The 110,951-nt window shown below is 68.1% G+C and carries 106 protein-coding genes, 1 tRNA gene and 3 pseudogenes (2 of these 110 running past the window's edge); 46 read left to right on the forward strand and 64 right to left on the reverse strand.

The features are described 5' to 3' along the window. The 3 genes from ASG52_RS22555 to ASG52_RS22565 form a co-directional block, all read left to right on the forward strand. On the forward strand, positions 1-785 hold the end of the coding sequence (locus ASG52_RS22555; RefSeq protein WP_056248841.1) for an EAL domain-containing protein. 2,122 nt of this gene lie to the left of the window's left edge; the window shows 785 of its 2,907 coding nt (coding positions 2,123-2,907); the start codon falls outside the window, past its left edge; the stop codon is at positions 783-785. Positions 786-896: 111 nt separating this feature from the next. Continuing rightward, positions 897-1,271 carry a hypothetical protein gene (locus tag ASG52_RS22560; protein ID WP_056248118.1) on the forward strand — a complete coding sequence of 125 codons (375 nt, stop codon included), beginning with the start codon at positions 897-899 and terminating at the stop codon, positions 1,269-1,271. Between the two features lie 64 nt (positions 1,272-1,335). After that, positions 1,336-2,292 carry a ferredoxin reductase domain-containing protein gene (locus tag ASG52_RS22565; RefSeq protein WP_056248844.1) on the forward strand — a complete coding sequence of 319 codons (957 nt, stop codon included), beginning with the start codon at positions 1,336-1,338 and terminating at the stop codon, positions 2,290-2,292. 28 nt (positions 2,293-2,320) lie between these two features. Here the strand turns inward: ASG52_RS22565 and ASG52_RS22570 are convergent, their stop codons facing one another. From ASG52_RS22570 to ASG52_RS28710, 5 genes are all read right to left on the reverse strand, one after another. After that, positions 2,321-3,655 (reverse strand): NCS2 family permease, encoded by a 1,335-nt coding sequence (locus tag ASG52_RS22570; RefSeq protein WP_056248119.1) that lies wholly within the window; start codon positions 3,653-3,655, stop codon positions 2,321-2,323. A 10-nt stretch (positions 3,656-3,665) separates the two neighbouring features. Further along, positions 3,666-6,404, reverse strand: a complete 2,739-nt coding sequence (locus ASG52_RS22575; RefSeq protein ID WP_056248122.1) for a molybdopterin-dependent oxidoreductase — start codon at positions 6,402-6,404, stop codon at positions 3,666-3,668. Then, entirely contained in the window at positions 6,401-7,213 is an 813-nt protein-coding gene (locus ASG52_RS22580; RefSeq protein WP_056248125.1) for an FAD binding domain-containing protein, read from the reverse strand. The genes ASG52_RS22575 and ASG52_RS22580 overlap by 4 nt, the downstream gene beginning before the upstream one ends. Before the next feature lie 353 nt (positions 7,214-7,566). After that, positions 7,567-7,722, reverse strand: a complete 156-nt coding sequence (locus ASG52_RS27515; RefSeq protein ID WP_156384084.1) for a DUF3309 domain-containing protein — start codon at positions 7,720-7,722, stop codon at positions 7,567-7,569. A 58-nt stretch (positions 7,723-7,780) separates the two neighbouring features. Continuing rightward, positions 7,781-8,107, reverse strand: coding sequence for an autotransporter-associated beta strand repeat-containing protein (locus ASG52_RS28710; protein ID WP_353612503.1), 327 nt, complete (start codon positions 8,105-8,107; stop codon positions 7,781-7,783). On the opposite strand from ASG52_RS28710, the gene ASG52_RS28520 reads away from it, so the two are divergent. Next, complete coding sequence (locus tag ASG52_RS28520) at positions 8,055-8,240, forward strand: hypothetical protein (protein WP_286159141.1); 186 nt, start codon at positions 8,055-8,057, stop codon at positions 8,238-8,240. The genes ASG52_RS28710 and ASG52_RS28520 overlap by 53 nt on opposite strands. 2,289 nt (positions 8,241-10,529) lie before the next feature. On the opposite strand, the gene ASG52_RS27520 is transcribed toward ASG52_RS28520, so the two are convergent. Continuing rightward, positions 10,530-10,706, reverse strand: coding sequence for a hypothetical protein (locus ASG52_RS27520; RefSeq protein ID WP_156384085.1), 177 nt, complete (start codon positions 10,704-10,706; stop codon positions 10,530-10,532). Between the two features lie 479 nt (positions 10,707-11,185). On the opposite strand from ASG52_RS27520, the pseudogene ASG52_RS22590 reads away from it, so the two are divergent. Beyond that, positions 11,186-11,374 (forward strand): annotated as a pseudogene (locus tag ASG52_RS22590) (recombinase family protein); the annotation flags it as partial. A 270-nt stretch (positions 11,375-11,644) separates the two neighbouring features. Here ASG52_RS22590 and istB read toward each other — a convergent pair. After that, positions 11,645-12,376, reverse strand: a complete 732-nt coding sequence (gene istB / locus ASG52_RS22595) for an IS21-like element helper ATPase IstB (RefSeq protein ID WP_056248133.1) — start codon at positions 12,374-12,376, stop codon at positions 11,645-11,647. Further along, positions 12,376-13,884, reverse strand: coding sequence for an IS21 family transposase (istA, locus tag ASG52_RS22600; RefSeq protein WP_056248135.1), 1,509 nt, complete (start codon positions 13,882-13,884; stop codon positions 12,376-12,378). The genes istB and istA overlap by 1 nt, the downstream gene beginning before the upstream one ends. A gap of 156 nt (positions 13,885-14,040) precedes the next feature. Here istA and ASG52_RS22605 point away from each other — a divergent pair, with 156 nt between their 5' ends. From ASG52_RS22605 to ASG52_RS26720, 3 genes are all read left to right on the forward strand, one after another. Beyond that, positions 14,041-14,628, forward strand: coding sequence for a recombinase family protein (locus tag ASG52_RS22605; protein WP_286159160.1), 588 nt, complete (start codon positions 14,041-14,043; stop codon positions 14,626-14,628). Between the two features lie 1,005 nt (positions 14,629-15,633). Then, a complete protein-coding gene (locus tag ASG52_RS26715) occupies positions 15,634-16,299 on the forward strand; it encodes a ParB/RepB/Spo0J family partition protein (protein WP_082552692.1) in 666 nt (221 codons plus the stop codon). Positions 16,300-16,530: 231 nt separating this feature from the next. Beyond that, positions 16,531-17,649, forward strand: coding sequence for a DUF2806 domain-containing protein (locus ASG52_RS26720; RefSeq protein ID WP_082552693.1), 1,119 nt, complete (start codon positions 16,531-16,533; stop codon positions 17,647-17,649). 37 nt (positions 17,650-17,686) lie between these two features. On the opposite strand, the gene ASG52_RS26725 is transcribed toward ASG52_RS26720, so the two are convergent. Then, the gene (locus tag ASG52_RS26725) at positions 17,687-19,120 is read right to left on the reverse strand and encodes a DUF6538 domain-containing protein (RefSeq protein ID WP_082552694.1); all 1,434 of its coding nucleotides are present in this window, start codon (positions 19,118-19,120) and stop codon (positions 17,687-17,689) included. 474 nt (positions 19,121-19,594) lie between these two features. Here ASG52_RS26725 and ASG52_RS22610 point away from each other — a divergent pair, with 474 nt between their 5' ends. The 4 genes from ASG52_RS22610 to ASG52_RS22625 all read left to right on the forward strand — a co-directional run bounded on the left by ASG52_RS22610 (position 19,595) and on the right by ASG52_RS22625 (position 22,932). Continuing rightward, positions 19,595-20,698 carry a tyrosine-type recombinase/integrase gene (locus tag ASG52_RS22610; RefSeq protein WP_286159142.1) on the forward strand — a complete coding sequence of 368 codons (1,104 nt, stop codon included), beginning with the start codon at positions 19,595-19,597 and terminating at the stop codon, positions 20,696-20,698. A 1-nt stretch (position 20,699) separates the two neighbouring features. Beyond that, positions 20,700-21,059, forward strand: coding sequence for a hypothetical protein (locus ASG52_RS22615; RefSeq protein WP_156384087.1), 360 nt, complete (start codon positions 20,700-20,702; stop codon positions 21,057-21,059). A gap of 170 nt (positions 21,060-21,229) precedes the next feature. Continuing rightward, a complete protein-coding gene (locus ASG52_RS22620; RefSeq protein WP_056248145.1) occupies positions 21,230-21,982 on the forward strand; it encodes a bacteriorhodopsin in 753 nt (250 codons plus the stop codon). Between the two features lie 92 nt (positions 21,983-22,074). Continuing rightward, on the forward strand, positions 22,075-22,932 hold the full coding sequence (locus tag ASG52_RS22625; protein ID WP_056248148.1) for a Brp/Blh family beta-carotene 15,15'-dioxygenase: 858 nt from the start codon (positions 22,075-22,077) through the stop codon (positions 22,930-22,932). Between the two features lie 40 nt (positions 22,933-22,972). On the opposite strand, the gene ASG52_RS22630 is transcribed toward ASG52_RS22625, so the two are convergent. Beyond that, the gene (locus tag ASG52_RS22630) at positions 22,973-23,311 is read right to left on the reverse strand and encodes a DUF6894 family protein (RefSeq protein ID WP_286159143.1); all 339 of its coding nucleotides are present in this window, start codon (positions 23,309-23,311) and stop codon (positions 22,973-22,975) included. A gap of 41 nt (positions 23,312-23,352) precedes the next feature. Between ASG52_RS22630 and ASG52_RS22635 the strand changes: the two genes are divergently transcribed. Continuing rightward, positions 23,353-23,601, forward strand: coding sequence for a hypothetical protein (locus ASG52_RS22635; protein WP_286159144.1), 249 nt, complete (start codon positions 23,353-23,355; stop codon positions 23,599-23,601). A 16-nt stretch (positions 23,602-23,617) separates the two neighbouring features. Further along, on the forward strand, positions 23,618-23,950 hold the full coding sequence (locus ASG52_RS26730) for a hypothetical protein (protein WP_082552696.1): 333 nt from the start codon (positions 23,618-23,620) through the stop codon (positions 23,948-23,950). 49 nt (positions 23,951-23,999) lie between these two features. Here ASG52_RS26730 and ASG52_RS28080 read toward each other — a convergent pair. The 4 genes and pseudogenes from ASG52_RS28080 to ASG52_RS22650 form a co-directional block, all read right to left on the reverse strand. Beyond that, positions 24,000-24,299: pseudogene (locus ASG52_RS28080) on the reverse strand (M10 family metallopeptidase C-terminal domain-containing protein); the annotation flags it as partial. 1 nt (position 24,300) lies between these two features. Continuing rightward, positions 24,301-26,449 (reverse strand): annotated as a pseudogene (locus ASG52_RS28715) (beta strand repeat-containing protein); the annotation flags it as partial. Positions 26,450-26,873: 424 nt separating this feature from the next. Further along, positions 26,874-27,212: a PP2C family serine/threonine-protein phosphatase gene (locus tag ASG52_RS22645; protein ID WP_156384089.1), complete on the reverse strand. Its 339-nt coding sequence runs from the start codon at positions 27,210-27,212 to the stop codon at positions 26,874-26,876. 12 nt (positions 27,213-27,224) lie between these two features. Next, entirely contained in the window at positions 27,225-27,527 is a 303-nt protein-coding gene (locus ASG52_RS22650) for a hypothetical protein (RefSeq protein ID WP_056248162.1), read from the reverse strand. A gap of 339 nt (positions 27,528-27,866) precedes the next feature. Between ASG52_RS22650 and ASG52_RS22655 the strand changes: the two genes are divergently transcribed. Genes ASG52_RS22655 through ASG52_RS22670 form a run of 4 tightly spaced genes read left to right on the forward strand, consistent with a single transcriptional unit; the run spans position 27,867 to position 32,396 of the window. Next, the gene (locus ASG52_RS22655; RefSeq protein ID WP_286159145.1) at positions 27,867-30,155 is read left to right on the forward strand and encodes a TonB-dependent siderophore receptor; all 2,289 of its coding nucleotides are present in this window, start codon (positions 27,867-27,869) and stop codon (positions 30,153-30,155) included. A gap of 11 nt (positions 30,156-30,166) precedes the next feature. Further along, positions 30,167-30,493 carry a hypothetical protein gene (locus ASG52_RS22660; RefSeq protein ID WP_056248167.1) on the forward strand — a complete coding sequence of 109 codons (327 nt, stop codon included), beginning with the start codon at positions 30,167-30,169 and terminating at the stop codon, positions 30,491-30,493. Then, on the forward strand, positions 30,490-32,052 hold the full coding sequence (locus ASG52_RS22665) for a PepSY-associated TM helix domain-containing protein (RefSeq protein ID WP_056248168.1): 1,563 nt from the start codon (positions 30,490-30,492) through the stop codon (positions 32,050-32,052). The genes ASG52_RS22660 and ASG52_RS22665 overlap by 4 nt, the downstream gene beginning before the upstream one ends. Continuing rightward, a complete protein-coding gene (locus ASG52_RS22670; RefSeq protein WP_056248171.1) occupies positions 32,049-32,396 on the forward strand; it encodes a DUF3325 domain-containing protein in 348 nt (115 codons plus the stop codon). Before ASG52_RS22665 ends, ASG52_RS22670 begins: the two co-directional genes overlap by 4 nt. A gap of 176 nt (positions 32,397-32,572) precedes the next feature. Here ASG52_RS22670 and ASG52_RS28525 read toward each other — a convergent pair whose 3' ends face one another. Genes ASG52_RS28525 through ASG52_RS22685 form a run of 4 tightly spaced genes read right to left on the reverse strand, consistent with a single transcriptional unit; the run spans position 32,573 to position 34,463 of the window. Then, a complete protein-coding gene (locus ASG52_RS28525) occupies positions 32,573-32,704 on the reverse strand; it encodes a hypothetical protein (protein ID WP_286159146.1) in 132 nt (43 codons plus the stop codon). A gap of 5 nt (positions 32,705-32,709) precedes the next feature. Beyond that, a complete protein-coding gene (locus ASG52_RS22675; RefSeq protein WP_056248174.1) occupies positions 32,710-33,336 on the reverse strand; it encodes a hypothetical protein in 627 nt (208 codons plus the stop codon). After that, positions 33,329-33,955, reverse strand: coding sequence for a hypothetical protein (locus tag ASG52_RS22680; protein ID WP_156384090.1), 627 nt, complete (start codon positions 33,953-33,955; stop codon positions 33,329-33,331). Before ASG52_RS22680 ends, ASG52_RS22675 begins: the two co-directional genes overlap by 8 nt. Next, the gene (locus ASG52_RS22685; protein ID WP_156384091.1) at positions 33,942-34,463 is read right to left on the reverse strand and encodes a hypothetical protein; all 522 of its coding nucleotides are present in this window, start codon (positions 34,461-34,463) and stop codon (positions 33,942-33,944) included. The genes ASG52_RS22680 and ASG52_RS22685 overlap by 14 nt, the downstream gene beginning before the upstream one ends. A 1,394-nt stretch (positions 34,464-35,857) precedes the next feature. On the opposite strand from ASG52_RS22685, the gene ASG52_RS22690 reads away from it, so the two are divergent. Next, the gene (locus ASG52_RS22690) at positions 35,858-36,808 is read left to right on the forward strand and encodes a site-specific integrase (RefSeq protein WP_162250022.1); all 951 of its coding nucleotides are present in this window, start codon (positions 35,858-35,860) and stop codon (positions 36,806-36,808) included. 135 nt (positions 36,809-36,943) lie between these two features. Here ASG52_RS22690 and ASG52_RS22695 read toward each other — a convergent pair whose 3' ends face one another. The 7 genes from ASG52_RS22695 to ASG52_RS22720 form a co-directional block, all read right to left on the reverse strand. Beyond that, positions 36,944-37,411 carry a terminase small subunit gene (locus tag ASG52_RS22695; RefSeq protein ID WP_056248184.1) on the reverse strand — a complete coding sequence of 156 codons (468 nt, stop codon included), beginning with the start codon at positions 37,409-37,411 and terminating at the stop codon, positions 36,944-36,946. A 45-nt stretch (positions 37,412-37,456) separates the two neighbouring features. Continuing rightward, positions 37,457-37,822 (reverse strand): hypothetical protein, encoded by a 366-nt coding sequence (locus ASG52_RS22700; protein WP_056248187.1) that lies wholly within the window; start codon positions 37,820-37,822, stop codon positions 37,457-37,459. A gap of 333 nt (positions 37,823-38,155) precedes the next feature. Further along, on the reverse strand, positions 38,156-40,507 hold the full coding sequence (locus ASG52_RS26735) for an AAA family ATPase (protein ID WP_082552699.1): 2,352 nt from the start codon (positions 40,505-40,507) through the stop codon (positions 38,156-38,158). Positions 40,508-40,601: 94 nt separating this feature from the next. Then, positions 40,602-41,228, reverse strand: a complete 627-nt coding sequence (locus tag ASG52_RS22715) for a hypothetical protein (protein WP_156384092.1) — start codon at positions 41,226-41,228, stop codon at positions 40,602-40,604. Next, positions 41,225-41,440, reverse strand: coding sequence for a helix-turn-helix domain-containing protein (locus ASG52_RS28720; protein ID WP_082552700.1), 216 nt, complete (start codon positions 41,438-41,440; stop codon positions 41,225-41,227). The genes ASG52_RS22715 and ASG52_RS28720 overlap by 4 nt, the downstream gene beginning before the upstream one ends. A 57-nt stretch (positions 41,441-41,497) precedes the next feature. Beyond that, on the reverse strand, positions 41,498-41,944 hold the full coding sequence (locus ASG52_RS27530) for a hypothetical protein (RefSeq protein ID WP_156384093.1): 447 nt from the start codon (positions 41,942-41,944) through the stop codon (positions 41,498-41,500). Between the two features lie 79 nt (positions 41,945-42,023). Further along, positions 42,024-42,099 (reverse strand) — tRNA-Glu (locus ASG52_RS22720). Between the two features lie 94 nt (positions 42,100-42,193). Here ASG52_RS22720 and ASG52_RS22725 point away from each other — a divergent pair. Together ASG52_RS22725 and rpoH are read left to right on the forward strand one after the other, a co-directional pair. Beyond that, positions 42,194-43,186 (forward strand): RluA family pseudouridine synthase, encoded by a 993-nt coding sequence (locus ASG52_RS22725; RefSeq protein WP_056248197.1) that lies wholly within the window; start codon positions 42,194-42,196, stop codon positions 43,184-43,186. Positions 43,187-43,398: 212 nt separating this feature from the next. Continuing rightward, positions 43,399-44,292 carry an RNA polymerase sigma factor RpoH gene (rpoH, locus tag ASG52_RS22730; protein ID WP_056248200.1) on the forward strand — a complete coding sequence of 298 codons (894 nt, stop codon included), beginning with the start codon at positions 43,399-43,401 and terminating at the stop codon, positions 44,290-44,292. A gap of 116 nt (positions 44,293-44,408) precedes the next feature. On the opposite strand, the gene ASG52_RS22735 is transcribed toward rpoH, so the two are convergent. The 5 genes from ASG52_RS22735 to purB all read right to left on the reverse strand — a co-directional run bounded on the left by ASG52_RS22735 (position 44,409) and on the right by purB (position 50,072). After that, positions 44,409-45,857 carry a hypothetical protein gene (locus ASG52_RS22735; RefSeq protein ID WP_056248203.1) on the reverse strand — a complete coding sequence of 483 codons (1,449 nt, stop codon included), beginning with the start codon at positions 45,855-45,857 and terminating at the stop codon, positions 44,409-44,411. Positions 45,858-45,897: 40 nt separating this feature from the next. Further along, complete coding sequence (locus ASG52_RS22740; RefSeq protein ID WP_056248207.1) at positions 45,898-47,190, reverse strand: adenylosuccinate synthase; 1,293 nt, start codon at positions 47,188-47,190, stop codon at positions 45,898-45,900. Positions 47,191-47,471: 281 nt separating this feature from the next. Then, positions 47,472-47,789 carry a hypothetical protein gene (locus ASG52_RS22745; RefSeq protein WP_056248209.1) on the reverse strand — a complete coding sequence of 106 codons (318 nt, stop codon included), beginning with the start codon at positions 47,787-47,789 and terminating at the stop codon, positions 47,472-47,474. A 60-nt stretch (positions 47,790-47,849) separates the two neighbouring features. Next, positions 47,850-48,707 (reverse strand): D-amino-acid transaminase, encoded by an 858-nt coding sequence (locus ASG52_RS22750; RefSeq protein ID WP_056248213.1) that lies wholly within the window; start codon positions 48,705-48,707, stop codon positions 47,850-47,852. Between the two features lie 57 nt (positions 48,708-48,764). Then, a complete protein-coding gene (purB, locus tag ASG52_RS22755; RefSeq protein WP_056248216.1) occupies positions 48,765-50,072 on the reverse strand; it encodes an adenylosuccinate lyase in 1,308 nt (435 codons plus the stop codon). Between the two features lie 165 nt (positions 50,073-50,237). On the opposite strand from purB, the gene moaB reads away from it, so the two are divergent. The 3 genes from moaB to ASG52_RS22770 all read left to right on the forward strand — a co-directional run bounded on the left by moaB (position 50,238) and on the right by ASG52_RS22770 (position 51,681). After that, on the forward strand, positions 50,238-50,795 hold the full coding sequence (gene moaB / locus ASG52_RS22760; RefSeq protein WP_056248850.1) for a molybdenum cofactor biosynthesis protein B: 558 nt from the start codon (positions 50,238-50,240) through the stop codon (positions 50,793-50,795). Between the two features lie 137 nt (positions 50,796-50,932). Continuing rightward, positions 50,933-51,142 (forward strand): hypothetical protein, encoded by a 210-nt coding sequence (locus ASG52_RS22765; RefSeq protein WP_056248219.1) that lies wholly within the window; start codon positions 50,933-50,935, stop codon positions 51,140-51,142. 188 nt (positions 51,143-51,330) lie between these two features. Then, positions 51,331-51,681: a TonB family protein gene (locus ASG52_RS22770; RefSeq protein ID WP_056248221.1), complete on the forward strand. Its 351-nt coding sequence runs from the start codon at positions 51,331-51,333 to the stop codon at positions 51,679-51,681. Positions 51,682-51,684: 3 nt separating this feature from the next. Here ASG52_RS22770 and ppx read toward each other — a convergent pair whose 3' ends face one another. From ppx to ASG52_RS22795, 5 genes are all read right to left on the reverse strand, one after another. Continuing rightward, entirely contained in the window at positions 51,685-53,178 is a 1,494-nt protein-coding gene (gene ppx / locus ASG52_RS22775; RefSeq protein ID WP_502691106.1) for an exopolyphosphatase, read from the reverse strand. Positions 53,179-53,320: 142 nt separating this feature from the next. Beyond that, positions 53,321-55,687, reverse strand: a complete 2,367-nt coding sequence (locus ASG52_RS22780; protein ID WP_056248227.1) for an RNA degradosome polyphosphate kinase — start codon at positions 55,685-55,687, stop codon at positions 53,321-53,323. Between the two features lie 104 nt (positions 55,688-55,791). After that, positions 55,792-56,235, reverse strand: coding sequence for a UCP034077 family protein (locus tag ASG52_RS27985; protein ID WP_200945650.1), 444 nt, complete (start codon positions 56,233-56,235; stop codon positions 55,792-55,794). Continuing rightward, a complete protein-coding gene (locus tag ASG52_RS22790) occupies positions 56,232-56,960 on the reverse strand; it encodes a P-loop NTPase family protein (protein ID WP_056248230.1) in 729 nt (242 codons plus the stop codon). The genes ASG52_RS27985 and ASG52_RS22790 overlap by 4 nt, the downstream gene beginning before the upstream one ends. Before the next feature lie 36 nt (positions 56,961-56,996). Continuing rightward, positions 56,997-58,109, reverse strand: a complete 1,113-nt coding sequence (locus tag ASG52_RS22795; protein WP_056248232.1) for an AI-2E family transporter — start codon at positions 58,107-58,109, stop codon at positions 56,997-56,999. Between the two features lie 182 nt (positions 58,110-58,291). On the opposite strand from ASG52_RS22795, the gene purM reads away from it, so the two are divergent. Both purM and purN read left to right on the forward strand, forming a co-directional pair. Beyond that, positions 58,292-59,359: a phosphoribosylformylglycinamidine cyclo-ligase gene (gene purM, locus ASG52_RS22800; RefSeq protein WP_056248856.1), complete on the forward strand. Its 1,068-nt coding sequence runs from the start codon at positions 58,292-58,294 to the stop codon at positions 59,357-59,359. A 181-nt stretch (positions 59,360-59,540) separates the two neighbouring features. Next, entirely contained in the window at positions 59,541-60,200 is a 660-nt protein-coding gene (purN, locus tag ASG52_RS22805) for a phosphoribosylglycinamide formyltransferase (RefSeq protein ID WP_056248234.1), read from the forward strand. A gap of 4 nt (positions 60,201-60,204) precedes the next feature. On the opposite strand, the gene ASG52_RS22810 is transcribed toward purN, so the two are convergent. The 11 genes from ASG52_RS22810 to ASG52_RS22860 form a co-directional block, all read right to left on the reverse strand. Continuing rightward, positions 60,205-61,776, reverse strand: a complete 1,572-nt coding sequence (locus ASG52_RS22810) for a SpoVR family protein (RefSeq protein WP_056248236.1) — start codon at positions 61,774-61,776, stop codon at positions 60,205-60,207. Positions 61,777-61,828: 52 nt separating this feature from the next. Beyond that, positions 61,829-63,130: a YeaH/YhbH family protein gene (locus ASG52_RS22815; RefSeq protein WP_056248239.1), complete on the reverse strand. Its 1,302-nt coding sequence runs from the start codon at positions 63,128-63,130 to the stop codon at positions 61,829-61,831. A gap of 93 nt (positions 63,131-63,223) precedes the next feature. Then, positions 63,224-65,176: a PrkA family serine protein kinase gene (locus tag ASG52_RS22820; protein ID WP_056248242.1), complete on the reverse strand. Its 1,953-nt coding sequence runs from the start codon at positions 65,174-65,176 to the stop codon at positions 63,224-63,226. Between the two features lie 250 nt (positions 65,177-65,426). Then, positions 65,427-65,897 carry a hypothetical protein gene (locus ASG52_RS22825; RefSeq protein ID WP_056248244.1) on the reverse strand — a complete coding sequence of 157 codons (471 nt, stop codon included), beginning with the start codon at positions 65,895-65,897 and terminating at the stop codon, positions 65,427-65,429. Positions 65,898-66,023: 126 nt separating this feature from the next. Beyond that, positions 66,024-66,443 (reverse strand): hypothetical protein, encoded by a 420-nt coding sequence (locus ASG52_RS22830; RefSeq protein ID WP_056248247.1) that lies wholly within the window; start codon positions 66,441-66,443, stop codon positions 66,024-66,026. A gap of 100 nt (positions 66,444-66,543) precedes the next feature. Further along, entirely contained in the window at positions 66,544-67,020 is a 477-nt protein-coding gene (locus ASG52_RS22835) for a MerR family transcriptional regulator (RefSeq protein WP_056248250.1), read from the reverse strand. Between the two features lie 82 nt (positions 67,021-67,102). After that, positions 67,103-67,426: an integration host factor subunit alpha gene (locus tag ASG52_RS22840; RefSeq protein ID WP_056248253.1), complete on the reverse strand. Its 324-nt coding sequence runs from the start codon at positions 67,424-67,426 to the stop codon at positions 67,103-67,105. A 294-nt stretch (positions 67,427-67,720) separates the two neighbouring features. After that, positions 67,721-68,695, reverse strand: a complete 975-nt coding sequence (locus ASG52_RS22845) for a beta-ketoacyl-ACP synthase III (RefSeq protein ID WP_056248256.1) — start codon at positions 68,693-68,695, stop codon at positions 67,721-67,723. 49 nt (positions 68,696-68,744) lie between these two features. After that, positions 68,745-69,779: a phosphate acyltransferase PlsX gene (gene plsX / locus ASG52_RS22850; protein ID WP_056248259.1), complete on the reverse strand. Its 1,035-nt coding sequence runs from the start codon at positions 69,777-69,779 to the stop codon at positions 68,745-68,747. 131 nt (positions 69,780-69,910) lie between these two features. Further along, positions 69,911-70,432 carry a YceD family protein gene (locus ASG52_RS22855; protein WP_056248262.1) on the reverse strand — a complete coding sequence of 174 codons (522 nt, stop codon included), beginning with the start codon at positions 70,430-70,432 and terminating at the stop codon, positions 69,911-69,913. Position 70,433: 1 nt separating this feature from the next. Beyond that, positions 70,434-70,973, reverse strand: coding sequence for a ubiquinol-cytochrome C chaperone family protein (locus tag ASG52_RS22860; protein WP_056248859.1), 540 nt, complete (start codon positions 70,971-70,973; stop codon positions 70,434-70,436). Between the two features lie 154 nt (positions 70,974-71,127). Between ASG52_RS22860 and ASG52_RS22865 the strand changes: the two genes are divergently transcribed. Beyond that, a complete protein-coding gene (locus ASG52_RS22865; protein ID WP_056248265.1) occupies positions 71,128-71,625 on the forward strand; it encodes an outer membrane protein assembly factor BamE in 498 nt (165 codons plus the stop codon). Here the strand turns inward: ASG52_RS22865 and ASG52_RS22870 are convergent. Next, a complete protein-coding gene (locus ASG52_RS22870; protein ID WP_056248268.1) occupies positions 71,619-72,254 on the reverse strand; it encodes an HAD hydrolase-like protein in 636 nt (211 codons plus the stop codon). The two genes, ASG52_RS22865 and ASG52_RS22870, sit on opposite strands and share 7 nt — an antisense overlap. Positions 72,255-72,389: 135 nt before the next feature. Here ASG52_RS22870 and ASG52_RS22875 point away from each other — a divergent pair, with 135 nt between their 5' ends. Then, positions 72,390-73,685 carry an ammonium transporter gene (locus ASG52_RS22875; protein WP_082552703.1) on the forward strand — a complete coding sequence of 432 codons (1,296 nt, stop codon included), beginning with the start codon at positions 72,390-72,392 and terminating at the stop codon, positions 73,683-73,685. A 58-nt stretch (positions 73,686-73,743) separates the two neighbouring features. Here the strand turns inward: ASG52_RS22875 and ASG52_RS22880 are convergent, their stop codons facing one another. From ASG52_RS22880 to ASG52_RS28535, 3 genes are all read right to left on the reverse strand, one after another. Next, the gene (locus ASG52_RS22880) at positions 73,744-74,832 is read right to left on the reverse strand and encodes an alkene reductase (RefSeq protein ID WP_056248271.1); all 1,089 of its coding nucleotides are present in this window, start codon (positions 74,830-74,832) and stop codon (positions 73,744-73,746) included. Positions 74,833-75,021: 189 nt separating this feature from the next. Then, complete coding sequence (locus ASG52_RS28530) at positions 75,022-75,519, reverse strand: GNAT family N-acetyltransferase (RefSeq protein WP_286159147.1); 498 nt, start codon at positions 75,517-75,519, stop codon at positions 75,022-75,024. Next, positions 75,516-77,072: a glucan biosynthesis protein G gene (locus tag ASG52_RS28535; protein ID WP_056248274.1), complete on the reverse strand. Its 1,557-nt coding sequence runs from the start codon at positions 77,070-77,072 to the stop codon at positions 75,516-75,518. Before ASG52_RS28535 ends, ASG52_RS28530 begins: the two co-directional genes overlap by 4 nt. Before the next feature lie 743 nt (positions 77,073-77,815). Here ASG52_RS28535 and ASG52_RS22895 point away from each other — a divergent pair. The 3 genes from ASG52_RS22895 to ASG52_RS22905 all read left to right on the forward strand — a co-directional run bounded on the left by ASG52_RS22895 (position 77,816) and on the right by ASG52_RS22905 (position 80,707). Then, complete coding sequence (locus tag ASG52_RS22895) at positions 77,816-78,982, forward strand: type III PLP-dependent enzyme (protein ID WP_056248276.1); 1,167 nt, start codon at positions 77,816-77,818, stop codon at positions 78,980-78,982. A 201-nt stretch (positions 78,983-79,183) separates the two neighbouring features. After that, positions 79,184-79,741 carry a GNAT family N-acetyltransferase gene (locus ASG52_RS22900; protein ID WP_056248281.1) on the forward strand — a complete coding sequence of 186 codons (558 nt, stop codon included), beginning with the start codon at positions 79,184-79,186 and terminating at the stop codon, positions 79,739-79,741. Between the two features lie 744 nt (positions 79,742-80,485). Then, complete coding sequence (locus ASG52_RS22905) at positions 80,486-80,707, forward strand: DUF1127 domain-containing protein (RefSeq protein WP_056248284.1); 222 nt, start codon at positions 80,486-80,488, stop codon at positions 80,705-80,707. A 111-nt stretch (positions 80,708-80,818) separates the two neighbouring features. On the opposite strand, the gene ASG52_RS22910 is transcribed toward ASG52_RS22905, so the two are convergent. The 7 genes from ASG52_RS22910 to ASG52_RS22940 all read right to left on the reverse strand — a co-directional run bounded on the left by ASG52_RS22910 (position 80,819) and on the right by ASG52_RS22940 (position 89,843). Continuing rightward, positions 80,819-81,334, reverse strand: a complete 516-nt coding sequence (locus ASG52_RS22910) for a prolyl-tRNA synthetase associated domain-containing protein (protein WP_056248287.1) — start codon at positions 81,332-81,334, stop codon at positions 80,819-80,821. Positions 81,335-81,345: 11 nt separating this feature from the next. Further along, a complete protein-coding gene (locus ASG52_RS22915; protein WP_056248291.1) occupies positions 81,346-82,128 on the reverse strand; it encodes an electron transfer flavoprotein subunit beta in 783 nt (260 codons plus the stop codon). Then, complete coding sequence (locus tag ASG52_RS22920; RefSeq protein ID WP_056248292.1) at positions 82,125-83,348, reverse strand: electron transfer flavoprotein subunit alpha/FixB family protein; 1,224 nt, start codon at positions 83,346-83,348, stop codon at positions 82,125-82,127. Before ASG52_RS22920 ends, ASG52_RS22915 begins: the two co-directional genes overlap by 4 nt. Continuing rightward, positions 83,345-85,243, reverse strand: a complete 1,899-nt coding sequence (locus ASG52_RS22925) for a (Fe-S)-binding protein (RefSeq protein ID WP_056248295.1) — start codon at positions 85,241-85,243, stop codon at positions 83,345-83,347. The genes ASG52_RS22920 and ASG52_RS22925 overlap by 4 nt, the downstream gene beginning before the upstream one ends. Positions 85,244-85,350: 107 nt before the next feature. Further along, positions 85,351-87,393: an NADH:flavin oxidoreductase gene (locus ASG52_RS22930; protein WP_056248298.1), complete on the reverse strand. Its 2,043-nt coding sequence runs from the start codon at positions 87,391-87,393 to the stop codon at positions 85,351-85,353. Between the two features lie 61 nt (positions 87,394-87,454). Next, complete coding sequence (locus ASG52_RS22935) at positions 87,455-88,579, reverse strand: FAD-binding oxidoreductase (protein ID WP_056248301.1); 1,125 nt, start codon at positions 88,577-88,579, stop codon at positions 87,455-87,457. A 4-nt stretch (positions 88,580-88,583) separates the two neighbouring features. Next, the gene (locus tag ASG52_RS22940) at positions 88,584-89,843 is read right to left on the reverse strand and encodes an aromatic ring-hydroxylating oxygenase subunit alpha (protein ID WP_056248304.1); all 1,260 of its coding nucleotides are present in this window, start codon (positions 89,841-89,843) and stop codon (positions 88,584-88,586) included. Positions 89,844-90,301: 458 nt separating this feature from the next. Here ASG52_RS22940 and ASG52_RS22945 point away from each other — a divergent pair, with 458 nt between their 5' ends. Beyond that, complete coding sequence (locus ASG52_RS22945) at positions 90,302-91,723, forward strand: methyl-accepting chemotaxis protein (RefSeq protein WP_502691108.1); 1,422 nt, start codon at positions 90,302-90,304, stop codon at positions 91,721-91,723. Between the two features lie 60 nt (positions 91,724-91,783). Here ASG52_RS22945 and cobT read toward each other — a convergent pair whose 3' ends face one another. Further along, positions 91,784-92,806, reverse strand: a complete 1,023-nt coding sequence (cobT, locus tag ASG52_RS22950) for a nicotinate-nucleotide--dimethylbenzimidazole phosphoribosyltransferase (RefSeq protein WP_056248309.1) — start codon at positions 92,804-92,806, stop codon at positions 91,784-91,786. 157 nt (positions 92,807-92,963) lie between these two features. Here cobT and cobS point away from each other — a divergent pair, with 157 nt between their 5' ends. From cobS to ASG52_RS22965, 3 genes are read left to right on the forward strand one after another with little or no spacing between them, the layout of a single operon-like run. Further along, positions 92,964-93,791, forward strand: coding sequence for an adenosylcobinamide-GDP ribazoletransferase (gene cobS, locus ASG52_RS22955; RefSeq protein ID WP_056248312.1), 828 nt, complete (start codon positions 92,964-92,966; stop codon positions 93,789-93,791). 41 nt (positions 93,792-93,832) lie between these two features. Beyond that, a complete protein-coding gene (locus ASG52_RS22960) occupies positions 93,833-94,045 on the forward strand; it encodes a DUF1289 domain-containing protein (RefSeq protein WP_056248315.1) in 213 nt (70 codons plus the stop codon). Then, the gene (locus ASG52_RS22965) at positions 94,042-94,734 is read left to right on the forward strand and encodes a retropepsin-like aspartic protease family protein (protein ID WP_056248317.1); all 693 of its coding nucleotides are present in this window, start codon (positions 94,042-94,044) and stop codon (positions 94,732-94,734) included. The genes ASG52_RS22960 and ASG52_RS22965 overlap by 4 nt, the downstream gene beginning before the upstream one ends. On the opposite strand, the gene ASG52_RS22970 is transcribed toward ASG52_RS22965, so the two are convergent. Beyond that, positions 94,721-95,506 (reverse strand): HugZ family pyridoxamine 5'-phosphate oxidase, encoded by a 786-nt coding sequence (locus ASG52_RS22970; RefSeq protein WP_056248320.1) that lies wholly within the window; start codon positions 95,504-95,506, stop codon positions 94,721-94,723. The genes ASG52_RS22965 and ASG52_RS22970 overlap by 14 nt on opposite strands. A gap of 302 nt (positions 95,507-95,808) precedes the next feature. Between ASG52_RS22970 and ASG52_RS22975 the strand changes: the two genes are divergently transcribed. The 5 genes from ASG52_RS22975 to ASG52_RS22995 all read left to right on the forward strand — a co-directional run bounded on the left by ASG52_RS22975 (position 95,809) and on the right by ASG52_RS22995 (position 99,843). Beyond that, positions 95,809-96,525, forward strand: coding sequence for a response regulator transcription factor (locus ASG52_RS22975; RefSeq protein WP_056248322.1), 717 nt, complete (start codon positions 95,809-95,811; stop codon positions 96,523-96,525). 32 nt (positions 96,526-96,557) lie between these two features. Continuing rightward, positions 96,558-98,417 carry a sensor histidine kinase gene (locus ASG52_RS22980; RefSeq protein ID WP_056248325.1) on the forward strand — a complete coding sequence of 620 codons (1,860 nt, stop codon included), beginning with the start codon at positions 96,558-96,560 and terminating at the stop codon, positions 98,415-98,417. Further along, positions 98,414-98,908, forward strand: a complete 495-nt coding sequence (locus ASG52_RS22985; protein ID WP_056248327.1) for an HPr kinase/phosphorylase — start codon at positions 98,414-98,416, stop codon at positions 98,906-98,908. Before ASG52_RS22980 ends, ASG52_RS22985 begins: the two co-directional genes overlap by 4 nt. Positions 98,909-99,032: 124 nt before the next feature. Beyond that, positions 99,033-99,434 (forward strand): PTS sugar transporter subunit IIA, encoded by a 402-nt coding sequence (locus tag ASG52_RS22990; protein WP_056248330.1) that lies wholly within the window; start codon positions 99,033-99,035, stop codon positions 99,432-99,434. Positions 99,435-99,519: 85 nt separating this feature from the next. Beyond that, on the forward strand, positions 99,520-99,843 hold the full coding sequence (locus ASG52_RS22995; RefSeq protein ID WP_056248333.1) for an HPr family phosphocarrier protein: 324 nt from the start codon (positions 99,520-99,522) through the stop codon (positions 99,841-99,843). A gap of 56 nt (positions 99,844-99,899) precedes the next feature. Here the strand turns inward: ASG52_RS22995 and ASG52_RS23000 are convergent, their stop codons facing one another. Continuing rightward, complete coding sequence (locus ASG52_RS23000; RefSeq protein ID WP_056248336.1) at positions 99,900-101,012, reverse strand: CobW family GTP-binding protein; 1,113 nt, start codon at positions 101,010-101,012, stop codon at positions 99,900-99,902. Positions 101,013-101,332: 320 nt separating this feature from the next. Further along, positions 101,333-102,820 carry a D-alanyl-D-alanine carboxypeptidase family protein gene (locus ASG52_RS23005; RefSeq protein WP_056248338.1) on the reverse strand — a complete coding sequence of 496 codons (1,488 nt, stop codon included), beginning with the start codon at positions 102,818-102,820 and terminating at the stop codon, positions 101,333-101,335. Between the two features lie 254 nt (positions 102,821-103,074). Here ASG52_RS23005 and queE point away from each other — a divergent pair, with 254 nt between their 5' ends. From queE to ASG52_RS23035, 6 genes are all read left to right on the forward strand, one after another. Then, complete coding sequence (gene queE / locus ASG52_RS23010) at positions 103,075-103,707, forward strand: 7-carboxy-7-deazaguanine synthase (RefSeq protein WP_056248341.1); 633 nt, start codon at positions 103,075-103,077, stop codon at positions 103,705-103,707. Positions 103,708-103,769: 62 nt separating this feature from the next. After that, positions 103,770-105,098 (forward strand): polysaccharide biosynthesis C-terminal domain-containing protein, encoded by a 1,329-nt coding sequence (locus ASG52_RS23015; RefSeq protein ID WP_156384094.1) that lies wholly within the window; start codon positions 103,770-103,772, stop codon positions 105,096-105,098. After that, positions 105,095-105,871 (forward strand): aldolase/citrate lyase family protein, encoded by a 777-nt coding sequence (locus tag ASG52_RS23020; protein ID WP_056248345.1) that lies wholly within the window; start codon positions 105,095-105,097, stop codon positions 105,869-105,871. The genes ASG52_RS23015 and ASG52_RS23020 overlap by 4 nt, the downstream gene beginning before the upstream one ends. Before the next feature lie 109 nt (positions 105,872-105,980). Next, complete coding sequence (queD, locus tag ASG52_RS23025) at positions 105,981-106,337, forward strand: 6-carboxytetrahydropterin synthase QueD (RefSeq protein WP_056248348.1); 357 nt, start codon at positions 105,981-105,983, stop codon at positions 106,335-106,337. 2 nt (positions 106,338-106,339) lie between these two features. Further along, positions 106,340-107,056, forward strand: a complete 717-nt coding sequence (gene queC, locus ASG52_RS23030; RefSeq protein WP_056248352.1) for a 7-cyano-7-deazaguanine synthase QueC — start codon at positions 106,340-106,342, stop codon at positions 107,054-107,056. 25 nt (positions 107,057-107,081) lie between these two features. Continuing rightward, positions 107,082-107,822, forward strand: coding sequence for a PIG-L deacetylase family protein (locus tag ASG52_RS23035; RefSeq protein ID WP_056248354.1), 741 nt, complete (start codon positions 107,082-107,084; stop codon positions 107,820-107,822). Positions 107,823-107,899: 77 nt separating this feature from the next. Here the strand turns inward: ASG52_RS23035 and ASG52_RS23040 are convergent, their stop codons facing one another. From ASG52_RS23040 to prfA, 3 genes are all read right to left on the reverse strand, one after another. Continuing rightward, positions 107,900-109,210 (reverse strand): DUF4167 domain-containing protein, encoded by a 1,311-nt coding sequence (locus ASG52_RS23040; RefSeq protein ID WP_056248357.1) that lies wholly within the window; start codon positions 109,208-109,210, stop codon positions 107,900-107,902. A 431-nt stretch (positions 109,211-109,641) separates the two neighbouring features. Continuing rightward, the gene (prmC, locus tag ASG52_RS23045) at positions 109,642-110,544 is read right to left on the reverse strand and encodes a peptide chain release factor N(5)-glutamine methyltransferase (protein WP_056248361.1); all 903 of its coding nucleotides are present in this window, start codon (positions 110,542-110,544) and stop codon (positions 109,642-109,644) included. After that, positions 110,541-110,951 carry the 3' end of a peptide chain release factor 1 gene (gene prfA / locus ASG52_RS23050; RefSeq protein ID WP_056248364.1) on the reverse strand. Its footprint extends 675 nt past the window's final position, so 411 of the gene's 1,086 nt are visible here — the last part of the coding sequence; the start codon falls outside the window, past its right edge — the gene reads right to left on this strand; it ends in the stop codon at positions 110,541-110,543. The genes prmC and prfA overlap by 4 nt, the downstream gene beginning before the upstream one ends.

The raw sequence follows: 110,951 nt of genomic DNA on the forward strand, positions 1-110,951 counted from the left end.
GCTCCGACCGGCTGATGCTGGAGGCGGATCTCCGCAAGGCGCTGGAGCGCAACGAGATCCGCGTGCTGTTCCAGCCGATCGTGCGGCTGGAGGACCGGACCGTAGCGGGCTTCGAGACGCTGCTGCGCTGGGACCATCCGAAGCTCGGGCGCATCCCGCCCGCGACCTTCCTGCCGGTGGCGGAAGAAATCGGCGTCATCGTCGCGCTGGGCAACTTCGCCATCGAGCGCACGGCGCTCGAACTCGCCGCGTGGCAGCGCTCGCTCGATGTCGAGCCGCCGATCTTCGCCTCCGTCAACGTCTCCTCGCGCCAGCTCCTGCGCCACGACCTCCTGCACGACGTGAAGACCGTGATCGCCCGCACCGGGGTGCTGCCGGGCTCGCTCAAGCTGGAGCTGAGCGAGGGGCTGGTGATGGAGAACCCCGAATACGCTGCACAGATGCTCACCCGCATCCACGATCTCGGCGCGGGCCTCTGCCTCGACGATTTCGGCACCGGCTACTCGGCGCTGGCCTACCTCCAGCGCTTCCCATTCGACACGCTGAAGATCGACCAGAGCTTCGTGCGCCAGATGGGCCAGGGCCGCACCGCCATGCTGCGCTCGCTCATGCGGATGGCGCAGGAACTGGGCCTCGCCGTCGTCGCCGAGGGCGCGGAATCGGAGGAGGATGCGCAGGGCCTTCAGGAGCTCGGCTGCGACTACGCCCAAGGGGCGGCCTTCGGCGAGCCGATGACCATGCTCCAGGCCCGCCAGCTCGTCGGCGCCGCCCCCGAGGCGGCCTGATACACCCAACCGCGGCAACGGCTTAAACCTCCCTTAACCATAAGCCGGCATGGTCACGCTCAGGTTTCCGGGGTGCTTCGAGTGCAGCCCCGGCCGAACCGGGGATGAGCGATGACCGAGGCGCACAGACGCAGGGAGCCGGGAAGCGGGGGCAGCGCGGTGCGGCGCCTGATGGCGCGGCCGATCCGGGCCCACATCGCCGGCGCCGCCCAACCCCACCTGTCGGTCATCCGGACGGACGAGGCGGCCTCGATCCCGGCGCCCGCCGCGACGGTAGCCCCCACGCTGCCCGAGACGGACGACGTGGCGCGGCTTCGCATGGAAGTCCTGATGATGAAGGCGGCGCTCGCCGCCGAGCGGCGCGAGAGCGAGGCCCTGCGCACCAGCCTCGGCCTCGGGGACGCGCAAGATCTCGGCGACGAGGCACGGGCCGAGCGCGAGCGCTGGGCTGCCCTGGTCGGGCGCCTGATCCACGGCACGCTCTGATCCGTCCGCCCGCGGACCGGCTCACCCCTTCCCTGCACAAAGAAACCGGAGCGGGATGCCCGCCATGCGTGCTCCCATGAGCGCCCGTTGCTCCCTCGTGGTGAACGGCCAGACCCTGCGGGTCTCGCCGGGGGACACCTCCCTCGAAACGGCGCTCGCCGACGGCGTGATCGCACCGATGCAGGGCCTGCACAGCGGCCTCCTGCTGGGACAGGCGGCAGGCCCGGCGGGCCGCCGCCTCCGGGCGCGGGCCCGGCGTGCGGAAAACCCCGCTCTCGCGGTGCAGGACGCCGCCCCGCTGATCCATCCGGCCAAGGCGCCCGCCCGCGCGCTGGTGCGGCGCGTCGGCAGCGTCGAGGCGATCACGGCGCTCGGCCCGCGCGTGATGCAACTCGTCGTCGCCCTGGAGCGGCGGATGCCGTTCGAGCCCGGCGATCAGGTCTGCCTGACGATCGAGGGCGGGCGCCCGGTGACGCTCGCGCCGACGCTGAGCGTCGAGGGCGGGGCCGAACTGAACGAACTGGTGTTCCACCTGCGCGGCGAATGCGCCGACGATCTCGAAGCCCTGTTCGGCGTCGTCCCGGCGCCCGGCCTCGTCGTGAAGGCCAAGGGCCCGCTCGGGAACGGCACCTACCGGCCCGGCGGCGGGCGCCTCGTGCTGGTCGGGGCCGAGACCGGGTTCGCCGGCATCTGGGCGATCGCGCGGGCCGCCCGCTACATCGAGCCCGCCCGCGAGATCTGTCTCATCACGGGCGCGCGCGATCCCCTCGATCTCTACATGCGCCCGGCGCTGGAATGGCTGCGCGCCACCGGCGTCACCCGCATCACGCTCGCCGCCGACCGCCACCGCCAGCGCCCGCCGGACGTCCGCCCCGGCCCGCTCACCGCCCACGTTCCGACCTTGCGCACCACCGACGCCGTCCACGCCTCCGGCTGCGCCTCGACCGTCGGCGCGGTGGAAGTGCTCGCTGCGGCCGCAGGTGCGCGGTTCTACCCGATCCCGCTGCCGCCGGGGGCGTGAGACGGGAGCCGATCCGACGGAACGCGGATCAATGCGCGCCGCCGCTCTCGACGAACTTGAACAGGAACACCGCGGCGATCACCCACACGATCGGCTTCACCTCGCGGGCGCGGCCCGTGAGCCCCTTCAGCACCGCGTAGGTGATGAAGCCGAACGCCACGCCGTTGGCGATGGAATAGGTGAACGGCATCAGGAGCGCCGTCACGCAGGCCGGGATCACCTCGGTGAGGTCGTCCCAGTCGAGATCGACCAGCTCGTGCAGCATCAGGCAGGCGACGTAGAACAGGGCCGGCGCGGTCGCGTAGGCCGGCACCGAGCCCGCGAGCGGGGCGAAGAACAGGCAGGCGAGGAACAGCACGGCCACGGTCGCCGCGGTGAGCCCGGTGCGCCCGCCCTCCTCGACGCCGGACGCGCTCTCGAGATACGCGGTGGTGCTCGACGTGCCGAGCAAGGCGCCGGCGAAGATCGAGGAGGAATCGGCCATCAGGGCCCGGTCGAGCCGGTCCATCTTGCCCTCGGTCAGGAGCCCGGCGCGGTTGGCGACCCCCATCAGCGTGCCGGTGGCGTCGAACAATTCGACGAGGAAGAACACCAGCACGACGTTGAGGATGCCCCCCGTGAGCGCGCCCGAGATGTCGAGGGCGAACAGCGTCGGCGCGATCGAGGGCGGCAAAGAGACGACGCCCTGGAAGGTGTTGTCGGCGAAGGCGAAGCTCAGCGCCGTGATCGTCAGGATGGTGGCGAGCAGTGCGCCCTTGACCCTGCGCACCGAGAGTGCCGCGACCATCAGGAAGCCGATGACGGCGAGCACCGTCGAGGGCTTGTGCAGGTCGCCGACGGTGACGAAGGTCGCCGGGCTCGCCGCGACGACGCCCGCGTTCTTGAGCGCGATGATCGCCAGAAAAAGGCCGATGCCGACCGTGATGGCGATGCGCATGGAGCGCGGGATGCCGTCCACGATCACCGAGCGCAGGCCCGTCAGCGTGACGGCGAGGAACAGGCAGCCGGAGATGAACACCGCGCCGAGCGCCGCCTGCCACGTATAGCCTATCTGCAGCACGACGACGTAGGCGAAGTAGGCGTTGAGCCCCATGCCGGGCGCGAGCGCGATGGGGTAGTTGGCGTAGAGCGCCATCACCATCGAGCCGAGTGCCGCCACGAGGCAGGTGGCGACGAAGACCGCGCCCTTGGGCATCCCGGCATCCGCCAGGATGTTGGGGTTGATGAAGACGATGTAGGCCATCGTCAGGAAGGTGGTCAGGCCCGCGAGCAGTTCGGTGCGGACCGTGGTGCCGTGCTCGGAGAGCCGGAACCAGCGTTCCAGCAGGCCGGTCGGCGCGATGTGATCCCGCTTCACGTCCATGCCGAAGTCCTCAGGCTTGTGCGTCCATCACCGCGCGGAAGATGCGGTCGGGGGCGAACGGCGTCGCGGTCAGCCGCGCGCCCGTGGCGTCGCGGATGGCGTTGCCGAGAGCGGCGGCGACGGGGTTGAACGGCGATTCGCTCATCGACTTGGCCCCGAGCGGCCCGACGGAATCGTGGGTGTCGGCGAAGATCACCTGCGTGTCCGGCACGTCGGCGCAGGCCGGGATGTGGTAGTTGCGGAAGGTGGCCGTCAGCACGCTGCCGTCCGGCTCCAGGCGCAGATTTTCGTAGAGCGCCGCGCCGAGCGCCTGGGCGACGCCGCCCTCGACCTGCCCGCGGCACTGCATCGGGTTGATGACGGTGCCGGCGTCCGCCGCCTGGATGCTCTTCAGGATGCGGACCTCGCCGGTCTGCGGATGCACCGCCACGCGAAACGCCTGGACGTTGAAGGCGACCGAGCGCGGCGTGCCGTCGGCCCGGCCCTCCGCCGCCATCGCTCCGCCCTCCGCCAACTCGGCGAGCGGGACGAGGCGCGTGGGCGTCGCGACGCTGTCGCGGGTGAGGCGGCAGGCGGTGGGATCGGCGCCGGTCTTTTCGGCGGCCGCCTCCCGGAGCTTTTGCGCGAGCGCGGAACTCGCCAAAAAGTTCGCCTGTCCGGCGACCACGGTGCCGGTGCTGCCGTAGGCGCCGGTGTCGTGGGCCACCGCGTCGGTGTCGGCCTGGATCAGGCGGATGCGGTCGGGCGTGGTGCCGAGCGCCTGCGCCGCGATCTGCCCGTGGACCGTGCTGGTGCCGTTGCCGAACTCGGCGGTGCCGACCGAGAGGGCATAAGTGCCGTCGGCCTCCAGGCGGATGCCCGCATGGGCGAAGTGGCCCCGCGGCGGCACCGTGTCGATCATCGCCATCGCCATGCCCTGGCCCACCAGCCAATCGGGGCCCGGCGGCGCCGCGCCGGGATCGGCGGCGAGTGCGGCCTGCGCCCGGTCCAGGCACTGGTCGAGCCCGTAGGAGCCGTAGCGCACGTCGTGCGGCTCCAGGCTCGTCGAGACCAGCGGATCGCCGGGGCGCACGGCGTTGCGGCGGCGCATGTCGAACGGATCGATCCCGAGGTCCCGCGCCAGCTCGTCCATCGCCGATTCGACTGCAAAAATGGCCTGGCTCAGGCCGTAGCCGCGAAACGCCCCGGCCGGCAGGGTGTGGGTGTAGGCGGCGTAACCTTCGACCCGCTTGTTGGGGCAGGCATAGGCCGCGATGCTCTCGTTGCAGCCGTGATGCAGCACGCCGCCGGCATGGTTGCCGTAGGCGCCGGTGTTCGACAGCACCTTCAACGAGATCGCGGTGAGGCGGCCGTCGGCGGCTGCGCCGATCTTCACCCGCACCCGCATCGGATGGCGCGTGGTGGCGGCGGAAAAGTTTTCCGTCCGCGTCGTCTCGTATTTGACGGGGCGCCCGGTCTTGAGGACGGCGAGCGTCACCAGATCCTCGACCAGCATTTCCTGCTTGCCGCCGAAGCCGCCGCCGACCCGGCCGCAGACGACGCGGACTTGATCCCGCGGGAGGTCGAACAGGGCGCAGAGCGCGTCGCGGGTCAGGAACGGCACCTGGGTCGAGGCGCGCAGCGTCAGCCGCCCCGCCTCGTCGCGCCAGCCGATGGCGGCGTGGGTCTCGAGATGGGCGTGCTGCACCCGCTGCGAGACGTACTCCGCCTCGTAGATCCGATGCGCCGAGGCAAAGCCCGCCTCGACATCGCCGACCTCGCCGTGCGCCTCCGCGGCGAGGTTCGGGTGCGGATGGAGCGGCGGTGCGTCGGCACCGGGCGTGCGGTCGGCCGGGTCGTGCACCAGCGGCGCGTCCGGCCGCAGGGCCTCCTCCGGGTCGAACACCGCCGGGCGCAGGCGGTATTCCACGCGCAACGCCCGCAGGCCGGCCTGCGCTGCGGCCTCGCTCTCGGCGACCACCGCGGCGACGCGCTGGCCGATGAAGCGGATCACGGGATCGAGCACCCGCGTGTCGGCGGCGTCGTCCCGCGGGTCCTCGTGGCGCCCGGTGGAGAACCGCGCTTGCGGCGCATCCTCGTGGGTCAGCACGGCGACGACGCCCGGCACGGCCAAGGCCGCCGTGCGGTCGATGCTCAGAATTTCGGCATGGGCGTGGGGCGAGCGCAGCACCTTGAGATGCAACAGGCCCGGCATCGCGCGGTCGAGGGTGTAGGCGGTCCGCCCCGAGACGATGCCGAGGCTCGCGGGCGCGGGCAGGCTGCATCCGACCGGCTCGTGCGCGTCTGCGGCCGCGGCATGACCGATCCCGGCCACCGCGTCGCGGATCGCCCGGTAGCCGGTGCAGCGGCAGAGATTGCCCTTCAGCGCGGTGGCAAGGTCCTGCCGCTGGCCCTGGTCGAGGGCGGCGGCCGTCATGATCATGCCCGGCGTGCAGAAGCCGCACTGGAAGCCCTGCGCCGCGACGAAGCCCGCCTGCATCGGGTGCAGCTGGTCGGGCGGGGTGGAGCCCGGTGCGCAGGGGCCGGCCAGCCCCTCGATGGTGGTGATGCTGTGCCCCTCCGCCCGGTGGGCCGGCAGCAGGCAGGAATGGATCGGCTCGCCGTCGAGATGAACCGTGCAGGCGCCGCAATCGCCCGCGTCGCAGCCCTTCTTGACCCCGAACCAGCCGAGATCGCGTAAGAGCGTGCGCAGGCACTGCCCCGGCCGGACCGTGGCGTCCTGCGCCTGCCCGTTGACCGTCAGCCTCACAGCGAAAGCTCCTGCCTGATCTCTTCCGCGAGGAGGCCGGTGACGTGGGCGCGCCAATCCGGCGCCCCGTGCACGTCGTCGTACCAGCCGTCGTCCGGGATGGCGGCGTGAAGCGCCGCCTGCAGTTCCGCCGCCTCCGGCACGCCGGGGAAGCGCAACTGGCAGGGCCGCGGCGTCGAGGCGGTGACCGTGAGGGCAAAACCCTCGGCGTCGCGCGTGCCGATCGTCAGGGCGCCGGAGCGGCCGTTCGGCGACAGTGAAATCCGCCGGAACGCCGTGCGCCGCCTGAGCGCCGCGGCCGGCATCGCGATCCGCCGCAGGATTTCGCCGCTCCGCAAAGCCGTCTCTTGCGGCCCGAGCACGAAGTCGAGCACGGAGAGGCGCCGCTCGGCTCCGTCGGGCCCCCGGATCACGCAGGAACCGTCGAGGGCGGCGGTGAGCGCGATCATCGGCCCGGCCGGCAGCGCCATGCAGAGGTTGCCCCCCACCGTCGCCCGGTTCCAGATCTTGAACGAGCCGAGCAGCGCCCGGCAGCATTGCCCGACCAACGGCGCAGCGATCCAGGCGGCCGGCCATTCGTGCCGGTCGAGTTCGGCGATGGTACAGGTCGCCGACAGGCTCAAGGTTTCCGCGTCCCGCTCGATCGCCGGCCAGCCGAGGCCGGCGAGGTCGATCAGCCGGGTCAGCCCGGGCTGCGGCTGCGAAAACAGCCACGTCCCGCCCGCGAGCCACGCATCGCCTTCGCGCCACTCGGGGATGTCGTCCGATCCGCGCGGCGCCAGCACGGCGGTGATGGTGTCGAGGTCCATGAGCGAGCCCGGCGCTGTGGCGTCTCAGTGTCTCTCACAAAACTCCCGCTGCGTCGTCGAGCCCGAACGAAGAGCCGGCGGCGAACGGGCGTTGTGTGAGGCACTCTCAGAGCGGCGATCGATCCGTCGTGCAGGATCGGGCTCAGCTATAGCAAGATCGCGTCCAGGCCGGACTTCCGGGCGCCGACACCTGTTCGACGGGCATGGCCGCGCCTGCGGCGACGATCGGCGACGAGAGCCGGTCCCGCACGTTCGGCGTCATGGACTTCGACCAAGCTCCGATCCGGCTTGGCGGGGCCTCTCGCGGAACGCGCGGGAGGCCCTTCGTCAGGCCGGCAGACCGCGCGACGCCCTCAGATCCGGCCCGTCACCAGCAGCACGATCAGGATGATGAGCAGGATGCCGCCCAGTCCGAAACCGGGGCCGCGATAGGCGCCTCCTCCGAGGAAGCCGCCTCCGCCGAACGCGATGAGGATGAGCAGGATCAGCAGAATGGTCGTGACGGACATGGGCGACGCTCCTCGTGCTCCCGCACCAACGCTTGAGCATGGCGGCTAACCACCGCCATCACGATTTCGTTGCCGGCCTTCGAGCCGTTCCGCGGCCTGCCCCTTCGGACATCCACTTCGTCGTACGTCGTCGTGACGACAGTGCCGGCACCGGATAGGCCCTTGAGGGGGCGCTCGCCTCCTCCCCGAGCCGGCTCGCGTCGAAGGTCGCACCGGCGGCCACATGGACGACCTCACTCCCGGAGATACCGGAGGAGGAGTCCCTGAGGACGAGGGGTCCGGCGTTGACGGTGGTCGCTCCGATATAGGTGTCGGAGGCCGAGAGGACGGTCGTGCCGGAGCCGTTCCGCGTCGGCCCGCCCGCGCCCGACCCCACGCCGGACACCAACGCAGTGCCGCTCGTGCCGATCGTCAAGCCGGTCGCGGTCGCGATGCTGATCGTGAGTGCGGAGTCCCCCGATCCCGCCGCGAGTTCCACGTCGCCGCCCGTCGAAGTGAGCGAGCCGGACAGGCTTTAAGGTGCCCGCCGGATCGTGGTCCGGAATCCCCGAGAACCCCGCATCGAGTCGGATGGTGCCGTCCGCCTGAAGGCTTCCGCCCGGTTCGAGGAGGATGGTGCGTCCCGCCTGCAGGGTCAGCCGCTGGCCGACAGGGTGACGGGGCTGGCTCCGCTCAGATCGCGCGCGGCCTGCGGGCGGATCGTCGCGTCGGTCAGCCCTTCGATCTCCGCAAGGGGTGATCTGGACATCGTCGGCTGTTCCGCCCGCATCGTGGGCGAGGTTCGGATCGGCCCCGTTCGTGAGGCGTTGCGTCTTGTCGTCGGAGGCGGTGATCGAAACATCGCGCGACATGGCACTCAAACTCCGGAAATCAGCAGGGTGCGGGCGCGGCAAACCGCGTGATCGAGATGCTCGGGGGCCCGCGTCACGGGGCGCTCAGCGCCGCGACGGCGTTGGGCGCGGTGGCACCGATCCGGGCGACGGGGATCGATTTGAAAGGCCGGCCTGCGGCGCCTTGATCATGATCGGACCGTCAAACACGGGCGAACGTCCGGACGACGAGCGAAGCGGAGTTCCTGCGGGGTACGTCCCTCGACCAGGACGAAGCCGCGCAGAATGAGGTGCGACCGCGATAGGATCACCGAAAGCATGCGCGGTACGCCAACATGCAGACTGGTTTCGGCTTCTGACGACTGCATTCATGACGATGCGGGCCGCTTGGCGCGGCACGCTGAGTTCGAGGTCTGGATTGTCCTTAAGTGAGTGATCTTCTGCGGATTAACAATATATCCTAAATATATAATGTAAAATATGAATAATTCCGCAGGTAAGGTCTCAAAAATCAGACTAATTCGTTCGATGTATGTCCTCTGATGGGTTTTCAAGCCTCCGCAGCGATCATTGCTACGCTTCTATCGCCCGTGGGTGAGGCGAGCCCGGCGCGGCCTGATCCAGTTGGGTCGCGGGCGGAGCCTGCGCTTTCCGGTTCAGGCGCGGCGATGCCCCGCCAGATCGACCACGCCAGCTGTCTCACCCGGCGCGATCCAGCGCGGCAGGGCCGGTCCGGCCAGCCTCCCCCCGCAGGAAGAGCGTGCCCCTGCAGCCGTCCACAGGGCGGCGGGCAGCGCCGCGGCGCCGTCCGTTTGATGGGGCCGGTGCCGCGACCCAACATGAACGCAGTCATCTTTCTTATTGCAGTCTGCGCTGAGCTATCTACCCTTAAAAGGCTCGTTGCTCGATCGAAGTGGTGAAGGTGCAAGTTCGCCGACGAGCGACTCACTTCGCAGCCGAGGCACCCGCACGCCGGTGAACACTTGGCGCTGATCGAGTTGTTTCTGTTTGATCAATGTCATAAACAGATTATTGATGCCGGCATATGGCATCGGAGCATTCTGGGTGTTTCAGTCGGAGCCGTGGGGTTTTCGAACATCCCGTACCCTTGATGAGCCGATCAGGTCGATCGTCGAAAAATTTGCACGAGATAGATTTTGCTTTCTTGTCGATACGCTTTTTCCGTGTCGCCCGGTTGGGAGTGCACCAGACAAACCGGGGTCGGAAGCCTGTCTGAGCGACGGCCACGCGTCGTCACCTCGGGCAACCGGATCGAGTGGGTGGAGCCGTCTTGGCGCTGGATTCCGTCGCCCGCCGCGCCGGTTCCATGGTCGGGTCTTCCTCCCCATGGTCGAGGAGCTGCAAGACGGTCCGGGCCTCGTCGCCGATCAGGCTCTTCGCGGCGCGTCGGAGGATGGCGCGGTTGACAGGCTACGATGGGGCTGCCGCGAGCACGGTTACGGGCGACGGGCGACGGGCGGTGCGCGGCGCAACCGGACTCGCAGGCTTCGGGCGATCGTCACGACGAGGCTGTCGAAGCTTTCTTCGGGGTTGGGACCGGTCTTCTCTCCGGCCTTCGGCGGTGGCTCGACGCATGGTCGAGCGCACGGCAGCCGAGCCAACGGCCCTCTGCATTCGAGGTCGCGGATCGTATCGGCGAGGTCGATCCGCAGCGCCGGTTTCGAACCGGCTGCGGGTCAAATCAAAGCGAGGGTATTCGTGCTTGTCGCTTGTTCGCCGAGGCAACAATGCCGGCAACGATTATCGTGCTGCGCTGGCTGGATCGAGCTAAGTGCTTGATCCGGCTGGCGCTCCCAAGGTGCTTCTAACCTTGTAGGGGATATGCCGACTGGTACGACCCTAAGACACTGTTATTGCTCAATATATGAGCGCTCCGCCTTGGGACCAACGTTTCGCCCCGAGGTTGGTTTTGTATCACTCATTTGGGTGGCTGTGTAGCACCCCCGAGGGGGAAGCTCAGAGCGTCAGGGTCCGAAGGCCGATGGCGTCCAGAACCGCAAACACGATGTCTACCTCGGCGATGTCCCGGAACACCAGGGACAACCCGTCGATCCTCTCGCCCTCAGTCCGTGACCGAAGATATGCCAAGCCTTGCTCAGTGGTGCCCGTCAGGGTCAGCAGGCCACTGGTCATTGTCACAAGCACGTCGAAATCCAGGTGTGGCACCGAAAGCCCCTATTGGTCGGAACAAGTGCGTCCTACTGCGGTTGATATATTGGCGTCAAGCCAATTACTGGCATGTAATGGTAGCTGGCATCCCATAGCAACTCCACACGATGCTTGGTCTAACGACAACAATCGACCTTTAGCCGGAATTTGAAAGTGGGGGTGGGTGGGTCCTTCTGGTAAATCATCGTTAGGAGGGACCCGCGACTGGGACTCCTACGGCTTAACCCACTGCCGAACCTTATCTCTGTCGTGTCGATGCTGATGGCTAGTCGAAGCTGATGACGTGCCTCGCTCAGAAATTACATACTGTGTGCGTTCGGCGGGATGGGTGACATTCAGGGACATTCTGGGTCTGCTGCCGATATACTGGTTGAGAGTGTCGAAGGGGTCTGTTACGTATGTAGCAACGAACGTAGTGACTGACGTGACGGGAGTGGCAAGCAATGGCTCAGGGGCAGTTTGTCTCGTACCTCCGGGTATCCACCGAGAGGCAGGGGCGCTCCGGGCTTGGGCTTGAAGCGCAGCGGGAGGCCGTCAGCAGCTACCTGAACGGGGGGAACTGGAAGCTGGTCGCTGAGGTGGTCGAGGTCGAGAGCGGGAGCAGGAACGATAGGCCGAAGTGTCAATCGGCGTCCAATCGGGACCCAGGATCGGCGTCCAAAAAGGACCCACCTGCCGGAAGGGTTTGAAGGCTCCAACGCAGAGATCGACGTCGCGGANTGTCAATCGGCGTCCAATCGGGACCCAGGATCGGCGTCCAAAAAGGACCCACCTGCCGGAAGGGTTTGAAGGCTCCAACGCAGAGATCGACGTCGCGGAGCCGGTCAGGGTGAGCGCAGCGGCGTCGATCTCGTCTTCAGCCTGCCGCCCCCTCCGGCCGCGGCGTGCCGCGGCCGGCTTCCTCAGGAGCGCGTCTTCAGCCGCCAGCTGGCGTTGCCGGTCTCCAGAATGTCGCAGTGGTGCGTCAGCCGGTCGAGCAAAGCCGTGGTCATCTTCGCGTCGCCGAAGACGCTCGGCCACTCGGCAAACGGCAGGTTGGTCGTCACGATCACCGAGGTGCGCTCGTAGAGCCGGCTGATCAGATGGAACAGCATCTGACCGCCCGCGCGCGGGAACGGCAGGTAGCCAAGCTCGTCCAGGATCACGAGATCGGTCCGCGACAGCTGCGAGGCGAGCCGGCCCGCCTTGCCCGCGCGAGCTTCCACCTCCAGTTGGTTGACGAGGTCGACCGTGTTGAAGAAGCGAACACGTGCTTCGCGCTCACGCACGCAGTTGGCCCCGATGGCGATGGCCAGATGCGTCTTGCCCGATCCGGTGCCGCCGATGAGCACCGCGTTGCGGCTGTCGGTCAGGAAGTTGCCCTGGTGCAGGTCACGCACGACCGCGGCATTCACCGGTGAGGCCGCAAGGTCGAACTCGGCGAGCGTTTTCATCACCGGGAACTTGGCGTTGCCCATCCGGTAGGCCGTCGCCCGGCTCTCCACATCGGCCAGCTGCGCGGCGAGCAACTCGCCGATCACCCGTTCGGGTGCGTGTCCACGTTTGCCGGCCTGGGTGATCACCTCGTCGTAGGCCGCGCGCATCCCGCGCAGCTTCAGCTTGACCATGAGGTCGAGGACGGTATGGCGCTCCATCACAGCACCTCCAACATGCGTAGGCTGTCGTAGCGGGCGCAATCGGCCAGCGGCTCCAAGTCGAGCGTCAGGGAGGCGGGCGTGAGCACGGGAGCCGGCAGATCCGGCTCGTTCGCACGTGCCAGCAGGTTGAGCACGGTGTCGGCGCTGAAGAGGCGCATGGACAGGGCCGCAYGGCAGGCGGCCTCGACAGCATCCAGACCGGCGCCCGGCACGGCCGAGAGGATCTCGACGAACTGGCGGTCACCGTCGGTGTGGGCCTTCAGCCGCTCGCGGATCTCGGCGAGGCCCGTCGGCAGATCCCAGTCGCGGAACGGTTCGCCGTTCCTTAGAGCGCCGGGCTTGCGAGCCAGCACGGGCAGATAGTGCCAGGGATCGTAGATGGTCTCATTGCGTCCGAAGCGGCGCCCGTGGTTGGCAATCGGCTCACCGTTGAGGAAGACGAGGATGCGTTCGGCATAGGCACGCAGTTGCACGCGCCGACCGGCAGCTCGTGCGGCCACTGAGTAGCGATTGTGGTCGTAGCGCACGAGGCAGGTGCGTGAGGCGGCAACATCGACCTCGTGGAAGCCGTCGAAGGCTCCACGGTAGGGGATCAGCGCCGGGCGCTCCTCGGCCTCGAACACGTCGTGCACCGTGCGATGCCTTTGGACAGGATGAGGCACCGTGGCTGCCCAATCCCGACAGCGATGTTCGAGCCAGCGGTTGAGGTCGGCCAGCGTCTCGAAGCGCAGGATCGGCTTGAAGAAGCGTCCGCGGGCGGTGCGCACTTGGTTCTCGACCTGCCCCTTCTCCCAACCCGCACAGGGATTGCAGGCGGTCGGCTCGACGAGATGGTGCGAGCACATCTGGAGGAAGCGGCGGTTGAAGGTGCGCTGACGGCCGGCGAAGATCGTCGCCACGGCCGTCCTCATGTTGTCGTAGATGCCGCGCCGGCAGGAGCCGCCGAAGAGGCGGAAGGCCTGCTCGTGAGCGTCGAAGACCATCTCCTGCGTCTCGCGCGGGTAAGCACGCACCAGAAAGAACCGGCTGTGGCAGAGCCGGATGTGGGCGACCTTTACCTGCACGGTCGTGCCGGCCAGTCGCACGCTCTCGTGGCTCCAGTCGAACTGGTAGGCCTCGCCGGGGGCAAAGGCGAGCGGCACGAACACGCCCTGAGCCGTGGCAGCCCGCTCTGCGAAGAACTGCTGAGCATAGCGGCGCACCGCATCGTAGCCGCCGGTATACCCTTCCACTCGCAGCCCTTCGAACAGGCGCACGTAGCTCAGTCGTTCCCGCTTGGGCTTGGCCAGTTGCTCGGCGAGCAGAGCGTCGAGGCGAGGCAGATGGCCGTCGAGCTGCGGCCGCGGCTGATGCTGGCGCTTGTAGGCGAAGGCGGTCTTGTCCGAGCGTAACGCCTTGCGCACGACCTTGCGTGACAGGCGCAGCTCCCGCGAGATCTCGCGGATGCTCTTGTGCTCGTTGCGGAAGAGCCGCCGGATTTTGGCGATGGTCTCCACGATCAACATCCCCGGCTGGCTCCCTGTCCTGGACTGGATGGGAGCATGACGTGAGCTGCCGGGGGGTGGGTCCCAATTGGACGCCGATCAGCCCTTCAGCCGGGTTCTTTTTCCACGCCGCTTCTCANCTGGACTGGATGGGAGCATGACGTGAGCTGCCGGGGGGTGGGTCCCAATTGGACGCCGATCAGCCCTTCAGCCGGGTTCTTTTTCCACGCCGCTTCTCAGCCGAAGCTGACCGAGGCGTTGAAGCTCTGCCGGGTCCACAAGGCGACGCTGGTGATTGCGAAGCTCGACAGGCTGTCCAGGGACGCGGGGTTCCTCTTCAACCTTGAGGCCGAGTTGCAGCGGATGGGGCTGAGGTTCGTGGCTGCGGATATGCCCGATGCGAACGAGCTTACGATCCACATCATGGCGGTCGTGGCCCAAGCCGAACGGAAGATGATCGGAGAGCGAACCAAGCGGGCTCTGGCAGCTGCCAAGGCCAGAGGTCAGAAACTCGGCGGGGACCGGGGCAATCTCACAGCGGTCGGTGAGCAGGGCCGGGAGATCAGCAAGCGGGTGCGGGACGACATGGCCCAAGGCCGGGCTGAGGATTTGGCCGGGGTAATCCGTGAGCTTCGCGAGGGTGGAGCCGATTCGCTTCGGAAGCTTGCCGCTGGGTTGAACGAACGAGGGATTGAAGCCTCAAGGGGTGGACAATGGTCCGCTAATCAGGTCGCTCGGGTGCTCTCGCGGCTAGAAGCCCAATGAGATCAATGGGTTGAACCTCGGGGTCCTACGCAAGCCTCCTCCAAAGTCCTCTCAGTCAACTTTTTTCGAGAGCGTTTCGTTGGTTCAGCAATGGCTTGAGCCTTGGAGTGTGAGGACTGTCTATCCTCTGCGTCCTAAAGGTTGGACCATGAGATTGACGGATACGAGTTGGTATAGGAATGGAATTGCGTCGTCCCCAGGAGAGCAACGGGGGCGCTATCAGCAACTTACCCACTTGAGGGCCCTGGGGAAACCCGTTGCATCCCGATGGTGGAGCTATGAGGAAATACATTGAAGCCACCACCAAGCCAGCCAGTCGCCAACGGTAAGCAAGATGACTATTACCACCCGATCAACCAGATGCTTCGCTATGGGGGCTTTCAGCCATATGAGCGGGCCTCGGAGTTAGGCTTCGGGTCAGACTCAACACCAATCTTTTCAACACCCAAAGATTCTGCGGCCTTCGAAGAGTGGTACGTTCAGCAGCAGAAAACCAAGGTTCAGGCGCAGCAAGACGCTGAGGCTGCTCAGTCCCGAGAGGACTCACAGGCACTCGCCACGACACCCAAGCTACCATACTTCGGGTCAAACTTCGGAGAGGCATCGTCAGCCAAGCAGCCACCAGCACCATGGCGTTCTAATGCGTCAGGAAGGCCCGTGGCGCCCGTAGCAAGTGCCTGGGGAGGACCGCCGCCGAGTATTATGCTGGCCGTTATGGAGGCTCAGAAGCGCAGCAAAGACCCACGGTATTCGAGTGCTCTGGCCAGGACCAATCCAGCGATGCAATCGAGTGTATTCAAGGCGGCTTTCGAGTGGAGGCGCTGAGTCGTGGGGAAGCCAAAGCACACCAAACTGGCTGTCATTAGCACAAGCACGACATATGCTGAACTTGAGGCAATCGAGCAGTCCGAGCCAAGAAACGAGCGTAGAACACCGACTTTGCCATTATCAGCGATCCAAGTAGCTGACCAAGTGTTTCAGTGGCGTTCCTCCGGTCAAGACCTGATGGTGCGGGAGGAGCACGCTCGGGAACTCATTCGGACTGTGAGGGCTGTTGGCGGGGCTCTTGCTCCGGTCCTTGTCGTCCCGATTGGTGAGAAGTTCTATCTCGTGGATGGGCACCATCGCATAATCGCTTATCGGTCGATGGAATGGATTAGGAGTGTTCCGGTGGAATACTTCGAAGGCTCGCTGTATGAAGCGAAGCTGGAAGCTCTAAACCGCAACGTAAAGAGTCAACTTCCACTATCGACATCTGAGAAATCTGAGGCGGCCTGGGAGTTAGTCAGGGATAACAAGCTGGCGGTCAGGGTGATCTCCAAGCAAACATCCATCAGTGAGCGAACCGTCAAGTCAATGAGAAAGGCAGTTAAAACACTTGGTGCCGAAGCTGCCTCGGAGATAACTTGGGCTGAAGCGAGACGAAGGGATTGGAAGTCGGATGAGGACTATGATCCAGACGCGGCGAAGCGGGAGAAAGCCGAGAGGGTAGCAGCGGCGATCTTGCGGAACACCGGGGTATCCATCAGGCGTGACCCAAGGATACTCGCGGACGCCCTTGAGATCATCGACTCGAATATCCCTAATTGGATGATCTTGAATTGGTCTGATAGGGTCAAGCCACTTATGGATAAGTACCCTGATGACTTCCCGGAGCCTTTGGATATCTAGATGATCTTGGGCAATCACGATATGTGCAATTTGCACCTTCGACGATATACTTGAGGAAGTGGGCCTGGGGTTGATCCCTGGGCTCGCTGCTGATTTGTGTTATTTATGTCACTACGGTATCACGTAGGTTGACAGGGTTCTTGCTCAAAGGTGCAGGTGGCCAGCAGTTGAACACCGGCGTTTCAACACCTAGATTGCGAACCAAGTGCGTGACTAAGTGGAGTCGGTCGGATGGCAGACGAAGAGCAGCAGCCCGAAGCCCACGAGCCCACTGAGTCTCCGCCAAGTGAACGAAGCATCGCCGATAATCTTTCGGAACTAGCCACGACAGTAGCCACCGGAATACCCCCACAGGCGCAGAGGAATCTCTGGAAGGCCTTCGGTCGTGTAGTTCTGGCGGGAGTCGAGTGGCCTGAGAACTATCTCAAGGGTAAGGGGCAAATCACCAAAGCGGCGGCCGGTGTTAAGGTGGCGCGGCTTGAGGCTGAGGCTTCTGAGATCAGAGCAAAGCAAAAGGCACGCGAAGTTGTTTTAAAAGAGAGTGCCAAGGCGTCATTGCCGCACTTGAGGGACCCGCAGACTTCCTCACGCGCCCTTGATTATCACTTCGAGGAAATCACGAGAGAGCAGCAGACCCGTGAAGACATCCTTAGGATAGCCGCTCGTGAGTTGAGTGAGGAAGAAATAACGGTTGATGCTTCAGGGGAGATCGAAGACGATTGGCTGTTTGCCTTCTTCAAGATTGCCGCTGCTAAGACTAAGGAAGAGTGGAAGGAGGCATTTGGCCGTGTGCTGGCGGGTGAGATCAAGAAACCGGGGACATTTTCAATTAGTGCCGTTGAGGTATTCTCTAGGTTAGATCAGGCGACTGCCGACATATTCAGGCGCGCGTGTAACCTAAGCTCCGAGGTTGGTCGTGGGGCTCGCATAGTGGTTCCGGAGGATTTATCCATCGGAGAGAATAAGTTCGCTCATTTAGGGCTCTCTTATACGGACATTGCCCGCCTTGTAGAAGTTGGATTGCTTAGGCATGACTTAAGTGAATATACTGAGTTCGACATCTCGAAAGACGAATTCTCAATGCAAATTGGGCATGCGGACGTGTCGTTAGTAATAGCGTCCGCCGAGCTTCCGGAGGGCCAAAGTGTTAGACTGCCTCGCCTGCGGTTGTCGGGCCCTGGATTTACTTCAGTGGGAGCCGAGTTGCGCAGCATAATCGATATGAGTCATTCGATGGATTACCTGAAGGCGCTTTCTGGCTACTTGAATAAAATGGGGTTATCTATGTTGTTTGTCGTGCGAAACGAGGCCGGCGGCTTCGGTCTTATGAAGATTGATCCTGTGACTTGAGGTGATTTTATCGCGGGCGTTGAGTGGTCATGTATGATTAAGGTCGGTCAGGCATTGTTGCGAGCTTGAGCGTTGCCTTGGATAGCCACTCAGTCATCGTATCGAGGGCGACGCCAAGTCCATAGCTCTCAGCAACGTTTGGTGATGCATGGCCCTGGATGTAGTCACTGATTGGCTTGGGGCATCCGCAATCGCGAAGTGCCTGTTTGACGGCGTGGCGAACACTATGGGTGGTTTTCTTCGGGTCTGTAATACCTCGTGCCCTGATAGCCTTGCTGAGGGCCGCAGAAGCCGCAGCACTGCCATTGTCCCGACCATAGCGGGGAAACACAGGGATGTTGCCTTTGGCCTCTCCTGGGGCAATCCGAGCAGCTTGAAGGTACGTATTCAAGGCGGCTACCGCTTCGGGAAGTAGTGGGACCACTCTGCGACTCGAATGGGTTTTTACACCACGGAACTCTTGTGGTCTTATCTCAATGAAAGGCTTAGGGCCGCTCAGGTCTCTTACATCGTTCCAGCCTAGTCCACATATCTCGTCTAGGCGGGCTCCCGTGAACACGAGAAGACGAGCAATCGTGCCAAGCTCAATGTTGACGCTGAGGATCAAAAAGACGCTGATTTCGTCGGCCGTGAGAGGTAGGCGCTTCTCCCGGTTCGGGGTTGGGTCTGCTACCGTGTAACGTTCAAATGGGTTTCGGCGTTGGATATCAAACTCCCGAAGCGATACCTCAATGATTGCACGGACTAGCTTGAAAGTCTTTCTGATGCTGGCTGGGGCCAAGCCCTTGGTCCGTAGGAACTCTTCAAAGGTTCTGACATCATCGACACGAAGGGTAGCTACCGTGTGTTCCTCGCCTACGGCATCCACGAAGTAATCTATGGCACGTCGCTTCTCTAGCTCCCACTTCCGGCGCTTGATCGGAGGCATACCCGACAGTTCACCCTTCCTAGCCCGAAGATAGACCGCAAGGGCCTCTTTGAGGGTCGGAACGGGCTTCTTGAGGATGCCGAGGACAGCGCGAGCTTCGGGGGCGCGGGCTAGCTCTTCATCACGAGTTTCGGGGTTGCTAATGTCAATGCCGAAGCGTTCGCGGACGATGTGGTCCCGGATGTCCTCTTCGATGTGATCCATCGACCCGTAAGAGATCAGCGGAAGCCCCGTAGCAGCGAGGAAGGCTGTCCCCCGGAACCAGTCGTCAACGCTGGTGTGCCCCGTAGTGTCGCTTAGCTCATGAGGCAGGGATGTGGTGGGGGCCTGTCGGGATTTGAGCGACTTCAACCACGCCTCGGCTTCGGTGTGTAACCGGAGGCTGCGGGCTTCCGCCTCTTGCTCGTCTTTGGTGTTGAGGCTCTGAACGATCTCGCGCTTGCCTGCGAGGGCCCGAAGCGGCTCAGGGATGACCCGGCGGTATTTCCATACGCCATGCCGAGAGCGGGTGATGTAGGGCATCCGAGCAAACCAGAGGGCCATCGACGCTCCCGTTTGTAACACCGATTTGGTGCACCACGAGGGGTAAGGCGTTGGTTTGTAAGGGGATCAGTGCCTTAAGGCAGACCGGTGGCGCTCCCAAGGGGAATCGAACCCCTGTTTTCGCCGTGAGAGGGCGAATTCTGATCGAATTTGAGGTCGATTGATGCGGTGTGAAAGCGTTTGATTTGCAATGGCTTACCTCATTTACCGTCATTGCGGATCATTCCCTTTCATGCCAGACCTGTCAACGAATTTGACAACGAAAACGAGGGCGCGATGGGCCGCCGAGCGAGTGCGTTCAAGAGCCGGAACAGCCGTGAGAAGCTGCCGGCATCGGACGTACCGGAGTGGGAGCTGCTCGGGCCAGGCATCCGCCTCGGATACCGGGCGGGCCGCGGCACGTGGGGGAGGGGAGGCTCCTGGCTCGCCGCCTCACGTGCGCCCGACGGCCGGCGGGTCCAGACGCAGCTCGGGTTGGCCGACGACGTTGCGGAAGCCGACGGCGCAGCGGTGCTCACGCACGAGCAGGCAAAGGAGGCGGCGAGGGCGTGGGTTGCATCGATCAGGCGCGCGCCCGATGCACAGCCGGCGCTGACAGTGGCCGACGCGGTCGAGCGCTATCTGGAGGCCCGAGAAGCCGAAGGCATGAAAGCGATCTACGACGCCCGCTCCCGCGCCCGCGTGCATGTGTTGCCGAAGCTCGGTAGCCTGCGGGTCGCCGATCTGACGCTGGAGCGCTTGCGGCGCTGGCGCGATGCGATGGTCAGCGCGCCGAAGCGGGTCCGCACGAGCCGGCTCGCCGCGAAGGCCAACGTGCGCGAGGTGGACGTCTCGGACCCGGAGGCGCTGCGCCGCCGGCGCGACACGGCGAACCGGACGCTGACGCTGCTCAAGGCCGCGCTGAATTGGGCCTACGCGCATCAGCTCGTCGCCAGCGACCACGCATGGCGGCTGCTCAAGCCGTTCCGCGACACAGGGGCGGCTCGGGTCCGATTCCTCGACGCGGCTGAGCAACAGCGCCTGCTGAACACGTGCGACGGCGAGTTGCGCGACCTTGTCGGCGCGGCGCTGATGACTGGTGCGCGCTTCGGCGAGCTCGCCCGGCTGACGGTGCGGGACTTCGATCGGACAGGCGGGACGGTGTTCGTCGAGCGCAGCAAGAATGGCCGGGCGCGCCACATCCCGCTCACGTCAGGCGGCGCAGCCCTGTTCGAGCGGCTCGCCGCCGGGCGCTCGCCGAAGGCACCGCTCCTCACCCGCGACAACGGCGAGGCGTGGAAGCCCGCGCAGTACCAGCGCGTCTTCAAGGGGGCGCTCGAACGGACGAAGCTGGAGAGCATCACCCTGCACGAATTGCGGCACTCCTACGCCAGCGCGATGGTGCGCAACGGCGCGCCGCTGCTCGTGGTCGCCGAGGCACTCGGGCACTCAGGCACGCGGATGGTCGAGAAGCACTACGCCCACCTCGCGCCGAGCTACGTCGCAGAGACGATCCGCCGGACGGCTCCCGATCTGGAGGTGGCCGCAACGAGCGTCGTGCCGCTCGCCCGTTCAGCCGCTGCGCGCGTGGGGGCCTGAGATGAGCCGATGTCTTGCAGTCCTGTCGCTGTGCGGCTGCCTCGTCGCAGCGCCCTGTAAAGCCGAGGGCGCGAACGCGGCTGGCTTCGGCTTGATGTCCTGTGCCGATGCCGAGCCGGTGTTCGATCAGCGCGACTATCGAAGGGCGTTCCTGGTGTGGACACTTGGCTTCGCCACGGGCGTCAACAATGTGCTGATCGTGCGGGATCAGCAGTTCCGCGATCTGTCCGGCCTGAACGCCGATCTCGTGGTGGGTTCCCTACGAGCCTACTGCACGCAGCATCCGACGGCGCTTTTGGTCCAGGGCGCCGAGAGTTTCTTTGCCAGCCTGCCGCTGCGTGCATGGCCGCGCCAGCGATAGCTGTGGGCGTTGGAGGGCACCTGCGGCTTAGGCTCGACGTTCTGTCGGATCAGGGCGGCGTTCTCACGCGACTGTGACCGCAGTCCTAGAAACATAGCCTGCCTGCTTTGATTGCCCGATGCGCTCATACGTTTGCAGCGCGCCCTTCATCCCTAACTAACGAGAAATCGATGACGCCTCAGTTTTGGCTCTGGCTGGGCTTTGCTGGCATGGCCGCCGGTGCCGCCGCCATCCTGTTCCTGGGCAAACGGCGGACGCAGGCTGAGGAGGCGGACACGATCATTCATGGGATCGTGCCGATCATCGCTGCCTGCTCGTACTTCGCAATGGCTACGGGGCAGGGCAGCATCGTCCTCCCGGCTGGGCCCGACGCAGCGGAGGCCGCGCGCCAGTTCTACTTTGCCCGCTACATCGACTGGACCTTCACCACGCCGCTGCTGCTCGTCGGCTTGTCTCGCACCGCGATGCATTCAGGCATGCGCCGCCCGGCGATCGTCTGGGGCCTGATCGGCTCCGACCTGCTCATGATCGTCACCGCCCTGGCCTTCGGCCTATCGCAGGTCGCCTGGGTGAAGTGGACGTGGTTCGCCATCTCCTGCGGCGCGTTCCTGGCGGTGTTCTACGGAATCTTCGTGCAGCTGCGCGAAGAGAACGCTGCGGAGCGCGGCGACGTGCGCGCCGCTTTCCTGCGCAACGCCGTGTTCCTGACCGTGGTCTGGTGCGCCTATCCGGTGGTGCTGCTCGTCGGGCAGGACGGTCTCGGCTTCTTGTCGCCGGCCCTGGCGCTGGGTATCGTCGCTGTGCTCGATCTAACCGCCAAGGTCGTCTACGGCCTAATGGCGACGATCCAGACGACCCGCGCGGTCGATCGCGATCTGACCGAGACCCGCACCTCCGCCACGCCGCTGCGCCGGGCGGCCTGATGGCCGGCGCGGCTCGCCCCCTCGCTCCGCCCCTCGGGGCGAGCCGCGCCCTCCCAGTGGCGGGGACACGGTTCCCGCACTCGGCCAGGATCGTGGCCGCCGCTCTGGTCGGGCTCGGCCTGACCGCCTCGGCGCTCCTGCCGCGGGACGCGTCCTGGCTCGCGGCGCTGGCGGCGGTAATCGTGCTCGGCGTGCCCCACGGGGCGCTCGACGGAGCGGTGGCCGCGCCCCTGCTGCGCCCGCGCTTCGGCCGGTTGTGGTTCGGAATCTTCGCTCTGCCGTATCTCGGCCTGTCGGCGCTGGTGCTCGTCGCATGGCAAGTCGTGCCGCTAGTCACCCTGGCCGGCTTCCTGGCGCTGTCGGTGGTGCATTTCGGCGAGGAGGATGCCGGGCCGGGCCGCCCCGTCGAGGCGCTCGTGCGCGGCGGGCTGCCGATTGCGCTCCCGGCGCTTCTGCGGCCCGACGAGACCGCCCAAATCTTCGCCCTAGTGGCGCGCGTGTCGATGCCGCAGCTTCCCGCATGGTGGGGCGCCGCCGCTTGGCTCTGGCTCGCTTTGGCCGTCGTGTGGCTCGCCACCCACCGGCCGCGCCGCGCGGTGCTGGCCGAATGCGCAGGCCTTGCTGTTGCCTTTTGGCTGCTGCCGCCGCTCACCGCCTTCGCCCTGTATTTCGTCGGCCTGCACGGGCCGCGCCACATGCGCACCCTGGTGCGCGATCCCGTGCGGGCACCCGCCATCGACACGATGGGCCGGGCCGTTCTTGCTTCGCTGCCGATCTTCGCCCTGACCCTTGGGCTCGGCGCTGGGCTGTGGCCGCTCTACGCGCCGGGCTCGCTCGGCCCGACGGCGGCCCTTCTAACGCTGACTCTGCAGATGCTGTCCGCGCTGACGGTGCCGCATGTGCTGCTCGACCGCTTAGCGTCAGGCTGGCAGAGTCTGCCTCCGTCCTGAGCTTGGGGGCAACTACCGACGCAGCGGAAGGCGTCCAGCATCAGCCCCTTTGCGTGCTCGTTCTGTCGGGGCGCACTTCAGTGAACGGACGCAGCAGCGTCCGCCGCCCCCGTGAATCGTGGACATCGACCAGCCAGCCCGACCAATCGATGTCTGGCGCCCCATCCATGAGCGCCTGCGCGACACGATCCGCTTGAAGCCCCAACGCCTGCAGCCGCGGCACCCATCGGCCGGTCAGGTCGAAGACGGCGTCGCCTCCACCGCCGACGCAATGGAAGTGGTAACGCTGGACCGTCACTGCGCTTTTCGCTTCGCGTTCACAGCGCTCCCCACGCCATTTCGGTCCCGCTCCGATCGTCGTTGAACCGCGCCCGTCCATCGGGTTTGTTCCTGATACGTTCTATCGGATTCGGAGGCTCGATGCACGCGATCAGCGGGCGCAGGACGATGCTGCGCGACGATCTGCCGGCCGGTCAGGATGCTCGGCGCGGCGAAGCCGAAGCGATCGCGCAGGCCTACCGCGCTGCGCACCGCGGCGACGATCGGGCCGCCCTGGTCGCGGCGATCAGCGATGCGCTGGCTGACCTCGACGCGGCCGAGGAGAGAACAGCGGCGACCCGGCGCGTCGTCTCCCACGGCTTCGTGCGCGGCCGGGTTAGCGCACCGTGAGCGGCGGCTGCGCCTGATGGCTGACACGGTCCCATCGTGCCTCGCCCTCTACCCCTACGTCGTCGTCAGGGTCGAATGCGGGATGTGTCCGGCGCGCCAGGGCAGCTATCGCCTCGCGCGGCTCGCGGCAAAGTACGGACCGGAGACGCCCCTATTGGAGGTGCTGGCTCGAATCGCAGCGGATTGCCCGTACCAGCGTGGACCGGCCCGCCCCGGTGACAAGGTGCCGGGCCAGTACGTGGCGCGCTGTCATGCCTTCTTTCCGGACATCATGCGGCCAGCGCCGAACCCGCCCGATCTGCCGCCGTCGCTGATGCGGCCGCGTTTGGTGGTTGGCGGGAAGGGCTGAACGGTCAGCGCGCGAGAGGAGCGTCAGGAGACACCCCTCTCGCGAGGTCTCACGCCACGAGGAAGTCGGCGTGGGTCAGCGCCACCTTCGTGTCGATGATCGCGAACTGCACTGCCGCCTTCGAGCCGCTGCCATCGGCATCGTAGGACAGGGCACCCGTGGTCTTATTGTAGATGATGCGGTCGTCGGCATCGATCTTTGCACCGGCCACGCTCAGATCCTTGAACGCCGAGGCCGCGAGCGTCCCTCCCGAGAGGGCGGTGAAGATGCTCTTCGAGAGCTGGATCGTGTCGTCCGCGGCCGAGAAGTCGGTGATGCGATCGACGTTGCCCGCGCCGAGCGCCGTCGCNGGATGCGGTCGTCGGCATCGATCTTTGCACCGGCCACGCTCAGATCCTTGAACGCCGAGGCCGCGAGCGTCCCTCCCGAGAGGGCGGTGAAGATGCTCTTCGAGAGCTGGATCGTGTCGTCCGCGGCCGAGAAGTCGGTGATGCGATCGACGTTGCCCGCGCCGAGCGCCGTCGAGAACACGAAGGTGTCCTTGCCGGCTAGGCCGCTGAGCGTGTCGCCGCCGGCCATGCCGTTGAGCACGTTAGCGCCGTTGTTGCCCATCAGGTTGTTGGCAATGGAGTTGCCGGTGCCGTTGAGATTGCCCGCTCCGGTGAGCGTGAGTTTTTCCAACTCTGAGCCAGCGAGCGAATAGGAAACGGACGCGATCACGAGATCGGTGCCGGCGGCTCCGTTGGCTTCCACAGCTTTGTCGCTGCCATTGTCGACATGATAGGTGTCGGAGCCGGAGCCGCCGATCATCCTGTCGGCACCACCCATGCCGTTCAGGACGTTGTTGCCGCCGTTGCCGGTGATGACGTTGGCAACGGAGTTCCCGGTGCCGTTGATGTTGGCGGTTCCCGTGAGCGTGAGGTTCTCCAACTCCGATCCGCCGAGCGAGTAGGACACGGAGGCGATCACAAGATCAGTACCGCCGGCGCCATTAGCCTCGACAGCTTTGTCGCCGCCATTGTCGACATAATAAGTGTCCGAGCCGGCTCCGCCGATCATCCTGTCGGCGCCGCCGAGACCATTGAGGATATTGGCTCCGGCATTGCCGGTCAGCACGTTGGCAATGGAATTCCCGGTGCCGTCGATGTTGGCCGTTCCCGTCAGGGTGAGGTTCTCCAGTTCGGACCCACCGAGGGAGAACGAGACAGAAGCAATGACGAGATCGGTGCCGGCGGCGCCGTTGGTCTCGACCGCCCGGTCGCCGATGTTGTCGACGTAGTATGTGTCTGAACCCGCTCCGCCGATCATGGTGTCGACGCCGCTCAGGCCGTTCAGCACGTTGGCACCGCCATTGCCAACAAGCTTGTTGGCGAACTCGTTGCCCGTCAGGTTGAGGCTTTGAGTGCCAGTTGAGGCGGCCAGTTGGAGAACTTCAATCTCCTGTCCGGCGGCGAGCTTGTAGCTAACGAGAGCTGAAACCACGTCCGCTCCCGCACCCTTAGCTTCGAGCACTAGGTCGTCCAAGCGATCGACGACGTAGGTGTCGTTGCCGCGACCACCTTCGAGCCGGTCCGCACCGCCGGCGCCGTCGAGGATGTTGTTACCGGCATCGCCAATCAGCACGTCGGCGTAGCTGCTTCCCTGCAGGCCCTCAACGCGGGCATAAGTGTCACCCTCCGCCGCTCCGGTGTTGCTTCCGGGCGCGGCAAGGCTCGCGCGCACGCCGCTCCACGCCCCGACATAGCTTGCTAAATCGAGGCCCGCCTTACCGTCAAAAGCATCAGCCTTGTCGAAGCTGTACAATACATCGTCGCCGTCGGTGCCGTTGACGGTACGTCCCGTGTGGCCCTTAATCGTGATCGTCAGCTGGGCGTCGGACGTTCCGTAGGCATTACCCCCGGTGTAGGCGAGGCTGTCCGTTAAGCTCTCGCCGTCCTCAAGGGCATCTACGGAGGCATTATTATTGTCGAGGGTGTAGCGGTAAGTGCCGTCCCCCGCTATTGCGAAGGTGCCATAATTTCCTTTGACTATGTCAAACTCATTGTCGGCATAGACCAAGTAGTCGTCAGTGGATTGGAGCGTGGCCGGCCCGCCGCTATCGTTGGCGAGCACGTTGCCCGTCGCTACGACGCCGCTGTCTTCGATGACCGTTGCGGCGTCATCAACAGCGTTGTAGAGCGCAGTCACGCGTGTTGCTTGGATAGTGCTGATGATGCCATTGCTTGAAGAGCCGGTGCCATTGAACGTCGTGCCGTCGTCGCTCGCCGTATAGGGTATTGTGACAGTTCCGAGCGACAGAGAGCGCACCGTTATGGAAATCCCACTTATCTGCCCAGTCTCATTGATTGTTCCGTCATTCATGCCGTAATAGCCGGGAAGATCAATGTTTCCCACATCGTCGATTGAAAAGGTAATCTCATAAGTATCATCAAATTCCGAACAATATGTTCGGACCGTGCCTTTATATACACCGGAATACATCATGACGGCTTGGCCCATTCACCATATACTTAGCAAGAAGGCATTTAAAATGCGCCCAAAATAAGGCAATGATGCATAGGGCAAATTTCAAGCAATATGTCCGAACGGTTATTTCATAATCAAGTGGACTTAAACAACAGCTTGCGAAAAAAAATCTATCAAAGTACGGCGGAGTTATTTTTGAATAGCTACAACTTTCGAGCCAACTTAATACAGCAAGTCACTTCATGCGAACATGCAGAATTCTTTTATCGGCCGAGCAAAAGCACCGCCCGCAGCGGATGCCATCACCGGGCCGATCCAGGCCGATAGCGCGAGTTTTCCGAGTGCAAGCGATTGACCTCGGCCAAACCGTTGTCTTGGTCGTGAGTTGCGCCCGCAGGCCGGTGCGATGTAGCGCGGCAGTCGCCCCGGATATGGCGGGAGCGGCCTCGAAGCGGGTTCAGCGTGCTTGCAGCTCCCCGCCACGCCCCTGCAGCAACGACCGCAGCACCGCTTCGGCCATGGGCGTTTCGGCGCCGCGCTCGACGAGGCGACGAATCCGCTCGACGCTGTTCGGGGCGGATAGGATGTCCGCGAGCGTCGCGTTGTTGCGGCCGAGATAGGCCCGCCGGGTCGCGTCGCCGGCATTCGCTAGGAGCGAGCGCCCGCCCGTGAGCAACGCCGTCAGCGCCTGCTGTGGCAGCGTCTCGCCGCCGACCTCCGCCCGGTACTGCGCATTGAAGTCGGTTGGGCTGCCCTGCGGCTTGCGCGTGCCGGTCGCCCGGAACACGTCGAGCATGTCGCCCACAGCCTACGGCGCTGTCGGGCGCTGCAAGGCCGCCATGACTGCGCGAAGGTCGCGTTCCTGCTGATCCGTGCCGGCGATGTCCTTGGCGAAGTGCGCCCCGCCGCCCTGTGCCTCACCACCCTCCAATTGCGTCATGCTGGCGTCGGCTTGATCCGCGAGGCGTTGGCGGAGGAGCTGTGCGGCCCCGTCACCGTCCTCGCGAGCGAGCCGCGCGACGAGGTCCGCGGCCTCTCCGTCGCCGCCGGCCCGCGGCCGGCGCGGCAGCAGGACGTCACCCGCCGCCTCCGTCGTCTGCGCCCGCGACATCGACCCGATGGCGCCCCGGCGCCGTAGTGCCGGCGAGGGTTGGCCTGGGGTGGCAGCGGCGCGGCTGGACGACGAAGTTCGAGATGCGAACGCCGCGTTAGACGATGCGAGTGGAGGAGCTGCCGACGGGGAGTGCGCAAGACCGGCGCAGCGGACAAGGCGCGGCTGTTTTTAGAATGGATCTAAGGATACCTTTGATTAATTCCATAATACAAAACTTTGCCTATCGAGAAATTCATGTAAGAGATGTCACATCGCCGTGATGCGCCAGCATAAACAAGGCGATTCCGAGCGCTCTGCATTCGCCTATTGGCTGGAACAATGATTCACCATCATCATATGATGTGCAACCAGTGCGCAGACGGGCGCGTGCGGCTCGCACTGTGCCTTTCTCTTCTTTCGACGACCTGCGGCTTCCTGCCAGGGGCCGCCCTGGCACAGAACGCTGTCACCGAGGTGGAGTTGGAGGAACTGAGCGTTGCAGGCCAGGGACGGGGAAAGACGCTTGGTGGGGCGCTCTATGGGGCCGGAGGTGCTGTCGGCCCGGTGCCCGGTTACGTCGCCAGCCGCAGCACGGTAGGCACCAAGACCGACACGCCGATCCTAGAAACCGCGCAGTCAGTCTCGGTGATCGGCCGCAAGCAGATCGAGGATCAGAACGCACTGACCATCAATCAGGCCCTGCGCTACACGCCGAGCGTCACCACCGAGCAGCGCGGCGGCGCCGGCTCGACCCGACTGGAGCAGTTCTCGATCCGCGGCTTCACCGCGCCGCTGTTCCTGGACGGGCTTGCGCTGCCCGGCAGCCGCGACGCCTTCCCGAGCGTCGATCCGTACCGCCTGGAGCGCGTCGACATCATCAAGGGGCCGGCCTCGGTGCTCTATGGGCAGTCGGGCCCCGGCGGCATCGTCAACCTCGTCTCGAAGGTGCCCCGGTTCGTCCGCCACGGCGAGGTGTTCGTGCAGGGCGGCGGCTTCAGCGAGGTGCGCGGCGGCTTCGATGTCGGCGGGCCACTGGGCGACGGCACCGGGGGGCTGACCGACCAGTTCGCCTACCGGGTGGTCGGGCTCGGCTGGAAGGGCGACGGCCCGGCCGTCACCACGGAAGTCGAGCGTTTCTTCATCAATCCGAGCGTGACGTGGCAGCCGGACGCCGACACCTCGCTCACCGTCATCGCCAACTACCAGCGCGATCCGAAATCCGGCTTCTACGGCGGCTTTCCCGCCATCGGCACGGTGTTCCCGCGCAACTTCGGCAACGGCGTGGTCGGCCGCCTGCCGGTCGACTTCTACGACGGCGACCGCGGCGTCGAGCGCTCGGACCGGACGCAGGCCTCGCTCAGCTACCTGTTCGACCACCGCTTCAACGAGAACCTGCGCTTCCACTCCGCCGGGCGCTACCTGCGCTCGGAAGGCGACTATCGCAGCGTCTACGGGGCCTTCAACGAGCGCAACGGCGCGACCGCCAGCGGCCCGCTGCTCGCCCGCGCGGTCACCGCCTCCCAGGTCGGCATCGATGCCTGGACCATCGACAACAACCTCGTGGGCAATTTCGACACCGGCATTTTCGCCCACACCACACTCGTTGGCGTCGATCACCGCACCATCGAGACCCGGACGCTCGGCGCCCCCTTCCCGAACACACTGGACCTCAACGTCCTGGCGCCGAACTACAACATGAACATCCCGGTACCCGGCTTCACGACCGATGCCCGGATCACCGCCGAGCAGACCGGCGTGTACTTTCAGGATCAGGTCAAGTTCGACCGTCTCGTCCTGACGCTCGGAGGGCGCTACGACTTCGCCCGGCAATCCGGCCCAACCCGCACCCTCGCGACCGGCGCGGTCGCGCTGCAGGACGTGCCGGCGGAAGCCTTCACGGGCCGCGCCAGCCTGCTCTACCTGTTCGACAACGGCATCGCGCCGTACGTCTCCTACAGCGAAGCGTTCGAGCCGATCGCCAACGGCCGCATCTTCGATCCGGCCTTCGGGACCACCGGACGCATCCCCGATCCGATTTCAAGCAACCAGTACGAGGCCGGCATCAAGTACCAGCCCCCCGGCACCGACATCCTGTTGACCGCGGCGGCCTTCGACATCCGCCGCTCGAACACGCTCAATACCGATCCGAATAATCCCGGCTTCAGCGTGCAGACCGGCGAGGTCGGCGTGCAGGGCGTCGAGTTCGAGGCGCGGGCGAACCTGTTCGACGGGCTGACGCTGGTCGGCGGCTTCTCGCTCCTCGACATCCGCAACACCAACGACACCAACCGGTCGCTCATCGGCCTTGGGCCGGTCCAGGTGCCGGACTCCACCGCCTCGCTCTTCGTCGATTACCGCTTCACCGAGGGACCGCTGTTCGGCCTCGGGATCGGCGGCGGCGTGAGGTATCTCGGCTCGTCCTGGGGCGACCCGGCCAACACCTTCAAGGTGCCCGAGAGCGTGCTCGTCGACGCGGTGGTCAGCTACGACCTGAAGCATCTCGACCCGACGCTCCAGGGCTTCACCATGCAGCTGAACGCCCAGAACCTCCTCGACGAACGCTACGTCACCGGCTGCTTCAGCTACTCGGGCTGCTATTACGGCCTGCCCCGCACGGTATACGCGACCCTGCGCTATCGCTGGTGAGGGCATCGACCATGGCCACGACGAAGGGAAGCGTCCGCCCGCGACTGGCCGTGGGCGTCGGCATCCTCGGGCGCGTCGTCCTGGCGGCGGGCGGCGGCTACGCCGTCGCCGCGCTTGCGACCGCGCTCCTGTCGGTGACACTGCCGCTGCCGCGCTCGGAGGCCGTGACGGCGGCCACCCTCCTCAGCTTCGCGATCCTCGTGGGCGTAGTCGTGCTCGTCTTCGGGCTGCGCTCGCTCCTGCGCGCCGCCGCGGCGGTTCTGGCCACAATCCTCTTCCTCGGCGCCGGCCTGTGGCTGGCGGCGGGGCCCCTCGTCCTAGTAGGAGGTGCATCGTGAAGGGCGGCTTCCGTCAATCGATGGCGTGGCTCCATACGTGGTCCGGCCTCCTGGTCGGCTGGGTGCTGTTCGCGATCTTCGTCACCGGTACCGCGAGCTACTACCGCGCCAATATCACCGGCTGGATGCAGCCCGAACTGGCCCGCGCCACGCCGGTCGCGCCGACCGACCTGCCCGCGGTGGCCCAGCGCGCCGTCGCCTATCTGGAGACCCACGCCCCGAAGGCGAAGACGTGGTTCATCGGCCTGCCGCAAGCTGACCGACCCCTGCTCGACCTGTTCTGGCGCACCCGCCCCGGCGAGCCGCCGGGCCACGTGCTGCTCGATCCGTACACTGGCGCCGAGGCCGCCGTGCGCGGGACGAGGGGCGGCGACTTCCTCTACCGCTTCCATTTCGAGCTGCACATGCCGCCGCTCTGGGGGCGCTGGGTCGTCGGCCTCTGCGGGATGATCATGCTGGTGGCGCTGATCTCCGGCATCGTCACCCACAAGCGAATTTTCGCCGACTTCTTCACCTTCCGCCGGGACAAGGCCCCTCGACGCAGCTTCCTCGACGCGCACAACGTCACCGGCGTGCTGGCGCTGCCGTTCCACCTGATGATCACCTATACCGGCATCGTCACCCTGGCGCTGATGTACATGCCCTGGGGCGTGACCGCGGCGTACAAGGGCGATGCCCAAGCCTTCTTTGCCGAATCCGGCCAGATCACCGCGCCGCGCCTGCCCGCCGGCCAGTCCGCTGCTTTGGCCCCGGTCGGGCCGATGGTCGAGCGGGCGCTCGCCACCGTGCCGGAAACGTTGGAGCGGCTCACGATCGTCAACCAAGGCGACGCCCACGCTACCGTCGTTGCGGTGTTCGAGGAGCCGCACGGCCTCTCGCACGAGCATCCGCAGGTCGCCTTCGACGGCGTGACCGGCGCGGTGCTGGAGGTGCGCAGCGGCGGCCTCGAGCCTGCGGCCAAGACCTTCACCACCATGGTTGGCCTACACGAGGCGCATTTCGCCGGGCCGGCGCTCCGGCTGCTGTTCTTCTTCTGCGGCGTGATGGGCTCCGCCATGGTGGCGACCGGCCTCGTGCTGTGGTCGCTCGCCCGGCTGCCGAAGCCGGAGGCGCGGCCGTCCCTCGGTCTGCGGCTGGTCCAGGCCCTCAACATCGGCAGCATCGCCGGCCTGCCCGCGGGGATCGCCGTATACTTCCTCGCCAACCGCCTGCTGCCGCCCGACCTCGCTGACCGCTCGGCCTGGGAGATTCGCGCTTTCTTCGCCGCCTGGATCGCCGCCGCGCTGATCCCGCTCGCCCGACCGCACCGCCGCGCCTGGAGCGAGATGCTGATGCTGGTCGCAGGCCTGTGCCTCGCCGTCGTCCTGGCCGACGTCGCCACGGTCGAGGGCCATCCCCTACGTCGGCTCGGGGACGGCGCGGCGTTGTTCCTGTGGTTCGACGGAGCGATGCTCGCGCTCGCCGTCCTGTTCGCCGTCGCGGCCAGCAAGGTCGCACGCCACCGGACACCCGCGCGTCGGCGCGCGCCGATCTTCTCGGCGGAGCGGGCGCGCGCATGACGCCCGCGATCCTCGCGCTCAATCTAGGCCTGAGTTTCGCCGCGCTCTCGGCGCTCTGCCTCAGCCTGAACCGCCACCATGCGGAGAGCTTCGGGGCGAAGCCGAGTGGGCGGCGGGTCGTGCTGCTGCGCGTCCTCGGCTGGATCGGTATCGGCCTGTGCCTGATCGTGGCCGGGGAGGCTGAGGGCTGGGGCTTCGGCCCCGTACAGTGGATCGGCGCGATGACCGGCGCGGGCGTCGGGCTCGTTCTGCTCCTGTCCTACCGCCCCCGCCTCGTCGCTACGGCCGGAGCCGCTGCCCTCGGTCTCGCGATGACGGTAGGCGCGCTCCTACACTTCGCTTGACTGGCGTTTCAGCTTGTGGCGCTCAACCAGCCCGACCGAAGTCCGGCGCTGGTGAGAATTCGATCGGTCAGTTCTTCGACCTTCCACGTCGCGGTCGCTTCAAGTGTGTGTGGTTGATCGCAGCGAGGTGACGTTCGGTGGCGGAAGGTGCAAGCCGCCTGCTATTGGGCTTTGGCTTAGATTCCACTGGCCAGGTCGACCGAGATCTCGTGAATGTCGTTGCTGGCAAATACGGTCCGCGTCGTGCGGAACGCCGTCACGGCCACATCGTAGGCGTCGGCCACAGGGGGCGTCATGTCGGAAGTCATGCCAGTCACGCCGTGTTCTTGACTGCGCCGCGGCCGGGCGAGGCGCCGAACAGGCCGGTGTTGTAGGGCGCCTTGTAGGCCCCGCCGGACATCGCGGCGGCGCGTTCGTTGGCGGCCTGCGTGGCGAAAGCCGTTCCAAACGCGCCAAACATGTCGCCGATCGCACTGTACCCCTGCGGCTGCGCCAGCGCCGCCGAGCGCGCGACCGCAGAGTTCGCAGCCTGCGTCGCGTCGCCCGTGGCGTTGAGCGAGGCGATCAGGTTGCCGCGCGCGTCCTCGACGTTCGAGCGCGCCTGATTGGCGTAGTTCTGGCCCTGGTCGGAGATCGTGAGCTTGTTCTGGTCATAGGTCTTCTGCAGCCGGGCCCGCTGTTCCGCGGCGGCCGACGAGTAGGTGTTGCCGTCCCGCGCCAGGGCGAACGTGAGCTGCTTCTGGGCCTCGCCATACTGATCGTCGAGCTGCGGCAGCGCGAAGCCGAGATAGTTCGACCGCTGCTTTTCGAAATACGGGTCGTCGAACTGGCCGAAGGTCTTGTTGATGTCGGTCGTGCCCTGACGAATCCGGGCCTGCCGCGCCTGCTCGTCGGCGGCTGCCTGATCGGCGGCCTTGCTCGATGCGCCCTTCTTAGCCACGGCCTGCGGTCCCTTCGGTTGCGCGATGATCGGATGCCGCGCCAGCTGCCTCTGCAGCCAGGATGCGGCGCAGTTCGGCCTCGGCGCACAGGCTGTCGAGTTCGTTGCCGACGAAGCGGATGACGAGTTCCGCGCCTCCGCCGGTAGCCTCCACCCGAGCGTTCGAGCCGGGCGGCTGCGCCCATCGATTCAGAAGCCCGAGAGCTGCGACGCAGGCGTGGCGCACGCGATCGTCGAAGAGGCCAGCGGGAAAGTGCTTGCGCGCCCGGTCCTCGGCGAGAAACAGCGCCCGGACGAGCCGACTGCGCAGCGGGCGGGTGATCTGGCCGGCGACGTGACCGCGCTCCACGGCACGGAAGGCTCGCGACATGGCGCCGGCAATGCCCTCGACGTCCTCCGCCGCGGCGGCGGTCGTGAAATGCTTCAAGGCCTCCGTGGCGATCGGCGGATCGATGCGCCCTTCGTGCGGCGTCGACCCCGGAGCGGGCCACGGAACGACGTTGTCGCGGCGCTCCCCCGGCAGCCGGGTCAACGCCGCGAGGCGCTTGGCCTCTTCGAGGCGCTGCGCTTCGGTCAGGGGCGTAGTGCGCACCGGAGTGTCGGTCTCACGATACGGCATGGGGGCCCGGTCGCTTTGCGAAGGGGATGATGACGCAACCGCCGTCATCGCTGCGCTGAGCGAGCGCGGCGGCCCGCTGTGCGTCGAGCAGGCGAAGGCGCTCCGCCGCGTGCGCCTTCCGCATGGCCTTCAGATCGTCGTTGAACTGGCGGGCGCAGGCGTGGGGGTCGAAAGAGCGACCCGAGGAGAGTGCGGTGCGCTGGCCCGGCGGCGTCTGCCACCGGGTGAGCAGCTGCTGGAGCGCGGCGAAGGACGCCTCGACCATCCCGCGATCGTAGCCGACCGGCATGAGCTTGGCGGCCTTCCTTCCGACGTACCGGAACAGAGGCGACAGTTCGCGATAGCGCGCCTTGTCGAGGGTGCTGCAGTCGAGGCCGCAGCGAACACTCGCGACCGCCAGCTCCAATGCAAACACGAAGTCAGCTGTCGTCTCGCGGCATCGGGCCTGCTCGGCATATTGCAGAGCTAACAGCGCGTGGTCGTCGAAGGGTGAGGGGCTCGTGCCCATGCTTACCGCGATGTCGTCAGAGGCAGGTAAGTCTACAACTCGGAGGCCTGCCAATCAATGCCTGGATTGAGCTGGAGTTCTTGGGATCGGCTGGCGCATGGCGCCGCAGATGCTGTTGGCACTGTCACAGGACGTTGTCGTTACGGACAAAATGTCCAATTCGATTTTCGAGCCGAATTTTTGTACGGGCGGCCGGCGCCGTCTCCGCTGGACGAATCGAGGTGTACCCCGGGGGGTCGGCCCCGCCTCCCACCGGCCGGGAGCCGTTCCGCCTGCCCGAGCGCCCCGGCGGCTGGCCTCTCGCGCGCCCCGCAGCTCGGGCTCGGCGACTGGCCCCGAGCAGGCCGGGAGCTGTCCCTTCGTGCGCCCCGCGGCACGCCGATAGTTTCAAGTGGACTAGCGGGCATCGTTAGCGAACAAGCGCTTAGGTCGGCCCTGTCTTGGCATTGCGCGAGTATTTGAGCGCAAAACGAAATTTTCTGATAAAATTCGCACTCGCCCGAATTTCATCTTGACCGATGGACATCTTGTCCGGTACCGTTTGGATGGTTCTGAGAAACCTGTTGTTCACGCCGTTCCTACAGCGTCCGGTTAGGCTGTAGATCACATCTGGTCCGGGGTCTTCACGTGCATGTCCAAGGCGTAAGCCTAAAGACGTGATGGGTCGTCGTGAGCGGTTTTTTCAGCCCCGGACTTAACTAGCCGCTTGAAAAACGGCTCAACGAAAGCTCACGACAATGGCCGAAGTCATACCCTTCCTCCGCAATCAAATTTACGTCATGCCTGATCTTGCCTCGCCATCGGATCGAGCGAAGCGCTCTAATTTCGGTACAATCGGCATAACGTTGTCATCCGATAAGAAGGGCAAGATGAAGTTTCAAATGTACGCATTTGATCTTACTGGCAAAGAAGCCCTAGAGTTTTCGCTATTATGGGCGAAATTACGCGATTTAGATTGAAGCATATTTTCAAGCAGTTATTACGAGGGCGCTCGCTTGACGGGCGCCTTCGGCGTTTTGGACAGTCCTCTTTGTCCTCTTTGATGAATAGATGCTTGATTTGACTCATGCATTTAAGTGTGCTTGCTTTCACAATCCGTCAAGCAGACCGAAATCGTGAATTCTATTCTGCCATCAAGCACGGGCGCCAAGGAGAAGCGACGCGGGTGGGCCGGTGGCCTTCATCCTTAGCCGCCCGCCGCCAGTGCGGGAGCGCGATTTCAATGCCTTTCCAGAGGTTGAGAAATGCCAGCACCATCCCTCAGGCAGCACGAGAACGGGACGTGGTACATCCACTGGACCGAAGGGCGTCGTTCGAAGCGCATCACCACGCGCAAAAAGGATTTGGCCGCTGCGAGGGACGTCCTACGCGCGTGGCTCCTCAACGGACGGTCTATGGCGGCGCCCCCGGCGGTGGACGCGAAGGCGAACTTCGCGACGGTGTGGAGCACCTACGTCGCTCGATTAGAGGGCCGCAAACTGCCGTCGGCGATCCGGGTCCGTTCGGTCGGGCCTTACCTGCTCAAAGCCTTCGGCGCGCTCCCGCCCGGCAGCATTCGGCAGGCGGAGGTCGATAAGTATGAGCGCGACCGCGCCGCCGGGCGGATCGGGCGCCCCGCAAAGCCGGGTACAATCTGGCTCGAGCTGAACAAGCTCGTCACCGCTTGCAACTACGCGGTCAGGCAACAGCTGATATCAGCCGCGGACAAGCCGCGCTTCGAAATGGTCGAGCAGCCGGAGGCGCGGGACCGCTGGATGCGCCGAGAGGAGGCACAGCGGCTGTTCGCGACGGCGGAGCGGGAGCGCGACGGTGCGCGGCTCTCCCGCGTCGAGCGCTTCCTGCACATCGCCCTGGAAACGGCCGCGCGCCGCCGCGTGATCGAGACGCTGACCTGGACGCAGGTCGACATGGAAATCGGAGTCATCCACTTTCACCGGACCGGCGATCGCCGCACCAAGAAGCGTCGCCCGAGCGTCCCGATTAGCCGGGCGCTCCGAGCTGTGCTGAACCGGGCCTTTGCCGAACGGCAGGGCAATCTCGTGCTCGATCACGACCGACCGATCAGCCTTCCGTTCGAAAGGATCGCCCGGCTGGCGGGCCTTACGGACGTGACACCACATGTGCTGCGACACACCGCGGCAACGTGGATGGCCCGTCACGGCGTGCCCTTGTGGCAGATCGCCGGGGTTCTCGGAAACTCTGTCTCCTTGGTCGAAAAAGTCTATGCCAAGCACTGCCGCGAGGGTCTTGCCGAAGCAGTAGAGACGATCAGCGCCGGGGCACGCTCAAAAACGATTGCAAAAAATAGCCCCACGCGCGCCAAGGCTGGGACGACTTTCCACTAGGCGCACATCAATCTGCAGATTCGAGTGCGGCCGTCCAATCACCTGCGGAAAACAGCCGAGAGGAACGCGCCAATGCTGAGCGAGTGCGGCACGTTCCCTTGGGGTTTGGCGTGCCGAGTGTGGGGAAGCTCGAATCTAGTCGAAAAACCCTCCCCCCTCCGTTGGGGAGGGGGCCGGCTCGTGCTCGATCGTGTTGCGCTCCAGCTCATCCAGCCACGCTTGCGCCTTGAGCGCCTTGGCGTGCAGCTCGGCGGCGGACAGCATGTGCAGCGGTCGACTGTCGTCGTCCGTTTTGCTGCCGACGCCGGACAGCTTGACCAGCTCGCGCGCCGCCATGGCGCGCGCCGGCCCGGTGAACTTCTCGCCCTCCGCGATCTCGATCAGCACTCGAACGCCCACCTCGGCGCCGCGCGTCCGGAGGATGTGTTGCACCTCCGCCTGGACGCGCGCCACCACTTCCGGGCGGCGCATCAGGTCGCCGCCGCGGGATGATGGCTGCGTATAGCCGGCGAGCCGGGCGGCCTCCGTCGGGTTGTTGATGCGCGTCATGGCGTGAACGAACTGCGTTTCCTGGCGCGTCAGCGCGCCGGATTTCAGGGGCATCGTGGCATTCCACTATTCATTCCAGTGCCAACAAAATAGCACTAGCTATAAATCTTGCAATCTGGATTGCAGCGCCATGAGCAGCTCCTGCTCGCGCTCCGCCGCTCTCATGTCGTCGGCTTCGCCAAGCGTGATCATCAGCGCAGCCGTGAAGCACGACCAGACGAGCAGCACAGCGGCCACGCAAAGCCCGGTGACCAGGAACGCCCGATCCTCCCAGAAGGCGCTGGCGAAGCGACCCAGGCCGTCCAGGGAGACCAGCAGAGCCCATGTCTCCCCCTTCCTCCACACGTCAAGGTCCGCGGGGTGGAGGATGAAGTTTCGGATCATGTAGGCCGCGACCGTAAAAAAGGCCCAGCCGACGAAGACCCGCACCAGCGCGCCCGCAAAGAACAAAAATATCCGACCCACGATCTTCTCCTAATTTTGGATCGCACCCAAGACCGAGGAGGGAAGGCCGGCGCGGCCCGGAAGCCGCAAAGCCGGCCTTCCCCGTAGGGGTGGCACTTTGCGGGACCTTGCGGTGGTACATTGCGGGACTTTGCGGCAGGGTGTCGCCAGAGGACAAAAACCCATTCACACAATGGCTTAAGCTGTAAGCGCGATGTCGAACTGTTGGCATTCTGCGGGCACTTTGCAGGACTTTGCGGAAATCCTCCAGCAAAACACCTTGCGGTGAATGATATCAATGACTTAGCAGGAGGCTTTGCGGGACATTGCAGTTTGAGGAGGGGACATTGCGGGTCATGTTGCGCCAGCCTCTGCTGCCTCGCGTCCAAAAAGGGCTTCGGAGGACAATCTGTCCCTATTCACGCGGAGGCCGTACACCGGCCGAGAACTCGCATCTTTGCCGACCTCGACGCGATCGAGGGAGCCCGCACGCTCCAGTCGCGCGATCGCTTCGGCAAGCTCTGATGTGGAAAATGCTCCCAGGCCGCCAGGGTCGAGTTCTCTGAGAATTTTCGGCGCATAGTACGGGCTGTTGCCTGCCGTCGAGAGCCGCTCGCGGGGGTGCGAGGCGAGCGCGAGCACGAGCGCATCGAGCGCTGCGTCTTCTGTCGTAGGAACTGATATGCGCTCGCCCTCGACTTCCGGCAGCGCCGAGATGAAGAGCGGTTCGAAGGCGCCTCGAACCCAGCGCAATTTGATGCGGGAGCCCCGCGGCCCGTAGTTGAGCTTCATATTCTCGAGCTCACGGAGGTCGCTGGGAATTCGCGCAGCAGATTTGCTGCCTTTGGCTGCCTCAGGGTAGCGAAGGTAAAGGCGCGACCGGCAGGCATTATTCCAGGCGAGCGAACCCGACGTGCCCTCGCCCGAAGCCTTTCCGCTCATCGAGGGGTGACCCAGCGCTATGACGGTGCCGCCGATCTCGTGCGCCAATCGCCAAAGGCAGCTTTTCACGAACGCGCTGACCTGGGCTCGGTCGATCTCGGAGCCCGCGAAAATGTCGGCGAGCGTGTCGACGATCACCACGGTCGCGCCGAAAGCCAGCGCTTGGTCCCGCAGCCAATGCCAGGTTTCGGTCAACCGCATGACGCCGGTGGACCGATCCCAGACGGCAAGCAGATTGTCGGCACCCTTGCGCGCGCAGAAGCGGAGGTCACCGAGCGCTGAGAAGTCCACTCCGAGCTGTCGATTGATGTCGTGCTGCCGACGCTGCAACTCGGGAGCATCGTCCTCGCAGAAAAAACACACGACGCGGGCCTTCCGAACCTCCATGCCGAGCCAGGGCGTACCAGTCGCAGCGCACGTAGCGTACTGCTGCGCGACGAGCGTTTTGCCGACGCCGCCATCGCCGTAGAGAAGCGTCACCTCGCCGTGCGGGATGAGGTTCGCTACTTCCCAGAGCCGCGGCGGGCTAGGCCGACCTGCCCACAGACGAGGATCGATCAGCCCCACGGAAGTGGGATTTGGGGACTCCTGCCGTCGCTCAAAGTGGCTCGTGTCGACATCACCCTCGATCGGCGAGAAGTAGGTTGCAGGATCGGCCCACTTCCTTGCAGGCAGCGCGATCCGCACCCACTCTCGAGCTAGTGTACGTTCGGTTAGCTCGCCGTGTGACGGCTCGCCGGGGTTCCAAATTCCGCAGATGCTGGCGTAATCCTGGACCGTGAAGTCGCCGAGCCTTCCGACTGCCGCAGCCAATGCAGCGCGCCAGCCCGAGGCGGATGCGTCCCGAGGCGCTACCTCAGGGTCGCCTTTCAGCAGTGCCGCAAAACGAGGATCTCGGTCGGTGGCGGCCTGCAGCTTAGCAAGTAGCGGCGGCGGCAACTCTCGAGTGCTGCTGCGGCTTTGAGCTTCGTTGAGGTCGATCTCGTCTATTGCCGCCGCTATGGCGGCATCGGCTTCAGCACGCTCCGGCTGGTAGATGGGTCGATATCGTGCGCTGATCTCCTCAGGCGAATAGGTGACGTCGCGCCGATGAGTGAGGCGTACTGGCCCTCCCGTCCGGCCCTTGGCAAGCTTGTCCGGCGAAGGATGGTTGATGGTGCCGGGCAGGCGCATGATCCGGTCGATGTTCTGAACGGTGTCGCCGCCGTGAGCATGCGCGACGGCACGGCCCTGGGCTTCTGCCCAACCGGCGTGCTCGTTGACCGGGAGTTTTTCCCGCAGCTTCCAGATCCACTGCTGGCCGTTCCCGCTGTCCAGAGCAAAGCTCGCCGGTAAAGGTCCGGCATCGATTTCGGCCGCCAACGCGCTCAGAGCTGCTCGCGCCGGACCGCGGTCGCCCTCCGGGTCTTTGTCGGCAAAGATGGCTCGAATCGCCCTGATATTGCGTTTGCCGAGTTTACCGTCAGGAGCACCTGCTGCCGGCTCGTTCACGCTGTAATATTGATTCCACTCTTCATGAGCCTCAACCCAAGCGCCGATCTCGTCGAAAGAGCCGGGCGCAAACGTGCGGCCCTCCACAACGCCAGTGCGCGGGTGCATCGAGACCAAATTGTGCCAGCCACTGTCATCCAGGGCCTTCAAATAAGTGACGCTTTGATGCTCGGCCGCAGGCATATCCTGGCAATCGAAGAAATCGACTGCCATTTTCGTGTCGAAATTGGGTTGCGGCTTGGGCGCGTTGCCCTCTATCTTCGTGCTCAGCATGTGGCGACTTTCGCTTTGCGCCCTGCCCAGGCGCGAGGCATTTGAGGACGACACGAAACGGCGGCCCTGCAGCACGGGGGCCGCCGTTTCGCGTTCAGGCCCGGCCGGTCGGCGCGGACGTGCCGAGCCACGAGCCCGGCAACGTCGTGACGGCGTGGTAGAAGCGCCCGCTCGTCAGGCCGGCGGCGCGCGTGTCGCCGACGATCGCGACCACGGGCACGCAGCCGGTGAGCGCCTGCAGGCGGGAGCGGTCGGCCTCGTCGAGGATGGCGGCGGCGAGTTCGACGAGGGCGCTCTGGCGCTGCTCGACGCTCGGGCGTGCCGCGCCCTTCGCCAGGAGCCCCTGACCGATCCGCCGGCTGATCGACGAGGCGCGCGGGTTCCTGTGCGGCGTGACGCCCGGCGGTCGCGGGATCGCCAGGATGTGCCGCTGCCAAACGATGCCGGCATCGTAGCCGCGGCGAGGATTCGCGTCCGCGAAGATCACGATGACCTCGCCGGGGACGACGTTGTCGGCCGCCGCAGTGCCTCGGCTCTTGGCCGACAGCGGCATGGCCGCCGGAGCGCACAGGCCTCGCTCGGCAAAATCGATGCTTTGCAGTCCCGTCGAGAGGCTCGTCAGCTCGTCGGGGTCGAGCCGACACGCGATTGTGTCGACGACCGATTGGCTGTGGGTACGAGTACAGGCACGGACGAGTTGGTGCGGGAGGGGCGCGTTCATCGTGCCGCTCCGGCGCTGCGAGCGAGGAAGGCGTCGGCATCGACGCGGCGCACGACGGTGCGCCCGCCGATGCGAACGCGCGGGAGCTGCTGAGCTTTCAGCAACCTCCAGGCGGAGGCCGGTGAGATGCGAAAATAGTCGGCCAGCTCAGCAACGGTGAGTGCCGCCGAACTGGCGCTGGAAGATGCTTGACGGGGTGAGGGACGGGACATCGACTTAGCCTCGCAGCACTTGAATGATGCTGCGTGAGGTTGTCGGAAGGGCCCGGATTAATCTCCTGACGAATTTTTCGCGGGAATTATGTCAGGACTTCGCTTTTTCCGCGCCCGGTAATAGCGGCGCTCCAACGATCTCGGCGCGACAATCACGTCGCCGAAGAAGGAGCCCTTCCCCGTAAGTAGCTCGTGCACAGTCTCGCTCAGACGTTTGCCCTTCAGCCCTTCGCGCTTGGCGCCGTCGGTTAGGTTCACTGTCAGATCGTTGACACCGTTTTTGGTCTTGGGGCCGCGTTTTCTCCGCGGCTTTTCATAGCCGAGTTGGGCACAGAGCAATCTGACGAGCGGGCCATTCCGCTTCAGGTCGGCAACCGCTTTGACAGGGTCCTGACCGTGCGCATCTGCCAGGGCAGCGATGCAGCGTTCGAGTTCCGACCAGCTTGCAGGCTTTCTCGGCCACGAAGCGGTGAGGAGGGGAATGTCGCCGCGATCTACACTCATCGCTTGCTGACCGGAGCAACGAAATCGACAACGACTATCGTGCTGCGCTGGCTGAATCGAGCTAAGTGCTTGATCCGGCTGGCGCTCCCAAGGGGAATCGAACCCCTGTTTTCGCCGTGAGAGGGCGACGTCCTAGACCGCTAGACGATGGGAGCTTCCGGGCCGGCGAGAGGTGCTATAGCGACGCCTCCGCGCCCGGGCAAGCCGTTTCCGGCACCCCGGCGAGAAAAGTTCGGTGCGAGGGATTCCGTGAACCGCGATACGACCGTCCGCAGCCTCGTCGTCGAACCGGGGGCCGCGCCCGAGCGGCTCGACCGCGTCCTCGCCCGCGGCTTCGAGGATCTCTCCCGCGCCCGGCTGCAGGCGCTCGCCCGAGACGGCTTCGTGCGCTGCGACGACGTGGAAGTGCGCGATCCCTCGCGAAAGGTCGCGGGCGGGAGCCGGATCGAGGTGGTGGTGCCGGCGCCCGCGCCCGCCGAGCCGCGGGGCGAGGCGCTGCCGCTCACCGTCGTCCACGAGGACGACGACCTGATCGTCATCGACAAGCCCGCGGGCCTCGTCGTCCATCCGGCGGCGGGGCACGAGGATGGGACGCTGGTCAACCGGTTGATCGCCCATTGTGGGGAGAGCCTGTCGGGCATCGGCGGGGTGCGCCGGCCCGGCATCGTCCACCGCCTCGACAAGGACACGAGCGGGCTCCTCGTCGTCGCCAAGAACGATCTCGCGCATCAGGGCCTCTCGGCGCAGTTCGCCGACCACGGCCGCAGCGGGGCGCTGGAGCGGGCCTATCTCGCGCTGGTCTGGGGTGTGCCCGAGCCGCGGGCCGGCACCATCACCGCGTCCCTGGCGCGCTCACGGCACAACCGCGAAAAGATCGCGGTGGTGCGGGACGGCGAGGGGCGGCACGCGGTGACGCATTACCGGGTCGAGGGGCTGCCGGGCGGCGACGGGCTCACCGCGCTCGTGCGCTGCCGCCTGGAGACCGGGCGTACCCACCAGATCCGGGTGCACTTGAGCCATCGCGGCCATCCGCTGCTGGGCGATCCGACCTACGGGGCCGCCTTCAAGACCAAGGCGGCCCGGCTCGGCGAGGCGCCGCGGGCGGCGCTGACGGCCCTCGGGCGCCAAGCCCTGCACGCGGCCGAACTCGGCTTTCTGCATCCGCGTACGGAGGAGCGGCTGCGCTTCGAGAGCGCGCTGCCGGAGGACTTTTCTGGCCTTTTGGCGGCGTTGGAGGGGTGATCCAACAAGGTGCGTTTCGGCACCGCGACGGGTGCGCCCGCGTGACACGTTAAACCCGGACTCCGCTTCGCGCGTTGGACCCCGCGTGAACAGCGTTGGTCGCTACCGGACACGGCGGGACCCGTCTAAGATGGGAAGCGGCGTGGCCGGCTCAAGAGGAGCGGCCGTGCTTGGAGCCTGCCCGATTCGGGGGGCTGTTGAAGGAGGTGCACATGGCCGGCGCACTGCCCGTGCTCGCCAACGAGGGGGGCCTTTCGCGCTACCTCGACGAGATCCGCAAGTTCCCGATGCTGGAGCCCGCGGAGGAATTCACCCTGGCCAAGAGCTGGCGCGACGGGGGCGACCGCGACGCGGCCCACCGCCTCGTCACCTCGCACCTGCGGCTGGTCGCCAAGATCGCCATGGGCTACCGCGGCTACGGGCTGCCGATCAGCGAGGTCGTGTCCGAGGGCAATGTCGGCCTGATGCAGGCGGTCAAGCGCTTCGACCCGGACAAGGGCTTCCGGCTGGCCACCTACGCGATGTGGTGGATCAAGGCGGCGATCCAGGAATACATCCTGCGCTCGTGGTCGCTCGTGAAGATGGGCACTACCGCCAACCAGAAGAAGCTGTTCTTCAACCTGCGCAAGGCCAAAGGCCGCATCTCGGCGCTGGACGAGGGCGATCTGCGTCCCGATCAGGTCAAATCGATCGCCACCTCGCTCGGCGTGCCGGAGCAGGACGTGGTCGATATGAACCGCCGCCTGTCCGGCGATACCTCGCTCAACGCGCCGCTGCGCGAGGAGGGCGAGGGCGAGTGGCAGGACTGGTTGGTGGACAACAGCCCGAGCCAGGAGACGGTGCTGGCCCGCGAGGAGGAAGGGCGTAACCGTCTCTCGGCCCTGCGCGACGCGCTCGGCGTGCTGAACGCGCGCGAGCGGCGCATCTTCGAGGCGCGGCGGCTGGCCGACGACCCGATCACGCTGGAGGACCTTTCCGGCGAATTCGGCGTCTCCCGCGAGCGGGTGCGCCAGATCGAGGTGCGGGCATTCGAGAAGGTGCAGGAAGCGGTCAAGCGCAACCTCGCCACCCGCGAGTTGCCGCGCACCGAAGCGCGCCTGACATAACGGGTTTCGAAAGGACGAGTCCTTTCGCGGGTCCAGGGCGGAGCTTTGGTTCGAAGGGAAACCGGGGCTCTGCCCCGGTGCCCCGCCAGAGAGACGATCCCTTTGGAATCTCGGGACTAATCTTTCCAGGCGTCGAAGGCGGCTTGCATCGCGCGGGTACCGGAATTGCCCTTCTCGAAGGTCAGGATCGCCCGCGTGCCCGAGGCGTAGGAGATCGGCAGGTCGAACCAGTTGCGGTGCAGCAAGAGGTCGGTGTTGCGATCCACGTCGCTCTTCAGCGACGACAGGCCGATCAGAAAGAGGTTCTCCCGCACCCGCACCGGCAGCCCGGACACGGGCGAGCCTCGCGACGCCTCCTCCTCCTTGGGTTGGAGCAGCCCGACATTCTGCACCGCCCGCTTGGCGCCCGAGCCGTAATTGGTGAAGGCCAGTTCGATCGTGTGCGAGGCCGGGAGTGTCGCGTCGCGGTTGCGGCGGATCGTCATGCCGAGCGTCAGGCCGGCCTCCGGATACTCGATCGTCGCGCGCAAAACCGTCTGCAGCGGCTCGCCCTGCTCGCCGCTCACGGTGTCGAGCCGCCAGACCGCATGACCGCCGATGGCCGCGGGCTGGGCGCGGGGATCGGCCGCGTTCTCCTCGTAGAGCACGGCGCGCTGCGAGACCGCCACGTCGGGCTGGGCCGGCGACGCGCCGGGCGTGGGCGCCTTCGGTTTCGGCTCGGCCTCGCCGCCGACCCGGTCGGCGAACTTGGCGTCCGGCGTCTCGGCCGGGTTGTCACCTTGCGTCTCGGCGAGGGTGCGCTGGAGGTCGGCGGGCTGGTCGCGCAGGAAGAACGCCGCGACCGCGATCAGGGCGATCACGCTGGCGAGCACGCCACCGACGAACAGGTTGCGCAGCAGGCGCGACCGCCCGGCGGGCCGGGCCACCACGTCGATGCGCGGTCGCTGGCGCCCGTTCGCGCCGTCGGCGGCTGCGGAATCCTCGTTCTCGACTGACGGCACGGTCGGGATGAAGCCCGACGCCGCTTCGGGGCGTACCTCGGCGCGTTCCTCCGGCCTCGGGCGCCGCGGCGGCGGCACGAAGGGCTGCGCGTCCACCGGTGGTCCGGGCTCGGGCAGGAGGTCGGCGGGCAGCGTGGCCGGCGGCAGCGGCTCGGGTGCCGGTTTTTTGGGGGGGGAGGCGGGTTTGGCTTCCGCGGGTTGCTTCGGTTTCGCCTCTGCGGGCTTTGCCGGCTCCACCGGCTTTGCGACTGCGGGCTTGGCCTCCTCCGCCTTGGGCTCAGGCCTAGGCTCAGGCTTGGGCTCGGCAGGCGGCGAAGCCTTCGGCGCGGGCGTCTCCGGAGGGGACGCGGGCGTGGGGCCGTAGCCGGCCTCCAGCCGCTCGATCGCCGCGTCCAGCGCCTTGCGCTCCAGCTCGATGTCGGCTTCCGGCACCGGCGGGTCGAGGTTGCGCAACTGCCCGATCAGGGCGCTGCGCGCGCGGTCGTAGACGGCCTTGCGCAGGGCCGGCGTCCGGTCGGGCAGGGCGTCGAGCGCGCGCGCCAGCAACGGATAATAGTCGGCCATCGTGCCCCGATCCGCCTGTCCTGCCGTCCGGCCGATTCGCTCAATCCTCGAAGGGGTTGTGCATCAGGATCGTGTCGTCGCGCTCCGGCGAGGTCGAGAGCAGCGCCACCGGCGCCCCGATCAGCTCCTCGATCCGGCGCACGTACTTGATCGCCTGCGCCGGCAGGTCGGCCCAGGAGCGCGCCCCCGCGGTGGTCCCGGTCCAGCCGGGGATCGTCTCGTAGACCGGAACCGCGCGCTGCTGCTGCGCCTGGCTCGCAGGCAGGTGGTCGAGGCGCTTCCCGTCGATGTCGTAGGCGGTGCAGACCTTGATCTCGTCGAAGCCGTCGAGCACGTCGAGCTTGGTCAGGGCGATGCCGTCGATGCCCGACGTCTTGACGGTCTGGCGCACGAGGCAGGCGTCGAACCAGCCGCAGCGGCGCTTGCGCCCGGTCACGGTGCCGAATTCGTGGCCGCGCTCGCCGATGCGCTGGCCGATGGCGTCGTGGAGTTCGGTCGGAAAAGGCCCTTCGCCGACGCGGGTGGTGTAGGCCTTGGCGATGCCGAGCACGTAGCCGATCGCCCGTGGGCCGAGGCCCGAGCCGGTCGCGGCCTGACCCGCCACGGTGTTGGACGAGGTGACGAACGGATAGGTGCCGTGATCGACGTCGAGCAGCGCGCCCTGCGCGCCCTCGAACAGGATGCGGCTGCCCTTGCGGCGGGCCTCGTCGAGCAGGTGCCAGACGGTGTCCTGGAAGGGCAGCACCCGGTCGGCGATTGTCGTCAGCTCGTCGAGGATAGTCTGTTCGGCGATCTCGTCGAGGCCGAAGCCGCGGCGCAGCGCGTTGTGGTGGGCGAGCAGCCGCTCGATCTTCGGCGGCAGGGTCTCGGGCTCGGCCAGATCCATCAGGCGGATCGCGCGGCGGCCGACCTTGTCCTCATAGGCCGGGCCGATGCCGCGCTTGGTCGTGCCGATCTTGGTGCCGGGCGCCCCGTCCTCGCGCAAAGCGTCGAGCTCGCGGTGGAGCGAGAGGATCAGCGTGGCGTTGTCGGCGACGCGCAGGTTGTCGCGGGAGATGCTGACGCCCTGGCCGGCCAGCCGGTCGATCTCGGAGGCGAGCGCGTAGGGATCGAGCACCACGCCGTTGCCGATGACGCCGAGCGTACCCTGGCGGACGACGCCGGAGGGCAGCAGCGACAGCTTGTAGACGGCGTTGCCGACCACCAGCGTGTGGCCCGCGTTGTGGCCGCCCTGGAAGCGCACCACGATGTCGGCCTGCTCGGAGAGCCAGTCGACGATCTTGCCCTTGCCCTCGTCGCCCCACTGGGCGCCTACGACGACGACGTTCGCCATGCGGTCAGACCTGTCTCGCGTTCGCCGGAGCCCCGCCCCGGTCGTATCCGGGCCGGTGAACCGGCCACCTCGGTTTCGTGCCTCGGCTCCTCGCGAAGCCGGCAACCACCGTCCGGGCCGTTATCGGAGCGCGGGCGCCAAGCGGTTGCGCACGCGCAAAAACCCCGGCGTGAGCCGGGGATCGAGCATGCGAGGCCTCTTCGGCGATCTGAGCAGGCCCGTCAAGCGAATGAGCCGGTCCTTCCGTGAGGACCGGCCATGTGCGCTCGGACGGGACGCCCTTACCTGGCGTCGCCCGGCGGCTTGATGACGGGGGTCGAGTTCGGGGTCGGCTCGGGGGCGATGGTCTTGATCTCGGGATCGACGCCGGCGGGCGGCTTGATCACGCCGTCGGATTTTTCGAGCTTGTCGCTCAGCGTCGTGCCGGTGCTGTCGCCCTCGGGGCGCACCTTCTCGGGCACCCTGTCGTTCGGGCCGGGCAGCTTCGGGTCGCTGTCCTGGCCGCGCTGGGGCACGGAGGGGTCCTGCGCGAACGCCACCGTGCCGGCGGAGGCCGTCAGCAGGGCAGCGGCGACGAAGAGCGTCTTTCCGAAAGTCATCGTATCCTCAAGTGGTCCTTCCCGAACCAACGAGGGCGCCCTGATAGGCGTTCCTTTGTGTTACCCGCGCCGCCCCTCGGCGAAGGCGAAGTAGAGTTCGCGCAGGCGCCGCGCCACCGGGCCGGGCTTGCCGTCGCCCAGCGTGTGGCCGTCGATCTCGACCACCGGCATCACGAAGGCCGAGGCCGAGGTGTAGAACGCCTCCGCCGCCTCGGGCAGCTCGTCGGCCGCGATGATCCGCTCCTCGAACGTGATCCCGGTCTCCTCGGCGAGTGCCAGCACGGCGGCCCGCGTGATGCCGGGCAGGAGCGCGTGCGAGAGCGGGCGCGTCACCAGCGCGCCAGCCTTCGTCACGATGAAGACGGACGAGGACGAGCCCTCCGTCACCACCCCGTCCTCGACCATGAAGGCCTCGGCCGCGCCGACCTCCGCCGCCTGCTGCTTGGCGAGAACTTGCGCCAGCAACGCCACCGACTTGATGTCGCGCCGCTTCCAGCGCAGGTCCGGCACGGTGATCGCCTTGGCCCCGGTCTCGGCCAGCGGGTTGGCGACGATGCTCTTGGCTTGCGTGAACATCGTCACGGTCGGCGCGACATCGCCCTTGGGAAAGGAGAAGTCGCGCTCGGCCACGCCCCGCGTCACCTGGATGTAGACGAGGCCTTCCATGAGGCCGTTGCGCTCCGCCAGCTCCGTTTCCAGCCGCTCCCACTCCTGCGCCGAATGCGGATTGCGGATGCCGATCTCCGACAGCGAGCGGTCGAGCCGGGCGAGATGCGCCGCGTTGTCCACGAGTCGGCCGCCCAGCACCGCCGCGACCTCGTAGATCCCGTCGGCGAACAGGAAGCCGCGGTCCATCACCGGCACGCGGGCCTCGTCGAGGGGGAGGAAGCTGCCGTTGAGATAGGCGGTGCGGGTCATCGGAGGTCTCAGGGGTTCCGTCGTCGCGAGTGAAGCAGGTTCCGTGCGAAGGCCGCCCTACGCCGCGCCGAAAACCCGCGAAAAGATCGTGTCGACGTGCTTGAGGTGGTAGCCGAGATCGAAGCACTCCTCGATCTGCTCCGGCTTCAGGACGGCGATCACCTCCGGGTCGGCCTTGAGCAGCGTGAGGAAGTCGCCCTCGCCGCGCCAGACCGGCATCGCGTTGCGCTGGACCAGCCGGTACGAATCCTCCCGCGAGAGCCCCCCTTGCGTCAGCGCCAGCAGCACCCGCTGCGAGTGGACGAGGCCGCCGAGCTTATCCAAATTCTTCTGCATGGTGGCGGGGTAGATCAGCAGCTTGTCGATCACGCCCGTCATCCGCGCCAGCGCGAAGTCGAGGGTCACGGTGGCGTCCGGGCCGATCATCCGCTCGACCGAGGAGTGCGAGATGTCCCGCTCGTGCCAGAGCGCGACGTTCTCCAGCGCCGGTGTCACGTAGCCGCGCACCATGCGGGCGAGGCCGGTGATGTTCTCGGTGAGCACCGGGTTGCGCTTGTGCGGCATGGCCGAGGAGCCCTTCTGCCCCTCGGAGAAGAATTCTTCGGCCTCCAGCACCTCCGTGCGCTGGAGATGGCGCACTTCCGTGGCCAGCCGCTCCATCGAACTCGCGATGACGCCGAGGGTCGCAAAAAACATGGCGTGGCGGTCGCGCGGGATCACCTGGGTCGAGACCGGCTCAGGGACGAGGCCCATCTGCTCGGCCACGTACTCCTCCACTCGCGGGTCGATGTTGGCGAAGGTGCCGACCGCCCCGGAGATCGCGCAGGTCGCGACCTCTTTCCGTGCGGCGACGAGCCGGTCCTTCGCTCGGTCGAACTCCGCATAGGCCTGGGCGAGCTTGAGGCCGAAGGTGACGGGCTCGGCGTGGATGCCGTGCGAGCGGCCGATGGTCGGGGTCAGCTTGTGCTCGAAGGCGCGCCGCTTGAGCGCGGCGAGCAGGGCGTCGAGATCCGCGATCAGGATATCGGCGGCCTTCGTGAGCTGCACGTTGAGGCAGGTGTCGAGCACGTCCGACGAGGTCATGCCCTGGTGGACGAAGCGCGCCTCCGGCCCGACGATCTCGGCCAGATGGGTCAGGAAGGCGATGACGTCGTGCTTCGTCACCGCCTCGATCGCGTCGATCCGCGCGACGTCGAACACCGCGTCGCGGCCCTTCTCCCACACCGTGTCGGCGGCTTCTTTCGGGACGACGCCGATGTTGGCGAGTGCGGTCGTGGCGTGGGCCTCGATCTCGAACCAGATCCGGAACCGGCTCTCCGGCGACCAGATCGCGGCCATCTCGGGGCGGGAGTAGCGGGGGATCATGCTTTTCGAGGCCTCGTTCCGGACGCGCGATTTGCCACGGCGCCTAGCATGCGGCGGGGAGGAGCGTAAACGCGGACGGGCGGCACCTCTGTCGTGTTCGCAGGACAAGTCGCCCCCAGGACGCCATATGCGACAGCATCCGCCGTGAACGCCCGCGAGACGCCGATGTCCGACTCGAAATCCCCCCGCGCCTTCATTCCCCTCTCGATCGCCGTGCTGACGGTGTCCGACACCCGCACGCTCGCCGACGACAAGTCCGGCGACACGTTGGCCGCGCGGCTGACGGAGGCCGGGCATCGGCTGGCGGAGCGGGACATCGTGCCGGACGAGGTGGGCGCCATCCGCGAGCGGGTCGGGGCCTGGGTGCGCGATCCGGGGATCGACGTGATCCTCACCACCGGCGGCACCGGTTTCACGGGGCGCGACGTGACGCCGGAGGCGCTGGAGCCGCTGTTCGAGAAGCGGATGGACGGGTTCTCCGCGATCTTCCACCGCATTTCGTACGAAAAGATCGGCACCTCGACGCTGCAGTCGCGGGCGACCGCGGGGGTGGCGGGGGCGACCTACATCTTCGTGCTGCCGGGCTCGCCCGGGGCCTGCCGCGACGCCTGGGACGGGATTCTGGCGAGCCAGCTCGATTACCGGCACCGGCCCTGCAACTTCGTCGAGATCATGCCGCGGCTCGACGAGCATCTGCGCCGGGGCGCGGCGGCCCCGAACTGAGGGCTCCCGAGAGCGGCACTGCGGCAAATTCCTTTTGCGCTGCAATGACAAAGCCGGCGGCAGGCGGTGGAACCTCGGCCGGGGCGCGCTGTTGATGTCACGGTTTGGAACCACAACGACAAATCGGGAGACGCCCCATGAAATACGCCCTCGGTCTCGCGGCTGCGCTCATCGTCGGCTCGGCCGCCATCAGCACGCCGGTCCTGGCTCAGAGCGGCGCCAGCGGCGCGCAGATGACCGGCTCCAACGCCACCGGCGTGCAGCCCGACAGCAAGATGAGCGGCAAGATGTCCGGCGGCACCCCGATGAAGTCGAAGAAGATGAAGTCCAAGAAGAATCGCATGTAAGCGATGCGGTCATGGCCGGCACGACGATGTGATCGTCGGCCGGGCCGTGTCCGGGGCGCCTCAGGGCGCCCTTTTTCGTTAATGCCTTGCTTTCGTTGTGGCCTCGGGCGGCCGCAGGCACCACTCGTCCTCCACCGGCCGCCGCCCCGAGCGGCCGTATCCCATCAGGTCCGTCGGAGTTTTTTCGCGTGGCGTCCCGTTTCCTGCCGGCCCTTCTCGCACTGACGCTGGTCGCCGCACCGGCGGTCGCCGCGCCGCGGGTCGATACCAAGGCGAAGGCCTGGGTCGCCGCCGTGGTCAACCGCATCGGCGCGGCCGACCGCGCGGCGGCGCCGGGCCGCGGCGGGCCGGTGACCCTGCGGGTGCGGATCGCCGCCAACGGAACCCTCGACGGGGTCGAGATCGAGGAGGGAGCGCCGGCTCTGGCCGAGCGGGCGCGCCGAGCAGCAGAAGCCGCCGGGCCGTTCGCCCCGCCGCCGCGCGGTCTGCTGACGCTGGAGGGCTACACCGAACTCAGCTTCCCGCTGACTTTGCGGTGAGCCTCAGGCGACGTCGATCCGGCCATCCAACCCGATCACGCGGGCGAGGCCCCGCACGCGGTTGAGCAGGCGCTCGCCGTTCAGCGCCTCCCACTCCCGCGGCAGGCGCAGGACGACCTTGCCGTCCTCCACCGTCACCGGCATCCGGGCGAGCGGCCCGGCCATGCCGGCGGAGACCGGGAAGGCGACGCGCAGGAGCGCGCCGATCAGCCGGGCGCGGTCGAACAGGCGGGGACCGGCCAAGCCCCGCAGCATCGGGCTCGCCTTCTCCGGGGCGACGCCCTCGTGGCGGAAATAGCCCGACAGGGCGAGATAGGCCCGGCCCGGATGGTCGATGCCGGTGAAGGCCGCGTTGGCGATGACGTTGAGACTCTGCTCGCCGCGATAGTCGGGATGCGCCCGCCAGCCGATATCCGAGAGCAGGCAGGCGGCGTGGCGGAGCCGCCGCTCGCCCGCGGTCTCGGGCCCGTCCAGCGTCTCGATGAAGCGGTCGGTCCAGGCGCGCAGCTCCTCGCCGTGGCCGGGGGAGCGGGCGCGCTGCTCGTTCAGCTCCTGGGCCGAGACGATCAGCGGATCGAGCGCGCGGGTGTCGCGGTCGAGCTGCTCGAACAGCAGGCCCTCGCGCACACCGCCGGCCGAGATCGCGATCTCGCGGGGGCGCCCCAAGCGGATGATCTCTTCGAGCACGACGGCGCCGTAGGCGAGCAGCGGGCGGCGGGCCTCGGAGACGGTCTCGACCTCCTGCAACGTCGCCGTATCGGTCGTCTCGACCATTTCGAGGAAGCTCAACTCGTCGGACGGCTCGACAGTGTAGCCGTGCATGACGTGGAGCGGGTAGCCGCGGGCCGCCTGATGCAGCCGGGCCAGCGCCCGCCACGTGCCGCCGACGGCGTAGAAGGTGCGCCCGCGCAGCGTCTCCAATTGCGGCTCGGCCTTCTTCAGGTGCTCGCGGGCGATCTTTCTCGCCCTCTTGGGCGAGTTCTCCGACAGGTCTTGAAGCGCCAGCCCGCCGAGCGGCATGGTCACGCCGAGGCCCACCGTGACGCCGTGGACATCGACGAGTTCGAGCGAGCCGCCGCCGAGATCGCCCACCACGCCGTCCGGCGCATAGAAGCCCGCGACCACGCCGAGCGCCGACAACTCCGCCTCGCGCCGGCCGGACAGAAGCTGAATCTCCTGGCCGAGCGTGGCTTGCGCGGCCTCCAGGAAGGCCGGGCCGTTGGCGGCGTCGCGGGCGGCGGCCGTGGCGAGCACGAAGATGCGGCCGATCCGCATGGTGTCGCACAGGACGCGGAAGCGCCGGAGCGCGGTCAGCGCCCGCTGCACCGAATCCTCGTTGAGGCGCCCGGTGGAGAGGACCGAGCGACCGAGCCCGCACAGGACCTTCTCGTTGTAGAGCGGCGTCGGCGCCCGCTGGAGTCCGTCATAGGCGACGAGCCGCACCGAGTTCGAGCCGATATCGATGATCGCGACGGGGGCGGTCGTGCGGCTCGTCATGGAACCCGGCCGTTCGGCATCGTGGGCGAGCGTGAGGTGCGAACGGTGCGGACCCATGCGATCCCCTTGCCAAGGCCTCGCCGCGACGCGAGCCCGTCGGAGACGCGCCGGGGCGGTGATGCCCCGGCACGGAGCCTAGTGGTCAGGAGCGCTGCGCGCGGCGGCTGAGCGCCCGCGGGCTCGACTTCTTCGACGACTTGCCGCGCCCGGACAGGCTCGGATTCGTCATGAAATACTTGTGCGCGTTGAACGGCTCTTCCCCTTCCGCGGGGCCGATCCGCTCGCAGGCACCCGACGCCAGTACACGCCAGCTCTGGCGGTTGTCGAGGAGGTTGGCCAGCATGATCTGGTCCAGCACCTGCTGATGCACAGTCGGGTTGGTGATCGGCAGCAACGCCTCGACGCGCCGGTCGAGGTTGCGGCTCATCAGGTCGGCGGACGAGATGTAGACGGTCGCCTTCGGGTGCGGCAGCCCGGCCCCGTTGCCGAAGGCGTAGACGCGCCCGTGTTCGAGGAAGCGCCCGACGATCGACTTCACCCGGATCGTCTCCGACAGGCCGGGGATGCCGGGGCGCAGGCAGCAGATGCCGCGCACCACGCAATCGATCTGCACGCCCTCCTGGCTGGCGTCGTAGAGCGCGTCGATGATCTGGCTGTCGACCAGCGAGTTGCACTTGATCCAGATCGCCGCCGGGCGCCCGGCACGCGCGTGCGCGATCTCCTCCTCGATGTGCTGGAGCAGGCGCGGCTTCAAGGTGAGCGGCGAGACCGCCATGCGCTCCAGCTCGGCCGGCTCGGCATAGCCGGTGACGTAGTTGAAGATGCGTGACACGTCCCGGCCGATCGCCGGGTCGGCGGTGAAGAAGGAGAGGTCCGTGTAGATGCGCGCCGTGATCGGGTGATAGTTGCCGGTGCCGATATGGCAGTAGGTGACGAGCCGGTCGCCCTCGCGGCGCACCACCATCGACAGCTTGGCGTGGGTCTTCAGCTCGACGAAGCCGAACACCACCTGCGCGCCGGCCTTCTCAAGGTTGCGCGCCCAGCGGATGTTGGCCTCCTCGTCGAAGCGCGCCTTCAACTCGACGAGCGCGGTCACGGACTTGCCGGCTTCCGCGGCCTCGGCGAGGGCCGCGACGATCGGCGAGTTCGAGGAGGTGCGGTAGAGCGTCTGCTTGATCGCCACCACGTTCGGGTCGCGGGCGGCCTGATAGAGGAACTGCACCACCGAATCGAACGACTCGTAGGGGTGGTGGACGCAGAAATCCTTCTGGCGGATCGCGGCGAACACGTCGCCACCCGACTCGCGGATGCGCTCGGGGAAGCGCGGGTTGTAGGGCTTGAACTTGAGGTCCGGCCGGTCGATCCCGACGATCTGCGACAGCTCGTTGAGCGCCAGCGTCCCCTCGACGAGGAAGATCGCGTCGTGGGCGATCTCCAGCTCGTCGGCGACGAAGGTGCGCAATTCCTCGGTCATCCCGGCCTCGACCTCGAGGCGGATCACCACGCCGCGGCGCCGCCGCTTGATCGCCGATTCGAAGTGCAGGACGAGGTCTTCGGCCTCCTCCTCGATCTCCAGATCGGAATCGCGCACCACCCGGAAGGCGCCCTGCGCCTTGAGGGTGTAGCCGGGAAAGAGCCGAGCGGCGAACTTCACGATCACCTGCTCGATGGCGATGAAGCGCGCGGTCGTCTCGCCCTCGCGGTCGGGCAGGCGCACGAAGCGGTCGAGCACCGCCGGCATTCGGATCAGCGCGCGCAAGGTCCGCCCGTCGCGGGGGCGCACCAGCATGAAGGCGATGGTCGAGCCGAGGTTCGGGATGAACGGGAACGGATGTGCCGGATCGATGGCGAGCGGCGTCAGCACCGGAAAGACGTGGGCGAGGAAGTACTCCTCCAACCACGCCAGTTGCTCGGGCGACAGCTCCACCGGTTCGGCGAGGTGGATGCCGTTGTCGTTCAGCTCCTCGCGCAATTGCCGCCAGCGCTCCTGCTGATCCAGCGCCAAGCGCGACACCTCGGCGCCGATCCGCACGAGCTGCTCGGCGGGGCTCAACCCGTCCTGCGACGGCACGGTGAGCCCGGCCCGGACCTGATCGTGCAGGCCGGCGACCCGCACCATGAAGAACTCGTCGAGGTTGTTGGCCGAGATCGAGAGGAAGCGCAGCCGCTCCAGTAGCGGATGGTTGGGGTTCGAGGCCTCCTCCAGCACCCGGCGGTTGAACTGGAGCCAGGACAGCTCGCGGTTGACGTAGCGCTCGGGCGAGTGGCGGAGCGCCCGGCCCGCCTCGATCACCGGCTCGCGGGCGGCCTCGGTCGCGGCGGGGTCGGCGCCGGTGTCCGGCTCGGAGGGCTTTTCGGCGGCCTTCTCGGCGGCGATGATGCGCGCGGCCCGCGCCGTGCGCGCCCGCGCCGTCTCGCTGCGCACCCCCCGCTCGGTGGCGAGGCTGGTCTCTTCGGTCTCCATCGCCTCGGCGTCCTGCACCAGAGCGTCCGACTCGGCTTCCGACAACGTGCGGGCTCCTCTCCGTTCGATCGCGGCCGGCTCCCTAACATGGGCGCGGCGCGCGTGTTTGACAGTTCGATGACAGCACGACGGTCATGGCGGCACGGCGGCTACTCGGGCTCGCGCTGCGCCTCGTCCGCGAAGATCGTCATGGCGGCGCCGAGGTTGCGCGCCTTGATGCGCGGCCCGTTGACGTAGCTCAGGTGGATCAGCGTCTCGCCGAGCAAAGCCTTGAAGCCGGGCGTGAGCGTGACGGGTAGGCAGCGCGAGAACGGCGCGTAGGCCGCCTCGGAGAAACGCTTCTGCGCGTCGGCGTCGCCTGCGAGGCGTTTGCCCACCACGCGAGGGGGCCCGCGCATGCCGCCGTCGGGCGCGAGCAGGAACTGGAAGGCGATCAGCGAGCCTTCGGTTCCCTTCGGCACCGTCCAGCAACGCACGAACAGGGCGCGCAGGTCGGCCCAGTTGTCGATGCCGCCGGGCGGCACGCTCTCCGGCGCCGCCCGCGCGGTGGCCGGGATGAGCGTCAGGAGGACGAGCAGGGCGGTCCGCGTCACGGTTCGTCCTCCTCCGTATCACCCTCCATTCCGGGCTCGTCGCCGCCGAGCCGGTCGAGCACGGCGAGCGCCAGCGGCTTGGAGATGCGCCGCCGCCGGCCGAGCGCGTCGCGGTCGAGTTCGGCCACGACCTCGCGGGCGCGGGCCAGCGAGCGGTCGATGCGCAGGGCCAGGGCCTCGACCACGGAGAGATCGACCACGAGCTGGCGATCCACGAACAGCTTGACGATCACCGCCTTGAGCAGCCCGTCGTCGGGCGGGCCGATCTCCGCACCCGGTGCGAGGCGCAGGCGCGAGCGCAGGTCCGCGACCTTGAGGCCGAAGCCGTCGACGGGCCCGGAGGCGGTGAGCAGTACCGGAAAGCGCCGCTCGCGCGCGAGGTTGAGCAGGTGGAACAGGGTCGCCTCGTCGCGGCCGGCCTCGCGGTCCACGTCCTCGACCACGAGGGCGCCGTTGGAGATCAGGTGGGCGACGCGTTCGCCATCGATGTCCGCCGCCGCGACGGTCCAGGCCTGAGCCCGGCTCGCCCAGATCGAGGCGAGGTGGCTCTTGCCGCTGCCCGGAGGGCCGCGCAGCAGAAACACGGTGTCCGGCCAGTCCGGCCACGCCTCGATCAGGCCGTAGGCATCCTCGTTGGAGGGGCTGACCAGAAAATCCTCCGCGCCGTAGCGCGGATCGAGGGCGAGGTCGAAGGACAGCTGCTTCGGGGGAGCGGTGTCGCGCATGGGGCCAGCATACACCGCGCCGGGTTACGGGTCTCGTCAGTCGCGGGGGGCGAGCTTGGGCGCCTCGGTCTCTCCGATGAGCAGAGGGCCGTCGCCGCGGTAGAGCCGGCTTTCCAGATAGCGCTCGATGCCGAAGCGCACGACCACGCCGATGGAGGCCGCCACCGGCACGGCGAGCAGCAGGCCGACGAAGCCGAACAGCGAGCCGAAGGCGAGCAGCGCGAACATCAGCCAGACCGGATGCAGGCCGACCGAATCGCCGACGAGCTTGGGCGAGATGACGTTGCCCTCCAGGAACTGGCCGACCACGAACACGCCGACGGTGAGCCCGATATGCAGCCAGTCGCCGGTGGGCCACCACTGCGCCAGGGCGACGCCGACCGAGAGCAGGAAGCCGGTGAGCGTGCCGACATAGGGGATGAAGGTGAGAAAGCCTGAGATCATCCCGATCAGCACGCCGAAGTTCAGCCCGACCATGAACAGGCCGACGGCGTAGAACGAGCCGAGGATCAGGCAGACCAGGCTCTGCCCGCGCACGAAGCCGGTGACGGCGCCGTCAATCTCAGCCGCAAGGCGCCGCACGGTCGGGCGGTGGCGCGGCGGCACCCAGCGGTCGAGCGCGGCGATCATCCGGTCCCAGTCGTGCAGCAGGTAGAAGGCCACGACCGGCGTCACCACGAGCAGCGAGGCGATGGAGACCAGCGCCTGACTGCCGGTCCAGAGCGACTTGAGGAAGGCGAGGAACCACGTCCCGCCCTGGCCCACCAGGGTGCCGACGGAGGATTGCAGTTCGCCCACCACCTCCTTGCCGCCGAGCCGCTCCAAGAGCGGTCCGGCCCGCTCGACGAGGATCGATTGCAGCCGCGAGACGGTGCCGGGCAGGGTGTTGACGAGTGCGGCGATCTGGCCGGCGGCCAGCGGCACGATGATGATGAGCAGCACCACGAAGCCGACGACGAAGCCCGCCAGGATGATGAGAGTCGCGGCCAAGCGTCCGAGGCCGAGCCGCTCCAGCCTGTCGGCGAGCGGATCGAGCAGGTAGGCGAGCGCCAGCCCCGCCACGAACGGCAGCATCACCTCGCGCAGCTCGTAGAGCAGGAAGAGCAGAACCGCGAGGATCGAAAGCCCGATGATGGCCCGTGCGCGCATCGAGGCTCCTACCGTCCCGTCGCCGTCGTTGCCGGAAGAGTGGGAAGCGTGGCCCGGCGGGTCAAGGCGCGGCGCAAGGATGCTGTGCCTGAGCGCGGTGCCTTGCGCGCGCGGGTGTGGCCAAGTGCGGCGCGATGTGGCAGCGCATGTTCCATGAATCGTGGAAGCGCGACGGGACGGCGATGACGGCGCAGGACGGGAACGGGCTCACCTACGCGCAGGCCGGCGTCGACATCGACGCGGGCAACGCGCTCGTCGAGACCATCAAGCCGCTGGTGCGCGCCACGCGCCGGCCGGGGGCGGATGCGGAGATCGGCGGCTTCGGCGGCCTGTTCGACCTCAAGGCCGCGGGCTTCAAGGATCCGATCCTGGTGGCTGCCAACGACGGCGTCGGCACCAAGGTAAAGATCGCGATCGAAACCGGGCGCCACGCCACCATCGGCATCGACCTCGTGGCGATGTGCGTCAACGACATCATCGTCCAGGGCGCCGAGCCGCTGTTCTTCCTCGACTACTACGCCACCGGCAAGCTCGTTCCCGGTGTCGGGGCCGACATCGTGCGCGGCATCGCCGAAGGCTGCCGGCAGGCGGGCTGCGCGCTGATCGGCGGCGAGACCGCCGAGATGCCGGGCCTCTACGACGGCGCCGACTACGATCTCGCCGGCTTCTCGGTGGGCGCGGCCGAGCGCGGTACGCTGCTGCCGCGGCCGGGCATCGGGCCGGGCGACGCGGTGCTCGGCCTGCCGTCCTCGGGCGTCCATTCCAACGGCTTCTCGCTGGTGCGTCGGATCGTGGCCAAGACCGGGCTTGCCTGGGATGCCGACGCGCCGTTCGCGCCCGGCCGCTCCCTCGGCGAGGCGCTGTTGGAGCCGACCCGCATCTACGTGAAACCCTTGCTCGCTGCGCTGAAGCGCGCGGGCGGCATCCGGGCGCTCGCCCACATCACCGGCGGGGGCTTCCCCGACAACCTGCCGCGCGTCCTGCCGGACGGCGTCGGCATCGAGATCGATCTGTCCGCGATCGCCGTGCCGCCGGTCTTCGGCTGGCTCGCGCGTGAGGGCGGGGTCGCCGAGCCCGAGATGCTGCGCACCTTCAACTGCGGTATCGGCATGGTCGTGGTCGCTGCCGCCGACGCGGCCGACGCGGTGGCCGACGCACTCACCGAGGCCGGCGAGGCGCCCGTGCGGCTCGGACGGATCACCGAGCGGGGGGCGGAGCCCGTGACGTTCACGGGGCGGCTTGCGCTCTGAGGCGCATGACGGCGCCTCGTCCCATTCACACACCTCATCCTGAGGTGCCGTAGCGAAGCGGAGGCCTCGAAGGAGGGCTCCAGACATCTCGCGATCCCTGGAGCCCTCCTTCGAGGCCGCTCACGCGGCACCTCAGGATGAGGGGGTTGGATGGGATGACCGGAGGTCGCCCGGAACGCCCATGTCCGTCCAAACCGCAAAAAAACGCGTCGCGATCCTCATCTCCGGCCGCGGCTCGAACATGGTCTCGCTGATCGAGGCTGCCCGCGCGCCCGATTACCCGGCCGAGATCGTGCTCGTCCTCGCGAACCGTCCCGACGCCGCCGGGCTGACCCGAGCGCGCGAGGCCGGCATCCCGGCCCGCGCCATCGACCACAAGGCGTTTTCCGACCGGACCGGTTTCGACGCCGCGCTCCAGGCGGAGCTGGACGCGGCCGGCATCGAGCTGATCGTGCTGGCGGGCTTCATGCGCATCCTCACCGACGCCTTCGTCGAGGCGTGGGCGGGGCGGATGATCAACATCCACCCCTCGCTGCTGCCGCTGTTCAAGGGCACGCACACCCACGAGCGCGCCTTGGAGGCCGGCGTGCGGCTGCACGGCTGCACCGTCCACTACGTGGTGCCGGAACTCGATGCCGGGCCGATCGTGGCGCAGGCCGCCGTCCCGGTGCTGCCCGGCGACGACGCCGACGCGCTGGCCGCCCGCGTCATCGTGCAGGAGCACCGGCTCTACCCGGCGGCGCTCGCACTGATCGCGGGGGGAGGGGCCGTGCTGGATGGCGGCCGCGTGCGTCTTGCGGAGACCGAGCACGATGCGGGCGCCGCGCTGATCTCGCTCTGAAAACTCAGAAGAAAATAGGCCGGGCGCTGGCCGTGTGCTCCACCAGCACGGCGCCGCTCGCCGGATCGACCTCCTTCAAAACCGCGTCGTAGCCCCATAAATCGGCGAGGTGCTGGAGCACGCGCCGCGCGTCGTCCTTCTGCAGGGTGATGCGGTTGAGCGCCTTGTGGTGGAGGATGAGCTTGCGGTCGCCCTCCAGATCGACATCCACCACCTCGATGTCGGGATCGAGCCACGCCACGTCGTACTGGCGCGCGAACGAGCGCCGCATCTTGCGGTAGCCGCGCTCGTCGTGGATCGCGGCGACCCGCATCTCCGGCTCGTCGGGGTCGTCGGTCACGTGGAACAGGCGCATGTCGCGCATGAGCTTCGGCGACAGGAACTGCGCGATGAAGCTCTCGTCGCGATAATTCTCCCAGCAATCGCGCAGCACCGACATGGAATCTCCCGTGCCGGCGATGTCGGGGAACCACTCGCGGTCCTCCTGGGTCGGCTGCTCCACGATGCGGGCGATGTCCTGCATCATGGCGAAGCCCAGGGCGTAAGGGTTGTGGCCGCCGAAGGAGCGGTCGTCGAAGGTCGGCTGGCGGATGACGTTGGTGTGTGAGGTCAGGAACTCGAGATAGGCCGCCTCGCTGAGCTGCCCCTTCTGCGACAGCGCATTCATGATCCGGTAGTGGCAGTAGGTGGCGCAGCCCTCGTTCATCACCTTGGTCTGGCGCTGCGGGTAGAAGTACTGCGCCACGAGCCGGACGATGCGCAGGATCTCGCGCTGCCACGGGCGCAGGCGCGGTGCGACCTTCTCCAAGAAGTAGAGGATGTTCTCCTGCGGCAGTTCGAGCAGCGCCTTGCGCCGCTCCAGCGCCGGGTCGCCCTTGGCCGCGCCGGCCTTGACCGGCAGCGTGCGCCAGAGGTCGTTGTAGATCTGCTCGCCGTGCTGCTCGCGCTCGCGCTCGCGCCGCTGCTCGCTGGCCAGATCCGGACGCTTCTTGCGCGGATAGCGGTGGACGCCCTGGCTCATCAGGGCGTGCGCCGCGTCCAGCACCTGCTCCACGGCCCCGTGCCCGTAGCGCTCCTCGCAGCGGCTGATGTAGCCCTTGGCGAAGTCGAGATAGTCGAGGATGCCCTCGGCATCGGTCCACTGCTTAAACAGATAGTTGTTCTTGAAGAAGTGATTATGACCGAAGGCGGCATGCGCGATGACGAGCGTCTGCATCGTCGCCGTGTTCTCCTCCATCACGTAGGAGATGCACGGATCGGAATTGATGACGATCTCGTAGGCGAGCCCCATCAGGCCGCGGCGGTAGCTCGCCTCCTGCTGGGCGAAGTGCTTGCCGAACGACCAGTGCTTGTAGAACAGCGGCATGCCGATCGAGGCATAGGCGTCGAGCATCTGCTCGGCGGTGATGATCTCGATCTGGTTCGGGTACCACGACAGGCCGAGTTCGGGCCCCGCCACCGCCTCGCAGGCGTCGTGGATGCGCCGGATCGTGTGGAAGTCCCAGTCGTTGCCGGAAAACAGCAGCTCGCCCGGTGGGGGCGCTGCGGACTTCGTGCGGCTCAGGCTCGCGACCATGTCGGCCTTTCTCCACGCGTTTCCCCTTCCCCTTATGGGAAGGAGACATGCCTCACGCTTCCGCCTTGGCGTCCTTGCGGCCGAACAGCTCGCGGAAGACCGGGTAGATGTCGCGGCGGTGGTTCACTTTCCGCATCGCGAGCGGCTCGCCCGCCTTGGCGAGCGCCTCGTAGGTCCGCCACAGGGTGGTGCGGTGCTCGACGAAGCCGGCGCGGGGGCCGTTCTCGTCGCCCACTTCCAGATAGGCGAAGTGCTGGCAGGCCGGCAGGATATGGGCGCGCAAGAGTTCCGTCGATGTCGGCCCGTCGGAGGAAACGTTGTCGCCGTCGGAGGCCTGCGCCGCGTAGATGTTCCAGTCGTCGGGCGAGTAGCGCTCGGCCACGATCCGCTTCATCTCGACGAGCGCCGAGGAAACCAGCGTGCCGCCGGTCTCGCGGGAGCCGAAGAAGGTCTCCTCGTCCACCTCGGTCGCCCGGTCGGTGTGGCGGATGAAGACGATCTCGACGTGCTTGTAGCGGCGCGTCAGGAAGATGTGCAGCAGGATGTAGAACCTTTTGGCGAGGTCCTTCATGTGCTCGGTCATCGAGCCCGAGACGTCCATCAGACAGAACATCACGGCCTGGGCGATCGGCTTCGGATAGGGCTCGAACCGACGGAAGCGCAGGTCGAGCGGATCGACGTAGGGGATGCGCTTCGAGCGCTCGCGCAAGGCCTCCAGCTTGAGCAGGAGGTCGGGCAGGCCCGGATCGTCCGCTTCCCGAGCCCGTGCGACCTCGGCCTCCAGCGCCTGCATCTCCTCGAGCTTGGGCCGCTTGAGGGCGATGCGGCGGGACATCGAGTTCCGTAAGGTGCGCGACAGCGCGAGGTTCGCGGGCGATCCCGAGACGGTGTAGCCGGCCCGGCGCAGGCCTTCGGTCTCGACGAGGGCGAGCCGCCGCTTGGCGAGGTCGGGCAGTTCGAGGTCTTCGAGGAAGAGGTCGAGGAATTCTTCGCGCGTCAGCACGAAGTGGAAGGCGTCCTCGCTGTTCTCCGAGCCGCCGCCGCCTTCGCCCGCGCCGCCGCCGCTCCCCCCGCCGCCCGGTGGGCGCTCGATCCGGTCACCCTCCACGTAGGTCTTGTTGCCGGGCAGGATGTAGTCCTGATGGCCGGTGCCGGGCTGGCGCGAGAAGCGTGGCTCGCGCACCCCGTCGCCCGGCACGGTGATGCGCCCGTCCTTGCCGAGGTCCTTGATGTCCTTCTCGCGGGCGGATTCGCGCACCGCCCGCTGAGCGACGTCCTTGACCCGGCGCAGGAAGCGCTGGCGGTTGGGGAGGCTCTTTCCGCCTGGATTGAGCCGACGGTCGACGATGTGCATCCGGTGTCGCTCAGCGCCTGGTTTCACGTCCCCGGTTCGGGAACAAAGGTGCGGAAATGCGGCGGCGGATGCGAGAGGCGGGGGTCGCCCGCCTCAGCCCGCCTGCTTCACCCGCATGTACCATTCCACGAGGCGCCGAACCTGACGCTCGGTGTAGCCGCGGGTGGTCATCCGATCGACGAACTCGCCGTGCTTCTTCTCGGTCTCGCTGTCCTTCTTGGAGCCGAAGGAGATGACGGGCAGCAGCTCCTCGACCTGGGAGAACATCCGCCGCTCGATCACCTCGCGCAGTTTCTCGTAGGATGTCCAAGACGGGTTGCGGCCGCCGTGCTGCGCCCGCGAGCGGAGCGCGAATTTCACGACTTCGTTGCGGAAATCCTTGGGGTTGGCGATGCCGGCGGGCTTCTCGATCTTGGTCAGCTCCTGGTTCAGGAGTTCGCGGTTGAGGAGCTGGCCGGTCTCGGCGTCCTTGAAGTCCTGATCCTCGATCCAGGCGTCGGCGTAGTCGATGTAGCGGTCGAACAGGTTCTGGCCGTAATCGTGGTAGGATTCGAGATAGGCCTTCTGGATCTCGTGGCCGATGAACTCGGCGTAGCGCGGAGCGAGTTCGGTCTTGATGAACTCCATGTAGCGCTTCTCGGTTTCCGGCGGCAGCTGCTCGCGCCGGATCGCCTGCTCCAGCACGTACATCAGGTGGACCGGGTCGGCCGAAATCTCCGTCGTGTCGTGGTTGAAGGTCGCGGCCAGCACCTTGAAGGCGAAGCGGGTCGAGATCCCGTCCATGCCCTCGTCGACGCCGCCGGTGTCCTTGTATTCCTGCATCGAGCGGGCGCGGGGATCGACCTCGCGCAAGCTCTCGCCGTCGTAGACCCGCATCTTCGAGAACAGGTTGGAGTTGGCGTGCTCGCGCAGGCGCGACAGCACCGAGACGCGGGCCAGCATCTCCAGCGTACCCGGCGCGCAGGCGGCGGCGGAGAGTTCGGAGCCGGAGATCAGCTTCTCGTAGATGCGCTGCTCTTCCGTCACCCGGAGGCAGTAGGGCACCTTGATGACGTAGATGCGGTCGATGAAGGCTTCGTTGTTCTTGTTGGTCTTGAACGACTGCCACTCGGCCTCGTTCGAGTGGGCCAGGATCACGCCGGTGAAGGGGATCGCGCCGATATTCTCGGTGCCGACATAGTTGCCCTCCTGCGTCGCCGTGAGCAGCGGGTGGAGCATCTTGATCGGCGCCTTGAACATCTCGACGAATTCGAGGATGCCCTGGTTCGCCCGGTTGAGGCCGCCCGAGTAGCTGTAGGCATCGGGGTCGGCCTGAGACAGCGTCTCCAGCCGGCGGATATCGACCTTGCCGACGAGGGACGAGATGTCCTGGTTGTTCTCGTCGCCCGGCTCGGTCTTGGCGATGGCGATCTGGCGCAGGCGCGAGGGCCGCACCTTGATCACCTTGAAGCGGGAGATGTCGCCGTCGAACTCGTCGAGGCGCTTGAGCGCCCAGGGGCTCATCAGGCCGGTGAGGCGGCGGCGCGGGACGCCGAAGCGCTCCTCGATCTCCCGGCCCATGGTCTCGGGGTCGAACAGGCCGAGCGGGCTTTCGAAGACGGGCGAGACCTCGTCGCCGGCCTTGAGCACGTAGACCGGATGGACCTCCATCAGGGCCTTCAGCCGCTCGGCGAGCGACGACTTGCCGCCGCCGACGGGGCCCAGCAGGTACAGGATCTGCTTGCGCTCCTCCAACCCCTGCGCGGCGTGACGGAAGAACGAGACGATCCGCTCGATCGTCTCCTCCATGCCGTAGAACTCGGAGAAGGCCGGGTAGACCCGGATCGTCCGGTTCATGAACACGCGGCCGAGGCGGGAATCCTTGGCGGTGTCCACCATCTCCGGCTTGCCGATCGCATCCAAGATGCGCTCGGCCGCGGAGGCGTACATCAGCGGATTGTCGCGGCAGGCCTCCAGATACTCGGAGAGCGTCATCTCCGTGTCGCGGCGCGCTTCGTAACCGCGAGCGAAGCTCTGGAACAGGTCGTTCGTCGAGTGCAGCGGCATTCGAACACCCCCTTCAGGCTGATGACAGCTTCATCCTGTCTCGGCTCGGATGCAACTGACATTGCGGGTTTTGTCGCAGCGCGAACATGCGGGGGGCTACGCGTCGCAAACGGGTCACACTCGAACCGGGCCTGCGGTTTAGCGGCCGGTCGAGCCTTTTCCGATGGGCACGGACGCGCCTTCGCCCATGCGATTCGGGCCGGCGGAGACCGCCGGCCTGTTGCATTGCAGCAGAGGGGGAGGCCGAACCTTACAGGTCGGTGGTGTCCTTCTTCTCCTTGGCCTTGTCGTCGGCCTTGCCGGCTTCGACCGTGATGCGGATGTCGCGCTTCTCGATCTCGCCGTCGGAGTTCTTGATCTCGACCACCACCGTGTCGGAGCCGGTATAGCCGGCATTGGCTTGGTAGAAGATGCCTTGCGCCTCCGCGTCCTTGTTTGGGCAGCGGTACTTGGCGGGGGTCTTCAGCTTGCCACCCTTGGTGATGAGCGAGCCGAATTTCGGCGGCGTCACGACCCGGATCTCCGGCATCGGCCCGGTCGAGCAATCCTTCTTGAGGTTCGGCACGATCACGAGACGGGCCGACTTCCCGGCCGGCACGGTCTCGCTGCGGGTCACGGTGGTCTGCGCCGCCGCGGTGCCGGCCACCCCGAGGGCGACGGCGAGCACCAGGGCCCGGGTCGCGGCCGGACCGGAGCGGAGGGCGGAGGTCGTGGACGTCATCGGCGTTTCCTCGTCGTCACGCTGGCCCGCCCCGAGGCTCGGGGAATCCGGCCTCGGCGGCGGGGGCAGGGCGGGATGTGGGAGCCGAGAGCGCTTCCGTCGAGACTGATCGTGAAAAGGTTGGCGTCAGTGCTGGATCGCGGCGGCGACGGCGCCGGCCACGCGGGCGATCTGCGCCTCGGAGAGTTCGCCGGCCAGCGTGTGGGTCAGCACCGCTTCGATCCGGGCGCGCTCGCCGAGGTCGGCCCCGGGCGTCGAGGGGATGTCGGAATCCGATAGGTCGCAGGCCTTGCGAATCGTCTCGGCGGCCTTGAGCAGGGCGGCGCGGTCGGCCGGGCCCATCTCCCAGAGCGGGGCGCGCAGGCGGCTGATGACGCGGCGCGCGTCGCGGTACTCGCGATCGATCGTGGTCGAAGCCTCGATCTGGCTGACGAGGAACATCAGTTCCAGAACCTCGTTCGCGGCCTCCGGGCAGGCGCGCACGATCCGCATCATGCGGGCGATGAGTTCCTGAGTCGGAGACATCCGGGCGCGGGGGGGAGCCATGGCGCCTCAACGTGCTCGGGCCAAGAAAGTTCGCGGCGTTCCGCTGGTCCGAACACGAAACCGTGAGATGCGGCAATCACTTGCGCGCAAGCGAGTTGTCTCAGGCCAGCGCCCCGTCCACCGGCTCCGGGTCGGCGTCGTCGAGCCCGGCGAGCAGCGCCCGGCACGAGCGCAGTTCCGACAGCACCGCCTCCAGCGTGGCGCGGTCGGAGGCGAGGCCTTCGGTCGCCTCCTCGTCGCGGTCCTGCGGCAGCGGCGGTCCGGCCTCCGCCTCGCCCCGGCCGATCGCCTGGACGAAGCGCACGCCGTGCTCCTTGAGGATGCGCTGCGCCCCGCGGATGGTGTAGCCCTGCCCGTGCAGGATGCGGCGGATGCCCTTGAGCAGATCGACGTCGTCGGGCCGGTAGTAGCGCCGCCCGCCCGCCCGCTTCGTCGGCCGGATCTGGCTGAACCGGCTTTCCCAGAACCGCAGGACGTGCTGGGGCACGCCGAGATCCTCGGACACCTCCGTGATGGTGCGGAAGGCACCAGGGCTCTTTTCGGAGTGGTGTTCGACGGATGCGAGCGGCAGACCCATGTCATGACCTCGGTCGGATGCGGCTCGGACTCACTCGGGCGCCACTCCCTGGGGGGGGCACCGGCGCCCGTGCAAAGAGGGTTTAGTCGTCGTCCTCGTCGTGGCCGTTGACGGTGCCGCCGTTGATGCGCGCCTTGAGCACGTTCGACGGCTTGAACACCATGACCTGACGCGGCTCGATCTCGACCTCGACGCCGGTCTTCGGGTTGCGGCCGATCCGCTTGCCCTTGGAGCGCACCACGAACGAGCCGAACGAGGAGAGCTTCACCGTCTCGCCCTGCGACAGGCACTGGCAGATCTCGGCCAGCACCGTCTCGACCAGGGCTGCCGATTCGGACCGAGAAAGGCCGACCTGCTGGTAGACGGCCTCGCTCAGATCGGCGCGTGTGACCGTCCGTCCCGACATGCACTCCCCTCCCGGTCGCGTTTCAGCCCGACGCGTATCTCTATGATCGGACACGCTAATCGGCGGGAGTTCGACGGTCAACCGAACCTTGGTCTTGACACGGTTCGATCGCTTCCAGCGATCGAAGCTTCTTTTTTCTGGCCTCAAGCGCCGGCAGCCGCGTCCGCGGCTTTGGCTTACGCTCCGCTAGACGCCTCGGCGTAGCCGAGGCCGCTGCGCGGGGCGCTCTTCGCGCCCGGCCATACGGATTCCTTATTGGTCAACCTTCGGCGCCCGTTACGGCCGCGCCCGATCCTACCAGCGGATCAGCGCGGCGCCCCAGGTGAAGCCGCCGCCGATGGCCTCGATCATCACGAGGTCGCCTTGCTTGATCCGCCCGTCGCGGCGGGCGGCGGCGAGGGCCAGGGGAATCGAGGCAGCCGAGGTGTTGCCGTGTTGATCGACCGTCAGCACCACCTTCTCGCGGGCGATGCCGAGCTTGTCGGCGGAGGCCTCGATGATCCGGCGGTTGGCCTGATGCGGCACGAACCATGTGAGGTCGTCGGCCGTGGTGCCCGAGGCGCGAAACGCCTCCTCGATCACGTCGGTGACGGAGCCGACCGCGAAGCGGAACACCTCGCGGCCCTCCATCCGGAGCTTACCCGTGGTCCCGGTCGAGCCCGGCCCGCCATCGACGTAGAGTTTCGAGCGGTGGCGCCCGTCGGAGCGCAGGCAGCTCGTCAGCACGCCGCGGTCGGAGGCGTCGTTCTCGCGCGCCTCCAGCACGATGGCGCCGGCGCCGTCGCCGAACAGCACGCAGGTGGTGCGGTCTTCCCAATCGAGCAGCCGCGAAAAGGTCTCGGCGCCGATCACCAGGGCGCGCTTGGCCCCGCCCGTCGAGAGGAAGCGGTCGGCGGTGGCGACCGCGTAGACGAAGCCGGCGCAGACCGCCTGGAGGTCGAAGGCGAAGCCGCCCTCGATCCCGAGCGCCGCCTGGATCTGGGTCGCTGTGGACGGGAAGGTGTGGTCCGGCGTCGAGGTGGCGCAGAGCACGAGGTCGATGTCGGCGGGCGAGAGCCCGGCGTCGTCCAAAGCCGCCTGCGCCGCCCGCGTGCCGAGCACCGAGGTGGTCTCGTCGGGGCCGGCGATGTGGCGCTGGCGGATGCCGGTGCGCTGGACGATCCACTCGTCCGAGGTCTCGATCCCCCGCTCGGCGAGTGCCGCGTTGGTGACCACGTTTCCGGGCAGGTACGCACCGCACCCGACCACGACGGAGCGCAGAAGCGCCATCGGATCCGTCCCTTCCTCAATTCCGACGACCCTGCCGGGTCGAATCTGCTTAGGCCGGCGCGACGGCGGGCGTCTGCTCCAGCATCTCCCGGATCGTCCGCATCAGGTCGTGCTGGGCCATGTCGTGGGCGAGATCGACCGCCGCGGCGAAGCCCTGCGCGTTCTCCGAGCCGTGACTCTTGATGACGATGCCCTCCAGCCCGAGGAACACGCCGCCATTGGCCCGGCTCGGGTTCATCTTCTCGCGCAACGCCGCGAAGGCCTGGCGAGCGAACAGGTAGCCGATCTTGGCCGACAAGGTCCGGCCCATGGCGGCCTTGAGGTAGCTGCCGATCTGCTTGGCGGTACCTTCCGCCGTCTTGAGGGCGATGTTGCCGGTGAAGCCCTCGGTGACGACGACATCGGTGGTGCCGCGGCCGAGATCGGTGCCCTCGACGAAGCCGTAATAGGAAAAATTCGCCGGCTCGGTCTCGCGCAGGAGGCGGGCGGCTTCCTTCACCGCCTCGTTGCCCTTCATCTCCTCGGTGCCGACATTGAGCAGCCCCACGGTCGGGCGCTCCAGATCGAGCACGATGCGGGCCATGGCCGAGCCCATCACGGCCATCTCGACGAGGTGCTCGGCATCCGTGCCGATGGTGGCGCCGACATCGAGCACGACGCTCTCGCCGCGCACGGTCGGCCACAGGCAGGCGATGGCCGGGCGCTCGATGCCCGCCATCGTCTTCAGGCAGATCTTCGACATCGCCATGAGCGCGCCGGTGTTGCCCGCCGAGACCGCGGCCTGGGCCTCGCCGTCGCGCACCGCCTGGATCGCCCGCCACATCGAGGACTTGCCGCGGCCCTGGCGCACCGCCTGGCTCGGCTTGTCGTCCATGGCGACGGAGACGGTGGTGTGGCGGATCTCGACCGCCCCCTTCAGCCGCGGCTCGGCCTCGACCAGCGGTCTCACGACCGCCTCGTCGCCGAACATCAGGAAGGTCATCTCGGGGTGGCGCTCACGGGCGATGGCCGCGCCGGGCACGACGGTCGAGGGGCCGTGATCGCCGCCCATGGCGTCGAGCGAGATGCAAACGCGGTTCGACATGATTCCTTGGGACCGGAGGCCGCTTGGCGTCCTGCGTGCGGGCGGTGAGGGCCTTGTCAGACCCGGTTCGGCGGCGCGCAAAATAACGAGCATGCCCCGCCGGGCAAACAAAAACTCATCCTTTCGGGTTTTTAGGCTGCTCCGTCGGCGCCGCCGAGCTTCTCCTTCAGGGCCTTGAGGTCGGCGAACGGCAGCGGGTCCTCGCCCGCCTTCACCGGATCGAAGGCGACGCCGGGCTTGCGCGGATAGGGGTCGAGCCCGAGCGCCAGGAATTCGGCGGTGAGCGCGCCGAAATCGATCCGCCCGTTCACGATCGGGTCGGGCAATTCGACATCCTCGGCATCGGTATCGTTCAGGATGTCGGCGTTGGTGAACGCGACATCGACCGGCTCCGTCACCTTCGCCTCGAACGGCTCCAGGGTGACGGTGCAGACCTGGGTCACGGTCGCCTCGACGGTTCCGCCGACATGCAGCCGGGTCAGCGAGCCGCTGAGCCGGAAACGGCCGACGAGATCGCGGATGCCCGAAATCTTGAAGTCGCGGGCGAGCGCGGCGCATTCCTCGGGGTTCGCCTCGACGGTGATCTCGGCGCGGTCCTTGTTCAGGCGCTCGACGTTGACCGTGCGGGAGAGCGGGCCGTTCGGGGCGGTCATCTCAGGCCTCCTGCAGCGTGGCGGCGAAATGCGGCCCCTGGGTCAGCAGGGCATCGAGATCCTGGGTGGCGAGGTTTTGGGCGCTGGCCGCGACATAGGCCGCGAGACGTTCCGCCGTTTCGGGATCGTCCTGGGCCAGCACGTTGCGGGCGAGCGCCGCGGCGAGGCCCGGCCCGTCCCCCGCGTCCAGCGCGGTGCCGTAGGCGCCCGCGCGGGCATAGAACGAGGCGCCGAGCTTCTTGATGCGCTTCGACACGCCCATGTCGCCGACGCCGAGTTCGCGCAGGCTTTCGTCGAGTTGCACGAACACCGAATCGATCAGCGCCTGCGCGACCTCGTCGGCGGGCGGCGGCAATTGCCCGAGGCGGCGCAGCACGAGGATGACGTGCAGGCTCAGCGCCTCGAACCGCCCTTCCACCGTGTCGGGCACGCCCAGCACCTCGTAGAGATCGGGCCGGCGCGCGGCCTCGCCGATACGCTGGTGCAGCGTCCCGATCGTCCGGCGCCGCTCGCGGGCGCGGCGAAGAAACCCTGGAATCATCTGCTCCACCGGATCGGCCGGGCCTGTGGCCGAGCTTGCCTTGTCAAAGCCATATCCCCGCGGTACGGCAACCTCCGACCAGGGTGCAAGTCCGAAGACGCACGAGCGAAATCGTGCCGCGGATTCGTCCCGCATGATGGAAACAGGGGGGCCGATGTCGCGCCGTCTCGTCTCGTCGCTCGTCCGCGCGACTGTCCTCGGCACGATCGCGCTCGGCGTCTCGGGCTGCATCGGCGAGGAAATCCGCCACGGCTACCAGATTGATCAGGCCGCTCTCGCCACGGTGAAGCCGGGCCAGAACGCCGAGCAGGTGCTGCAGATCCTCGGCACGCCCTCCACCGTCTCCACGGTCGGCAACAAGTCCTGGTACTACATCAGCCAGACCACGAGCCGCACGGTGCTGTTCCTCGGCGAGAGCGTGCAGGACCAGAAGGTGACCGCGGTCTACTTCACCTCCGGCATGAAGGTGGAGCGCGTGGCGCTCTACGGCCTGCAGGACGGGCGCGTGTTCGACTTCATCGAGCGCAAGACCCCGTCGAGCGGCGCCGACCGCGCCTTCCTCAGCCAGCTCTTCCGCGGCCTGACCCGCTACGAGCCGTTCGGCAGCGGCGCCGGCACCTCCATCGTCCCCGGCGCCCGCGCCGGTCAGTAAGCCACCGCTTCTACGATGTCGCCCGGCTCGCCGAACAGGTGAGCCGGCGCCTGTGCTTGGAGCGCCGCGCGCTCCGTGTAGCCCCAGGCCACCGCCCCGAAGGCGCAACCCGCCTTGGCCGCGGCCTCGGCGTCGCGAATCTCGTCGCCCACCGCCAGCATCGCGCCCCGAGACACGCCCGCTTGGCGAGCGACCGCCCGCAGATGCCGCGCCTTGCCGAACAGCGAGGCGCCGCAGGCGTAGTGGCGGATGTGGGCCCCTGATTCCCCGAGCGCCCGCCGCACCGTCGCCTCGCCGTTCGAACTGACCACCGCGAGCCCGATCCCGGCCGCGTCGAGGGCGACGAGCATCTCCGGGACGCCGGGAAACAGCCGGATGCCGTCGGCGTCGCGAACCGCGAGCGCCCGCATGTGACGGGCGATCAGCGGCATCTTCCAGGCCGGAATGCCGAGTTCCTGGATGATCGCGCGGGCGCTCAAGCTCCGCAGCCGCTCGACCTCGTGCGTCTCGACGCGGCGGAAGCGGTAGCGGTCGGCGACCCCGTTCAGCACCGAGCCGAACCACGGGAACGTGTCGGCGAGCGTCCCGTCGAAGTCGAAGGCGATGAGGCGGTAGGGGGGACGGCTCACGCGAAACGTCCGGGGCCATGGTGGCGCGAACACAACATCTTGTCCGCCTTCTGCCCGACTGCCGAATGAGCAGGCTTGCCTAACCATGAGGCAATCTGCTTCTGAGCGCGGCTCTTTCCTCGCAAGGTTTTTCCCATGGTGTCGCTCCCCGCCCGAGGCCTTTCGGGCCTTGCGCTCCTGATCCTCTCGGCATCCCCGGCACTCGCCGCCACCGCCCCTGAGACCGGTAGCACCGCCTGGGTGCTGACGGCCTCCGCGCTGGTGCTGTTCATGACGCTGCCGGGGCTCGCCCTGTTCTACGGCGGCCTCGTCCACGCGCGGAACGTGCTCTCCGTGCTGATGCAGTGTTTCACGATCTGCTGCATCGCCTCCGTGCTGTGGGCGGTCTGTGCCTACAGCCTCGTGTTCGACGGCGACGGCGCCTTCATCGGCACGCTGAACAAGGCGTTCCTCGCCGGCCTCGAACCGGTCCGCTCCGGCACGGTGCTGCCCGAGACCGTGTTCGCGCTGTTCCAGATGACGTTCGCGGTCATCACCCCCGCGCTCATCATCGGCGCCATCCCCGAGCGCGTTACCTTCCCCTTCGTCGCCCTGTTCTCCGCCCTGTGGCTGCTCCTCGTCTACGTGCCGGTGGCGCACTGGATCTGGGGCAGCGGCTGGCTCGCCGGGCTCGGCACGCTCGATTTTGCCGGCGGCATCGTCGTCCACACCACCGCGGGCGTCTCGGCGCTGGTGCTGGCGATCCTGATCGGGCGCCGCCGCGGCTTCCCGACGACGCTGACCCCGCCCCACAGCCCCGGCATGACCATGATGGGCGCCGGCATGCTCTGGGTCGGCTGGTTCGGCTTCAACGGCGGCAGCGCCCTCGCGGCGGATGCCGCCGCGGGCAACGCGATCCTCGTCACCCATCTCTCGGCCTCGGCCGGCGCCATGGCCTGGACGGCCGCCGAGTGGATCAAGATTCGCAAGCCCACTTCGATCGGCATCGTCACCGGCTGCATCGCGGGGCTCGCCACCATCACCCCGGCCGCGGGCTACGTCTCGCCGGCCGCGGGCCTGCTGATCGGCACCGCGGGCGGCCTCGTCTGCTTCTTCGTGACCCTCACCGTGAAGCACCGTCTCGTCATCGACGATTCGCTCGACGTCTTCGCCGTCCACGGCGTCGGCGGCATTTTGGGATCTTTGCTGCTGGCGGTGTTCCTGCTGCCCGGCCTCGGCGGCATCGGGCTCGCCGAGGGCAAGACCGTCCTGAGCCAGCTTGCCGTTCAGGCGCTCGCCATCGGCGTGACGGCGGTGTGGTCGGCGTTCCTGACGGTCGGCCTCGTCAAGCTCATCGGCCTCGTCACGCCGCTTCGCGTCGATCCGGAAGCCGAGCATGACGGCCTCGACCTGACGAGCCATGGCGAGCGCGCCTACGAGTTCACGCCGTAGATCAAAAAAAAGCGGTCCCGCTCGCGCGGGACCGCTCTCGAACCGAGCAGGGAAGGCCTCAGGCCGCCTGCTTCTCCGCCGTCGGGTAGTCGACGTAGCCCTCCGGGCCCTGGCTGTACCAGGTCTTCATGTCGTCCTTGGCGAACGGCACGCCTTGGGCGATGCGCTCCGGCAAATCCGGGTTGGCGATGAAGGGGCGGCCGAAGGCGATGGCGTCGGCCTCGCCCGATTCCACGGCGGCCTGGGCGCGCGGGCCGTCGTAGTCGCAGTTCAGGATCACCGGGCCGCCGAAGCGCTCCTTGATGACCGGCGCCACGGGGGCCACCGTCGCCTTGCCGAAGGTGCCGTCCGGGCCCGGCTCGCGCATCTCGATGAAGGCGAGGCCGACGCGGGCCATCATCTCGGCAGCCAGTCCGAAGACTTCGTGCGGGTTCGAATCGTCCACGCCCTGGATCGGACCGTTGGGCGAGAAGCGGATGCCGGTGCGCTCAGGCCCGACCACGCCCGCCACCGCCTGCGCCACCTTGGTCACCAGCCGCACCCGGTTCTCGACCGAGCCGCCGTAGCGGTCCGAGCGCTTGTTCGAGCCGTCGCGGATGAACTCGTCGAGGAGGTAGCCGTTGGCCGCGTGGATCTGCACGCCGTCGAAGCCCGCCGCGATCGCGTTGCGCGCCGCGCGCTCGTAATCGGCGAGCAGGCGCGGGATCTCGTCCTCGCGGAGCGCGCGGGCCTTTCCGTAAGGCTTCTTGCCCTCATAGGTGTGGGCCTCGTCCGGCGCGGTGCTCTCGGAAGCTGCGACCGGCGGCTCGCCGCCCAGGAAGTCGGGATGGACGAGGTAGCCCATGTGCCAGAGCTGGCTGACGATGCGCCCGCCCTTGTCGTGGACCGCCTTCACCACCGGCTTCCAGGCCTCGACCTGCTCGTCCGACCAGATGCCCGGCGCGTAGGGCCATCCGAGGCCTTCCTGGCTGATGCCGGTGGCTTCCGAGATGATGAGCCCGGCGCCCGCGCGCTGGGCGTAGTACTCGGCCATGAGCGGCGTCGGTACGTGGGTGCGGGTGCCGCGGGCGCGGGTCAGCGGCGCCATGAGGATGCGGTTGGGCAGCGCGATGGCGCCCAGCGTGATCGGATCGAACAGGTTCGGCATTCGGCTCTCTTCAGGGCAATCGGGGCGCTGCCGGCCGGGAAACCAGGGCTCTGGGCCGGCGAACGCGGGTAGGTACCCGCAACGTGGCCCCATCGGCCGGTCCTGCCAGTGCGCTGGCGCACGTCGCCCGTTGCGGTGCAGCGCGGTTCGGGATGAAAGCCGATTTGCGCGGTGCAGTTCCGGCAAACCTCAGGCGAGGGCCAGCGCCTTCTCGTAGCACCACGCTTCCATGCCATCCTCGTAATAGTCCGGCTTGGTCCCGATGCGGACGTAGCCGCGCCGCTCGTAGAGGCGGATGCCGGCACCGTTGTCGGCCCGCACCTCCAGCCGCAGCCGGGTGCGGCCGTGGCCGACCGTGTCGGCCTCCGCGGCGTCGAGGAGCAGGCTGCCGAGGCCGTGGCCGGCCCGCGCGGGCGCGACGGCGATGGAGGAGAGCCGCGCGACGAGGCTGGTGCTGCGCCGCTCCAGGGTCGCGGCGCCGACGAGGATATCCTCGCCGCCGTCCTGCGCGAGCGCGGCGAGCAGGGTCATGCTGGGGGAGCGGATCGCGTGGCGGATCGCCCGTCGCTCGGCCCGGTCGGTGGCGAAGGCCGCGTGCTCCAGGGCGACCAGGGCGTCGAGATCCGCCGCCACCGCCGGGCGGATCGCCACCTTGAGCGCCGCCGGCTCGCGCCGGTTGCGGCTCACGTGGCGCTCCAGGGGAAGGTCCAGGTCTCGGTCAGCGCCTCGCCGTCCTTGTCGCGCAAGTAAGCGCGCAACTCCGTGGTGCCGGGCGCGTCGAGGCGCACGTCGAGGGCCGCGCGAAAGCCGCCGATATGGGGGTTCGGCACGATCGAGGTGGCGACGATCTTTCCGACGCTCGCGCTCGCCACCACCTCCGGCGGCGGGGCGTCCATGGGGCGCTTCGCCAATGCGCCGCCGCCGAAATCGATGAGGAAGCGCCGGACGAGACGGCCCTCCGGATCGCCTTCCTTGCGCGCCGCCCCGCTCGCGGCGGAGGCGGTCAGGAAGGTGTGGGCGACCTGCCCGTTCGGATGGAGGTGTGCGGCGGCGACCGCACGGACGCGGTAGGCCAGCCGCGCCGGCTGTCCGGCGGGGTAGGGCGCCTTGGGTCGCCAGAACGCGACGATGTTGTCGGCGGTCTCGTTGTCGGTTGCCAGTTCGACCAGCACGACGCTGCCCTCGCCCCAATCGCCCTCGGGCTCGACGAAGTAGCCGGGGCGGCGTTCGTAGCCGGCCTCGAGATCCTGATAGCTGGCAAAGGATCGGTCGCGCTGCATCAGCCCGAAGCCCTTCGGCGAGGCGACCGAGAAGGCCGAGATGCGCCGCTCCCGCGGGTTGTCGAGCGGCCGCCACAGCCATTCGCCCGAGCCCGCGGCGATCTGGAGACCGTCGGAGTCGTGCAGCTCCGGCCGGTAATCGTCGCTGTGGCCGCGATCGGTCTCGCCGATGAAGTACATCGAGGTCAGCGGCGCGAGGCCCGCGTCGCTCAGGTCGCGCCGCGGGAACAGGGTCGCGGTGACCGAGACGGTGGTCTCAGGGCCCGGCCGCACGGTGAAGCGGTAGGCGCCGGTCTGCGACGGGCCGTCGAGGAGCGCGTGGATCGTGCAGGTGCCGGGCTCACCCTCCGCCTCGATCCAGAAGGCGCGGAAGAACGGGAATTCTTCCGGCCCACCGTTCGCTTCCGTGTTCACGGCGAGCGCGCGGGCCGAGAGGCCGTAGAGCTGGCCCTGGCCAAGGAAGCGGAAATAGCTCGCGCCGACGAAGACGCACAACTCGTCGATCACGTCCGGCCGGTTGAGGGCGGTGTGCAGGCGGATGCCGGCGTATCCGAGGTCTTTCGGCAGCGGTGCGTCGAGCTTGGTCCGGCCGAGATCGAACAGGGCCGGATCGTAGGCGATCGGTGTCGCCATCCCGCCCTTCACGAGGCTCACCGCCACGGACCGCGGATAGAGAAAGCCGAGATGGAACAGCTGGAGCCGGAAGCGCCCGTCGGCGCCGACCCGGAAGGCGCGGTCCGGCCGGAAACGGATGTCGCGCCACGCGTCGTAATCGAGCCGGGCCAGCACCTCTGGCAGCGGCGGCACCGCGGCATCGAACGGCGTCGCGGCGAGCTTTTGCGCTTGTGCCTCCACCGTCTCGAAGCCGAAGGGCGTCGCCTGCCCCCGGGCGAGGGCGGGCAGCCCGGCAAGGCCGGCGGCGAGGCCTGAGACGACGGCGCGGCGGGACGGCTCGGTCATGACTCCCTACAGATCCTCGTGCCGGTCCGTTCGGAAGCGCGGGCCAAGCTTCGGCCCGGTTCATGGACCGTCCCGGCGCCCTTGGAAAGGGTTGTCGCCGCGCGGCGTTCCGGGCGTGGGGAGGGCTCGACGGACGAGCGGCAAGACGTGAGCCGGCAACGCGAGTGATGCGGATCGGCCACGATCGTGTGAGCGTGGGGAAAACGCCAGCTAAGGATGTGCAAAATCGCTTGTTTCCGGTGGACTCGATGCGTATATCCGCCTCGCCCAATTTCGCACGTGCCTGTGGCCGCGTGTCGGTTGGTGGGCATCCGGTCAACTGCCGGACAGCCGCCAGGGGTCTTAAAGGATCGATGGTCGCAAGGGGTGGATCCCTACGGCCGGCATCCGGGTGGCGACACCAGACCTCAACAACAACCGGCAGCCGGAGGCGAAACCGGCGAACCCCGCTCTCCACGGGGGACGCAGCTTAAAGCAACGACGAACGGGCTTTTTTGGTCTCGTCGGCCCTCCAAAGGCCGACACCGAAGAGGCTTGTTTCTCCTTGCCCGGCGTGCGGTTGGGGTTCCCCCATCCAATCCACGGCAGCTTCCGGGTGCTCTGCACTCGTGGCCGGTCCTGCGTCTCCAAAGCGCGTGGACGGACGCGACGCATCGCCCCCTGACGCCGACGATCCTCCGGGATCGTCTCGATTCGATCTCGCGCCCTCGACGGCGCCCTCGAACCTGTGGTGGGGACGACCAATGACCGATCGCATCCGCGATTACCTGCGCGCGCGCCGCGACCTCGGCCGGGACGAAGGGCCGGTGATGGTGCTCGACCTCGACGTCGTGCGCGAGAATTTTTCGCAGTTCGCCCGCGCTCTGCCGGATACCCGCGTGTTCTACGCCGTGAAGGCGAACCCGGCCGCCGAGGTTCTGCGCCTGCTCGCCGAGATGGGCTCCTGCTTCGATACGGCCTCGGTGGCCGAGATCGAGATGGCGCTCGCCGCGGGTGCCACGGCCGACCGCATCTCGTTCGGCAACACCATCAAGAAGGAGCGCGACGTCGTTCGCGCGCTCAAGCTCGGCATCCGCCTGTTCGCGGTCGATTGCCAGGCGGAAGTGGACAAGATCGTCCGCGCTGCGGATGCCGCGGGCGTCGAAGCGGCCGACGTGCAGGTGTTCTGCCGCATCCTCTGCGACGGCGCCGGCGCCGATTGGCCGCTTTCGCGTAAATTCGGCTGCGAGCCGGAGATGGCGGTGAACGTGCTGGAGCACGCCCACCGCAACGGCCTCCACGCCTACGGCGTCTCGTTCCATGTCGGCTCGCAGCAGGCCAATACGGAAGCCTGGGACGGGGCGCTCGCCTCCGCCTCCACGATCTTCCAAGAGTGCGCGCTGCGCGGCATCGGCCTATCGATGGTCAACCTCGGCGGCGGTTTCCCGACCAAGTACCTCAAGCAGGTGCCGGGCGTGGAAAGCTACGGCGACGCGATCTTCCGCGCGCTCACCAAGCATTTCGGCAACCGCATCCCCGAGACCATCATCGAGCCGGGCCGCGGCATGGTCGGCAATGCCGGGCTGATCGAGGCGGAAGTCGTGCTGGTCTCGAAGAAGTCCGAGGCCGAGGACGAGGTCCGCTGGGTCTATCTCGACATCGGCAAGTTCGGCGGGCTGGCCGAGACCATGGACGAGTCGATCCGCTACGCGATCAAGACCGCCCACGACGAGGACCGCATGGCACCCTGCGTCGTCGCCGGCCCGACCTGCGATTCGGTCGATGTGCTCTACGAGAAGAACCACTACCCGCTGCCGGTCTCCCTCTCGATCGGCGACAAGGTGTGGATCGAGGGCGCAGGCGCCTACACCACGACCTATGCGGCGGTCGCCTTCAACGGCTTCCCGCCGCTCGAGCAGATCGTGATCTGAACCCGGTCGGCGTCGCTCGCGAAACGCTCCGTTAACCACGGAAAATGTTTCACGGGAAACACTCAGACTTTGTTCACCCTTGATCAGACAGACGAACCGCGCGCCCCACGGGGCGCGTCATCGACGTGTCCCGGACGGCCTGCGATGCAGGTGCGAGGGCTGTTTCTTCCCGCCGGACGGCGAGTTGGGGAGGGTACGGCCGTGATCCAGATCCGTGATGAAATTGCTGCGGACGTCGCCGCGCGCGAGCGCCTGCTCGATGCCTGCTTCGGCCCGATCCGCTTCCTGAAGACCTCGCAGCGCCTGCGCGAAGGCTGCCTGCCCGCGCGCGGCCTCGCGCTCGCGGCTGTGAGCGGTGAGAAGCTCGTCGGCACCGTGCGCCTGTGGGAGGTCGCGACCGGCTGCGGCCGGCCCGCTTTGCTGCTCGGGCCGCTGGCAGTCGATCCGTCACTTCAGGGCGAGGGCTTCGGCGGCCGGCTGATGCGAGCGGCCCTTGCTCGCGCCGCCGATCTCGGTCACGCGGCCGTGCTGCTCGTGGGCGATGCGCCCTACTACGCCCGCTTCGGCTTCGCCGAGGCACGGGCGGCGGGCCTCGCCATGCCCGGCCCGTTCGAGCGCGCCCGCTTCCTCGGCCTTGAGTTGGTCGACGGGGCGCTCAAAGGCGCAACCGGAACGCTTCAGGCCACCGGCCGCCTCGCCCCCGTGCCGGAGATCGCCGCCGAGACCGCCGCGGTCGCGTCACGACGACAGGCCGCTTGAGCCGAGGTTGAACCAGCCCTCTCCGCCGAAGGGGTGATCTTCGGAGGAGAGGGCTTGTCGGCAGATCAGGCGATCCTGTTCACTGCAACGGTTTTTCCCAATCGTCACCCTCATCCTGAGGTGCTGCGCAGCAGCCTCGAAGGAGGGCTCCAGCCCGCCGCGCGATCCCTGGAGCCCTCTTTCGAGGGCGCCGCTTCGCGTCGCCACCTCAGGATGAGGGTGGGGGTGGGAACCGCCGTGTCCCAACGCGCTCCGTCATCGCGAGGCGGAGCCGAAGCGATCCAGAGCGCGCCTTTTTTTTCAGATGCGAGACGGCGCCGAAAAACGATCCCGCGCGACCACTCTGGACAATGAGGAGCCCTGGATCGCTTCGGTTTCGCGTCGCAATGACGGCCTGAGGCGGGGCCCGGTGCGATCACAGGGATGCGGTGGGGTAAGCGAGCAACGAATCCCTGGACGGGTTCGCCGAGTCCTTCCGGCCGATGCGCCGAAGAGTGACCGAACTCCGCGTCATCTGTTGTACCGCATCATCCGGCGGCCCCGCCGAGCCACCCACATCCCGCCATGCCCTGCGCCAAAAGACGGCATGGTGCCCCGATCGGTTACTTTCTGCTCAATGCATGCGCGCCGAGCGGGGCTGATCTTCAGAGTCGGCGCTCCTCCCGCGCTGCAACAAACGCCATATTCGGGATGTGTCGCGCCGCGGAATGCAAGTCCAGCGGTCCTGCGTTCGAGGTTAAGATCATGTTCATCAAGCTGACGGAAGGTTTGCTCTCCTATCTCCGCGCCAAGGAGATGGAAGTCGCGCTGTCCGACCTGAGCGATGCCGCGCTCGACGATATCGGCCTGATCCGCGCCGATCTCGGCCGCGTGTCGGTTCAGCCGGAGACGGCCCGTCTCGAGACCGTCGGCCTGACCGGCTCGCTGTTCGCGCTGCCCTTCGCGCCGATGGCGCAGGCTGCGTAAAACACGAACGGCGATGATCGGGGATCATCGCCGTCGGCGTTACCGAATCGGGTAAGAAAGCTTTTGAAGGCTCGGATCAGGACCAGCGGTCCCATCCGGGCCTTTCTTCGTTCAGGCCGCCTCGGTGTCCGCCTGCGGCAGGGCGAAGGCGGTGATGTCGTGGCCCTCGGTGCGCAGCGCCTGCACGAGGTCGCCCGGCACGAGGTTGAGCGTGCGGGTGCTCACCAGCGGATGGACGTTGATCCGCGTCTCGGTGAGCAGGCTGTCCTGAAGGAACACCTTCACGCTGCCCGGCGCCGCGTTGAGCGCGGCCAGCGGCGAGACGGCGCCGCTCTCCACGCCGAGCTGTTCGCGCAACGCGTCGGCGCTGGCGAAGGACAGCCCGCCGCGGGCGCCGAGCACCGCCCGGAACGCCTTGAGATCGATCGCCGCGTCGTGGTGGAGCGTGACGAGGAAGTAGGTCTTCTTCCCGTCGCGCAGAAACAGGTTCTTGGTGTGTGCGCCCGCGATGTCGCCGCACACGTCCATCATCGCCTCGACGGTCAGCACCGGTGGGTGCTCGAACAGCTTGTAGGCGATGCCCTGCTCGCGCAGGCGGGTCAGAAGGTCGTCGGGGCTCAAGGGCATCGCGGATAGTCTCACTTCGCTGATTTTGACGCGTCGGCGAGCACGCCGATCTGGCGCAAGTGGGCCAGGATCTCGCGCGCCGCCTCCTCAGGGTCGGGCTCGACGAGGAGCCGGCCCTTGGTGGCGGAGCCGCCTTCGCCGGTCGCGGCCTTCAGGCGCTCGGCGGCCGAGCCGCCGGTCGGCGCGCCCTTCACCAGCTTCGGGCGGCGGCGATAGGGCCGCTCCTCGACCACGGCCTCGGGGACATCCGTCGCCTTCGCGGCAGCGCCCACGAGTTCGATCGTGCCGCGCCGGGCCTTGCCGAAGGCATAGGCGAGGGGGGCGGCGGCGTCCGGATGCACCGTGGCGAGGACGGGCCCGCGCACGGCGACCCGCCGCAGGGCGCCGCGGCCGAGGCTCTGGTCGAGGGTCAGCGTGTCCGGGCCGCCCGAGACCGCGACCACGTCGGGGATCAGCAGGAGATCGAGGGCTTCGGCCAGCGCGTAGGGAACGATCCCGCTCTCAGGGCCGCCCTGGCCGCGTCGCCCGGCGAGCACGAGGTCGGGCGCCATCGCGGCGAGCCGGGCGGCAAGCGCCGGCACCGGATCGAGACCGTCGGCGACGGCGATGTGCTCGATGTGGGTAAGGCCGAGGCCCAGCGCTTCCCGCACGGCCTCGGCATCCGGCCCGGCATGCAGGCCGACCGCCTCGCCGAGCGCGGCCGCGATGCGGATCGCCTGCGCCTCCATCCGCGGCAAGACGGGGGCGCCGGAGACCGGATGGCGTCCGGCCGAGAGCAGGACCACGATCTTCACGCGTTCTCTCCCGCTTCCTGCTCCAGCAGCCGGAGGAGGGCCGGCATCACGACCTGTGCGTCCTGCACGATGGCGAGGCCGGCACGCTCGATCATGGCGGCGTGCAGATCGGTGTTGACCGCCACCACGTGCTCGCAGCCGGCGACCCCCTGGAGGTGCTGTGGCGCGCCGGAGATGCCCAGCGCGAAGTAGCAGGTGGCGGCCAGCACCGTGCCGGAGGCGCCGACCTGGGTGTGGCGCGGCATCAGCCCGGCATCGCACAGCACGCGGCTGGCGCCGGGCGTGGCGTGCAAGGCCGCCACCACCTGCCGGAACGTGTCGAGGTCGGTGAGGCCGTTGCCGGCGGACACGACGAACTCGGCGAGCGCCAGCGGCACCGTCGCCGGGTCCGCCGGAACCCGCGCCGCCGACACGATTCTTTTGGGATTTTTTTGGGGACTTGGCGTCGGCGCCTCGCCATCCACGGAGAGCAAGCGAGCTTCGCGGGGCGGGCCGCCGTACTCGGCGACTGCGTCCGGCGCGACGGTGGCCAGCATCCCCGGCGCGACACGCTGCTCGACGCGGCGCCCCTTGGCCGGGCGCACGAGGCCGTTGGCGGCCACCACTTCGGCATTGGTGAAGACGGGCTCGCCCAGGCGCACCGCGACCCGGCGGGCGAGGTCGCCGCCGTCGAGGGATTCCGGGAACAGGACGTGGCGCGCCGCCAAAGCCGTCAGCGCCGCCGCGACGCGGGCGGTCTGGGACGCGGGATCGTAGCCCTCCACCGCCTCGAGCGGGAGGCAGCGGTCGGCCCCGGCCGGGCCGACGCCCTCGCAGGGACCGAGGGTGAGGATCGCCACGCCGCCCTCGCGGCCGGCCAAAGCGCGGGCGGCGCCGAGCACTTGCCGGTCATGGGACGAGAGGCGTCCACCGGGGGCGTCCGGCACCACCGCGACGAGGAAGGCGGGGTTTTCGAGGACGAGAATTTTCGGGGGGGCGACCGCCGCAGTCTTGGGCTGGGCCTCGGTGATCACGGCGGCGTCGAAACGCACCGTCTGGCTGAGGTCGTAGCGCGGGCGCGACTCCCCTGCGACGCGCTGGCCGGCGCGCTCGGCCCGCGGATCGCGGCGGGGTCGGCCGCTGCCGGTGCGGCGGGCTGTGCGGTCGAAGCGGGGACGGGCCTCACCCGCGACCTGGATGGAGGCCCGCTCGGCGCGCGGGTCGCGGCGCGGGCGGGTCATCGGCCGGCCTCCACCGCCTGGAGCAGCAATTCGGCGATGTCGCGGATCTCCGCATGGCGGCCGGTCACGCCCTCCAGCATCGCCGTGCAGGACGGGCAGGCCACCGCGACGATGCCGGCGCCCGTCTCGGCCGCCTGGGCCATGCGGATGTCGGGGATGCGGCGCTCGCCCGGGATGTCGCTGACCGGCGCGCCGCCGCCGCCGCCGCAGCACATCGCGCGCTTGCCCGAGCGGGCCATCTCGGAGCGGCTCACCCCGATGGCGTCGAGCACGGCGCGGGGCGCCTCGGTCTCCCCATTGTAGCGGGCGAGGTAGCAGGGGTCGTGATAGGTCACCGACAGGTCCGGCAGTCGGGCCGGGTTCAGCTTGCCGGCGCGGATCAGCTCCAGCAGGAAGGCGGTGTGGTGAGCGAGCGTGTAGCGCCCGCCCATCGCCGGGTACTCGTTGCGCAGGGCGTGGAGCGCGTGCGGGTCGGCCGTCACGATCCGCTCGAAGCGGTATTTTGCCAGCGTCGCGATGTTCTCCCGCGCCAGCGCCTGGAAGGTCGCCTCGTCGCCGAGCCGCCGGGCGAGGTCGCCGGTGTCGCGCTCCTCCGCGCCCAGCACCGCGAAATCGACGCCCGCTTCGCGCAGCAGGCGGATCAGGGCGCGTAAGGAGCGGCCGTAGCGCAGATCGTAGGCGCCTTCACCGAGCCAGAGCAGGATCTCGGCCCCACCGCGCTCGGCCATCACCGGCAGATCGACGCCGGCGGCGAAGTCGGTGCGGGCCGAGAGCGGGCGCCCACCGGGATCGCCGGACTGGCGCAACTCGGTGACCGGGCCGACCGCCTTGTCGGGCAGGGCGCCGCGCTCGAGCGTCTGGTGGCGGCGCAATGAGACTACTGCATCGACATGCTCGATCATCATCGGGCATTCCTCGACGCAGGCACGGCAGGTGGTGCAGGACCACAATGTGTCCGGATGGATGCGCGCATCCGGCCCGATCAGTCCGGCCAGCGCCCCGCGCTCGCCCTGGGCCTGGCGCCCGCCCGGATAGGGATTGCCGGCGTAGGCCGGCTCGGCCGGGGAGAGGCCGGCGACGAGGTCTTGGATCAGCCGCTTCGGGTTGAGCGGTTGGCCGGCGGCGAAGGCCGGGCAGGCGATCTCGCAGCGACCGCAACTGACGCAGGCGTCGTAGGAGAGCAGCCGGTTCCACGTGAAGTCGGCGGGCATCTCCGAGCCGAGCCGGGGCGCGTCGAGATCGAGGGGCTGGAGCGCGGTGTCGGGACGGCCCTCGAACCGGCCGGGCCGGGGATGGGCGACGAGATGGAGCGCGCCGGCTGCCGCGTGGCGCATCGGGCCGTGGCGCACCTCGAAGGCGAGGCCCAGCCCCCCGGCGGCCGCGAGCGCCAGGGCGAGGGGGGCGAACACGCCACCGATTCCGAAGGCGAGCAGCAGGGCGGTGGCGGTGCCGCCGACCGCGTAGGCAACGAGCAGGAACGGCAGGATCTGGAAGCGCCCGGCGGAGAGGCGCTTCTGCTTCGAAGGGTATCGCCGGGCGCCCACCAGCAGCGAGCCGACGGCCGTGACGCCGAAGGCGAGCGCCACGACGAACCAGTAGGGGCGAAAACCCGCTATCGGCGGCAGGATCGCCAGCGCCGTCAGGATCGAGGCGGCGAGCAGGCCGCCGGCCACGACCGCGTGCATGCGCGAGGCGTAGGCGTCACGCGCCACCACGTGGTGGACATCGACAAGGTAGCGCTTGGGCAGCTTGGCCAGCCCGTCGAGCCACGCCACGGGCGCCGCCGCCCCGACCCGCCAGAGCGCGGCGCGGCGCAGACCCTGGACGAGGGCGAGCGCCGCCATCAGCCAGACGAGGCCGGGAAACACCGTGGTCAGGGGCATGAGGCTGGTCATGACGGTGGGCCTTGGGGCTAAGCGTGGGTGCCGGGCTCATCGGTCGTCGGTGCGCCATCCCCTCTCCCCGCACGCGGGGAGAGGGGGAGCCGCGGCGCGCTAGCGCCTCAGATGTCCTTGCATAGCCGCAGCGCGTCGTAGATCGCCGCGTGGATGTTGCGGCCGGCGACCGCGTCGCCGATGCGGTAGAGGGCGTAGCCCTTCGACAGGTCGTAGGGCTGCGGCTCGCCGCGGATCATCGCCTCCGCGTCGGTCTGGCCGCGGTTGACCGAGGCGCCCTTGAGGCCGTGATAGAGGCCTTCGACCGGCAGCGTGCCGTGCTCGACCACGAGGCGGTCGATGACGCGCTCCTCCTCGGCATCCGTCATGGTGTTGCGCAACGCGGCCACCAGCCGGTTGCCCTCCGGGTAGACTTCGATCAGCTCCAGGTTCGGGCTCATCACCACGCCGAGCTTGTACAGTTCGCGCAGGTGGATCGGCTGGTTCGTGGTGCCGACCTCCTCCGCGATCATGCGGTCGTGGGTGGCGATCTCGACGAGGCAGCCGCGCTTGGCCAGAAGCTCGGCGACGGAGGCCGCGTTGTGCTGGCCCATCTCGTCGTAGAGCAGGACCGAGCCGGTCGGCTCGACCGTGCCGGACAGCACCTCGGCGGTGGTGACGGCGTGCTCGGCGGCGCCCTTGGCGTGGCCGCGGAACGGCGTGCCGCCGGTCGCGACGATCACCACGTCGGGCTTTTCGGCCAGAACCGCCTCTTCTGTCGCCTCGGTGTTGAGGCGCAGATCGACGCCGAGCTTTTGCACCTGGGCGACCAGCCAGCGGGTGATGCCCGACATCGCCTCACGCCAGCCGGCCTTCGCCGCGAGGCCGATCTGGCCGCCGGCCTGCCCGCTCTTCTCGAACAACACGACGGCATGGCCGCGCTCGGCGCAGACGCGGGCCGCCTCCAGGCCGCCGGGGCCGGCGCCGATCACCACGACCCGGCGGCGGACATCCGCCTTGCGGATCTCGTGCGGCATGGTGGCTTCGCGACCGGTGGCGGCGTTCTGGATGCAGAGCGCGTCGCCGCCGACATAGATGCGGTCGATGCAGTAGCCCGCGCCGACGCATTGCCGGATGTCGTCGGCCCGGCCCTCGGAGAGCTTCTTGACCAGATGCGGGTCGGCGATGTGGGCGCGGGTCATCGCGACCATGTCGACATGGCCTTCCGCGACCGCGCGGGCGGCGGTGGCCAGATCGGTGACGCGCTGCGCGTGGAACACCGGCACGTCGACCTCGCGCTTGATCGCGCTCGGCAGGAACAGGAACGGCGCCACGGGAAACGACATGTTCGGCAGCGAGATCGCGTGGGCGATGTGGTCGCGCGCCTGACCGCCGAGGATGTTGAGGAAGTCCACGAGCCCGCGCTTGGCGTATTCGCTCGCGATGGTGACACAGTCTTCCTGGGACAGGCCGTCGGCGATCATCTCGTCGCCGGACATGCGGATGCCGATGACGTAGTCGTCGCCGGCTTCGGCGCGCATCGCCTCCAGCACCTCGATGCCGAAGCGCATCCGGTTCTCCAGGCTGCCGCCGTACCGGTCGGTGCGCTGGTTGCAGGAGGGCGACCAGAACTGATCGATCAGGTGGCCGTGGGCGGCCGAGACCTCGCAGCCGTCGAGCCCGCCCTCGCGGCAGCGGCGCGCGGCCTGGGCGAAGCTCTTCACGATGCGGGCGATGTCCTCCGCCTCCATCTCCTTCGGGATGGTGCGGGAGGCGGGCTCGCGGCGGGGCGAGGGCGAGACGGTGGGGAGCCAGTGCTCCGTGTCCCACTTGGTGCGCCGGCCCATATGGGTGAGCTGGATCATCAGCTTGCCGCCGTGCGCGTGCACCCGGTCGGCGAACTGGCGGAAGTAGGGGATCACCGAATCGTCGGCGACCGAGATCTGGTTCCAGGGCGCGGCCGGGCTGTCGACGGCGACAGAGGAGGAGCCGCCAAACATGGTGAGCCCGATGCCGCCCTTCGCCTTCTCGGCGTGGTAGAGCTGGTAGCGCTCCTGCGGCTTGCCGTCCTTGCCGTAGCCGGGGGCGTGGCTCGTGGACATCACCCGGTTGCGGATGGTGAGGCCCTTGATGGTCAGGGGCTTCAGAAGCGCGTCGGCATTGGCGATCACGGGACGACTCCCGACGGGTTGAACGATTTTTTGCGAGTTTTGAACGGGCCGGGCGCGCGCTTCAGCGCTCGACCACAAGGTCGCTCGTCGGCTTGGAGCAGCAGAGCAAAGCCATGCCGGCATCGATCTCGCGCTGGCGGATGCCGCCCGCGTGGGTCATCGAGACGGTGCCCTTGGTGAGCTTCGACTTGCAGGTGCCACACAGGCCCTTGGCGCAGGACGAGGGCAGGCGGATGCCGGCCTTGCGGGCGGCATCGAGCACGGTCTCGTTCTCGGGGCATTCGAGCACGCGCCGGGTCTTGGCGAACTCGACCCGGAAGGTGCGGACCCCGCCAGCGGGCGCGGCGTCGAATTCTTTCTCGGCCTCGGCTGCGGCGGCCTGGTCGGCCTCGGGCAATTCGCCGAAGTCGAAGCTCTCCTGATGGTGCCGGGCCATGTCGAAGCCGGCGCCTTGAAGCATCGCCTTGACGGCGTCCATGTAGGGCTTGGGGCCGCAGACGAAGATCTCGCGGTCCATGAAGTCCGGCACGGTGTCCCGCAGGATGTCGAGCGAGAGCCGGCCCTTCGGCCCGGACCACGCCTCATCGGGCGCGTCAGCCTCGCAGACCGCGTGGAAGCGGAATTTTTGGTCGAGCCGCGCCATCGTCTCGAGTTCCGAGCGAAAAACGATGTCGGCGGGGGTGCGGGCGGAGTGGACGAAGGCGACGTCGCAGGGCTCGGCCAGATCGTGGAAGGTGCGCGCCATCGACATCATCGGCGTCACGCCGCTGCCGCCCGACAGCAGCAGGTACTTGCCCGCCGGATGCTGGAAGCAGGAGAAATCGCCCATCGGCCCGAGCGCGCGGACGGTGTCCCCAGGCTTCAGGGTGTCGTGCAGCCAGTTCGAGACCGGGCCGCCGGGCACACGCTTGACCGTGAACGACACGGCGTGCGGCCGGGTCGGCGTCGAGGAGATGGTGTAGCAGCGGTGGATCGTCTCGCCGCCGATCTCGAACGAGAAGGTGAGGAACTGGCCCGGTACGTAGGCGAACAGCCGCGGCTCCTTCGGGGCCAGAACGAAGGTCTTCACGTCGTGCGTCTCGTCGCGCACGGCGAGGCAGATCAGGGCGTCGTCGGCCTCCGCATCCCAGGGCGTGGAGGCCGCCAGCCGCTGGGCGGCCGGTTCGGAGGAGGAGACCGACGTCATGGCCTCAGCGACCCAGATGCTCGGTCATGCGACCGACGTACCAGTTGCAGAACTTCTCCACGAGCATCTCGGTGTTGGGCGAGTAGGGGCCGGGCTCGTAGGCCGGGCTCTTCACGCCCTGCTGGCAGATGCCGACGAGTTCGCTGTCCTGATCGTTGGTGGCTTCCCAGACGCTGATCAGGTTGGCGAGATCGTAATCGACGCCCTCGACCGCGTCCTTGTGGACCAGCCACTTGGTGCGCAGCAGCGAGCGCTCGGCATCGAGCGGCAGCACCGAGAAGGTGACGATGTGGTCGCCGAGGAAGTGGTGCCAGGAATTCGGCTGCGTCCAGACCGAGAGGCCGCCGAGCTTGGCGTTGGTGAGGTTGCCGAGCAGCTTCTTGCAGGCCGCCTTGGTGTCGATGGTGTGGGACTCGCCGTCACCGTCGAGCGGCAGGCGCTCGGTGCGGAAGGCGGTGACCATGGTGTCGAGCTCGTCGATCTCGCGCGAGGGCAGGCCGTCCGCCTCCCACTCGGTATGCCGGGTCTTGAGCAGGCAGCCGTAGCGCTCGGCGTTCACCCGGTCGTGCTCGTCCATCTCCTCGGGGGCGAACCCGAAGCCGTAGGCGAAGAGCGGCACGGTCAGCTCGGGATGGTTGGCGCCGCAATGGTAGCACTCGCGGTTGTTCTCCATGGTGAGCTTCCAGTTGCCCGGCTCGATGATGTCCTTCTGGAAGGCGACCTTGGTCTCGCGCACGTTGTGGGGCGCGATGTAGGGGCCCAGCCGCGCGGCCATCTCGGCGAAGTCGGCCGGCGGCTCGTCGGCGAGGCAGATGAACAGCAGGCCTTCGAGCGAGCGGATGTGGACCGGCTTCAGACCGTGGCAGCCCTTCTTGAAGTCCGGGCCCATATGCTCGGCATGGATCAGGTTGCCGGTCAGGTCGTAGGTCCAGGAATGGTAGCGGCAGACGAGGTTGCCGACCGTCGACTTCTCATCGTGGACGAGGCGCGCGCCGCGGTGGCGGCAGACGTTGTGGAAGGCGCGGATCTCGTTGTCGTCGTCGCGGACGATGGCGACCGAGGTGTTGCCGATATCGACCACCATGACGTCGCCGGCCTCCGGCACGTCGGGCTCGACGCCGACATAGATCCAGTGCCGGCCGAAGATGACCTCCATGTCGGCCTCGAAGATCTCGGGGCTGAGATAGAAGGGGGCCGGGAGAGTGTAGCCGCGGCGGCGCTCGCGCAGGAGTCGCTGCAGAGGAGTCGGCGTCACGTCGAGCATGGTGGCCTCGCAAAGCCATGATCAGGCTGGAGACGACTATCGCGGCTGCAGGCCCGGCCCGCTGCCACGGCAGCGACATTCCCTTGGTTCGCCGCGACGTGCGGGGCCTGCACTTTGGTTCATGCGGTCGCAATGCCATCGATGCCGATCCGCCGATCCGCCGACCGGCCGCGGCGGCGGACCTTGATTTTCCGGCCTCGGGGCTTAGTCCGACCTGCCTAGACAGTCTTGGCAGATTGTATTTTTCCAACAAATGATACCGCGTCCCATGACACGGTTTCGTGATCTTTATCTGCTTCTGCGGCGTCTGTAAAAAACGGTCTTCGCTCGCGGAATTAAGAAGCTGAAAAGAATCTCGTGCAACATATATCCAGCGCCGGCCAGGGCGCTGGGAGTTTCGCGCCGTGTCGTTGTTTCGTTCCGATTCCGGCTCCCTCCTCGCCGCCATCGACCGGTCGATGGGGCGGATCGAGTTCGCCCTCGACGGCACGATCACCGACGCCAACGGGACCTTCCTGGCGCTGGTCGGCTACGGCCTCGACGAACTGCGCGGGCGCAAGCACGCGCTGCTGATGCCGGAGGCCGAGCGCGAGGGGGCCGCCTACCGGGCGTTCTGGGATGCCCTGCGCGCGGGCGAATTCCGCTCCGGCGAGTTCCGGCGCATCGCCAAGGAGGGGCGGCCGGTCTGGATTCAAGCTTCCTACAATCCGGTTCTCGACCGACGCGGGCGCCCGTTCAAGGTGGTGAAGTTCGCCGCCGACATCACCGCCGAGCGGGAGCGCAACGCTTCCTACGAGGGGCAGATCGCCGCCATCAACCGCTCGCAGGCGGTGATCCATTTCGCCCTCGACGGCACCATCACCGACGCCAACGACAAGTTCCTGGCCGCGATGGGCTACCGGCTCGACGAGATTCGCGGTCGCCACCACAGCCTGTTCGTCGATCCCCAGGAGGTCGGCGGGGCGGATTATGCAGGGTTCTGGAAGGCGCTCGGCGCCGGGCAGTACCGGGCGGGCGAGTTTCGGCGGCTCGCCAAGGGCGGGCGCGAAGTCTGGATCTACGGCTCGTACAACCCGGTCCTCGACAGCGACGGCCGCCCCTGCGCCGTGGTGAAATTCGCCAGCGACGTGACCGTGCAGGTGGCCGAGCGCAACCGCCGCGCCGACGGGCAGCGCTCGATCAAGCGCGACCTCGGCGACATCACGCTGGCCATGTCCGACGTGAGCCGGCAGGCCAAGGAGACGGCGGAGGCCGTAACCGTCACCTCCGGCAACGTCCAGGCGGTCGCGGCCGGCTCGGAGGAGTTCGCCGCCTCGATCTCCGAGATCAGCCGGCACGCGGCGCAGGCCAAGGGCGCCTCCGACGAGGCCGTGGCCCGGGCCGAGGAGGCGAGCCAGATCGTCGTCGGCCTCACCTCGGCGGCCGAGCGGATCGGCGAGGTCGTCTCGGTGATCCGCTCGATCGCCGACCAGACCAACCTCTTGGCCCTCAACGCCACCATCGAGGCGGCGCGTGCCGGCCAGGCGGGCCGGGGCTTTGCGGTCGTCGCCACCGAGGTGAAGGCGTTGGCGAGCCAGTCCTCGCGGGCGACCGAGGATATCGGCCATCAGATCGCGGCGGTGCAGGATTCGACCAGCCGCGCCGTCGAGGCGATCCGGGCGATCACCGCCACCATCGGCAACCTGTCGGAGATTTCGCTCAGCGTGTCCTCGGCGGTGACCGAGCAGGCCGCGGTCACGCACGAGATTTCAAACAACATGCAGGTCGCGGCCCGCAACGTCGATGCGGTGCGCCGCAACGCCGAGGGCATCGCCAACGCCGCGGGCGAGATCGACACCTCGGTGCAGAAGGTGACGGCGGCGGCCCGCGCGATCGGCTGAGCCGGGCCGAATCCCCCTTTTTCGAGGCGCCGGACGGGCGGGGCGTTGGAGTCCGGCGGCTCAGTCCGCCTTGCCCGACACCCCCGCCTGCTCGAACGTCGCCATGTCGCGGTGGCAGGCGAGCGCACCCTTGATGAGACCCATCGCGAGAGCGGCGCCGGAGGCCTCGCCGAGCCGCATGCCGAGCGAGAGCAGGGGCGTCAGCCCGAGCCGCTCCAGCACCTCCGCATGCGCGCCTTCCGCCGAGAGATGGCCGGCCACGCAATGGTCGAGGGCGGAAGCGTCGAGGGCGTGCAGCACGGCCGCCGCCGCGGTCGCGACGTAGCCGTCGAGCACCACCGGCACCCGCTGGAGCCGCGCGGCGAGGATCGCGCCGGCCATGGCGGCGATCTCGCGGCCGCCGAGGCGGGCCAGCACCTGCAGCGGGTCGTCGAGGTGGCCGGCATGGGTCTGGAGCGCCAGCCGTACGGCCTCCGCCTTGCGGGCGAGGCCTTCCTCGTCCACCCCCGTGCCGCGCCCGACCCAGTGGGCCGGGTCGCCGCCGTAGAGCGCGGCGTAGATCGCCGCCGCCACCGTGGTGTTGCCGATGCCCATCTCGCCGATGGCGAGCCCGTCGGTACCGGCGGCGACCGCCTCCATGCCGAAGGCCATGGTGGCGACGCATCCCCGCTCGTCGAGCGCGGGGGCCTCGCAGATGTCGCCGGTCGGCAGATCCACGGCGAGGTCGAACACCCGGAAGCCGAGGCCGTAGGCGGCGCAGAGCTGATTGATGGCGCCGCCGCCGGCGGCGAAGTTGTCGAGCATCTGCCGGTTGACCGCCGCCGGGAAGGCCGAGACGCCGCGGGCCACCACTCCGTGGCTGCCGGCGAACACGCAGACCAGCGGCCGGTCGAGGCTGGGCTTGCCCTTGCCCTGCCACGCGGCGAGCCATTCCACGAGGGTTTCCAGCCGTCCGAGCGCGCCCGGCGGCTTGGTCAGCGTCGCGTCGCGGGCCCGCACCATCGCGACGGCGTCGGCATCGGGGCCGGGCATGTCGGCGATCAGCCGGCGGATGTCGGCGAACGGCGCGGCGGAATCGGTCATCGCGGGGCCTCTCGGGTCGGGCTTCGGGACGGGCGCCGCCTCGTGGGAAAAGCGGCGGGAGGACGGGCGGGCCGCGTAGCGGGCGGGAGCGTGCCAGCGCTATAGAAGCGTGCGGGCCCGCGGTACAGGCGGCCCGGCCCCACGTGAGGAAACCGGAATGGTGGAGCGCAAGAGCGGCGATCCCGGACCGCCCTTTCCGGGCGCCGACCTCGTCTACGATGGGGCCGCCTGCCTGCGCTTCTTCACCCGCCTGCCGATTCCGCCGCTGCCCGACGAGCCCGAGCCCTACGGCATCCCGGATTTCCGCACCGTGCCGCGGATGTTGCCCGTCGCCGCCCTGCTCCTGGCGCTGCCCGCCGCCCTCGTGCTGGTACTGGTCTGGGAACTGCGGCTCGGGCCGTTCGTGGCCGCCGCGCTCGCGCTTGCGGCGCTGGCCCTCGTCACCGGCGCGATGCACGAGGACGGCCTTGCGGATGTGGCCGACGGCTTCGGCGGCGGGCGGACCCCGGAGCGCATCCTGGAGATCATGCGCGACAGCCGCATCGGCGCCTTCGGCGGCACCGCCCTGTTCCTCGGGCTGGCTTTGCGCGCGGCGACGCTCGCGACGCTGCTCGACCGCTCCGACTGGCTCGCGGCCATCGCGCTGCTCTTCGCAGCCTCCGTCTCGCGCAGCGCCGCGCTGATCCCGATCGCGTGGCTCGACCCCGCCCGCCCCGGCGGCGCGGGCGCCGCGGTCGGCCGCCCGAGCCGGGGGACGCTTCTGACCGTCGCCGGCCTCTGCCTCGCCCTCGCGCTCGTCGGCGCCGGCCTCGGCCTGCCGCCGCTCGGCCTCGTCGTCGGCCTCGTCCTGGCTCCGCTCGCCGCCCTCGCGCTCTCGGCCCTGGCGCGGCGAAAAATTGGCGGCCAGACCGGCGACGTGGTCGGCGCCTGCCAGCAACTCGGCGAGATCGCGGTGCTGCTCGCGCTGGTGGCGGCGACGGCGTAGCTCTTGATTCGGAGCGCCTTCGCAGCCCATCTGCCAGGGCCATGACCGCCCAGCCCCCCGCAAAACCGTCCTCCCCCTGCACCAAGGTCTGCGTGCTCGATGCCCGCACCGGCCTGTGCGAGGGCTGCGGGCGCACGCGCGACGAGATCGGGCTGTGGGGTTCGCTGTCCGAGTCGCGGCGGCAGGCCATCATGGCCACGCTTTCGGAGCGGCTGGCCAAGGCCTATCCTGGCCTTGGGGCGCTCAGGAAATGATGTGGGTCGGGCTCGCGATCCTCGGGATCGGCCTCGCCGTCCTGATCGCCAACCATGACGGCGGACCGGTGATGGGGCTCGAGCCCGACCGGTTCGCCGGACTCGTCTCGCTCTCGGGGCTGCTGCTCCTGCTCACCGCCGGGCGCTGGCGCCACGCGCTGGCGATGCCCGGCGACACGGTGCGGGCGGCTCTGATCTGGCTCGGGCTCGGGGCGCTCGCGGTCGGGGCCTATGCCTATCGCGACGACGCGCAGCGGATCGGGGCGGGTCTGATGGGCGCGCTACGCCCCGGCACCGCGGTGGTCGGGCCGGGCGGCGAGGTGACGATCACCCGCCGCGCCGACGGCGACTTTGCCGTGATCACCGAGGTGAACGGCCGGGCCGAGCAGCGCTTCGCCTTCGACACCGGCGCCAGCAGCGTGGTGCTGACCGCCGAAAACGCTGCCGCGCTCGGCATCCGCCCGGCGGAGAGCGATTTTTCGTTGCGCGTCTCCACCGCCAACGGGATCGCGCTGACCGCGCCGATCCGGCTCGATTCGATCCGGGTCGGGCCGATCACTGAACGCAACGTCGATGCGGTGGTGAGCCGCCCCGGCGCGCTCTCCGGCAACCTGCTCGGCCAGAGCTTCTTGACGCGCCTGCCCTCCTACGAGGTGCGCGGCGATCGGCTGATCCTCAGGAGCCGGTAGCCGCGCTTCGCGCCGCGTTCGCCATGGTGACCAGCACCTTGCGCAACGACCCCATGTCGCGCACCGGCTCCGGGTAGGGCACGCGGGCGGTGCGGTCGCCCGCGAGCAGGTCCATTCCCTCCGGGTCGAGCCCGGTCAGCCGCCAGCCGGTGCCGGCCTCGCCCACGCCGGAGGCGTAGAGGGCGAGGGCGTCGGCATGGTCCTCGTTCATGTGCTCGACCGCGCCGCGCTCGCCCGAGACCAGCGCCTCGGCGCCCGCGAGGTCGAGGAGGAGTTCGTCCCGCGTCAGCGTCGCCGCCTTGGCGAAACCGCCGTTGAGATGGCCGGCGGACGGGTCGAGGGCGAAGAAGCCGAAATCGGGGAAGTCGGCGTAGAGCTTGGCCTTCGGATGGCGTGCGAGAAAACGCTCGCGGATGCGCGGCTCGTCGGTGCGGATGGCCCGCCCCGTCACGGTCAGGCGCGGATGGGCGAGCGGGTCGCCCTTGCCGCCCACCGAGAACAGCAGCGAGCAGCGCGGATCGTGGTCGAGGTTGCGCGTATGCGCCGAGAGCCGCGACATCAGCATCAGGGGCGTGCCGTCGTGGTCGGTCGCGATGGTGACCAGCGAGGCGAAGGGCGTGCCGTCGGCCGCGTCGATGGTGGCGAGCGCACCGGCCCGCACGCCGCGCAGGAGTTGGCGCGCGAGCCCGATCGCGTCGAAGGGCGCCTGCGCCGCGGGCAGCGGCTCGGCCGGGCCGCGCCGCTCGGGGGCTGAGGGTGTCGCGTCGTTCATGAAAAACTCCCTCCCGGAGGCCGGGTTTAGGCCCCCGGCCCGGCCGCGAGCATAGCCCGCCGCGCCGGCGCCGCACGAGGGCGGAAGCACGGACGCCGGGTGCGGCATCCTGCCGGGCGAAAAAGCCGGACGGGACCGTCGGTTACGGCCAAGCTTAGACCCCCGCTCGCTTTTTTCGAACGATGGTCGTAAAGGACGAGACCCGCCGCGGGGGAGGATACCCGCTCCCAAGCGGGGTGCGTGCCGCGTCGCCGGGCCCTTTCGGGGCGTGCGGCGCCGCGCCGTCCAGTCAGGGATTCCGCATGCCGACCATCGCCCTCGTCGACGACGACCGCAACATCCTGACCTCCGTCTCGATCGCGCTGGAGACCGAGGGTTACCGGATCCAGACCTACACCGACGGCGCCTCGGCGCTCGACGGCCTGCGCCATTCCCCGCCCGATCTCGCCATCTTCGACATCAAGATGCCGCGCATGGACGGGATGGAGCTTCTCAGGCGCCTGCGGCAGAAATCGGACCTTCCGGTGATCTTCCTCACCTCGAAGGACGAGGAGATCGACGAATTGTTCGGGCTCAAGATGGGCGCGGACGACTTCATCCATAAGCCGTTCTCGCAGCGCCTGCTGGTCGAGCGGGTGAAGGCGGTGCTGCGCCGCTTCGCCCCGAAGGACGGCACGCCCGGCGCCCCGGCCCGTGACGCCGACGCTGCTGCCGCCCGATCGCTGGAGCGCGGCCAGCTGATGATGGACCCCGAGCGCCACACCTGCACGTGGAAGGGCGAGCCGGTGACGCTGACCGTCACCGAGTTCCTGATCCTCCAGGCGCTGGCGCAGCGCCCCGGCGTCGTGAAGAGCCGCAACGCCCTGATGGACGCGGCCTACGACGATCAGGTCTACGTCGATGACCGCACCATCGACAGCCACATCAAGCGCCTGCGCAAGAAGTTCAAGGTGACCGACCAGAGCTTCGACATGATCGAGACGCTCTACGGCGTCGGCTACCGCTTCAAGGAAGGCTAGCGATCCGCAGAAGCCCGAAGGCCCCTCCGCGGATGCTCGCTCCCCTGTTCCGATCCCCCGACCCGAAGGACGGCGCCGGCCGCCGCGGCCTCGCGCGCCTGCTCGAATCCTTCGCCCGGCCGCCGCTGACCTGGCCCCGCGACCTGTGGAACGCGGTGGGCCAGCGCGCCTCCTCCAGCCTGACGCGCCGCATCGTGGTGCTCAACCTCGTCGGGCTGATCGTCCTCTTGTTCGGCTTCCTCTATCTGAACCAGTTCCGGCAGGGGCTGATCCAGGCCCGCGTGCAGAGCCTGCTGATCCAGGGCGACATCATCGCCGGCGCCATCGCGGCCCAGGCCTCGGTCGACACCGACACGATCCGGGTCGATCCCGACAAGCTGCTCCAGCAGCAGGCCGGCGAGGGCAAGGACTTCGACGACGATCCGTCCTCGCTCGCCTTCTCGCTCAACCCGGAGAAGGTCGCCCCTCTCCTGCGCCGCCTCGTGACGCCGACCGGCAACCGCGCCCGCGTCTACGACCGCGAGGGCAGCCTGCTGTTCGACACCCGCTCGCTGTTCGCCCGCGGCGATGCCGGCCGGGCCGAGAGTGCCGCCGTGCGGCCGCCCAAGCCCAACGTGCTGGAGCGGGTGTGGGACTTCGTGGGCACCCGTATCATCGGCCTCGTCGTCAGCGAGCGGTCCGGCCAGGGCGAGGCGGGCCAGGACGCGGGCCCGCAGGACGGGCGCGGCTTCCGCGAGGTCCAGGCGGCGCTGACGGGCGCCCGCGGCACCATCGCCCGGCGCAACGAGCGCGGCGAGACCATCGTCTCGGTCGCGGTGCCGATCCAGCGCTCCGGCTCGGTGCGCGGCGTCCTGATGGTCTCGACGCAAGGGGGCGACATCGACCGGGTCATCGCCTCCGAGCGGTTCGGCCTGCTGCAGGTTTTTCTCGTCGCCGCCGCCGTGATGCTGGTCCTGTCGATCCTGCTCGCCGGCGCCATCGCCGGCCCGGTGCGGCGGCTGGCGGACGCCGCCGAGCGGGTGCGCCGGGGCATCAAGTCGAGGCAGGAGATTCCCGACTTCACCTCGCGCACCGACGAGATCGGCCATCTCTCGGGTGCGCTGCGCGACATGACGCAGGCGCTCTACCGCCGCCTCGACGCCATCGAGAGTTTCGCGGCGGATGTCAGCCACGAGCTGAAGAACCCGCTGACCTCGCTCCGCAGCGCGGTCGAGACCCTGCCGCTGGCCAAGACCGACGAGTCGCGCGGCCGGCTGCTCCAGATCATCCAGCACGACGTGAAGCGCCTCGACCGGCTGATTTCCGACATCGCCGACGCTTCGCGCCTCGATGCCGAACTCGCCCGCGCCGAGGCGCGCCGGGTCGATCTCGGCAAGCTCCTCACCACCGTGACCTCGGTCGCCAACGAGCGGCGGCGGGCCAAGGCAGCGCTGATCCGGTTCGACATCGAGCGTCCGCCGGGCGACGTGGAGGACCCGTTCCGCATTATCGGCCACGACAGCCGGCTCGGTCAGGTGGTCAACAACCTGCTCGACAACGCCCGCTCATTCTCGCCCCCCGGCGCGCAGGTGCGCGTCGCCCTGCGCAGGCTCAAGAACGAGGTCGAGTTCATCGTCGAGGACGAGGGGCCGGGCATCCCCGAACACGCCCTGGAGCGCATCTTCGAGCGCTTCTACACCGACCGGCCGGAGCAGGGGTTCGGGCAGAATTCCGGGCTCGGCCTGTCGATCTCGCGCCAGATCATCCAGGCGCATCACGGCTCGATCCGGGCCGAGAACCGCCCCGGCCCCGCCGATGAGGAGGGCCATCCGACGGTGCGCGGCGCCCGCTTCACCGTGCGCCTGCCGGTGGCGCCGCGCGCCGACCGCTTCGGCGACGACCTCGCGGCGTGACTTCGGACGGTATCACCGTCCATGCGAGTTGCGTCCTCCTCGGCGAGGCGGGCGTCCTGATACGGGGGCCGGCGGGTTCGGGGAAATCCTCGCTCTGCCTCGCGCTGCTCGACCGCGCCGGGCTGGAGGGGCGCCACGCCGCCCTGGTCGGCGACGACCGCATCCGGCTGGAGGCGCATCATGGCCGCCTCGTCGCCCGGCCGCATCCTGCGCTCGTCGGGCTGATCGAGATTCGCGGCCACGGCATCCGGCGGCTGACGCAGCATGCCGAGGCGGCGGTCGTGCGCCTCGTGGTCGATCTGGTCGAGAGCGCCGAGCGGATGCCCGTGGACGCGGTCGCGACCGAGCGTCTCCTGGGGGTGAGCCTGCCGCGCCTGTCCCTTGCACCGGATCAGCCGAGGGAATACCTGATTCGTGCGACGCTCGACGCAAGCGTGGCCGTTCGGACTCACCCCGCCGCTCTCGTGCCCGACGGGGCCTGCTCCGTGTAGCGCGGGTGTTGCCGCCATGGCATGGTGGCGCATCGCATCGAGCAAATCGCCGCGATCGGGTTGCGCTTCACCTTGCGCTGCACAAGATGGCGTCTCCGCTCACAGGGCGTCGGAACACGCTTCGATGATTGGAATGGTGCTCGTCACCCACGGCCTGTTGGCGACCGAGTTCAAGGCCGCCCTGGAGCACGTCGTCGGCCCTCAACGGCAGATCGAGACGATCACGATCGGCCCCGAGGACGACATGGAACTGCGCCGCGGCGACATCATGACCGCGGTCGGCCGCGTCAACACCGGCGCGGGCGTCGTCGTGCTGACCGACATGTTCGGCGGCACGCCCTCGAACCTCGCGCTTTCGTGTATGAACGGCGGCCAGGTCGAAGTGGTCGCCGGGATCAACCTGCCGATGCTGATCAAGCTCGCCAGCGTGCGCGAGGCCGAGAGCCTCGGCGACGCGGTGCTCCACGCCCAGGAGGCGGGGCGCAAGTACATCAACGTCGCCTCGCGGGTTCTTGCGGGCAAGTAGCCCGTTCCGCTGCAATCCGCGCCTTCCCTTCGCCCGAGAGCCGGCTTAACCACGCTTTCCCCATCCGGGAGGAGCGTGAAGCCCGATGAGCGAGAGCGTGGACGACGAGATCGAGCCGGTGCCCGAGATTCCCGAGGGCGGGCTCTATCGCATCCTGCCGATCATCAACCGCCGCGGCCTGCATGCCCGCGCCTCGGCCAAGTTCGTCCAGACGGTGGAGCGCTTCGGCGCCGCCGTCACGGTGACCCGCGCGGGTGAGACCGTGGGGGGGCGCTCGATCATGGGCCTGCTGACGCTGGGCGCGGCCAAGGGCACCACCATCGCCGTGGTCGCACTCGGCGACGACGCCGAGGCCGCCCTCGACGCGATCGAAGCGCTGCTCGCCGACAAGTTCGGCGAAGACGAATAATCCAGGGTTTCGAAAGGGATCGTCCCTCTCGCTGGGTCTGGGACGGAGCCCCTGGATCAGCCGCCAGGAATCGCCAACGGATTATCCGTCAAGGCGGCCCGGTCCGGCGTGTCGATGGCGGGCTTGCCGAGAAACGCATCCCAGATCCGGCGCACGAAGTCCGGGTCGAGATCGTGGACGATCATCACCAGCCGCGAGCGCCGGTCGGCGTCGGGCCAGGCCGGCAGCGTCGTCGGCGCGTGGACGACGTGCTGCACGCCGTGCACCACGACCGGCCGCTCGGGATCGTCGGCGAGCGCCACGAGCCCCTTCAGACGCAGGAGCTTGGGCCCGTGGGCCGAGCGGACGAGGTCCAGAAACATCTCGAAGGCCGGTCGCGGCACCGGCACGTCGCTGGTGAGGTGGAAGGCGCGGATCGCGGCGTCGTGCCGGTTCACGTCGTGATGATGATGCCCGTGATGGCCGTGACCGTGGTCGTGGTGATGGTCCGGCGCATGATCTGAGGCCTGCCCGAGCCACGCCCGCACGTCCTCGCCCTTGCCGTCGAGACCGAACAGGCCACCGAGCAGGCGCTCCGCCGGCACATCCGGTCCGTGGATCGAGGCGCCCGGATTGAGGGCGGAGAGCCGGGCCGAGAGCGCGTCCGGCGTGGCGCCGGGCAGATCGGCCTTGGTCAGGATCAGATGATCGGCCACCGCCGCCTGCCGCCGGGCTTCCCCATGCGCGTCGAGGGTGCTTTGACCGTTCACCGCGTCGATCACCGTGACGACGCCCTGAAGCCCGAAGCGCAGCGACAGGTAGGGGTGGTAGATCAGCGCGTGCAGGATCGGGGCGGGGTCGGCCAGTCCCGTGGTCTCGATCACGACCCGGCGGAACGGACTGATGCGGCCGTTGTCGCGCTTCCGCAGCAGGTCTTCGAGCGTGTTGATGAGGTCGCCGCGCACGGTGCAGCACAGGCAGCCCGCGCCGAGCAGGATCATCCCGTCGTCCACCGTCTCGATCAGCAGGTGATCGAGCCCGATCTCGCCGAACTCGTTGACGATCACCACGGTGTCTGCGAGCGCCGGATCGGTCAGCCACCGGTTGAGCAGCGTGGTCTTGCCGGCCCCGAGGAAGCCGGTGAGGACGGTGAGCGGGATCGGAGTGGGGCGGCGGGGATCGGTGGACATCGGGCGAGGCGGCCTTCAGCGAGAGGCGACTCGACAGCGGCGGCATTCCCCTCTCCCCGCACGCGGGGAGAGGCCAGCAGGCACCTTGTCGTGCCTGCGGGTAGCGCAGGCGAAGCCGGAGCGACGGTGAGGGGGCGGCTCAGGACGAGGCTCGTTCGGACAAGCCCCCTCACCTTCGGCTGCCGCCTCGCCGCGTCGACGACGAGGTCGTCGCGGCCCTCTCCCCGCGTGCGGGGAGAGGGGATGTGCGGTCGGTCGGTGAGCTAGAACTTAGTGCATCTTCCTGGAAACCCTATCCAGGAACGTGCTCGCCGAAGCTCTTAAGCGTCGTCGTCCTTGCCCTTGGCCTTCTTGGCCGCGGGCTTGGCTTCGGTCTTCTTCGCGGCGGGCTTCGCCTCGGCCTTGCTCTCAGGCTTCTTGGCCGCCGGCTTGTGCGCCTCGGCGGCGGTGTAAGCGCTGGCCGCGGCCGGGACCTTCTCCTTTGCGGCGATCTTGGGCTTCGGCGCCGTCACGGCGGCGGCGCGGGTCTTTGCAGCTTTCTCGGCGGCCTTCTCGGCGGCGGCCTGCTTGTTGGCCTCGGCCTTCGCGGCCTGGGCCGCTTTGGCCTCCTCGCGCTTCTGGCGGGCGGCCTCGATCTTGGCGGTGCGGGCGGCGTCCTTGGACGCTTGCGCCTCCTGCTCGGCCTGGGCCAGCGCCGCGGCGCCCTCGGCCGGGCTGCGGCCGGTCCAGACCGCGATCGGCTGGAGCGGCGCGCGCGGCGGCAGGGCGCGCCCGCGGACGTTGGCCGCGCTCAGCGCCGCGAAGGCGAGGTTCGAGGTATCGGCGGTGGCCGAGCCGAACAGCTGCGTCGCGGTCGCATCGGCGCCCGCGCTCAGCGCGCCCGGCCCCTCGTCGACCGGCAGGGGCTTGCGCTTGTCGCAGATGTAGGGCCGCAGGTCCGGCGGGGCGGACACGCTCGACGGCGGCAGGGTTTCGAGGGTCTGCGCGGTCCAGCCCGCGGACTGGCCGAAGCCGTAATCGAACAGGTCGGCGGCCTTGATGTCGCGCTCGCGGGCGCTCGGCTGGCCCATCACCACGGTGATGATGCGCCGCCCCCCGCGGGTCGCGCTCGCCACCACGTTGAAGCCGCCCGAGCAGATGAAGCCGGTCTTCATCCCGTCGGCGCCGGGATAGCGCCCGAGCAGGCCGTTGTGGTTGGCCATCACGGACTTGCCGAACTGGATCGCCGAGATCGAAAAGAGCCCTTGTTGGTCGGGGAAGTCGCGCATCAGGGCACGCGCCAGGATCGCCATGTCGCGGGCGGTGGTCCATTGCCGCGGCTCGGGCAGGCCGTTGGGGTTGTACCAGCGGCTCTCGCGCATGCCGATCCGGTGCGCGGTCTCGTTCATCATGTCGGCGAAGCCCTCGACCGAGCCGGCGAGGCCTTCCGCGATCACCCAGGACACGTCGTTGGCCGACTTGACCATGATGATCTTGAGGGCGTTGTCGAGGGTGATCTGGGTGCCGGGCTTGAAGCCCATCTTCGAGGGCGGCTCGGCCGCGGCCTCGGGCGAGACGGTCAGCAGCGTGTCGAGCGAGATCTTGCCCTGCCGCACCATGTCGAGGGCGACGTAGGTCGTCATCAGCTTGGTGATGGAGGCCGGGTACCACGGATCGGTGGCGCCCTGACTGTAGAGCACCTTGCCGGACTCGGCCTCGACCACGAGGATCGGCGCCGTCACCGCCGCCGCCGGGACGGCAAGGGGACCCGTCAATGCCGCCAGCACGGCGAGCGGTGCGATCAGGCGTCCCCAGACTCGGTTCACCATCGGGTTCATCTCGGGCAAGGGGGGTTATGAAGGGCGCCGGGCGTCGCTCCGCCCGTCGATCAGGCGGCGTCGATGGTGTCGGCGCGAGGATTGGCCGATCATCAACGTGCCCTCCGTGGCGAGAGCATGGCAGACATCGCCGAACTCCCAACGGATAAGCTCGTCGGCAGGGTTGCACCCGCGGAATCGTGACCGGCGTGACACGGTTCCATGCGCCCCTGTATGGGCAGAGCCTCACCTCAGCGATTTTTGCGATGTCCTACGCGGTCAAGGAACTGTTCCACACCCTTCAGGGCGAGGGCGCCCAGGCCGGGCGCGCGGCTGTGTTCTGCCGATTCGCCGGCTGCAATCTCTGGTCCGGCCGCGAGGAGGACCGGGCGACCGCCGCCTGCACCTTCTGCGACACCGACTTCATCGGCCTGGACGGCGAGGGCGGCGGGCGCTTTTCCGACGCCGCGGCCCTGGCCGAGGCCATCGCGGCGACCTGGGAAGGCGGCGAGGCCAACCGCTACGTCGTCTTCACCGGCGGCGAGCCGCTGCTGCAACTCGACGCCGCGCTGATCGAGGCCGTCCACGCCCGCGGCTTCGAGGTGGCGGTGGAGACGAACGGCACGATTCCCGCGCCGCCCGGCATCGACTGGATCTGCGTGAGCCCCAAGGCCGGCAATGCGCTGGCCCAGACCTCGGGCCACGAGCTGAAGCTCGTCTTTCCGCAAGCCGAAGCCCCGCCCGAACGGTTTTCGGAGCTGCCCTTCCGCCACCTTTTCCTCCAGCCGATGGACGGGCCCGACGCCGCCGCCAACACCGCCGCGGCGGTCGCCTATTGCCGGGCGGATGCGCGCTGGCGGCTGTCGCTCCAGACGCACAAGATCATCGGGATTCCTTGAGGAACGCCATCCGGAGCCATCCCCCTGGATTGGTATCTCCCAACCCGGCGGGTGTTTACTCCGTGAGGCCTTCGGCGCAAAACCGCATAAGCGGGGCCGGAGGCAAGCGTCTTAAGAATGCTGCCGGCGCGCATTCGACGTCGGCACGCTTCGGATCGGCAGGCCGCGGGGGAGCTGAGCCGATGGTCGTGCATCTGTATGCTTTGAACTACAACGAAATCAATCTTCTACCGTTCTTTTTCCAGCACTACGACTCGATCGTCGATCACTACTTCATCTTTGACGACCGGTCGGATGACGGATCGATCGAATATCTGCAGTCGCGTCCGAACGTGACCTTGAAGACGTTCGAGCACGGGGCCGAATCGTACGTCTTACCGGCAACGGATTTCTACAATCAGGCCTGGAAGGCGTCGCGCGGCGTCGCCGACTGGATCATCATCGTCAACATCGACGAGCACATCCATCATCCGCGCTTCCGGGAGACGCTCGCGGCGTTGCGCGGACGGCACGTCACGGCGGTGCAGTGCCGCGGCTGGGAGATGGTCTCGCAGCATTTCCCCGAGAGCGGGCCGCTCCGGGATTCGGTCCCGAACGGGGTGCGCTACGCGGTCATGGACAAGATCGCGGTGTTCGATCCGAACGCGATCGAGGAAACGAATTTCTCCGGCGGACGCCATAGCGCCGCGCCGAAGGGATGGGTGAAGCTCTCCCACGACGACGACTTCAAGCTGTTGCACTACAAGTGCCTGGGCCTGGACTACGTGAGCGCGCGCTACCGCGAGCTGAACGCGCGGCGCGGCCCGGTCGATGTCGCGAAAGGCCTCGGCCATCAATATGCGGCGGCGGACGGTTACCTCGCCCGTCGGCAGAAGCGGCTCGAATCCGCGGCCCGTCCGGTCACGCTCCTGGGGATGGAGCGGGCCGGGCAGCTGACGGAGGTTTTCCCGGGCTGCTTCCTGACGAAGAGCCGGGCGGTCGCGAACGAGCGCGGCGGCTTGCGGGAGGTCTGGGCGCAGGGCGACGCCATCTCGGGGATCGTCAACCACGTCTACACCACGACCACGCTGCCCGGCATCGTGAAGGCGTGGTACCGGCACCGCCTCCAGACCGACAACATCACGGTCCTGTCCGGCACCGCCCGCTTTGCCCTGTACGACACGAGAACGGAGGGGCAGCCCGCGCTGCGGACCTTCGACCTGACCGCCGATGAGCCGCAGGTACTGACGATCCCGCCGGGCGTCTGGCACGGCTTCAGTGCGATCGGCGAAGCGCCGCTGGTGATGCTCCACCTGAACGACAGGCTCTACGACTGGACCGACACCGACGAGGAGAAGATCGACGCGGACCATGCATCGATCCCCCATTCCTGGGCGCAGGCGGCGTCGTGACGGCGCATCTCGCGCTCACGCTCATCACCGGCGATCCGTCCTGGGCGAGCGCGGCGGTCGAGGCCGGAATCGACCGCGTCCTCGTCGATCTCGAGCGGCTCGGCAAGGCGGAGCGGCAGGCCGGTCGGCATCTGCGCCTGTCGTCGCTGCACTGGGACGACGTGGCGGCGGTGCGCGCCGCCCTGCCCGCGGGCACCCTGATGGTCCGCCTCGATCCCCTGCATGACGGGACGCGGGCCCAAGTGGAGCGGGCCCTCGAACTCGGGGCCGACCGGCTGATGCTGCCCTACTTCGCCGGCGCGGACGAAATCTTCCGCTTCTGCGACATCGTCGCGGGCCGGGTGCCGGTGGTGCCGCTGATCGAGCGGCTGTCCGCCATGCGCGATGCCGAGCGGTTGATCGCCGGCGGCAGGGTCGAGGAGATCCATGTCGGCCTGAACGACCTCGCGATCGATTGCGGCCTCGACAGCCACATCCCCCTGTGGACCTCGTCCGTCGTGGCCGATCTGGCCGCGCAAGCCGGGCGGCACGGCCTGCGCTTCGGCATCGGCGGCGTGACCGACCCGCGCTGCGACGGGCTGCCGGTCGATCCGGACTGGATCATCGCGCAGCAGGTGCGGCTCGGGTCCCGCTCCGCCCTGCTCGGGCGGCACTTCAGGGCGTTCGTCGGAGCGCCCGACCCGTCGCGCCTGACCGCCTCGGTCGAGGCGATCCGGGCGCGGTTTCGCGCGCATTGCTCGGTCGAAGAGCCGGTCGGCAGCGGCTCGGCCTGACGGCGCGATGGCTGGGGACGCGTGCATTCCGGGAGCTTCGGTGACATATCGGCGCCTTGCCGCCCCTCACCAACCCGGTGCCGGCGCCTGTCAGCCGGCTTGAGACAGCATGAAGATCACCCAGGCCTTCACCTTCGAGGCGGCGCACCGCCTGCCCAACGTGCCCGTCACGCATCGCTGCCACCGCATGCATGGGCATTCCTACCGCATCGAGCTGACGGTCTCGGGCGAGATCGACGCGACCACGGGCTGGGTCGTGGATTTCTACGACATCGAGAGCGCCTTCGCCCCGCTGCTGGAGCGGCTCGACCACCATTGCCTCAACGAGATCGAGGGGCTGGAGAACCCGACCGCCGAGCACATCGCGGCCTGGATCTGGCATCGGGCGAAGCCTGCGATCCCCGGCCTGTCGAGCGTGCGTGTGTTCGAGACGCCGCTCTCCTGGGCCGAGTACGAGGGCGAGTGATCATGGTGGGGGATAGCGAGTCGGGCGCCCTGGTGCTGTTTTCCGGCGGGCAGGATTCGGCGACCTGCCTCGCCTGGGCGCTCGACCGCTTCCCCCGCGTCGAGACTTTGGGCTTCGATTACGGCCAGCGCCACCGGGTCGAGCTGGAGCGGCGGGAGGCCCTGCGCAAGGGCATGACGGCGGGGGACCGGACGTGGTGGCGCCGGCTCGGGCGCGACCACACCTTCGATCTCTCCGCGCTCGGCGAGATTTCCGAGACGGCGCTGACCCGCGAGAGCGAGATCAGGCTGGAGCGGGACGGGCTGCCCAACACCTTCGTGCCGGGGCGCAACCTCGCCTTCCTGACCTTTGCCGCCGCGCTCGCCTACCGGCGGGGCCTGCGCCACATCGTCGGCGGCATGTGCGAGACGGATTATTCCGGCTACCCCGATTGCCGCGACGACACGATCAAGGCGATGCAGGTCGCGCTCAACCTCGGCATGGAGCGCCGCTTCGTGCTGCACACGCCGTTGATGTGGCTCGACAAGGCGCAGACCTGGGCGCTGGCCGAGGAACTCGGCGGCCGGGCCCTGGTGGACCTGATCGTCGAGGAGAGCCACACCTGCTATCGCGGCGAGCGCGGCGAGCGCCACCCCTGGGGCTACGGCTGCGGCACCTGCCCGGCCTGCGACCTGCGCGCCAAGGGGTTTTCGCGCTATCTCGCCTCCAGAGCCGACTGAGATCGTTCGAGAAAAGGAGCAGCCCATGCGCGCGGACGCCTTTTTCGAAGCCGCCAAAACCCTGCCGGTGGCGGGTTTCGAGACCCTCGTGCCCGCGGGCGGCCTCGTCGTGGTCGCGCCCCATCCGGACGACGAGAGCCTCGGCTGCGGCGGGCTGATCGTGCAGGCGCTGGCGCGGGGCCGGGCGGTCCGCGTCGTCATCGTCAGCGACGGCTGCGGCTCGCACCCGAACTCCAAAGTCTATCCGCATGCCCGGCTGCGGGATTTGCGCGAATCCGAGACGGTCGCGGCCATGGCGGCGCTCGGGCTCGGGCCGGAGCACATCCACTTCCTGCGCCTGCCCGACGGCGGCGTGCCGAGCGAGGGCCCGCAGGCCGAGGATGCCGCCGCGGAGATCGCCGGGATCGCGAAAAAAGCGGGGGCGGCTGCCGTGTTCGTGACGTGGAAGCACGACCCGCATTGCGACCACACGGCCTCGGCGGCCATCGTCGATCTCGCGCGAAAACATCTGCCGGGCGCCGCCTTCCACGCCTATCCGGTCTGGGGCTGGACCCTGCCGCCGGAGCGCGAGGTCGGGCCGGCGCCGACCGGCTACCGCCTCGCGGTCGAGGACGACGAGCGCGCGGCCAAGCGCCGGGCGGTGGAGGCCCACGCCTCCCAGGTCTCCAGTTTGATCGAGGACGATCCCGAGGGCTTCCAGTTGCAGCCCGCGATGATCGACCGGCTGACCGGGCCGCACGAGTGGTTCATCGCCCTGCCGGGCTGACGGCACCGATCCCACCGACACGAAAAAGGCCCGGAGCGTTTCCGCTCCGGGCCTTTTCCATCTCTGCCGTTCCCGCCTTACTCGGCGGCGTTCGGCGTGTCGCTCGGCTCCGGGGCCGGCTCGCCGTCGGTGCCCTTGTAGCGGGTGCGGGTGCGGCGGCGCTTCGGCGCAGGGGTCTCGTCCGTCGGCGCGGTCGGGGCGGCTTCAGTGGCGGGCGGCGTCTCGCGCTGCGGGGCGGGGCGGGGCGCCTCGGCCTCGTCGGCGACCGGCCGCGGGTTGCGGGTGGCGGTCATCAGGAAGGCCGGCAGCGCGCCGGGATCGGCGACCTCGGCGACGGGGCGGGGCTCGGCGCGGCGGCGGCTGCGGGTCGGCGCGTCGGGACGCACCGGGCCCTCTGCCCGCGGCTCCTGGCGCGAGGCTTCCTGACGAACGGGTTCCTGACGAACCGCCTCTTGGCGCGGGGCCTCCGCACGAGCCGCGTCCTGATGGACCGGCTCCTGACGCACGGCCTCCTGTCGGGGCGCGTCGTGCTCGCCGCGTCCACCCTCGAAGCGGTTGTTGTCGAACCGGTCTTGGCGGTCGTGCTGACGGTCCTGCCGGAACTCGCGGCGGCCCTGGCCCTGCTCGGGGCGCCCCTCCTGCGGGCGGTTGCCGTCCTGCTGGCCGTAATCGGGCCGGTAATCCTGCCGCCCACGGTCGCCGCGATCGTTGTTGCGGTCCTGGCGATCCTGACGGAAGTCGCCCCGATCCTGGTTGCGGTCTTGACCGCGATCCTGGCGATCGCCGCGGAAATCCTGCCGCGGCGCGTCGCCTCGATTGTAGTCCTGGCGGTCCGGGCGGTTGCCGTCGAAGCGCTGCGGGCGGTCGTTGCGATCGTTCCGGTCGCGGCCCTGGAAGCGCTGGGGTCCGCGATCATTGCCGCGGTCGTTCGGACGATCGTTCCCGCGCTCGTTGTTGCGATCCTGGCGACGGGCATCGAAGTCGTGGCGCTCGAACGGCTGGGGCGCCTGGGTCGGGTCGCCGTACTCGTCGGTGCCGTAGCCGAAGCCGGGGCGGCCGCCCTCGGGCGCGCCCTGCACGCCTTCGTCCTCGCCCTCCTCGTCCTCGTCGAAGCCGTTGCGGGCATAGCCCTGGGCGGCCTGGGGACGGCCCTGCTCCTGGGCGGCGCCGGTGATGATGCGGAAATAGTGCTCGCCGTGCTGGAAGTAGTTCTCGGCGGCGACCGGGTCGCCGCTCGCCAGCGCGTCGCGGGCGAGCTGTGCGTACTTGTCGGCGATGTGCTGGGCGTTGCCGCGGATTTTGACGTCGGGCCCGTTCGACTCATAGGAGCGCGTCAGCGGGTTCGGACCCTTGGGCCGGTTGTTATTGTTGTTGTTGCGGCCCCGCATCCGTCGGTTCTGGTTTGGTCTCATCGGCCTCGATTGACCCTTCGTTACCTGTCGCGTGGCATGACTGACAGTGCTGCGGCCTTTTCAAGGACGGCGCGTCCGGCGCCGTCGGCGCGCCCGCGCTGCCTGCCGCTCGTCCGGTGGCCGCGCTCTCAACCGCGCGCCGCGAGACATCCCTCGACTGTCAGGTTCGATCCCACCGAGCCTGACCGCACTTGCCGGGCCGCATCCGCTCGATGGTGGGAAGACCGTCCGAACCCGGAGGAAGCGGTCAAAACCGATCCTGCCGCAGCCCATCTTAACGGGCCGTTCGCGGTCTGCATCCGTAAGCTAGTGACTGGCGCCCGCGACAACAAGCATTTTTTCCGATTTTTCGCGGGATTATCCCGCTATCTCGGGGGCTTGCCGGTGCCGCGTGTCCCGTCTCGCGGTCATCCTCTGATCGACAAGGATGGCCGAAGCGTGACGACCCGCGGATGCCCGGCGAGATCGCGGGCCAGCGTGACCTCGGCGAAACCCGCCTCCACACCCAGCGCCGTGACGGCCTCGGCCTGATCGTAGCCGATCTCCACGGCGAGCGCCCCGCCCGGCGCGAGCAGGCCGGGCCGTCGCGCGACCTCCGAAAAGATCGCCCGGTAGGCGTCGAGCCCGTCCGGCCCGCCGTCGAGGGCGGCCATTGGATCGTGCTCGCGCACCTCCGCGTCGAGGATCGGGATCACGTCCGCCGCGATGTAGGGCGGGTTCGAGACGATCAGGTCGAACGGACCGGCCAGCGCATCGAGCCAGGAGCCGTGCAGAAACGCCGCGCGGGCGCCGACGCCGTTCGCCCGCGCGTTTTCCCGTGCGGTCGCCAGCGCGTCCCGAGAAGAGTCGAGGCCGATCCCGAACGCGTGCGTGCGCTCGTGCAGCAGGGCGACGAGGATGCAGCCCGAGCCGGTGCCGAGATCGACCAGCCGCAGAGGCCGCGCCGGCTCGGGGAAGAGGCGGAGGGATGCCTCCACCAGCGTCTCGGTGTCGGGCCGCGGCACCAGCGTCTCGGGGGAGAGCCGGAACGGCAGCCCCCAGAACTCCCAGGCCCCGATGATGCGCGCCACTGGCTCGCCCGCCAGCCGTCGCCCGGCGGCCTCGCCGAGCGCGCGGGCGCCGGTCTCGCCGAGGAGATGCCGGCCTTGCAGGATCAGTTCGGACGAGGACAGCCCGAGGGCGTGTTCAGTGAGGAAGCGGGCGTCGCCGCGCGGGTTGGCGAGACCGGCAGCGCTGAAGGCTTGGGTGAGCTGGCGCAGGGCTTCCGCGCGGGGGAGGGTGGGGGGGAGGGGAGGGAGCCCCTTGCTCACGCCATCCCCTCGGCGGCCAGCAGCTCCGCCTGATGCTCGGTGACCAGCGCGTCGATCACCTCGTCGAGCGCCGGGCCGGCCATGACCTCTTCCAGCTTGTAGAGGGTCAGGTTGATGCGGTGATCCGTGACGCGGCCTTGCGGGAAATTGTAGGTGCGGATGCGCTCCGAGCGGTCGCCCGAGCCGACCTGCGCCTTGCGGTCGGCGGCCCGCGCCGAGTCCTTGGCCGTGCGCTCGGCGTCGAACAGTTTTGCGCGCAGCAGGGCCATCGCTCGCGCCCGGTTCTTGTGCTGCGAGCGCTCCTCCTGGACGAACACCACCACGCCTGTGGGCACGTGGGTGATGCGGATCGCCGATTCCGTCTTGTTGACGTGCTGGCCGCCGGCTCCTTGCGCCCGCATGGTGTC

The organism is Methylobacterium sp. Leaf456 (genome assembly GCF_001425465.1).
Lineage (GTDB): Bacteria > Pseudomonadota > Alphaproteobacteria > Rhizobiales > Beijerinckiaceae > Methylobacterium.

Bases quoted from the DNA above. Each gene is read 5' to 3' on its own strand.
- ASG52_RS27515 (WP_156384084.1), bottom strand. From the start codon at position 7,722: ATGTCCGTCACGACCATTCTGCTGATCCTGCTCATCCTCATCGCGTTC.
- ASG52_RS22945 (WP_502691108.1), top strand. From the start codon at position 90,302: ATGGGGCGGATCGAGTTCGCCCTCGACGGCACGATCACCGACGCCAAC.
- ASG52_RS22565 (WP_056248844.1), top strand. From the start codon at position 1,336: ATGCGTGCTCCCATGAGCGCCCGTTGCTCCCTCGTGGTGAACGGCCAG.
- ASG52_RS28720 (WP_082552700.1), bottom strand. From the start codon at position 41,440: ATGTCCCGTCCCTCACCCCGTCAAGCATCTTCCAGCGCCAGTTCGGCG.
- ASG52_RS22835 (WP_056248250.1), bottom strand. From the start codon at position 67,020: ATGGGTCTGCCGCTCGCATCCGTCGAACACCACTCCGAAAAGAGCCCT.
- ASG52_RS22745 (WP_056248209.1), bottom strand. From the start codon at position 47,789: ATGACTTTCGGAAAGACGCTCTTCGTCGCCGCTGCCCTGCTGACGGCC.
- ASG52_RS22680 (WP_156384090.1), bottom strand. From the start codon at position 33,955: ATGCCGTATCGTGAGACCGACACTCCGGTGCGCACTACGCCCCTGACC.
- ASG52_RS22820 (WP_056248242.1), bottom strand. From the start codon at position 65,176: ATGCCGCTGCACTCGACGAACGACCTGTTCCAGAGCTTCGCTCGCGGT.
- cobS (WP_056248312.1), top strand. From the start codon at position 92,964: ATGGTGGAGCGCAAGAGCGGCGATCCCGGACCGCCCTTTCCGGGCGCC.
- ASG52_RS26730 (WP_082552696.1), top strand. From the start codon at position 23,618: ATGGCTGACACGGTCCCATCGTGCCTCGCCCTCTACCCCTACGTCGTC.
- ASG52_RS22845 (WP_056248256.1), bottom strand. From the start codon at position 68,695: ATGGCGCTTCTGCGCTCCGTCGTGGTCGGGTGCGGTGCGTACCTGCCC.
- ASG52_RS23000 (WP_056248336.1), bottom strand. From the start codon at position 101,012: ATGTCCACCGATCCCCGCCGCCCCACTCCGATCCCGCTCACCGTCCTC.
- ASG52_RS22960 (WP_056248315.1), top strand. From the start codon at position 93,833: ATGACCGCCCAGCCCCCCGCAAAACCGTCCTCCCCCTGCACCAAGGTC.
- ASG52_RS22685 (WP_156384091.1), bottom strand. From the start codon at position 34,463: ATGGGCACGAGCCCCTCACCCTTCGACGACCACGCGCTGTTAGCTCTG.
- ASG52_RS23005 (WP_056248338.1), bottom strand. From the start codon at position 102,820: ATGGTGAACCGAGTCTGGGGACGCCTGATCGCACCGCTCGCCGTGCTG.
- cobT (WP_056248309.1), bottom strand. From the start codon at position 92,806: ATGACCGATTCCGCCGCGCCGTTCGCCGACATCCGCCGGCTGATCGCC.
- plsX (WP_056248259.1), bottom strand. From the start codon at position 69,779: ATGTCGAACCGCGTTTGCATCTCGCTCGACGCCATGGGCGGCGATCAC.
- ASG52_RS22855 (WP_056248262.1), bottom strand. From the start codon at position 70,432: ATGACCGCCCCGAACGGCCCGCTCTCCCGCACGGTCAACGTCGAGCGC.
- ASG52_RS23035 (WP_056248354.1), top strand. From the start codon at position 107,082: ATGCGCGCGGACGCCTTTTTCGAAGCCGCCAAAACCCTGCCGGTGGCG.
- ASG52_RS22765 (WP_056248219.1), top strand. From the start codon at position 50,933: ATGAAATACGCCCTCGGTCTCGCGGCTGCGCTCATCGTCGGCTCGGCC.
- rpoH (WP_056248200.1), top strand. From the start codon at position 43,399: ATGGCCGGCGCACTGCCCGTGCTCGCCAACGAGGGGGGCCTTTCGCGC.
- queE (WP_056248341.1), top strand. From the start codon at position 103,075: ATGTCCTACGCGGTCAAGGAACTGTTCCACACCCTTCAGGGCGAGGGC.
- ASG52_RS22935 (WP_056248301.1), bottom strand. From the start codon at position 88,579: ATGACGTCGGTCTCCTCCTCCGAACCGGCCGCCCAGCGGCTGGCGGCC.
- ASG52_RS22860 (WP_056248859.1), bottom strand. From the start codon at position 70,973: ATGATTCCAGGGTTTCTTCGCCGCGCCCGCGAGCGGCGCCGGACGATC.
- ASG52_RS26725 (WP_082552694.1), bottom strand. From the start codon at position 19,120: ATGGCCCTCTGGTTTGCTCGGATGCCCTACATCACCCGCTCTCGGCAT.
- ASG52_RS22840 (WP_056248253.1), bottom strand. From the start codon at position 67,426: ATGTCGGGACGGACGGTCACACGCGCCGATCTGAGCGAGGCCGTCTAC.
- ASG52_RS22795 (WP_056248232.1), bottom strand. From the start codon at position 58,109: ATGCGCGCACGGGCCATCATCGGGCTTTCGATCCTCGCGGTTCTGCTC.
- ASG52_RS22620 (WP_056248145.1), top strand. From the start codon at position 21,230: ATGACGCCTCAGTTTTGGCTCTGGCTGGGCTTTGCTGGCATGGCCGCC.
- ASG52_RS22750 (WP_056248213.1), bottom strand. From the start codon at position 48,707: ATGACCCGCACCGCCTATCTCAACGGCAGCTTCCTCCCCCTCGACGAG.
- ASG52_RS22670 (WP_056248171.1), top strand. From the start codon at position 32,049: ATGACGCCCGCGATCCTCGCGCTCAATCTAGGCCTGAGTTTCGCCGCG.
- ASG52_RS22875 (WP_082552703.1), top strand. From the start codon at position 72,390: ATGGTGTCGCTCCCCGCCCGAGGCCTTTCGGGCCTTGCGCTCCTGATC.
- ASG52_RS22655 (WP_286159145.1), top strand. From the start codon at position 27,867: ATGATGTGCAACCAGTGCGCAGACGGGCGCGTGCGGCTCGCACTGTGC.
- ASG52_RS22715 (WP_156384092.1), bottom strand. From the start codon at position 41,228: ATGAACGCGCCCCTCCCGCACCAACTCGTCCGTGCCTGTACTCGTACC.
- ASG52_RS26735 (WP_082552699.1), bottom strand. From the start codon at position 40,507: ATGCTGAGCACGAAGATAGAGGGCAACGCGCCCAAGCCGCAACCCAAT.
- ASG52_RS22570 (WP_056248119.1), bottom strand. From the start codon at position 3,655: ATGGACGTGAAGCGGGATCACATCGCGCCGACCGGCCTGCTGGAACGC.
- ASG52_RS22990 (WP_056248330.1), top strand. From the start codon at position 99,033: ATGATTGGAATGGTGCTCGTCACCCACGGCCTGTTGGCGACCGAGTTC.
- ASG52_RS22645 (WP_156384089.1), bottom strand. From the start codon at position 27,212: ATGCTCGACGTGTTCCGGGCGACCGGCACGCGCAAGCCGCAGGGCAGC.
- ASG52_RS22980 (WP_056248325.1), top strand. From the start codon at position 96,558: ATGCTCGCTCCCCTGTTCCGATCCCCCGACCCGAAGGACGGCGCCGGC.
- ASG52_RS27530 (WP_156384093.1), bottom strand. From the start codon at position 41,944: ATGAGTGTAGATCGCGGCGACATTCCCCTCCTCACCGCTTCGTGGCCG.
- ASG52_RS22865 (WP_056248265.1), top strand. From the start codon at position 71,128: ATGTCGCGCCGTCTCGTCTCGTCGCTCGTCCGCGCGACTGTCCTCGGC.
- ASG52_RS22825 (WP_056248244.1), bottom strand. From the start codon at position 65,897: ATGACGTCCACGACCTCCGCCCTCCGCTCCGGTCCGGCCGCGACCCGG.
- ASG52_RS26720 (WP_082552693.1), top strand. From the start codon at position 16,531: ATGGCAGACGAAGAGCAGCAGCCCGAAGCCCACGAGCCCACTGAGTCT.
- ASG52_RS22940 (WP_056248304.1), bottom strand. From the start codon at position 89,843: ATGCTCGACGTGACGCCGACTCCTCTGCAGCGACTCCTGCGCGAGCGC.
- ASG52_RS22635 (WP_286159144.1), top strand. From the start codon at position 23,353: ATGCACGCGATCAGCGGGCGCAGGACGATGCTGCGCGACGATCTGCCG.
- ASG52_RS28535 (WP_056248274.1), bottom strand. From the start codon at position 77,072: ATGACCGAGCCGTCCCGCCGCGCCGTCGTCTCAGGCCTCGCCGCCGGC.
- ASG52_RS22880 (WP_056248271.1), bottom strand. From the start codon at position 74,832: ATGCCGAACCTGTTCGATCCGATCACGCTGGGCGCCATCGCGCTGCCC.
- ASG52_RS22815 (WP_056248239.1), bottom strand. From the start codon at position 63,130: ATGCACATCGTCGACCGTCGGCTCAATCCAGGCGGAAAGAGCCTCCCC.
- ASG52_RS22790 (WP_056248230.1), bottom strand. From the start codon at position 56,960: ATGCGCGACACCGCTCCCCCGAAGCAGCTGTCCTTCGACCTCGCCCTC.
- ppx (WP_502691106.1), bottom strand. From the start codon at position 53,178: ATGACGAGCCGCACGACCGCCCCCGTCGCGATCATCGATATCGGCTCG.
- ASG52_RS22810 (WP_056248236.1), bottom strand. From the start codon at position 61,776: ATGGTCGCGAGCCTGAGCCGCACGAAGTCCGCAGCGCCCCCACCGGGC.
- ASG52_RS27520 (WP_156384085.1), bottom strand. From the start codon at position 10,706: ATGACCAGTGGCCTGCTGACCCTGACGGGCACCACTGAGCAAGGCTTG.
- ASG52_RS22830 (WP_056248247.1), bottom strand. From the start codon at position 66,443: ATGGCTCCCCCCCGCGCCCGGATGTCTCCGACTCAGGAACTCATCGCC.
- ASG52_RS22735 (WP_056248203.1), bottom strand. From the start codon at position 45,857: ATGGCCGACTATTATCCGTTGCTGGCGCGCGCGCTCGACGCCCTGCCC.
- ASG52_RS28525 (WP_286159146.1), bottom strand. From the start codon at position 32,704: ATGACTTCCGACATGACGCCCCCTGTGGCCGACGCCTACGATGTGGCC.
- ASG52_RS22615 (WP_156384087.1), top strand. From the start codon at position 20,700: ATGAGCCGATGTCTTGCAGTCCTGTCGCTGTGCGGCTGCCTCGTCGCA.
- ASG52_RS22580 (WP_056248125.1), bottom strand. From the start codon at position 7,213: ATGGACCTCGACACCATCACCGCCGTGCTGGCGCCGCGCGGATCGGAC.
- ASG52_RS22995 (WP_056248333.1), top strand. From the start codon at position 99,520: ATGAGCGAGAGCGTGGACGACGAGATCGAGCCGGTGCCCGAGATTCCC.
- ASG52_RS23040 (WP_056248357.1), bottom strand. From the start codon at position 109,210: ATGCGGGGCCGCAACAACAACAATAACAACCGGCCCAAGGGTCCGAAC.
- ASG52_RS22905 (WP_056248284.1), top strand. From the start codon at position 80,486: ATGTTCATCAAGCTGACGGAAGGTTTGCTCTCCTATCTCCGCGCCAAG.
- purM (WP_056248856.1), top strand. From the start codon at position 58,292: ATGACGGCGCAGGACGGGAACGGGCTCACCTACGCGCAGGCCGGCGTC.
- ASG52_RS22970 (WP_056248320.1), bottom strand. From the start codon at position 95,506: ATGAACGACGCGACACCCTCAGCCCCCGAGCGGCGCGGCCCGGCCGAG.
- ASG52_RS22895 (WP_056248276.1), top strand. From the start codon at position 77,816: ATGACCGATCGCATCCGCGATTACCTGCGCGCGCGCCGCGACCTCGGC.
- ASG52_RS22695 (WP_056248184.1), bottom strand. From the start codon at position 37,411: ATGCCCCTGAAATCCGGCGCGCTGACGCGCCAGGAAACGCAGTTCGTT.
- ASG52_RS22660 (WP_056248167.1), top strand. From the start codon at position 30,167: ATGGCCACGACGAAGGGAAGCGTCCGCCCGCGACTGGCCGTGGGCGTC.
- ASG52_RS22650 (WP_056248162.1), bottom strand. From the start codon at position 27,527: ATGTCGCGGGCGCAGACGACGGAGGCGGCGGGTGACGTCCTGCTGCCG.
- ASG52_RS22630 (WP_286159143.1), bottom strand. From the start codon at position 23,311: ATGGACGGGCGCGGTTCAACGACGATCGGAGCGGGACCGAAATGGCGT.
- istB (WP_056248133.1), bottom strand. From the start codon at position 12,376: ATGGAGCGCCATACCGTCCTCGACCTCATGGTCAAGCTGAAGCTGCGC.
- moaB (WP_056248850.1), top strand. From the start codon at position 50,238: ATGTCCGACTCGAAATCCCCCCGCGCCTTCATTCCCCTCTCGATCGCC.
- ASG52_RS22740 (WP_056248207.1), bottom strand. From the start codon at position 47,190: ATGGCGAACGTCGTCGTCGTAGGCGCCCAGTGGGGCGACGAGGGCAAG.
- ASG52_RS22910 (WP_056248287.1), bottom strand. From the start codon at position 81,334: ATGCCCTTGAGCCCCGACGACCTTCTGACCCGCCTGCGCGAGCAGGGC.
- ASG52_RS22975 (WP_056248322.1), top strand. From the start codon at position 95,809: ATGCCGACCATCGCCCTCGTCGACGACGACCGCAACATCCTGACCTCC.
- purB (WP_056248216.1), bottom strand. From the start codon at position 50,072: ATGATCCCCCGCTACTCCCGCCCCGAGATGGCCGCGATCTGGTCGCCG.
- queD (WP_056248348.1), top strand. From the start codon at position 105,981: ATGAAGATCACCCAGGCCTTCACCTTCGAGGCGGCGCACCGCCTGCCC.
- ASG52_RS22690 (WP_162250022.1), top strand. From the start codon at position 35,858: ATGGCGGCGCCCCCGGCGGTGGACGCGAAGGCGAACTTCGCGACGGTG.
- ASG52_RS26715 (WP_082552692.1), top strand. From the start codon at position 15,634: ATGGTGCGGGAGGAGCACGCTCGGGAACTCATTCGGACTGTGAGGGCT.
- purN (WP_056248234.1), top strand. From the start codon at position 59,541: ATGTCCGTCCAAACCGCAAAAAAACGCGTCGCGATCCTCATCTCCGGC.
- ASG52_RS22560 (WP_056248118.1), top strand. From the start codon at position 897: ATGACCGAGGCGCACAGACGCAGGGAGCCGGGAAGCGGGGGCAGCGCG.
- ASG52_RS22920 (WP_056248292.1), bottom strand. From the start codon at position 83,348: ATGACCCGCCCGCGCCGCGACCCGCGCGCCGAGCGGGCCTCCATCCAG.
- ASG52_RS22965 (WP_056248317.1), top strand. From the start codon at position 94,042: ATGATGTGGGTCGGGCTCGCGATCCTCGGGATCGGCCTCGCCGTCCTG.
- ASG52_RS22925 (WP_056248295.1), bottom strand. From the start codon at position 85,243: ATGACCAGCCTCATGCCCCTGACCACGGTGTTTCCCGGCCTCGTCTGG.
- queC (WP_056248352.1), top strand. From the start codon at position 106,340: ATGGTGGGGGATAGCGAGTCGGGCGCCCTGGTGCTGTTTTCCGGCGGG.